The sequence below is a fragment of the Streptosporangium amethystogenes subsp. fukuiense genome, from assembly GCF_042665875.1.
Classification (GTDB): Bacteria; Actinomycetota; Actinomycetes; order Streptosporangiales; family Streptosporangiaceae; genus Streptosporangium; species Streptosporangium fukuiense.
Genome location: NZ_JBHTEE010000001.1, coordinates 9,703,544 through 9,816,756, shown reverse-complemented (window position 1 = coordinate 9,816,756; position 113,213 = coordinate 9,703,544). Strand labels below are relative to the sequence as shown.

Here is a 113,213-nt window from a genome sequence, read left to right as displayed (position 1 = left end):
CGCCGACCAGGCCCTGCTGTACACCGGCAAGGCCGCGATGATGCTGCACGGCGGCTGGACGTACGGCAGCATGTCGGCCGACGGCGGTGACTTCGTCTCCGGCGGCCACCTCGGCTACATGAACTTCCCGCCGGTCGAGGGCGGCAAGGGCGACCCCGGTAACACCGTCGGCAACCCCGGCCAGTACCTGTCGATCTCCTCCAAGGCGACCCCCGAGCAGAAGGAGATCGCCAAGAAGTTCTTCGCCACCGCCGTGCTCAACGACGAGGACGTCAAGGAGTGGGCGGGCACGGGCGCGGTGCCGATCGTCAACGGCGCCGACAGCGCGTTCGCCGGCGCCAAGGACGAGGATTTCCTGAAGTTCGTCTACGGCATCGCCAGCAACGCCAAGTCGTTCGCCCAGTCCTGGGACCAGGCTCTCAGCCCCACCGCGGCCGAGGTGCTGCTGGACAACATCGCCAAGCTGTTCCAGCTGTCGATCACGCCGGAGCAGTTCGCGTCCAACATGAACGCGGTCATCGGCAGTTGAACGCGTTGGCCGCCCCCGCTCGGAGAAGGACGTCGCCGGCCGCCACGCGAAGGAGCCGCGGCGGCGTCCTTCCGTGGCTGGCCGTTCCGGCCCTGCTGTTCTTCGTCGCCTTCGGGGTGATTCCGCTGGTCGGGGTCCTGTTCCTCAGCTTCACGTCCTGGGACGGGCTCGGCGAGATCCAGATGTCCGGGTTCACAAGCTGGCGAGCCGTGCTCGCCGACCCCGGTCTCCTGCACGCGCTGTGGGTGACGTTGCTGGTGATGGCCGTCTCCTGGGCGGTCCAGACCCCGGCCAGCATCCTGCTCGGGGTGTTCCTGGCCGGGCGGCAACGCTACCGCGCGCTGCTGGCCGTGCTGTACTTCATCCCGCTGCTGCTGAGCTCGGCCGCCATCGCGATCGCCTACAAGGCGCTGCTCGACCCGAACTTCGGGCTCGGTGCCGGGCTGAACATCGAGCTGCTCGTACAGGACTGGCTCGGCGAGCCCGTCCTCGCCTTCGGTGTCGTGATCTTCGTGGTGTCGTGGCAGTTCATCCCCTTCCACTCGCTGATCTACCAGGGCGGCGTGCGGCAGATCCCGCGCTCCATGTACGAGGCCGCCGAGATAGACGGCGCGGGCCGCGTCCGCAAGTTCTTCAGCATCACGCTGCCGCAGCTCAAGTACACGATCATCACGTCCTCCACCCTCATGGTCGTCGGGTCCCTGACCTTCTTCGACCTGATCTTCGTACTGACCGCGGGCGGGCCTGGTGACGCCACCCGGGTGCTCGCCCTGGACATGTACAAGCGCGGGTTCCAGGCCAACCTCATGGGACCGGCCAGCGCCATCGCCGTCATCCTCGTCCTGGTGGGCCTCGCCCTGGCGTTGCTCCTGCGCCGGCTCGGCGGCCGCGACGCAGGAGCCAGCCAAATGGAAGGGGCCTGACCATGGGCATGACCCAGACGACGAGGCCCGAGCGGGCCGCGGCGGCCGGAACGAAGACGCACCGGCACCGGCGCCGGGCGGGCGGCGAGCAGCGGTCGCGGGCGCTCGGCGAGCGTCCCAACTGGCTGGGCGGGGTCGCGGGCTGGCTGTGGCTGGCGATCGTGATCGTGCCGATCTACTGGATCCTCATCACCAGCTTCAAGGCACAGAGCAGCTACTACGCCACCAACCCGCTGGCGCCGCCCACCGAGCCGTCCCTCGCCAACTACCGGCTGGTCGTCGAGTCCGACTTCCCGCTGTACTTCCTCAACAGCCTCATCGTGACCGTCGGCGCGGTCGTCCCGGCGGTCACGGTCGCGTTCATGGCGGCGTACGCGATCGTCCGCGGCGGCACCCGCCGCTTCCTGCGCGGAGTGAACTCGCTCTTTCTCATGGGGCTGGCCATCCCGCTGCAGGCGACCGTCATCCCGATCTACCTGATCATCATCCGGCTGCGCCTCTACGACTCGCTGGCGGCGCTGATCCTGCCGTCCATCGCCTTCGCGATCCCGCTCTCGGTGCTGGTCCTGGCCAACTTCATCCGTGACGTGCCCAAAGAGCTGTTCGAGTCGATGCGGCTGGACGGCGCGGGCGAGATGAGGACGCTCTGGCGCCTGGCCTTACCGCTCACCCTGCCGGCCGTGGTGACGGTGACGATCTACAACGCACTGACGATCTGGAACGGATTCCTGCTGCCGCTGATCCTCACCCAGAGCCCCGACAAGCGCACGCTGCCGCTCGCGCTGTGGACCTTCCAGGGACAGTACAGCGTGAACGTGCCCGCCGTACTCGCCTCCGTCGTGCTGACCACACTCCCCCTTCTGATCCTGTACGTGGTCGGCCGCCGTCAGCTGCTCAGCGGCCTGACGGCCGGTTTCAGCAAGTGACCGACGCCGCGGGCCGCCGCTCCCGCCTGGCCGCCGGGCTCACGGAGGTCCGCTCCGTCCCCGGCACGGGTCGGCCGACCCGTGCCGGGGACGGAGCGGGTTCGGGCGCGCCCCCTTCCCTTCCTTCGCCCGACGTCCCGTCCCGAGCCACAGGCCGGTCGCCGTGGCGGGCCGGATCTCGACGCGTCGACGTGCCGGGCAGGGCACGGATCACCGTTTGGCGTTGAAGATGATCTCCACCCGCCGGTTCTTCGCCTGGTTCTCCCGCACCGGCCGCCCCTGGACGGCGTTGGCCACTTTGGGCCGTCTCTCGCCGAAGCCCATGGCCTGGAAGGTCACCTGTGACAGCTGCCGCGCGAGGACCTGCCGCACGGCCTGCGCCCGGCGCAGGGACAGCGCGTCGTTGTAGACCTCGGTCCCCTGGTCGTCGGTGTGCCCCTCGATCCTGACCGTCCCGCCCGCGGAGTCGGTCCGGATCCGCTCGGCGACCCCCCGCAGCCGCTGTCGCGCCCGCGGCGTCAGCACGGCCCTGTCAAGTGCGAACAGCACGTCGCTGGTGAGCGCCACGGTGACCTGATCACCCTGCTTGGACTCGCTCTCGGCGCCGTCGAGCGATTCCACTTCGGCGATGACGTCCTCGACGGGGGTGACGATGTCCTCCACCCCGGCCACGGTGTCCTCCGGATCCGCCCACGCGGCCGCGGCCGGGCCCGTCGCCAGGATGAGCGCGAGCGCGAGGACCGCGAGACGCTCAGGAGATCGGGACATCGGTGAAAACGCCCAGCACCTTGAGGTCCACATTGATCTTCGTGACGTCCGGCGGCGGGGCGGCGAACGTGGCGTGCAGCGGCAGCACCTCGCCCGGCTCGGTGAACACGTCGTAGTCGGAGCACAGGCACTTGGTCTTGGGGTACTTGCCCGTGCGCGCGACGGTGTACCGCTTGCCGTTGACCGGGTCGACCAGGCTGATCCCCGCCACGGTCAGGCCGAGGTTGTCCGGGGTGTCCCCCATGTCGCTGTTCATCTGCCAGCGCTCGTCGCCCTTGTTGGTGACCGTCCAGGTCAGCGTGGAGAGCCGGCCCTGCCGCTTGAGGCCGGTGATCTGCACGGTCAGGTCGGCGCCACCGGCCTTGACCTCCCTGCCGGCGATCACCTCGCCCTGCTCGGCGGGCGCGACCTTCTGCTCGGCGGACCCGGCTGCTTCGGAAGGCTCGGCGGACCCGGCGGATCCGACGGGCTCGGTGGAGCCGGTGGCCTGCTTCTCCTCGCCGCCACCGCCCTGCTGCCCGGGAAGCGTTCCGCAACCGGCCAGCACGATCGCCAGCACGGACGCGGCCACCGCCGGCGTGATTCCTCTTCTCAACGCGTTCCACCTCTAGCCGTCATGGATCGGATCGAACCCGACCTTAGGCAGGCCACCTTCAGAATCCGCATAGTGCGCTATAGGCGCAGGCCGCGGCGGCGCCGTACCTCGCCGGCGAGTTCTTCTGCCCCGGCGAGACCGTGCCGATCGCCGAGAACGTCAAACTCTCCCATAGAGCTTGTTATTGCATCAACTGCACCATCTATCTCATCAAGGTCTAAAAGGGCTGCGGCCAGGGTCAGCAGCGCCTGCGCGGCCCCCCTGCGGTCCGCGTGCTCGCGGAACGTGCCGAGCGCCCCCTCCGCGGCCCCGCGGGCGACGTCGGGCCGGCCCTCCGCCATGGCCACCCTGGCCAGGACCACCAGTCCCGCGGCCTCGGGCAGCCGATCCCCCAGCCGCCTGAGCAGGCCGAGACCGCGTTCGGCCCGCTCACGCGCCTCGGCAGGGCACCGCCGGTCCAGAAGGAGCCCGGCGAGGTCGAGCGAGACGGCCGCCTCGCCGCGCGGATCACCCAGCTCCCGATAGGCCGCGAGGCTCCTGACGAGCAGGTCCTCCGCACGCCGCAACCCGCCCAGAGCGCGCAACGCGTCGGCCCTGCCGCGCTGGTCGCCCGCGGCCGAGAACGCGGTCAGGCAGGCCACAAAACACGCCTCCGCCTCCTGCCGCCGCCCCCTGGCGAGGTGGACCAGGCCGAGCCGATGCCGGGTACGGGCCACCTCTCCGGCCTCCGCCAGCGAAAGCGCCCGCTGGAGGGCCTCGGCCGCCGCCACCAGGTGGCCCCGTGCCCGGTACAGGTCCGCCATGGAGCGCAACAGCAGCGCCTCGCCGTGGCGGTGTCCCATCCGCCTCGCGGCCCGCAGGCCGATCTCCGCGGCCATGCGCCAGTCCTCGTGGTGCGCGCCGAGCTCGAAGAAGGGTGTCAGGTAGAAGGCCAGCCGCCAGGCCGCCTCGTCCAGGCCGGTCCGCTGGAAGTCGACGACCGTCGCGACCAGGAACCCCCGCTCGGCGGCCAGCCAGCGGGCCGACTCCCTGAACTGCGTGGTCGCAAGGGCCATGACCTGCTCCGCCGTATGGACCAGGGTCTGGCCCGAGCCCGGCTCCGCGGGCAGCAGCAGTGCCCTGGCCCGCCGGGTGCGGTCCAGGATCTCCCGCCCGGCCGCGGCGAGGACCTGCCCGGAGGTGCCCTCCTCCCCATCCAGGCGCTCGGCGGCATAAAGCCTGGTCAGCTCGTGCCAGCCGTACCTCTCCTGGCCGGCCGCGTCGAGCCCGCGCGCCTGCAGCAGGCCCGCCTCGGCCAGTGCCTCCAGCAGCCGGTCCGCGGGCGCGCCGAGGACCGCGGCGGCCGCCCACGGAGCGAAGTCGGGCGCGGACAGCGCACCGAGGCGGCGCAGCAGCAGGCGTTCCCGATCCGAGAGCGCGTGGTAACCGAGCGCCAGGCTGCTCCGTACGGCCAGATCGCCCGCGCTGAGCTCGTCGAGGCGGCCGCGCTCGTCCTCAAGTCGTCCCGCCAGGTGCCTCAGCGTCCAGTCCGGCCGCCGCGCCAGCCTGGACCCGGCGATCCTGAGCGCCAGCGGCAGCCCTCCGCACAGCACCGCGATCCGCGCCGCCGCCTGTGGCTCGGCCCGCACGCGCTGTTCGCCCACCACCCTGGCCAGCATCGCCACCGACTCGCCGGGATCGAACACGTCAAGCTCGCGGGCACGCGCCGCCTCCAGGCCGAGCAGCGGCGAGCGGCTGGTCACCAGCGTCAGGCAGCCGGGCCCGGTGGGCAGCAGCGGGCGCACCTGTGCCTCGTCGACCGCGTCGTCCAGCACCACCAGCAGCCGCCGCCCGCTCACCATGCTGCGGTAGAGCCGGGCCCGCTCGGCCGGCTCGGTGGGCACGGCCCCCTGCGGGCAGCCGAGCGAGCGCAGCAGGTCCTCCAGCACCGCGCCCGGCGTCCTGGCCCTGAGCGAGGCGTAAAGCCGCCCGTCGGGGAAATCGAGCGCGGCGGCCGCGTGGATCGCCATCGCGGACTTGCCCGCTCCCGCCGGGCCGTGCAGCACCAGGTGGACCGGCGCGCTACCGGCCGTGGGCACCGCCCCGCGGATCCAGTCCAGCACGCGCTCCCGCCCGGTGAAATCGACGACGTCCGGCGGCATCTCGTTCGGCACGGCTCTCGGAGACGCGTCCCTGGCCAGTACCCGCTCGTGCGCCTCCCGCAGCTCGGCACCGGGTTCCAGGCCGAGTTCGTCGATCAGCAGCCGCCGCGCCTCCTGGTAGACGCTCAGCGCCTCCGGCCTGCGTCCCGCCTGGTTGAGCGCCAGCATGAGCTGCCCCCATGCCCGCTCCCGCAGCGGGTACGCGGCCACGAGCGCGCGCAACTCCCCGGTCAGCTCCGCACCGCGGCCGAGCGCCAAATCCAGCTCGACGCGCTCTTCGAGCGCGGTGAGCCGCAACTCCTCCAGCGGCACGGCATAGGCCCGCCGCAGCGGCCCCGAGTCGATGCCGGCCAGCGCGGGTCCCCGCCAGAGCGCCAGGGCGGCACGCAACTCGTCGGCCGCCTCGGCGGTCCTGCCCGCGTCCCTGGCCCGCCTGCCCGCGCTCACCAGGCGCTCGAACCTGTGCGCGTCCACCTGGTCGGGATCGACGTCGAGAAGGTAGCCTCCGGGCACGGTCCGGATCCCGTCCACCACCTTGCGCAGCGCGCTCACGTACACCCGCAGCACCGGCTCGGCCGACGCGGGCGGCTCCTCGCCCCACACCTCGGCGATCAACCGGTCGACGGTCAGCACCTGTCCTCGCCGCAGCAGCAGCGCGGCCAGCAGCGCGCGGTGCTTGGCGGGCCCGGGCGTGAGGTCGCGGTCGCCGTCAAGGACCCGTAGCGGTCCCAGCACGCCGAACCGCATCGCTCAGCCCTTCGCCGGGCGAAGCTCGAACGAGCGGAACCTGACCTGGACGGGCTCGGCCGTGTCCGGCGCCGCGTAGACGCCGGTGTCCCCCGGGCCGTAGGGGCTCCGCGTGTCGGCGGCCTCGCCCACCGGTTCGTCGTTGAGCCACATGCTCAGGGCGACCCGGTCCCCCCGCTGCTCGCACTGGGCGACGATCCGGTCGTCGGCCGACCTCTTCACCCGTATGGGCCCGTATAGGACCGTGCTCTGCCCGCCGTGCCGTTTGGTGATCGAGGCGCTGCCCGAACCGGTGACCGCGAAGTCGTAGCGGTCACCGGTACTCGCGTCGCCGCGGCACCAGACGCCGAACTCCCCCGAGCCCCGCTCCAGCCGGATCCTGGAGCCGACCACGATGCCCTCGGCGGGCTCGCCGGAGAAGGGCGCCGACTTCCACAGCCGCCAGCCGGGGTTCACGGTCAGCAGGTAGGACTCGCCGTCCTGCTCGGCCCTGCCACCGTCGGACACGCCGACGGCCCAGGATTCGGCGAAGTCCGCGTGGTAGGGCAGCGCCGGTGTGCCGAGGCCGGCGTAGACGGCCCATCCGCCTGCCACGAGCGCCGCGAGCACGCCGGCGCCCGCGATCCACGGCCACCGCCGCACGCCCCTTCCGGGCCCTGTCTCCGCTGTGGCCGGTCCCTCGGGTGCGCCCGGCGCACCGGTGACGGCCCAGGTACGCTCGACCACCTGGCTTGCCGTCGCCGGGGTCGGCCGGCCGCCGATCAGCTCGTCCAGCAACTGCTGGGCGCTCGGCCGCCGCGCGGGATCCCTGGCCATGGCCCGCTCGACGACGGCGCGCATGCGTTCGTCGAGGCCGTCGAGATTCGGCCCCTCGTTGAGGATCCGGTAGAGGACCTCCGGTGGCGGACCGCCGCCGAACGGCAACCGTCCCGTGCCGGCGAACGCGATCACCCCGCCCCACGCGTAGACGTCGATCGCGGGCGTCAACGGCTCGCCGCGCACCTGCTCGGGGGCCATGAAGGCGGGCGTACCCATGACCGTCTGGCTGGTCAGGCTCTGGTGGTCGACGAGCTGGGCGATACCGAAGTCGATCACGCGCGGGCCGAGCGGCGACAGCAGCACGTTCGACGGCTTGAGGTCGCGATGGATCACCCCCGCCCCGTGGATGGCGTGCAGCGCCGTGGCGATCCCGACCGCGAGCGCCTCCAGGTTGGCGCCGGTCAGCGGCCCCTGCTCGCGTACCGCTCGCGCCAGATCGGGTCCCCTCACGTACTCCGTGACGAGATAGGCGGCACCTTCCTCGATTCCGGCGTCGAGCACGGGAGCGGTGCAGAACCTGGCCACGCTGCGCGCCGCCGTGACCTCGCGCTCGAAGCGCCGCCGGAAGGCCGGGTCGCCGGCCAGCTCCGGGTGGATCACCTTCACCGCGGCCAGGCCACCGGCCGGGGTGGTGGCCAGATGCACCACGCCCATACCGCCCCGGCCCAGCTCACGCCTGAGCTCGTATCCCCCGATCGCCTTCACCGGAGTCACCCTACGATCAAACGATTACATCCGGGACAAGCCCTCCCTCTCTTCGCGCCTCATCGCCGGCACCTCCGCGGACCCGGCGTACGCCCGGCACGACGGCCACGCCGGCATCGTCCGCGAACGGATCGACAAGGTGGCCGGATCGACGGGGTGGCCGGGGAGTGGGCGGGCCCGGTGGGAAACCGGGCGGGCGGCTCAACCGGGGGCGGGGGTCTCCGCCAGCGTCTCGGCGATCAGCCGGTCGAGGTTGGCCGGGCTCGCCGGACGGGCGATGGCGGCATCGGCGAAACGGGCCAGGAGCCGGGCGAAGATCTCGCGGTCCTGCTCGTCCCAGTCGGCCATCAGGCCGTCCAGGTAGGTGCGCCGGTGGCGGACCACCACCTCCAGCACACGGCGGCCCCGCTCGCTCAGCACGAGCCTGGCCCGCCTGGCGTCCACGGCCGACTCCTCGCGCTCCACGAACCCCGCACCGATCGCGTCGTTGACCAGCCTGCTGGCGGTGGAGGGATCGACGTCCAACTGCTCGGCCACGGCACCCACGGTCACCTCGGGCACGTCCAGGCTCAGCTTGTGCACGGCGTGCACGACCATGACGTTCGACATGTGCACCGGCCGCTGCGGCTCTTCTGCCCTGCGCGCTCGCAGTGGCCGCGACCAGATCCGGCGTAGCCGGAACAGGGCCACATCGATCATCGCTCCGGGCGTCCCCTCGTTCACGGCGCAACCCTAACGCCTGCGGGGGGCGAGGGGCGCCCCCCGCCAGAAGATGGTCAGCCGGCCAGCCGGACCGGGTTGACCAGATCGGCGTACATCAGCAGGCCCGCCATGATGACCATCAGGAAGGCGATCGCGTACGTGAGCGGAAGCGCCTTGGCGATGTCGACGTGGCCGGGGGCAGGACGGCGGGCGACGCGAGCGAAGCCGCGCTTGAGGCCCTCCCAGAGGCCACCGGCGATGTGGCCGCCGTCCAGCGGGAGCAGCGGGATCAGGTTGAACAGGCCGATCGCCAGGTTGAAGCCCGCCAGCAGGTTGATGAAGACGACGATCTTGTTCTCCAGCGGGATCGCGGAGGCGGCGATCTCCCCGCCGATGCGGCTGACGCCGATGACGCCGATCGGGCCGTTCTTGTCACGCTCGTCACCGGAGAAGGCGGCGTTCCAGACGCCCACCATCTTCTCGGGGAACCTGAGCAGCGCGGAGGCGGTGGCCGAGGTGAGATCCCACATGTGCTCGGTCACGGCGCCGAAGCTCTGCTGCTCTATGGCGATCTTCGGGCTGACCCCGAGGTACCCGACACCCTTTTCGATCTTGCCGGGCTCGTCGAGCGACTCGCGGTCCTGGGCGATGAGGGTGGCGTTGACGGTCAGCTCCTGCCCCCCGCGCCTGATACCGATCGCGATCGGCCCCGCGCCGTGGTCGCGGATGGCCCGCGTCGCGGCGTCCCAGCTCGCGGCGGGCCTGCCCGCCACGGCCACGATGACGTCCCCCGGCCTCAGCCCCGCCACGCTGGCCGGGCTGGGCTTGTCGGCCGCGGTGCACTCCTGGTTCTTGGCATAGTCGGCCGCGGTCTTCACGCACTGCGGGATCGAGGCGATCTCGGTCTTCTGCACAGGGATGCCGAACCCCATGAGCACGACGCCGAACAGGACGAACGCCAGCACGAAGTTCATCGCCGGACCGCCGGACATGATGATGACCTTCTGCCACCAGGGCTTGCGGTAGAACACCCGGTTCTCGTCGCCCGGCTGCACGTCCTCCAGGGCCACGTCACGCGCGTTCTCGATCAGGCCCTGCCACGGCCCGGTGGAGACCGAGCGCACCTTGCCCGGGGCGTCGGTGGGCCGGGGCGGCAGCATGCCGATCATCCGGATGTAGCCGCCGAGCGGGAGCCACTTGATCCCGTACTCGGTTTCGCCCTTGCGGCGCGACCACATCGTCGGGCCGAAACCGACCATGTACTGGGTGACCTTGACGCCGAACAGCTTGGCCGGCACCAGGTGGCCGATCTCGTGCAGCCCGATCGACACCATCAGTCCCACGAGGAATACAACGACTCCGACCACGGAGAGCCAGCTCACAGGTTCATACTCCCATCGCGGTTTCACCGACAATGCCCCATAAGAGATTAGCCGAAGTATCCGGCCTTCACGGCCCCGTTCCTCGTCGGGTCACCTGCGGACACTTTGCCGATCAGCCACATTTTGTTGACATTCAGCGATCGTCCGATCACTCTTTGATGAGGTCGAGGGTGAGAGATCGGAGCGTTTTGATCGGAATTTTGGTTGCCGAACACCTACCCCTGATACGGCGCGGGCTGGTGGCCTCGCTGGAGGGCGAGAGCGACATGCGGGTGGTGGCCGACGTGGCCGACGGCGAGGACGTCGTGCCCGCCGTTCTGCGGCACGCGCCCGAGACCGCGGTCATCGACCTCGACCTGCCCGGGGCCGACGGTTTCACCACCGCCCTCCGGCTGCACGAGGAGGCTCCCCGCTGCAGTGTCCTGCTGCTCTCCCGCGCCCCGAACCCGGGTCAGGTCCGCCGCGCCTTCGCCGTCCACGCGCTCGGTTTCATGAGCCTGGAGGTCGACCCCGGGCAGCTGGCCGACGGCGTCCGCCAGGTCGCGGCCGGCCGCCGCGCGGTCGACTCCGAACTCGCGGTGGCGGCCCTGAGGTCGGCGGACAACCCCCTGACCCGCCGGGAGCTCGACGTGCTCCGACTGGTCGCGCGGGGCGCCAGGTCCGGCGAGATCGCCGACCAGCTGTTCCTCTCCGTGGGAACGGTCCGCAACCACCTGTCACGGATCATGTGCAAGACCCAGGCCCGCAACCGTCTCGACGCCGTGCGCATCGCCGACGACTCCGGGTGGCTCTGACGCCCTTCACGCCTCAGGGGCGCCAGATGAGGATGAGGGCGCAGTCGTCGTTGTGCCCCGCCGACATGGAGGTGACCAGGTTACGGGCGCCGTCGCGGAACCCGGAGGGCACCAGGCGCTCGGCCTCTCCCAGCAGGCGGTCGAGGCCCGCGTCGATGTCGCGCCCCGGCTGCTCGATCAGGCCGTCGGTGTAGAGCATGAGCGCGTCCCCCTTGCGGAGCATCCCCTGGTCCGCCTCGCAGTGCAGGTCGGGCACGACGCCGAGGACGACGCCCTTGGCCGTGGAGACCCGCCACGTCCCCGCGCCCGACTCGTACTTGACCACCGGCGGGTGACCGGCCGAGGTGATCACGTACTCGCCCGTCGCGAGGTTGAGCCGCAGGTGGACCGCGGTGACGAAGCCCTCGGCCTCACGCTGGCGGTGCAGGTAGGTGTTGCAGGCGGGCAGGAAGTCGTCGACCGAGCCGAGCAGCCCGCCGAAGGTGCCCGACAGCAGCAGTGCCCGGGTGCCCGCGTCGACGCCCTTGCCGGACACGTCGACCAGGGCGAGCTCCATCGTGTCGCCCTCGCGGATGGAGACCAGGAAGTCACCGCCGAAGGAGGATCCTCCGGCCTGCTTGAGCACCACCTTGGAGCCCCACTCCTTGGACAGCGGGGGCAGGTCGCTCTGGCTCTTGAGACGGTCGCGCAGCTCCAGCAGCATCGCGTCGCCGCGCAGGCCCTGCACGCCGAGCTTGCCCCGGGTACGGGCCATCAGCGCGGCCAGCACGGCGGTGAAGCCGAAGGTGACCAGCAGGCCGGGGCCGATGTAGTCCACCCCTCGCACCGCGGCCACGTAGATCAGCGAGGCCGCGACCGCGCACAACAGCTTGACGAGGCTGTTCAGCCGGAGCTGAAGCCCGGCCACCAGGGTGATCGGGATCATGAGCGCCGGGGAGAACCACTCCATGGAGACCCTCGCGGCCAGCACACCGATCGCCAGGGTCAGCAGGATCAGCGTGATGAGCAGGTTACGGTCGCGCGCCAGAGGGCCCCGGCGCAGCAGACGCACGATGGGGACGAGAAGCGGGATGCGGACCAGGAACGCGCGGAGCGCCGGGGGAAGCAGCGGCACCGGACGGGAACTCATGATGCGCCTGACTGTATCTGGCTATCCCCCTTTTGGGCAGCCGACTTGACCAATGCCTTGATCACTAAGCGTGGATATTAGCTGGCCGGAACTGTTTGTCCCATCTACCGTGTGAAAAATGACTCTTAGCCTGCGTCCGATCGCCGAAGCCGAGTGGTCCGGTTGGATGACCGTGGAGGAGGAGGCGTTCGGCGCTCCCATCCTCCCGCACCGAGCGGAGCTGTACCTGGGCGTCACCGAGTTCGACCGCTCGCTCGGCGTGTTCGACGGCGATCTGCTCGTCGGCTGCACGGCGGTGTGCAGTTTCACCATGACCGTACCCGGCGGCCCGATCCCGGTCGGCGGCGTCACCGCGGTCGGCGTGCTGCCCTCCCATCGTCGCCGGGGCGTCCTCTCCTCGCTGATGACCCGCCAGCTCTCCGACCTGCACGAGCGGGGTGAGGCGGTCGCCGCGCTCTACGCCTCCGAGGCCGCGATCTACGGGCGCTACGGCTACGGCAGGGCCGCGGACAGCCTGGTCTTCCGGATCCCCACGGCGAAGGCGGCCTTCACCCGGCACGCCCCCGTCGATCCGGGCCTGCGGCTGCGTATCGTCAGGCCCGCGGAGGCCAGGGCCACCTTCGAGAAGATCCACGATTCGGCGCTCGACGAGCGTCCGGGACTGTACGCCCGCACGTCCGGGCGCTGGGACTCGGTGCTGAGCGACCACGAGGCCGACCAGGGCGGCGCCGGACCGCTGCGCGCCGTGGTCGTCGAGGACGATCACGGCGCGCGGGGCTACGCGCTCTTCAGGATCAGGCCGAGCTGGACCGAGGACGACGTCTTCGACGGTGAGCTGCGGCTCAAGGAGCTGTTCGGTCTCGATCCCGCCGCCTACGCGCTGCTCTGGCGGCACCTGCTGGACCGTGATCTGGTCTCGCACGTCACCGCCCAGAACCGACCCTCGGACGACCCGCTGATCCACCTGCTGGCCGAACCCCGCATGCTCCACGCGCGCTGGCTGGACGAGCTGTGGATCCGCGTCGTGGACGTCGAGCGGGCCCTTCCGGCCCGCCGCTACTCCGCGCCCGTGGACGTGGTGATCGACGTCGAGGACGACGTCTGCCCGTGGAACGCGCGCCGCTGGCGGCTGACCGCCGACACCTCCGCCGCCCGCTGCGTGCCCTGCGACGATCCGGCCGACCTGGCAATGCCGGTCTCCGTACTGGGCGCGGCCTACCTGGGCGGGCGCCCGCTGGCGGCCCTGCTGGCGGCGGGGGTGGTACGCGAGTCGCGCGCGGGGGCCCTGCGGGAGCTGTCCACCGCGATGTCGTGGGATGCCGCCCCCTGGGGCGGGACGATCTTCTGACCAGGGCCACGACCGCCCGGCCTGATCAAGGCCGGGCCCGGACACGGCCTGCCCTGAGGGGCCGGGCGGGTTATGGTTGCGGCATGGCACTGCAGAGCTTGCAGATCAACGCGATCACCGCGATGCGGGCGCGAGACGTCTCGCGCCCGACACAGGAGCAGCAGGAGAGCGCGGACCGCCGCCCGCTGCGCGACGAGACGCCCCGCAAGGAGCCCACGCGCAGGCGGTGAGGACTACGGCAGCGGCGGAAGCTGACCGATGGTCTCGTACGAGGTGATCTGAGCGATCCGGCGGTTGTGGCGCTCGGCCCCGGAGTACGAGGTGTTGAGGAATACCTCGACGAACCGGGTCGCCTCCTCCTCCGGGTGCATCCGCGCGCCGATGCTGACGACGTTGGCGTTGTTGTGCTCGCGGGCGAGCCTGGCGGTCTCCTCGCTCCAGGCCAGCGCGGCGCGGATGCCGCGCACCTTGTTGGCCGCGATCTGCTCGCCGTTGCCCGAACCGCCGATGACGACCCCCAGGCTGCCCTGGTCGTCCACGACGCCCTGGGCCGCGCGCAGCACGAACGGCGGGTAGTCGTCCTCCGCGTCGTAGACGAAGGGACCGCAGTCCACGACATCGTGGCCGTGCTCCTTCAGCCAGGAGACGATGTGGTTTTTGAACTCATAGCCGGCATGGTCGGCACCGATGTAGACGCGCACCCACCCAGTTTCGCAGGTGTGCGCGGGCGGCTTCACCCGGCCCCGGCTAGAGTAATGGCCCCTATGCTCACCCAACCCTTACAAGAGAGAACTCCACATGCGTGACATCCGAGTGGTCGGTGACCCCGTCCTGCGCACGCCCGCCGAGCCGATCACCGAGTTCGACCGCGACCTGCGGCGCATGATCGACGAGATGTTCGACGTGATGTACGCCGCACAGGGCGTCGGCCTGGCGGGCCCGCAGATCGGCGTGTCGAAAAGGATCTTCGTCTACGACTGCAGCAACCGCAAGGGGCACGTGATCAACCCTGAGCTGACCGTGGACGACGACTCCGAGATCCTCGACGAGGAGGGCTGCCTGTCCGTTCCCAGCCGCGAGACCGGCACCCCGCTCTACGCCAGGACGCCCCGGGCCGCCGGCGTGACGGTAAGCGGCCTGGACCGGCTGGGGCGGCCGATCCAGCTCAGGGCCCGCGGCCTGCTGGCACGCTGCTTCCAGCACGAGACCGACCATCTCGACGGCATGCTCTACGTGGACCGGCTGGCCAAGGACGCGGCCAGGAAGGTCCTGCTCCAGGCGCCCTGATCCGGCGGGCCGGCCGGGCGCGGACAGCCCGCGCCGGCGCCCTCAGAGCTGGATCGCCTTGATCTCCAGATACTCCTCAAGGCCGAACTCGCCCAGCTCGCGGCCGAGGCCCGACTGCTTGTAGCCGCCGAAGGGGGCTCGCGGATTGAACTGGCCGCCGTTGATCGCCACCTGGCCGGTGCGCAGCCGTCGTGCGACCTCGACCGCGCGCTGCTCGCCCCCCGCCCACACCGCGCCCGCCAGGCCGTACGGGGTGCCGTTGGCGATGGCGACGGCCTCGTCCTCACCCCGGGTGTAGGGGATGATCGTGAGGACCGGGCCGAAGATCTCCTCCTGCTCGATCACCATCCCCGGCTCCACCCCGGCGAACACCGTGGGCTCCACGTAGAAACCACGCTCCAGCGGCCGGTCGGTGCCTCCGGCGACCAGCCTGGCGCCCTCCTCCTGGCCCCGGTTGATGTAGCGGATCACCCGGTCACGCTGGGCCGCCGACACGAGCGGGCCGAGCCGGGTCGCCTCGTCGAAGGGATCGCCGACCGTGTACTTCCGGGCGGCCTCGACGACGAGCCGGACCACCTCGTCGTACTGGTCCCGGTGGACGATCATGCGGGTCCAGGCGGAGCAGGTCTGGCCGGAGTTGAGGAAGGCGTTGGCCACCGTCGCCTTGGCCGCCGCCGGAAGGTCCGCGTCCGGCAGGACCAGGCTGGCGGACTTGCCGCCGAGCTCCAGGGCCACCCGCTTGATCGTCTCGGCCGCGAGCGAGGCGACCCGGCGCCCGGCCCCGGTGGAACCGGTGAACGACACCATGTCCACCTCCGGGTGGGTGACCAGGGCCTCGCCCACCACCGGGCCGTGACCGCTGAGCATGTTGAAGACCCCGGCGGGCAACCCGACCTCGTCGAAGATCCCGGCGAGCGCGAAGGCCGCCAGCGGAGCCACCTCGCTGGGCTTCAGCACGACGGTGCAGCCCGCGGCGAGCGCGGCGCCCACCTTGCAGACGACCTGGTGGAGGGGGTAGTTCCAGGGGGTGATGGCGGCGACCACCCCGACCGGCTCCCTGAGGACGCGGGAGTTGCCGACCCGCCCGCCCTCGAAGTCGTAGGTCTCGGCCAGCTGGGCGTAGGAGGCCAGCACCCCGGCCGGCATCAGCGTCTGCACCCTCATCGCCACGCCGTACGGCGCGCCCATGTCCGTGGCGATGATCCTGGCCATCTGGTCGGAGCGTTCTCGGATCAGCCCGGCGGCGGCGGCGAGGATCCGGCCTCGCTCGGCGGGAGCCGTCGCCGACCAGGAGGGGAAGGCCTCGCGGGCGGCGGCCACGGCGACCTCGACGTCGGCGGGCGTCCCGGCGGGCACCCTGTCGATCAGCTCCTCGGTCGCCGGGTTGATCACGTCGATGCTCTCGCCCGACGTGGAGGGCCGCCAGGCTCCGTCCAGATAAAGGTGACGCATACCCCTCATCTTTGCGCGCGTGCCCTTGTTCCGCGAGGGCACGGCGGGTACGGCGGTCACGCGGAGATCATCGTTGTGCGGGAGCACAGTAGTGGTCCCGCCGGACGCGCCCCGCCTCCCCACCCGCCCGGCCATGCGCGGCGGGCCGGGAGGAGAGGGCCGGGCGGCGGATCAGTCGAAGATCGGACGCCTGTCCCTGGACCGCTTGAGCTCGAAGAAGCCGTCGGTGGCCGCGACCAGCCGTACCCCGTCCCAGAGCTTGCCCGCGTCCTCGCCCTTGGGCGCGGGCGAGATGACCGGGCCGAAGAAGGCGACGCCTTCGACCGAGATCACCGGGGTGCCGACCTCCTGGCCGACCCGCTCGATGCCGTCGTTGTGCGAGGCGCGGAGTGCCTCGTCGAACTCCGTCGAGTCCATCGCGTCGGCGAACGTGCGGTCGAGCCCGGCGGCCTCCAGTGCCTCCTCGACGGTCTCGCGGAGCGTGTCGAGCTCCTTGACCCTGCCCTGGTTGTGAAAGCGGGTGCCAAGCTCGGTGTAGAGGCGGCCCACCGTCTCGGAGTCGTACTTCTCCTGCACGGCGGTGACCACCCGGACCGGGCCGATGGCCTTGGCGATCATCTCGCGGTAGCTGTCGGGGACCTCCTTGTCCTCGTTCAGCACGTTGAGGCTCATGATGTGCCAGCGCGGCTCGATCGGCCGCACCTTCTCCACTTCCAGCAGCCAGCGAGAGGTCATCCACGCGAACGGGCAGAAAGGGTCAAACCAGAGGTCGACGGGGGTTCGCTCAGTCATCTTCTCGGCTTCCTGGTCGTAAGGCTTCGTCGACAGCGACAACCCGGACACCCGAGTTCCCTATTCCATGGGTGGATTAATCCCTTTACATGTGACTTTATTCTCAAATTTAATGATCAGCTCATAGGTTGTGCCGACGCCGCGCGTCGCGGACTTACGTGGCAGGATTCAGTCACCCCCTAGCAACGGAGCGGGGGAAGTTGTTAAGAGGGAGCGGTAGTGGCAGGCAATCTGACCCGTGACGAGGCGCGCGAGCGCGCACGGCTGCTCAGCGTGCAGTCCTATACGGTGGAGCTCGACCTGACCGAGGGTGAGGAGCGCTTCGAGAGCGTCACCACGGTCCGCTTCACCAGCACCCGCCCGGGTGCCGAGACGTTCGTCGACCTGGCCGGCGCGAAGGTGCGCAAGGCGGTCCTGAACGGCGTCGAGCTGGACGTGAGCGGCTATGACCCGGAGACCGGACGGCTGCCGCTGCCGGATCTGGCCGGGACCAACGAACTGCGCGTGGACGCCGACTGTTCCTACACCCGCACCGGTGAGGGCCTGCACCGCTTCGTCGACCCGGTCGACAAGAGCGTCTATCTGTACAGCCAGTTCGAGACGGCCGACGCGCACCGGATGTACGCGTGCTTCGACCAGCCCGACCTGAAGGCCACCTTCGAGCTGACCGTGCTCGCGCCGTCCCACTGGGAGGTCATCTCCAACGCGGCGCCCGACTCGGCCGAGGAACTGGCGGAACACCATGGCAGGCACGGCGCGCTCCAGGCGGCCAAGCGCTGGCACTTCCCGCCCACCCCGGTGATGTCGACCTACATCACCGCGCTGTGCGCCGGGCCCTACCACAAGGTGACCTCCGAGCACGACGGCATCCCGCTGGGCCTGTACTGCCGGGCCTCGCTCGCCGAGCACCTCGACCCGGAGAACCTCTTCGAGGTGACCAGGCAGGGCTTCGACTTCTTCCACGAGATCTTCGGCGTCCGCTACCCGTTCGGGAAGTACGACCAGCTCTTCGTCCCCGAGTTCAACGCCGGGGCGATGGAGAACGCGGGCTGCGTGACCTTCCTGGAGGACTACGTCTTCCGCTCGCGCGTCACCGACGCGATGATCGAGCGCCGCGCCGAGACGATCCTGCACGAGATGGCGCACATGTGGTTCGGTGACCTGGTCACCATGCGCTGGTGGGACGACCTGTGGCTGAACGAGTCGTTCGCCACCTACGCCTCGGTGCTCTGCCAGGCCGAGGCCACCCGCTGGGGCCAGGGCGCCTGGACCACCTTCGCCAACGTCGAGAAGTCCTGGGCCTACCGCCAGGACCAGCTGCCCTCGACCCACCCGATCGCCGCCGACATCGTCGACATGCACGCGGTCGAGGTCAACTTCGACGGGATCACGTACGCCAAGGGCGCCTCGGTCCTCAAGCAGCTCGTCGCCTACGTGGGGCTGGACAACTTCCTGGCCGGGGTACGCGACTACTTCCGCGAGCACGCCTGGGGCAACACCACGCTCGCGGACCTGCTCGGCGCGCTGGAGCGCACCTCGGGGCGCGACCTGTCCTCCTGGTCCAAGGAGTGGCTGGAGACCTCCTGGGTCAACACGCTGCGCCCGTCGTTCACCACCGACCCCGAGGGCCGCTTCATCGAGTTCGACGTGCTCCAGGAGGCCCCCGCCGACTACCCGACGCTGCGCTCGCACCGCGTGGCCATCGGCCTGTACTCCCTGCGGGACGACAGGCTGGTCCGGGTGCGGCGAGTCGAGCTGGACGTGGTCGGCGCGCGCACCGCGGTGGCCGAACTGGTCGGCGAGGTACAGCCGGACCTGATCCTGATCAACGACGACGACCTGACCTACGCCAAGGTCAGGCTCGACGAGCGGTCACTGCAGACCGTGGTGAACGGCGGCATCGGCAAGTTCACCGAGTCCCTGCCCCGTGCGCTGTGCTGGTCGGCCGCCTGGGACATGACCCGGGACGCCGAGATGTCCGCCCGCGACTACCTCGCCCTGGCCCTCTCCGGGATCCAGTCGATCACCGACATCACGGTCGCCCAGACCGTGCTCCGCCAGACCCGCCTGGCCCTCCAGCAGTACGCCGACCCCGCCTGGCGCGCCCAGGGCCTGGCCCGGCTGAACGCCGCGCTGCGCGACCTGGTCACCGGTGCCGCGCCCGGCTCCGACTACCAGCTCGCCTACCTGAACGCGCTGGCGTCCACCGCCACCTCAGCCGAGGACCTGGCGTTCCTGAAGGGGCTGCTGGACGGTGAGACCGTACTCGACGGCCTCACCGTCGACACCGACCTGCGCTGGACGCTGACCAGCGCCCTGGTCTCCGGCGGCCTGTTCGGCGAGGAGGACATCGCTCAGGAGCTGCTGCGCGACGCCACCGCGACGGGCGAGCGTTCCGCCGCGCTCTCCCGCGCCTTGATCCCGACGGCCCAGGGCAAGGCGAACGCCTGGACCGCGATCATCGAGGGCAAGCTGAGCGGCGCGCTGCTCCGCTCGACGATCGTCGGCTTCATGGACGCGCGCCATCCGGAGCTGCTGGAGCCGTACGCGGCGAAGTACTTCGAGGAGATCGGCAGGATCTGGAAGTCCTGGACCTCCGACAGCGCTCAGAACTTCGCCAACGGCTGCTACCCGGCTCTGGTCATCTCCCCCGAGACGGTCGCCAGGACCCAGGACTTCATCTCGGCCGACCAGCCGCCGCACGCCCTGCGGCGCCTGCTGCTCGAGGGCGCCGACGGTATCGGCCGCGCCCTGCGCGCCCAGGCCAAGGACGCGTCCACGGACTGACCTCGCCGCGGAGCCGGACGGACACCCCTCGCCAGGACGGGCGGGGGGTGTCCGTCCGGTGCGTCGTCACCGGCCGCTGAGGCCAAGCGGTCCTGAGCACCTTGGGGCGAACACTGGTAGAGATAGGTGTCAACCGCAAGGAACACCCCATGTCCGGCTCCGCCCGGTCATCAAGATCTCGCCGGGGGGTGCGGACCCCGGGCTCCGGCCCCGGAAAGCGAAGTCAAGAGAGGGCCCCCGTGGAATCGGCACGTGATCTGCTCATCTCCCTGGCCAGGAGGTACGCCTTTGGTGATGTCGGAGCCCTCGCCTCCGGTGTCGTGGAGAAAGCGGGTGACATCGAGGCGGCGTGCGAGTTCGGCCAGCGACTGCTCTCGCTCGACGCGGAGGACTTCGCCGCCGAGGCGCGGGCCGTACCGAGTGACCTGCGGCGGCGTGCTCGGGCCTGCACGATGCCGCAGACGCCCCGCGAGCAGCCACGCGGCGCGCTGGAGTCGCTGCGGCCCGCGTACGGGCTGCTGCTGGAGGTCATCGCGGTCAGGTGGCACCGCCGGGAACTGAGTCCCATGGTCGCCGCCATCCACATCGCCAGCGAGTATCTCCCGCTGCTCGCGTTCGAGCCGGTACTCGGCAACGCCGGTGATCCCGCGCGCTGGCCGGAGGGCCTGACCGCGCCGGACAGCAGGTTCGGGGTGATCGGCGACCGCGAGTGCGACCACACGAAGGCCGAGCAGTCGGCGGTCAACCGGACACTGCGCGTGGCGGGAGAGCCCGCCGAGGGATGGCGCGCCTACTTCGACCGCCAGCACAGCCAGGTCGCCGGGGCGCTGGCCACCTGCGTGGCCGACTGCCGCAGCCCCTGCACCGCGATGGACTGGGTGCGCGCGGACCGCCGCGACGACCTCGCCCTGCGTGCCGGTGTGGCGCTGGCCTTCGCCGAGACCCCGCTGGTGCGGCTGCGCCACGCCGCTCCGGTGGGCCACGGGTTCGGCGTGCCCTCTCCCGAGGAGGTCACCGAGGCCTGGGAGCGCAGCCGGACCATCCTGGCCAAGAACGAGGTGGGCGCCGAGGCGTCCGGTGACGACGGCTTCCCCCTGCCGGGGCTGCCGGCCCTGTTCTCCGCCGTCGCGGGCGCCCCGGTGACGCCCTCGACGCTGCTGACGGACATCAGCCGCCATCTGGTGCGGCTTCTCCAGTCCTGAGCCGGCCCTGATACGGCCCTGAGCCGACGCTGCCGGCGGGGCCGATCAGAGCAGCCGGCTGACGCACGCCGACAGCGCGCAGCAGATGACGGAGAGCAGCATCAGCCAGACGCCCCGGCGGATGTAGCGCCGCTTGGCGTCTCCGACGGCGCTAAGCCTTCTGATCTCCAGGACGAGCAGGTCGACCCTGTCGCCAGGCCTCGATCCCGGCCGTACCTCGCCGCCGAACCCTCCGGGATAGAACCGGCGTCTCTCCAGCGTCCTGCCCGCCAGCCCCGCGGTACGGCGGTAGAGGGCTCCGACGAGCATGAGGATCCCCATCAGCCAGAAGAACATGCCGGCCCACCAGAGCCATTCGATCTTGCTGGACAACTCGCCGGGCCTCCAGTACCCGTTCAACAGCCCGACGACGACGGCACCGGCTGCCGCGCCCGTCGTGACCAGCAGGATGACCGCCGTCTCGTCCTCCTCGCGGACCCTCGCCCGGACCTCGGCGAATGCCTCCTGCACGTAGCCGATGATCATGTCGGGCTCCCGCGCCGCCGGGAACCCCCTGGAAGAGCGACCCAGCAGCGCGTTCCACCTGATCCTCAGCACAAGCCGATTATCCGGGAAAATCATCTTCGCTCAGCGCGAACGGATCAGCCGCGCCGCGATGCCCGGTCGGCCAGCAGCAGGACTCCGGTGACCACCCCGCCCACCAGGTCGCCCAGGCCGAGGATCGCGGCCATCGACATCGCGGCCGCGCGGCATTCGGCGTCGGGCAGCCACGCCCTGGCCCGCGGACCCGTGACGATCTCCAGTGCCCTCCCGCCATGGTCCACGAAGACGAGCACCGCCCTGTCGGCCTCCTCTCCCAGCGCGGCGTGCAGCCGCTCCGAGAAGTGACGGCGCGGGCCGATCGCCGGCCCGAGATAGGCGGCGAAGCGCAGCCCGGTGAGCCGCTCCGCGGTGCGCAGGGCCCCGCGGACGTCGTCCCCCTCCGTCGAGGTCAGGGTCAGCATCTCGGTACCTCGCCTCCGTCGGCCCTCGCCGGGCCTCACCAGGCCGCCGACGCTCCACCGGTGTGCCGTCCCGGCTCGGCGGTCTCCGCGAGCGAGACCCAGTCTGCCTCAGGCGCCGGAGACGGGCTCGGACGCCGCTCCGTCAGCACCAGAACGGCATCGCTGACCCCGCGCTCGCTGCCGAACGGTCCCCCCAGCCAGACCGCACCCGCCGACGTGCTCCTCGCGGCCCTGTCGCGCATCCTGCCGGGCATCGTCACAAGCAGGACGATGAGCAGGAACAGGCCACCGGAGACCCCGATGAGAAAGCCCAGGACCTCGATCGCGCTGTCCATCTCTCAAAAGTAACCCCAGGTCGGCGGCCCGTCGAGGACTACCAGGTGGTGGGCCTGCGCTCACCCCAGAAACCCCCGCGAGCAGCCTCGATCTGCGACGACACGGAGATCAGGGTGCCCTCGTCGCCGAACCTGCCGGCCAGCATCACGCCGATCGGGAGGCCGTCCGCGCTCCAGTGCAGCGGCAGGTTGACCGCGGGCTGGCCGCTGATGTTGTAGATGGCGGGGAAGGCGGCGAACCGCTTCATCCGCTCGAAGGTCTCCTCGGGGCCCTCGACGTCCTCGAACCAGCCCACGGGCCTGGGCGGTTGCGTCACGGTCGGGGTGAGCACCGCGTCGTAGGAGTCGGTCGCCAGCAGGCCGAACCGGGTGGCGAGCTGCAGCGCCGACTGGGCCTGCAGGAAGTCGGGGGCCGGGGTGGCGAAGCCGCGCTCGCGCAGCCAGGCGGTCAGCGGCCGGAGCCTGTCCTGCCTGGTCAGATCGACCGGGTGCATGCACGAGAACGCGTACCAGAGCGTCACGAACTGCGGCACCGTGTCCGGCCCGAACGGCGGGGCGATGTCGACCACCTCGTGTCCGAGCGCCGCCAGCTCCGCCGAGGCGTGCTCGTAGGCGGCGAGCACCTCGGGGTCCACGACGACGCCGGGGACCAGCGGCTCGGCGTAGCGGGCGATCCGCAGGCGACCGGGGTCGCGGCCCACGTACGCGTGGAAGGAGCCGAGTTCCGGCGGCGGCGCGTGATAGAGATCGCCGGGGTTGTGGTGGACCATCACGTCGAGCAGCGCGGCGGCGTCGGCGACGGTTCTGGTGATCGGGCCGTTGGTCGACAGGCCGGCCAGGTCGGGAACTATCGGTGCGAAGCTGATCCTGCCCCGGGAGGGCTTGATACCGAACAGCCCGCAGACCGAGGCGGGGATGCGGATCGACCCGGCGCCGTCGCTGCCCTGCGCGGCGGGGGCCAGGCCCGCGGCGACCGCCGCCGCCGCGCCGCCGCTGGACCCGCCGGCCGACCGGGAGAGATCCCACGGGGTGCGGCTGGGCGCCGAGACGGAGGTCTCGGTGTAGCACGGCAGCCCGAACTCGGGCGTCGCGGTCTTGCCGAGCATGATCGTCCCAGCGTCCCTGAGCCGCTCGACCACGCTGTCGTCCACCGGCGCGACGAAGTCCTCATAGGTGGCCGAGCCGAAGTGGATCGGCACGCCCTTGACGAGGTTGAGGTCCTTGATCGGGATCGGCACCCCGGCCAGGGGCGAGGGATCGTCTCCGGCGAGCACCCTCGCCTCGACCTTGTGCGCCTGTTCCAGGGCGAGTTCGGGGGTCACGGTTACGTACGCGCCGATCTGGGGGTCCAGGCGGGCGATCCGGTCGAGGTAGTGCTCGGTGATCTCGACGGGCGAGACCTCCCTGCGCCGCACGGCTGCCGCCTGCTGCAGAGCGTTAAGATCGTGAATGTGAGCCACGCCCCGCACAGTAGGCGCAGAACGCGCGGTTATCCAGAGTGGAAGCCCATAGATACCCGGTTCATAGCAGCGCCAAGCGGGTGACGGCGGTCACAAAAGTATGAGATACGCAATACTAGGCACCCCCCGAGGATGTCAGCTACCGTGAGTTACGTGGATTCCGGTCAGGTACCAGAAGACGGTAACACTACGTCACCGATTTGGGTCAGTGACCGACAGGCCGAGGACCGGCCGACGTCTCGACCCGCCGCACCAGCGTCTACGTACGCACCCGTCGAGCGCGCGGCGCTGCGCAGCCTGCTCGATCACCCCAAGTACCGCCACCTGCGCCGACGCGTTCTCGTCGCGGTCGGCGTGGGCGTGCTCGCAGCCATCCTGCTGGCCAGCTGGCAGCTGGGCTTCACCGCCGCCGTGGTGGCCGCGATCGTCGACACCGTGCTTCACGCCCGTTCCAACTCGTCGGTGCCCGCCTGGCGGCGCTCCTCGGTCGCGGAACGGCGGACGGAGATGCAGTTGAAACGGCTGGAGCGCGGGGGCTACCGCACCCTGCACGCCCGTGCGATCCCCGGCAGCGAGGCCCAGATCGACCACCTGGTCGTGGGTCCCACCGGCGTCTACGCGGTCGACTCCGAGAAGTGGGACAAGCGCCTGCCCGTCCGCGTCCAGTCGCACCGCAAGCTGTTCCACGGCCCGTTCAACCAGAAGCCACGTCTCGACGAGGCACGCTGGGAGGCGTCCCAGGCCGCCGAACTGATCGGCGCGGAGCTCGGCCGTGAGGTCACGATCGTGCCGTCTCTGGCGATCTACGGCCCGGCCATCCCCTGGAAGGTCCTCAACGTCCGCGAGGTGGACGTATTCGACGGCAGTCGTGTCCGTAAATGGATCACCAAGCGGGAGCGCTCACTCACTGACGCCGAGATCGACAGGATCTACGAGGTCGCCGAGCAGGTCCTGCCCGCGCGCTACCCGGAGAACTGACCTCGCCGGCTCTCCCGCACGGTGTTCGCGAAGCGACGGTGTTCGCGGAACCTGTGGTCACGGACCCGATGTCTCATGGCATGGGCGGTCGTCTCACGCGCTGAGCGGTGGCCGTACCATTCATAGACCACGGTTTCGATGATGGGAGAAGCCTCATGCCCGCCCTCAGGTCTCGTACGGTCACTCACGGCAGGAACATGGCCGGGGCCCGGGCCCTACTCCGGGCGACGGGCGTAGCCGGCGAGGACTTCGGGAAACCGATCATCGCCGTGGCCAACAGCTTCACCCAGTTCGTCCCCGGGCACGTCCACCTGCGCGAGGTCGGCGACGTGGTGGCCGGCGCGATCCGCGAGGCGGGGGCGATCCCCCGCGAGTTCAACACGATCGCGGTCGACGACGGCATCGCGATGGGGCACGGCGGCATGCTGTACTCGCTGCCCAGCCGCGAACTGATCGCGGACGCGGTCGAGTACATGGTCAACGCGCACTGTGCCGACGCGCTGATCTGCGTCTCCAACTGCGACAAGATCACTCCGGGCATGCTGCTCGCCGCCTTCCGGCTGAACATCCCCACGGTCTTCGTCTCCGGCGGTCCGATGGAGGCGGGCAAGACCCCCAACGGGAAACTCGACCTGATCGACCCGATGATCGCCGCGGCCAACGACGCCGTCTCCGACGCGGAGCTGCTGGAGATGGAGGAGAACGCCTGCCCGACCTGCGGTTCGTGCAGTGGCATGTTCACCGCCAACTCGATGAACTGCCTCGCCGAGGCCATCGGCCTCGCGCTTCCGGGCAACGGCACGATCCTGGCCACGCACAAGGCGCGCAGGAAGCTGTTCGAGGACGCCGGACGCCGGCTCGTGGAGATCACCCGCCGCTACTACGAGCAGGACGACGAGACGGTCCTGCCACGCGCCATCGCGACCAAGGACGCGTTCGAGAACGCCATGGCGCTGGACGTGGCGATGGGCGGCTCGACCAACACGATCCTGCACATCCTCGCCGCGGCCCGCGAGGCCCAGGTCGACTTCGGGCTGAAGGAGATCAACGAGATCTCGCTGCGGGTGCCCTGCCTGTGCAAGGTCGCCCCCGCCACCGCGAAGTACCACGTCGAGGACGTCCACCGCGCCGGCGGCATCCCGGCGATCCTGGGCGAGCTCGACCGGGGCGGCCTGCTCCACCGCGACGCCTACACGGTCAACGGCGGCACCCTGGGCGACTACCTCGACTCCTGGGACCCGCAGTCGCCGCGCGCGCTGCCCGAGGCCCTTGAGCTGTGGCACGCGGGTCCCGGCAACGCCCGCACCGTGAAGCCCTTCTCCCAGGGAGCCCGCTGGGAGGAACTGGACCTCGACCGGTCCGAGGGCTGCGTGCGCGACATCGAGCACGCCTACACCCGCGACGGCGGCCTGGCCGTCCTCTACGGCAACATCGCCACCGAGGGCTGCATCGTCAAGACCGCCGGGGTCGACGAGTCGATCTGGAGGTTCGAGGGCCCCGCGGTGGTCTTCGAGTCGCAGGACGACGCGGTCGAGGGCATCCTCAACAACAAGGTCAAGGCCGGCGACGTCGTGGTGATCCGCTACGAGGGGCCGAAGGGCGGGCCCGGCATGCAGGAGATGCTCTACCCCACCTCGTTCCTCAAGGGCAAGGGGCTGGGCAAGGAGTGCGCGCTGATCACCGACGGCCGCTTCTCCGGCGGAACGAGCGGCCTGTCCATCGGTCACGCCTCCCCCGAGGCGGCCGAGGGCGGCACCATCGCGCTCGTCGAGGACGGCGACCTCGTCACGATCGACATCCCCGGCCGCTCGATCGAGCTGAAGGTCTCCGAGGAGGAACTGGCCGCCCGCCGGGAGAAGCTCCTGGCCGATCTGGGCGGCTACCGGCCGCGGACGCGCCAGCGCCCGGTGAGCGCCGCGCTGCAGGCATACGCCGCGCTCACCACCTCCGCCTCCACAGGTGCCTCGCGCGACCTGTCACAGCTGTCGCGCTGACCTGGGCTTCCTATCGGACAGAGATGCCTTACCCGATAGGAAGTTCGAAAAAATGTCAGTGCTCGGACGTATCATCTGGGTATGACTAGCGTCATGAAGCTCACCACCCCGCTGACGGCCGCCGAGATCGCCGCCCTCGCCCTGTCGATGGCACATCTGGGGTCGGGCCCGCAGGCCAACGCCGCCCGCAGCGGCCTGCGTCATGCGTTCGAGCAGATGGAGATCGACGACGACGTCGTCGCCACCACCCTGATGACCCTCACCGAGCCGATGCCCGCCCCGATCGCCGACCGCGCCCGGACGATCGCCAACGCCATCACCTCAGGCCTCGTCATCCGCCTCCACTACCGCGACGTCTCCGGGCGGATCACAGTCCGTGACGTCGACCCGGTGACCTGCATGGTCCACCGCGAATACTGGTATCTCGTCGGCATGTGCCGCATGCGTCACGGGATCCGGGCGTTCCGGTTCGACCGGATCGTCGCCACCGAACCCACCTTCGTACCGGCCCGCCCGCACCGAGCCGAGGGATTCCTGCCCTTCCAGGGCAAGCGCGCCGCGTAGCCGGTCGCGGTCAGGTCGGCTCGAGCCGCCACCCCGGCCGGTCCGGGCCGGGCTGGCGGACTCCCGATGTGGTCAGCCGCAGCAGCCGCCGCCGCAACACCCGCCGCCACCACCGGAAGGCCGGGGCGCGGCCGGGGAACTCGCGGAGCCGCCGGTCACCGCGACGGTGGACAACAGCTTGACCGTGTCGTCGTGGCCGTCGGGGCAGAGCGCCGGCTCACCGGAGCGTGCCATCGGACGGGAGATCTCAAAGGTGGACCCGCAGGCGCGGCAGCGGAAGTCGTATCGGGGCATGACCCCAAGGTTACCCGGCTCGCTCGCCGATCACCCGTGCCGCCGGTGTCCTGTCTCCTCTCGTGAGGCTTCCCCGGGCAGGCGGGAAAGGCGCGCCGAGAAAGGTCAGGCGAAGGTGATGGAGGCGTAGTCGGCCACCGGCCGGTAGCCGATCGCCCGGTAGATCGAGTTGGACGTGGGGTTGGACAGGTCCGTGAAGAGCAGCACGTCCTCGGCGCCCTCGGTGAGCACCTTGGCGCTCACGGCATGCGAGAGCGCGGTGCCGTAGCCCTTCCGCCGAAACTCCGCGGGCGTGTAGACGGGGCCGACCCGAGACATCCCGCCGATGGGCGAGGAGGCCCCGGCGAACGCGACGGGCCGCCCGCCCGCCTCCCACACGACCAGTTCCCGTCTGGCGATCCGGCTGGCCACCAGCGGGGTCAGGTCGACGGGGCCGACCGCCTCGGCCTCGGCCTGGAACTCCTCACCCCACCGGACCAGGAGATCGAGGTCGTCGGCGACGGCCACCCGCGAGGCCCCTCGCGGAGCGGGGTCCGGGCCGACCAGCGCGTCGAGCCGGTAGAGGCGTTCCGCACGACGTTTGGCCTCGGGCCGCCACCAGGAGGCGGCGAACGCCTCGGCCAGCGGGAGCGGCCCGGCCACGCCGGGGACCGCCCGTTCCTTCTCGATCAGGTCGGTGGCGAGGTCGAGCACGGTGTCGGCGGGGATGTCGGGGAGCAGAAGGGCGTGCGGAGGCGTCTGGATCGCGGTCGCCACGATCCGGCCGCCGCGCTCCAGCCTGCCCAGCAGCACGTCATCGCCCCACAGACCGCTCCGTACGGCGCGCAGGACCGTGAGAGGGACGGTGTTGCGGACCGGATCCCGCAGCAGCCACGGCTCCGCCATCCCCGCGTACACCTCGATGTCGGAGGTGAAGGTCCATGTCATGACCATGATTGTGCCCATCGGGGGTCGTCGGCGCCAACGGGCCTGCCGCCGTGATCAACGCCGTGCGGCGCGATCACAGCGGCGCCGTTCTCAGGCCGCGCTCTCCGCGAGGTAGGGCGCCCACTGGGGGTCGCCGACGATGTGCGCGCCGATCAACCGCCAGTGGACGCCGCGTGGCACCACCGGGGCGACGCTGAGCGTCCACCCCAGTTCCTCCAGCATGCGATCGGCCTTGCGGTGGTTGCACGTCGTGCACGACGCGACGCAGTTCTCCCAGGTGTGGGGGCCGCCCCGCGAGCGCGGGATGACATGGTCGATGGTCTCGGCCCGCTGGCCGCAGTAGGCGCACCGGTAGTCGTCCCGGCGCATCAACGCGGTTCGGGTCAGCGGAATCCGCGACCGGTAGGGAATCCGGACATATCTTCGAAGCCTGATCACCGAAGGAACGTCGAGCGTGCGGCTCGCCGAGCGGAACACGGCGCCCCGCCCGTCGCGGTGCACGACGTCCGCCTTCTCCCTGAGCACGAGCACGACGGCCCGGTGCAGGGACAGGGTGGTCAGGGGTTCGTAGGTGGCGTTCAAGAGCAGGACCTGGCGCATCAGCGGGCCTCTCCCGCCGCAGGACGTGTCAGTTGAGGGGGCACGCCACCGCGTGCCCCGGCTGGCGGCCCCTCCTGGGGCCCGGGCGCTTCCGTCACGAGGACCTCCGCCGGACGGCCCAGCGGATGCTCACCACGGCACCGTCCTTCACCAAGTTTGGCTTCTGCGTCGCGGTTCCCGCCACCCATAAATGACTGGAGAGAAACCTGATACGTTTTATGCCCGCATTACCAGTTCTTAACTCCTCCTGCCGCAGATCAGATACGCCCGTCGCGCAATGCCCGCGTTCTGCCCTGCCGAGGTCGTAGGGTTCCTGCCATGACGCGACAGCCATATCCTCCAGCCAGCCGTGTTGAGCTCGTCGAGGAGCTCCACGGGGTGCCTGTTTCCGACCCCTACCGCTGGCTGGAGGATTCGGATGATCCGGCGACGAAGGACTGGCTGGTGGGGCAGGAGAGGCTGCTGGAGACCGAGCTGGACATCCTCCCCGGACGCGAGGGTTTCAAGGCGCGGATCACGGAGCTGCTCAGGTCCGGTTCGGTCAGCGCGCCGACGTGGCGCGGGGAGCGGCAGTTCTTCATGAGGCGCACCCCGGGACAGGAGCACGCCGTGCTCTACACCGTCGACCCCGGCGGCACCGAGCGGGCGCTGCTCGACCCGATGGCGCTCGACTCGACCGGGCTGACCACCCTCGACTCCTGGCAGCCCGACAAGGAGGGCCGTCTGCTCGCCTACCAGGTCTCGGTGGGCGGCGACGAGGAGTCGAGCCTCTACCTGATGGACGTCGCGTTCGGCGACCGCATCGAGGGACCGATCGACCGCTGCCGCTACTCCCCCGTGGCGTGGCTGCCCGGCGGCGAGGCTTTCTACTACGTGCGCAGACTGCCCGCCACCGAGGTGCCCGAGGGGGAGGAGCAGTTCCACCGCCGGGTCTACCTGCACAGGGTCGGCACCTCCACCGAGGAGGATGTCCTGATCTTCGGTGATGGCCTGGAGAAGACCAACTACTACGGCGTGGCGGTCTCCCGCGACGGCCGGTGGCTGCAGATCTCCGCCTCCCGCGGCACCGCACCGCGCAACGACCTGTGGGTGGCCGACCTGGAGGCCTCTTCTCCCTCCTCCCCCGACCTGGTCGTCGTCCAGCAGGACGTCGACGCCCAGACGGCCCTGCACTTCGGCCGCGACGGCCGCCTGTACGTCTTCACGGACCGCGACGCCCCGCGCGCCCGTGTCTGCGTGACCGACCCGTCCGATCCTCGGTTCGAGAACTGGCGTGACCTCATCCCGCAGGACCCCGAGGCCGTGCTGACGGACTTCGCGATCCTCGACGACCTCGACCGGCCGGTCATGCTCGCCGGCTGGACCCGCCACGCGATCAGCGAGATCTCGGTGCACGACCTGGCCACCGGTGAGCGCGTCGGAGATGTGCCGACGCCCGGCCTGGGCACCATCGGCGGCATCAGCGAGCGCCCGGAGGGCGGCCACGAGGCGTGGTTCGGCTACACCGACAACACCACGCCGCCGAGCATCCAGCGCTACGACGCCCGCACCGGCGAGACGACGCTCTGGGCGGCCTCCCCCGGCGCCGTCGAGGTGCCCGCCGTCGACACCGAGCAGGTGACCTACCGCTCCGCCGACGGCAGCGAGGTCCACATGCTGGTGATCTCCCGTCCCGGCGCCGAGGGCCCGCGCCCCACGATCCTGTACGGCTACGGCGGTTTCGGGCTCTCGATGACCCCCGGCTACTCGGCGTCCATCCTGAGCTGGGTCGAGGCGGGCGGCACGTACGCCATCGCCCAGCTGCGCGGCGGCGGCGAGCAGGGCGAGGAGTGGCACCGGGCCGGGATGCTCTCCCACAAGCAGAACGTCTTCGACGACCTGCACGCGGCGGCCGAGCACCTGATCGCCACCGGCGTGACCACGTCCTCGCAACTGGCCATCTCCGGCGGCTCGAACGGCGGCCTGCTGGTAGGCGCGGCCCTGACCCAGCGCCCGGAGCTGTACGCCGCGGTGGTCTGCTCGGCTCCGCTGCTCGACATGATCCGCTACGAGCTGTTCGGCCTGGGCGCGACGTGGAACGTCGAGTACGGCTCCGCCGAGAAGCCCGACGAGTTCGCCTGGCTGCACTCCTACTCCCCCTACCACCATGTACGCGAGGGGGAGTGCTACCCGGCGACGTTGTTCACGGTCTTCCAGTCCGACACCCGGGTCCATCCGCTGCACGCCTGGAAGATGTGCGCGGCCCTGCAGCACGCCCAGGCCTGTGACCGGCCGATCCTGCTCCGCAACGAGATCGAGGCCGGCCACGGAGCCCGTTCGGTGAGCAAGACCATCGAGCTCGCCGCCGACCAGCTGACCTTCCTCGCCTACCACACCGGGCTGACCTCCTGAGCGGCGGGGAGGGCACCTCCTGGGGCACCCTCTCCCGGTACGGCCGCGACGCCGGACTGTCGTGGGCGGCGGTTATGGTCGGGGGGTGGACGACGCAGCGGTGGCCGAGGGTCTGACCTTCGTCGAAGGCGAGCCCGGCGCCTTCCTTCGGCCGTACGTCACGCATCTGTCGGCCTACACCGAGCGTCACGCCGAGCCCGTGCCCCGGCGGCAGCCGCCGTTCGCCGGCATCGTGATGATCTTCGGTTTCGGTGCGCCGCTCGCGCTGAGCGGGCCGCGGGGAGGGCGGCGGCTGGCGTCGTTCGCGGGCGGCCTGCACGACACCTACGTCGACACCACCACGGCCGGAACCGCCGAGGGGGTGCAGGTCAACCTCACACCGCTCGGGGCCAGACGGCTACTCGGCGTGCCCATGCGGGAGCTGACCAACCGGGTGGTGTCGCTGGAGGAGGTGCTCGGACCGTGGGCCACGACCACGGTCGAGCGGTTGGCACAGGCTTCCGGCCGGACCGCCCGGCTCGCGCTGCTGGACGAGGCGCTCAGTGAGCGGATCAACGAGGCGCCGGTCACCGACCGCCGCGTCGGCTGGGCGTGGGACCGCCTGGTCGCCACCCGTGGCGCGGTGTCCGTGGCCTCGATGGCCGCCGAGCTGGGGTGGAGCCACCGGCATCTGGTCTCCCGCTTCCACGACCAGGTCGGGCTGGCGCCGAAGGCCGCGGCCAGGGTGCTGCGTTTCGAGCACGCCACCGGCCGGCTGAGGTCCGGCATGTCCCTGGCCGACACCGCGGCCGCCTGCGGCTACTACGACCAGGCCCATATGAACCGCGACTTCAAAGCCATGGCCGGAGTCACCCCCCGCGAGCTGGCGGCGCCGCGCGCCCCCGGATGATCAGGTCAGATTTTTCCAAGCCCGGCCCCTCCCGCCGGTGACATCGTGGTGATCACCGAACAGGAGGAGGAAGCATGCGAACCGTTTATCCGCTGGTCCGCTACCACGACCCCGCCAAGGCCGTCGACTGGCTGGTCCGGGCATTCGGATTCGAGGTCCACGAGCTGGTCACGTCCGACGACGGAGGCGTCGGCCATGGCGAACTGCTCGTCGGCACCGGGATGGTCATGACCGGTAGGGGCGAGCCCGGCGGCCCGGGGATCTACATCGCCGTGGACGACCCCGACGCCCACCACGACAGGGCCGTCGCGGCCGGAGCCGAGGTCACCAGCGAGCCGGCCGACCAGGACTACGGCTCGCGCGACTACGCCTGCAAGGACCCGGAGGGCAACCTCTGGTATTTCGGGACGTACCGGCCCTGACTCCCGCGGCGTCCCTTCTCAGGATCCGGGGCGGGGGTGGCCGAGGACGTCGCGCGCCGCCGCCACGGCGGCCTGGCCGAAGCTGATGCCGCCGTCGTTGGGGGGTACTGCGCGGTGGGTCAGGATCCGGAAGCCTCCGAGCCCGAGGGCGCCCGCGAGACCATCAAGCAACAGGCGGTTCTGGAAGACCCCGCCGGACAGCGCGACCGTGCCGATCCCGGTGCTCTCCCGGATCCTGGCGCACGCCGCGGCGGTGACGGCGGCGAGCCCGTTGTGGAAGCGGGCGGAGACGAGCGCCGGGACCACCCCGGCGCGGGTCTCCTCGGTGACCGCACGGATGAGGTCCGCGACCTGGATCGTCACGAGCGACCCCTCGTCGAGGATCCGCGCCGGGTAGGCGCCACCCTCGGCGGGGTCGGCCCGCTGCTCCAGGGCGATCGCGGCCTGTCCCTCGTATCCGGCGGTGTCCCGGAGCCCGAGGATCGCCGCCACCGCGTCGAACAGACGGCCCGCGCTGGAGGTGAGCGGGGAGTTCGTCCCCGCTCCGGCCACGGCGAGCACCTCGTCCCAGCGTGTGCCGTGGCGGGCCCTGACCCGCAGGTCCTCGGGGAGCGCGGCACCGTACGCCGCGTCCAGGTGGGCGGCCGCCATCCGCCAGGGCTGCCTGATGGCCGCGGTGCCGCCGGGCATCGGCACCGGCGCCAGGCGGCCGGCACGGGTGAAGCCGACGAGGTCGGCCACCAGGAGCTCGCCACCCCAGATCGTGCCGTCGGTGCCGTACCCGAGACCGTCGAAGGCCACCCCGATGACCGGGCCGCTCTCGGCGTTGTCGGCCAGGCAGGAGGCGATGTGCGCGTGGTGGTGCTGCACCCCGGTCAGGTCCACCGACTCCAGATCGAGGGCGTACTTGGTGGACAGGTACTCGGGGTGGAGATCGTGTGCGACGAGGCCGGGGGTGATGCCGAGCAGGCGCCCGAGGTGTTCGATCCCCTCTGCGAAGGAGCGCAGCGTCTCGTAGTTCTCCAGGTCGCCTATGTGATGGGAGACGAAGGCGTACCCTCGCCTCGCGAGGCAGAACGTGCTCTTCAGCTCGGCACCGCAGGCGAGCACGGGCCGCCGGGCGGGCGGTGAGAGCCGCAGTGGCTCCGGGGCGTATCCCCGGGACCTGCGCAGCGGTAGCGCCCGCCCCCGCGCGACGAGGACCACGGAGTCGTCGGCCCGGATGTGGATCGGCCGGTCGTGGGTCAGGAAGGCGTCCGCGATCCCGGCCAGCCTGACGAGCGCGTCGTCGTCGCGGTGGGCGATGGGCTCGTCGGAGAGGTTCCCGCTGGTGAGCACGTACGGCCGGGTGAACTCGGCGGCGAGCAGGTGGTGGACCGGCGTGTACGGCAGCATGAGGCCGAGGGTGCGGTCGCCCGGCGCCACGGCTCCGGCCGGCGCGGCCCCCGAGCGGCGGGGCAGCAGCACGATCGGGCGCCGCGGGCCGGTGAGCAGCCGCTCGCTCTCGTCGTCCAGTTCGCAGAGCGCGTGGGCGGCGCGCAGGTCGGGAACCATGATCGCGAACGGCCTGTCCTCGCGGCGTTTGCGAGCGCGGAGGGTCCTGGCGGCCTCCTCGTCCGCCGCGTCGACCGCCAGGTGGTACCCGCCGAGCCCCTTGACCGCCAGGACGCCGCCCGCCCGCAGCACCTCCGCCGCCGCCACGATCGGATCGCCACCGCCACCGTGGGGGACGCCGTGGGGGGCGCCGCCGTCCAGCAGGCGCAGGACCGGGCCGCAGGCCGGGCAGCAGATCGGCTGGGCGTGGAACCTGCGGTCCGACGGGTCGAGGTACTCCCTCTCGCACTCCCCGCACATGGCGAATCCGGCCATCGTGGTGGCGGGCCGGTCGTAGGGGAGGTCCCGGATGATGGTGAACCTCGGCCCGCAGTTGGTGCAGTTGACGAAGGGGTGGCGGTATCGCCGGTCGGCGGGGTCGAACAGCTCGCCCAGGCAGTCATCACATGTCGCGACATCAGGTGAGATAAGAGTGACCCGCCGGTCTCCGTCCCGGCTGGCCGCGATGCGGAATCCGCGCTCTCCGCGCGCCGGTATCGAGGTGGCCGTCATGCGGTGGATCACCGCCAGCGGCGGGGCCTGACTTCGCAGGTCCTCCTGAAAGCGCGCGACGTCGCCGGGCACCCCCTCGGCCTCGATGAGAACACCGTGGCCGTCGTTGCCCACCCATCCCGACAGCTCCAGCCGCCGGGCCAGGGAGTGGACATGGGGGCGGAAGCCCACCCCCTGCACGATCCCCTCGACCCTGATCCTGACGCGGACCCGCGCCCGCCCCGTGCCCATCCCGCCATCCTTCCCGCGTCCGGCGGGAAGGCCTCGGGGCTCGCATGATCTGGACGGGAAGGTTACGTCGATGATCAGAGCTTTGCCGTTGGTTGTCGAGCCAAGGGTGTCGGCCCTGAAACGGCCAATCGTAACGTAGCGACTACCGTGAAAAATACGGAGCGTTGACATGCCTGTCACACCGAGTACCCAACCACCGCCCGCCGTCGCCCCGGTCACGGAGGCGGAGGTCATCGCGGCCTTCGCGCGACGGGAGCACGCCGGGCGCGCCCTGGCGGGAGACGTGGAGCGCATCGCGCGTGCCGCCCAGGCCATGGCCGCCAGGTTCCACCTCGGCGGCAAGCTGATCGTTTTCGGCGACGGCGGCGCGGACTCGGACGCGGCACACGTCGCGGTCGAGTTCATGCACCCGGTCATCGTGGGCAAGAGGGCACTCGCGGCGGTGGCACTGGGCAACGACGCGACAACGACCGGCCGGGACGGTGAGAACGGCGGGGGCGGCGGGGGCGCTGCCGAGGTCTTCGCCCACCAGGTGCGCCACTGGGCGGACGCCTCCGACATGGCCCTGGGGATCTCACGTGACGACCGGTGCCCGAGCGTTCCGCGAGGCTTGCGGACCGCCGGGGAACTGGGCCTGCTGACCATCGCCCTGACCTGTGGCGAGGCCCGTGGGGACGGGCACGGAGACGAGGTGGCCGACCACGTCCTGGTCGCCGCGTCCGATGACCCTGCCGTGGTCAAGGAGGTCCATGTCACCGCTTACCACCTGCTGTGGGAGCTGGTCCACGTGTTCTTCGACCGGCTCGGCCCACCCGCGCGAGGGGCGTCCCGGTGAACGGGCCGGAGGACTGCACCGCCGGTGTCTGCATCACCTGCTCCGACCAGGCGCTGCCGGTGAGGGTGGTCAGGCTGCTGGAGGGGGAGCTGGCGATCGTCGACGCCGGCGGGGTCCTCGAAGAGGTGAGCGTGGCCCTGATCGACCCGGTGGTGGGCGACACCGTCCTCGTACACGCCAGGGAGGCCATCGCCGTGATCGCGCACGGGAGCGAAGGACGGGGGGACGACGATGAGCACGCTTGACGGAACGCCCGCGGAGGGCACCCGAGGGCTGTACCCCTTCCTCGACGAGTACGAGCAACGGACACCGGACATCGCGGAGGCGGAGACCGAGGCCAGACGGTCGGCGGTGGAGAAGACCGGCGAGATCGTGCGGCTGCGCCGGCGGATGGGCGAGGAGTCGGCGGCGGAGCTGGCCGCGTGCGCCGGGCGGATGGCGGCGAGGTTCGCCTCCGGCGGCCGGCTGTTCAGCTTCGGCAACGGCGGGAGCAGCACCGACGCCCAGGAGGTCGCCACCGCCTTCCTGCACCCCCACCGCGGCCCGGCCCTGCCCGCGCTCTCCCTGACCGATGACGTCGCCGTGGTCACCGCGCTCTCCAACGACGTCGGGTTCGAGGTGGTCTTCTCCAGGCAGCTCGCGGCGCTCGGCCGGCCGGGGGACATCGCCGTCGGCCTGTCCACGAGCGGCGGCTCGGCCAACGTCGTCCGGGCGTTCGAGGAGGCGGCCCGCCGGGACATGCTCACCGTCGGGCTGGCCGGCGGAGGGGGCGGCAGGCTGACCGAACTGTTCGAGCTGGGCGTGCTGGCCCACCTGTTCGTCGTGCCCTCCTCCTCGGTGCACCGGATCCAGGAGGCCCAGACCACCCTCTATCACGTCCTGTGGGAGCTCACCCGGCACGCGCTCGGACCGGCACCGATCCCGCGGATGCACGACCCCGGCTGAGAGCCGGCGTTCCTCTCCCCCTTCACGGTCCACGAAGACATCCACCAGGAGTGGGGAGACGTCATGGCAGCGCCGACAGACGCGGCAAGCAGCAGCTCTCCGGAGCAGCAGGAACCGACCGTCCACATACTGTGGATCAACGCCGGGCTGAGTTGCGACGGCGACTCCGTCGCGCTCACCGCGGCGACGCAGCCGAGCATCGAGGAGATCGTGCTCGGCGCGCTTCCCGGGCTTCCCAAGGTGGCCGTGCACTGGCCTCTGATCGACTTCGAGTCCGGGCCGATGCAGGGCGCGGACGTCTTCATCGAGTGGTTCTTCAAGGCCGATCGCGGCGAGCTGGATCCGTTCGTACTGGTCGTCGAGGGCTCGATCCCGAACGAGTCGATCAAGCAGGAGGGGTACTGGTGCGGTTTCGGCAACAACCCCGACACCGGCCAGCCCATGACGACCAGCGAGTGGCTGGACCGGCTCGCGCCCAAGGCGACCGCGATCGTGTGCGCGGGCACCTGCTCGGCGTACGGCGGCATCCACGCGATGGCCGGGAATCCCACCGGGGCCATGGGCGTCGCCGACTACCTGGGCTGGAACTGGAGGTCCAAGGCGGGCCTGCCTATCGTCAACGTGCCCGGCTGCCCGATCCAGCCGGACAACCTCTCCGAGACGCTCCTCTACCTGCTCTACCAGGTCGCCGGGCAGGCGCCGATGATCCCGCTGGACGAGGCGCTGCGACCGACGTGGCTGTTCGGCCAGACCGTCCACGAGGGCTGTGACCGCGGCGGCTACTACGAGCAGGGCCAGTTCGCCGTCGAGTACGGCTCGCCGAAGTGCCTGGTGAAGATCGGCTGCTGGGGGCCGGTCGTCCGGTGCAACGTCCCCAAACGCGGCTGGATGAACGGGATCGGCGGCTGCCCGAACGTGGGAGGCATCTGCATCGCCTGCACGATGCCGGGCTTCCCCGACAAGTTCATGCCGTTCATGGACGAGCCTCCCGGCGCCCTCATCTCCTCGACGGTGAGCGGCGCGTACGGGACGGTCATCCGCACCCTGCGCGGCATCACCTCCAAGACCGTCGAGAAGGAACCGAAATGGCGCCACAAGGGGCGCGAGCTGCTGACCGGCTACAAGGCGCCCTGGAGCTGACATGACGACATCGGAGCAGAACCCGGAACTCGTGGAGATGGCCTGGGACCCCATCACCAGGATCGTCGGGAGCCTCGGCATCTACTGCAAGATCGATTTCAAGAACCGGCAGGTCGCCGAGTGCTACAGCACCTCGTCGATCTTCCGCGGCTACAGCATCTTCATGAAGGGCAAGGACCCGCGCGACGCCCACTTCATCACCAGCCGCATCTGCGGGATCTGCGGCGACAACCACGCGACCTGCTCGGTCTACGCGCAGAACATGGCCTACGGGGTGCGGCCCCCGTCCCTGGGCGAGTGGATCGTCAACCTCGGCGAGGCCGCCGAGTACATGTTCGACCACAACATCTACCAGGAGAACCTGGTGGGGGTCGACTACTGCGAGAAGATGGTCCGCGAGACCAACCCCGGCGTGCTGGCGATGGCCGAGCGCACCGAGGCGCCGCACGCGGGCGACCACGGCTACCGGACGATCGCCGACATCATGCGCTCGCTGAACCCGCTGGAGGGCGAGTTCTACCGCGAGGCGCTGGCGGTGAGCCGCACCACCCGGGAGATGTTCTGCCTCATGGAGGGCAGGCACGTGCACCCCTCCACGCTCTACCCCGGCGGAGTCGGCACGGTCGCGACGGTGCAGTTGTTCACCGACTACCTGACCCGGCTGATGCGCTACGTGGAGTTCATGAAGCGGGTCGTGCCCATGCACGACGACCTGTTCGACTTCTTCTACCAGGCGCTGCCCGGCTACGAGGAGGTCGGCCGCAGGCGCGTGCTGCTGGGATGCTGGGGAAGCTTCCAGAACCCCGAGCACTGCGACTTCACCTACCGCAACATGAGCGACTGGGGTCGCGAGATGTTCGTCACGCCGGGGGTGATCGTCGACGGCAGGCTGGTCACCAACGACCTGGTCGACATCAACCTCGGCATCCGGATCCTGCTGGGCAGCTCCTACTACGACGACTGGCAGGGACAGGAGCCGTTCGTCACCCACGACCCGCTGGGCAACCCGGTCGACATCCGGCACCCGTGGAACCAGCACACCATTCCGCACCCGCAGAAACGCGACTTCAGCGACAAGTACAGCTGGGTCATGTCGCCCCGCTGGTTCGACGGGGAGAACACGCTCGCGCTCGACACCGGCGGCGGGCCCATCGCCAGGCTCTGGTCGACGGCGCTGTCCGGGAAGGTCGACATCGGCTACGTCAGGTCCACCGGCCACAGCGTGCAGATCAACCTGCCGCGGACCGCGCTGAAACCGGAGAAGACGTTCGAGTGGAAGATCCCCGAGTACAAAGGCCAGCCGCTGTCCAACGCTCTGGAGCGCAACCGGGCCCGCACCTACTTCCAGGCCTACGCGGCGGCGTGCGCGCTGCACTTCGTCGAGCAGGGCCTGGCCGAGGTCCGCGCGGGCCACACCCAGACCTGGGCGCCGTTCACCGTCCCCGAGGAGACGATCAGCTGCGGGTTCACCGAGGCCGTACGGGGGGTGCTCTCCCACCACATGGTGATCAGGGACGGGAAGATCGCCAACTACCATCCGTATCCGCCGACCCCCTGGAACGCCAGCGTCCGCGACGTGCACGGCACACCGGGCCCCTACGAGGACGCGGTGCAGAACACACCGATCTTCGAGGAGAACCCGCCCGCGGACTTCAAGGGCATCGACATCATGCGCGCCGTGCGGAGCTTCGACCCGTGCCTGCCGTGCGGGGTGCACATGTACCTCGGCGGCGGCGAGGAGCTCCGCAGGCTGCACACCCCGCACGCCTTCGACGCCAGGTGACCCAGCGGCCGCCGGGGAGCCGACCGCTTCCCGGCACCGGAAAGGAGGCTTGGCGGATGCCGCAGGCCCATGACATCCGGGTGACCGGCGATCGCGTCGAGGCGCTGATCGCCGACCTCGGCACGCTGAGCGACGCCGTGACCCGCGCCAAGGCCGAGGACCTGGTACGGGCCCTCGTCGAGCTGTACGGCGCCGGTCTGGAGCGCGTCGTCGAGATCGTCACCGAGACCGAGGCGGCCGAGGTGCTGCGCCGCCTGGTCGGCGACCCGCTCGTGTCCGGCCTGCTGGTGCTGCACGACCTGCACCCGCTGAGCACGGTCGAGCGCGTTCGCGAGGCGCTGGACGGCGTACGGCCCTATCTGGGGTCGCACGAGGGCGGCGTGGAGCTGCTCGGCGTGGGCGAGGACGGGATCGTGCGACTCCGTCTGGAGGGCACCTGCCACGGCTGCCCGTCCTCGCGGCTCACCGTGACCGACGCCATCGAGCGGGCCATCGGCCAGGCCGCTCCCGAGGTGTCCGGGGTGGAGGTCGAGGGGGTGACCGACGACCGCTCGGAGCTGTTGCAGATCCAGCGCCGAGCGCCCGGCCCGTGCCCGGTGCCGGAGCGGGCGCCCGCGCCGGAACCGGTGTCGGGACCGGTGCCGTGACGGCCACCGGGCTGCGCAGGTTCCGCGAGCCGCCCGGAAGGGGCGGTCCGCCGGTGACGCTCTGCGAGCTGTGCGCGGAGCCTGCCGGCGAGGACCACGGCCACGTCGTGAACGTCGAGACCCGGGGACTGCTGTGCGCCTGCCGGGCCTGCCACCTGCTGTTCACTCGTGGCACGGGGGGCCGGGCACGCTACCGGGCCGTGCCTCGACGCTACCTTCACGACCCGCGGTTCCCGCTGAGCCCGGCCGACTGGGACGAGATGCAGATCCCGGTCCGCACGGCGTTCTTCTTCCACAACTCCGTGCTGGGCAGGACGGTCGCCTTCTACCCGAGCCCGGCGGGCGCCACCGAGTCGCTGCTGCCGCTGGAGACGTGGGAGCGCGTTCTGACGGCCAACCCGGCGATGGCCGACGTCCAGCCCGACGTGGAGGCGCTCCTGGTGGACCGCCGCCCCGACGGCGGCTTCGCCTGCCACCTGGTGCCGATCGACACCTGCTACGAGCTGGTCGGCCTGGTGCGGCTGCACTGGAAGGGCTTCGACGGCGGCCAGGAGGCACGGGAGGCCATGGAGGGCTTCTTCGCCGACCTGCGCGGCCGCGGTCGCACCGTGCCGGGCGCCTCTCGGACAAGGGGCTGTGACGGCCGTGGCTGAGCGCGCGTTCGACTGCGTGGGCGTCCGGGCGGAGGCGTACGCCGCCTTCCCGACGCTCGTCTTCCGGCTGCGCGTCACCGACCCCTCCCCCGACGGGGTGCACAGCATCGCGCTCCGCTGCCAGATCCGGGTGGAACCGCAGCTGAGACGGTACGGCGACACCGAGGCGGAGCTGCTCGGCGACCTGTTCGGCGACCCGTCCCGGTGGGGCGACACGCTGAAGCCCCTGCAGTTCGCCAACGTCTCGGTCATGGTCCCGGCGTTCACCGGAAGTACCGAGGTCGACCTGCCGGTGCCCTGCGGCTACGACCTGGAGGTGGCCGCAGGCAGGTACTTCGCCGCGCTGGACGAGGGCGAGATCCCGATGCTCATGCTCTTCAGCGGGACGGTGTTCGCCAGGGTGCCGGGCGGCTTCTCGGTGAGCCAGGTGCCCTGGCACCACGAGGCCCGCTGCCGGCTGCCGGTGGCGGTGTGGCGGGAGCTCATGGACCGCTACTTCCCGGATTCCGGGTGGCTGCGGCTGCGGCGCGACACGCTTCGGGAACTCGGCCGCTTCAAGTCCGCCCGCGCCCTGACCAGCTGGGACGAGACCCTGGAACTACTGCTCAAGGAGGCGCGGCGATGAGCGTACCGATGGACATCGCCCGGCGGGTGGCGGACGCGGTGCTGTACGAGGGCTACCTGCTCTATCCCTACCGTGCCTCGGCGGCCAAGAACCAGGTGCGCTGGCAGTTCGGGGTGCTCGTCCCGCCGGGATTCACCGCGACCGCCGAGCACCCGGCCAGCGTGACCGAATGCCTCCTGGAGGGGGCCACGTACGCCGTGGCGCACCTGAGCCTGCGTTTCCTGCACCTCAGGACGCGCGACGTCGAGCGCGCCGAGGACGACGGCTACTGGCCGGTCCAGCAGCTGCGGAACGGCCAGCGGACCTACCTCAGCTTCGACGAGGCGACCGAGCGGGAGGTGGAGACGGTACTCCCCGTCGCGGGCCTGCTCGACGCCCCCGAGCGGGTGATCGAGGTACGGATTCCCGGGGACCGCGTGATCGAGCCGATCGTGGCGCCGTCCGGGGAGGTCGTGGGACGCGTCGTCTCCGAACACCTGCCGCTCCACGCCGAGCTCAGGGTCTCCGCCGAACTGGTGCCCGGCCCCTACGAACTGGTCAAGCTGCGCGCCCGGGTGGCGAACACCGACGACTGGAAACCGCTGGGCGCGCCGCGCGAGCAGGCGCTGCGGCATTCGCTGATCTCGGCGCACCTGCTCATCGCGGTGACCGCCGGGGCCTTCGTCTCCCTGCTCGACCCGCCGGAATGGGCGCGGCCGGCCGTGGAGACCTGCCGCAACGAGCACACCTGGCCCGTACTCGTGGGCGAGCCCGGCCACCGGGACGTGATGCTCTCCTCGCCGATCATCCTCTACGACCACCCGGACATCGCTCCGGAGAGCCCCGGCACCCTGTTCGACTCCACGGAGATCGACGAGATGCTCCACCTCCGCACGCTCACCCTCACCGACGAGGAGACGCGGGAGGCCCGGGCGACCGATCCCCGGGTGGCCGAGCTCATCGACATGGTCAGCGGCATGCCGCCCGAGCTGGTGGAGCGGCTGCACGGCGCGATCCGCTCGGTGGACGCGACCACGGACCAGCGGTCCTCCGAACCTCCGTGGCAGGAGGGGGACCCCCGGAGTCGGCCGGAGGTTCTCACCCCCTGGTGGGACCCCGCGGGCGATGCCACGGTCTCGCCGGAGACCGACAGCGTGACGGTCTGCGGGGTGGCCGTCTCCAGGGGCAGCAGGGTCCGGCTGGTTCCCGGCAGGCGGCGCGCCGACGCCCACGACATGTTCCTGGCCGGCAGGACCGCACGCGTCGAGGCGGTGCTCCTCGATCTCGACGGCGCTCACCACCTGGCCGTCACCCTCGACGAGGACCCGGGCGCCGACCTGCACCGATCGCACGGCCGGTTCCTCTACTTCGCCCCCGACGAGGTCGAGCCGCTCCCGGACGACTCACCCACCGGCGGACCGGCCCCGGGCGGCTCCGCCTCGGAGGGATCGCTCGGCGAGGAGGCCGGCGCATGAGGATCCTGGTGGCCGGTGTGGGGAACGTCTTCCTCGGCGACGACGGTTTCGGGGTCGCGGTGGCCAGGCGCCTGGCAGACACCGACCTGCCGGAAGAGGTCGAGCTGCGGGACTTCGGCATCCGGGGCATCCACCTGGCCTACGAGCTGACCGGCGGTGGGTACGACAGCACGATCCTCATCGACGCGGTATCCCGCGACGGCCCGCCCGGCACCCTGTACGTCCTCGAACCGACGGCGGGCGAGACGCCGGGCTCCTTCGCCGACGCGCACTCGATGACACCCGAGACCGTGCTGTCGCTGGTGAACACGCTCGGTGGCGGGGCAGGCCGCGTCCTGCTCGTCGGCTGCCAGCCCGCCGACACCTCACCGGGCATGGAGCTCAGCGCGCCGGTCGCGGACGCCGTCGGCAGAGCGGCGGACCTGGTCGTCGAACTGGCCGGGCAACAGATCGCGATGGCACTCGCCGCCGCGGGACACGAGGAGGAACGAACATGCTGAGACGCCTTCTGGCCGGGTCGGCGCTGGCGGGAGCGGCCGTACTGCTCTACCTGGCATTTCCCGATATCAAGCGCTATCTGAGGATGCGCAACATGTGACACATCCAGCCCCTGGGACATCGAGCTCGAACGAGAGGAAACAGCCGTGCACGAATTCGGAATCGCCGAGGCGATCCTCGCCGCCGTGGAGAAACGGGCGGACGGCAGGAGGGTGCGGCGGGCGCGAGTGCACGCGGGCGCCCTGCTCCGGGTCACCGAACCGGTGATCAACCAGGCGTTCTCCGCGGTCGCCGACGGGTCCGTGGCCGAGGGCGCCAGAGTGGACCTGGTCATCGTCCCGGTGCGGATGACCTGCCGCTCCTGCGGGAGCACGTCCACCTCCGTCGACCCCTTCGCCGTCTGCGCGGGGTGCGGCGGCACCGATATCGACACCGAGGGCGGCGACGACCTCGTCCTCGAATCCATCCAGATGGCGGAGGCCGCTCATGTGCCTGGGAATTCCCGGGGAGATCGTGGAGATCCTGTCCGACCGTCCTGACCTGGCCATGGTCGACGTCGGCGGCGTCAAGCGCGCCATCAACATCGGCCTGCTGGAGGGCGAGTTCGTGGCACCCGGCGACTGGATCCTCATCCACGTCGGGTTCGCGCTGTCGAAGATCGACGAGGTGGAGGCCAGGGCCGCGCTCGACTTCCTGGAGAGCATCGGCCAGGCGTACGAGGACGAGATCGAGGCCCTCCGAGAATCCATGATCGAAGAGGAGTGAGAGTCGATGCGTTTCGTCGACGAGTACCGCGACGCGGAGAAGGCCCGGATGCTCGCCGCGCGGATCGCCGCACTCTGCGAGCCGGGCCGCGACTACAAGTTCATGGAGGTGTGCGGCGGGCACACCCACACGATCTACAAGCACGGCCTGGAGGACTACCTGCCCGAGGCCGTCACACTGGTGCACGGCCCAGGCTGCCCGGTCTGCGTCATCCCGATGGGACGGATGGACGACGCCATCCACATCGCCGGGCAGCCAGATGTGATCATGACGTCGTTCGGCGACATGATGCGGGTACCCGGCGGGAACGGCTCCTTCCTCGACGCCAAGGCGCGGGGTGCCGACATCCGGCTGGTCTATTCCCCGCTGGACGCGCTGAAGATCGCCCGGCAGAACCCCGCCAAGCGGGTGGTCTTCATGGCCATCGGGTTCGAGACCACGGCGCCCTCGACGGCGATGACCGTCCTGCGCGCCGAGGCCGAGGGGGTCGAGAACTTCTCGATCTTCTGCAACCACGTGACGATCATCCCCGCGATCAAGGCGATCCTGGACTCCCCCGACCTGCGTCTGGACGGGTTCATCGGCCCCGGCCACGTCTCCACCGTGATCGGCTGCCGGCCGTACGAGTTCATCTCGCGTGGCTACGGCAAGCCCCTGGTGGTGGCCGGTTTCGAGCCGCTGGACCTGTTGCACACGGTCTACCGCCTCCTCGCGCAACTGGCCGAGGGGCGCTCCGAGGTGGAGAACCAGTACGCCCGGGTGGTCCCGTGGGACGGGAACCCCAAGGCTCTGCACGTCATCAACCAGGTGATGGAGCTGCGACCGTACTTTGAGTGGCGCGGGCTGGGGTTCATCTCCCACTCGGCCCTCAGGGTCGCCGAACGGTACGCCGCCTTCGACGCCGAGCGGATCTTCCAGATCCCCGGCGGGCGGGTGGCCGACCCGAAGGCGTGCCAGTGCGGCGAGGTGCTCAAGGGAGTGCTCAAACCCTGGGAGTGCAAGGTGTTCGGCACCGCGTGCACACCGGAGACACCGATCGGCACCTGCATGGTCTCGTCCGAGGGCGCCTGCGCGGCGTACTACAACTTCGGCCGGTTCTCGCGCGAGCGCGTCAGGGAGGCGACCCGGAGGTGAACGAAGGGGAGGGTTACGCCGTGCCGGGCGAGGGGCCCGGTGGGAAGCAACAGGTCCTGGAACGGACGACCGGGGCGGACGGCCCGGACACGGCTGACCGGGAGCGGCAGGTCCTGGACCGGATCGAGCGGGTGCGGCGCCGCAAGGCGCGCGTACGCGAGGAGCGCATCACCCTGGCGCACGGCGCCGGTGGCAAGGCCACACACACCCTGATCGAGGCGGTGTTCCTGGAATCGTTCCGCAACCCGATGCTGGAGCCCCTGGAGGACGGCGCGGTCGCCGACGGGCTCGCCTTCACCACCGACTCGTTCGTGGTGACACCGCTGTTCTTCCCCGGGGGCGACATCGGCGACCTCGCGGTGAACGGCACGGTCAACGACCTGGCCATGTGCGGGGCCCGCCCCCGCTACCTGTCGGCCGGATTCATCCTGGAAGAAGGCTTCCCCGTCGCCGACCTGCGGCGCATCGCCGCCTCGATGGCCCAGGCGGCGCGGACGGCGGGCGTGTGGATCGTCACCGGCGACACCAAGGTCGTGCAGCGGGGCAAGGCCGACGGCTGCTACGTGACCACCTCCGGCGTCGGGACGCTGGAGCGGCCCGTCCGGCTGAGCGCCGCCGCCGCGCGGCCAGGTGACGCGGTCCTCGTGTCCGGGCCGATCGGCGAGCACGGGATCACCGTCATGCTGGCCCGGGGAGAGCTCGACATCGAAGCCGACCTGCGCTCCGACACCGCACCGCTCAACGCCCTCACCGACCTGTTGCTGGACGCCTGCGAGGACGGCGCGGTGCGCTGCCTGCGCGACGCGACCCGCGGCGGGGTGGCGACGATCGTCAACGAGATAGCCGGTGCCTCACAGGTCGCCGTCGTGCTCGACGAGGACGCCGTGCCGGTCCGCCCGGCGGTGCGGGGGGCGTGCGAGTTGCTGGGGATCGACCCGCTCTATGTCGCCTGCGAGGGCCGGATGGTCGCGGTGGTGGCCGGGGAGTTCGCCGACGCGGCACTGGCCGCCCTCCGCTCCCACCCGCTCGGCTCCGAGGCGGCGATCATCGGGCGGATCAACGACGACCCGCCGGGGCTGGTCCTGCTGAGGACCTCCTTCGGGGGGACTCGCATCGTCGACCTGCTGGTCGGCGACCCGCTACCGAGAATCTGCTGAGAACAAGCGAATCCATGAGGTTTCACGACATGAGCAAGAAACACAAATCCGAACACCCGGGCAGGCCCGGCAAGGACGCCCCGAGCGAGCGGGATCGCTCCTCCGGCGTGAGCCACGCGAGCGAGGAGGTGGTGCGGTCCGGCAACCTGGCCTTCGGACACCCGCCGGACGACAAGGGCCCCGCGCGTGTGATCTCCGACGTGGAGCGCAAGGGCGTCCCCGCCACCGACACCAAGGCCCGATCCGCCCGCGGGGTCGGCATCAGTGAGCACCGCGGTGCCGAGAAGATCGCCCATAAAGGCGAAAAAGGCCGCAAGAAGCTCGAAACCGATGATAAGGGACGCCCCTACGGTGTCTCCCGTCCCGAGGACATCACCGGGGTCAACCCCCAGAAAACCATAACCAGGGACAATCCCTGAGCCGTGACCGCTCCGCTCCCGAGGTGACCGTTTCACCCCCGGAACCACCCGCCGGGCAGGCCCGGCACTCCCCTCGCCCGGGTGGGTGACGTGCGTGCTCTGGCCGGGCCGGCCGTTCCGGCCCCGGTCAGGGCTCGCGGTCATCGCGCCGGTGGTACCTCGTCAGCTTGGTCTGCTCTTGGGTGTCAGGTTCGGCACGCCGTCGTGGACTTGGGGAGACCGAGCGGCTCCGGACGAGCCGGCCGCAGGGGCCTGTTCCGCGAACTCCGTGTCAACCTGCCTGCCAGGCGGGCTACCCGTCGGGTTTGCGGCGGCGCCACCGCGCGCACGCCTCCGCCCAGGAGGCGTCCCACGCCGCGTACCGCCCTCTGTCGAGCAACCATCTGAACACCCGAAAGGCCGACGTCAGCGTGACCGCCGACCCCGCGACGACCAGGAAGGCCGCGGTCGCGCTGCCCGCCAGCGTCCCCGTATGGCTCGCCGGTGGCCTGGTCAGCTCGCCGCGGCCGTCGATCCACACCCGCACGGCCGTACCCGCCCTGGTGCCCGCGGGCACGGCCACCTGGCCCGTCTTCTGCTCCCCGGACGGAGCCCTCCACCGCGCCGGAGCGTGCGACTCCGGCTTTACGCCGTTCTGCCCGCCCCCGGCGGGAACGGTGTCCGGCGCGTCCCGTACCAGGGTCGCCGTCACCGGCCGGCAGCTGCCAGGAGCGGCTCGCTCAGCCCGCAGGCCCCTCTCGTAGACCAGCCGCCCCACGACGACGGCAGGCCAGACGCTGAGCAGCAACAGAACCAGTGTGACGAGCACACCTGCCGCCTCCAGCCGATCGGAGCGACGACGCAGCGGATTCCGCCCCAGCCAGTATCGGCGCACGCGAAGGATCACCCACTGACTCGTGAGCCTCATCATGCACCTCCCCCTCCCCATCACCCTGCGGCGGCGGTGACGGTTCACAACAGGGGCGTATGACCCAGCCTCAGTGGGGCCTTGGACCCCTTTCCCATGGGGCGCGACGCGACCCACGGCCTCTCGCTCGACCGGCTCCCCCGTGAACTGCCCGTATTCGGGATCGAGGGCACCGGCCTCGCTTTCGAGGCCCCTGTCACACCACCGGTCCAGGCCGCGATCCCCGAGCCTCCACGCGCCAGAATCACCGGTTGAATCGGTGGTCGCGGTCCAGCCGGTCCGGGAGCCCCGGTTCGGAGCCGATGACGCGGCGCGCGCGGTCGGCATCGGCTCGCTCCGTCTCGTCCAGCGACAGTTCGACGGCGGCCAGCGCCTCCTCCAGCAGCGGGAGGAGGCGATCTTTGAGGGCGCGGATCCTGCGGTTCGTCGAGGCTGTTTCGGCCGCCACGATCCGTGCGGCCTCCGCGGCGATCGCGTGTTCCAGCCCGGCGCGCAAGGCGGTGCGGTAGGCGTGCCTGGCGGGAACGAGAGCCGTGGTGATCGGGAGGGGCGCCGCGGCGTCGAATCCGGGGATCGCGCAGGAGACCCGGGCCGGATAGCTCGTCCCCACGGCGTCGGCCCAGTAGACGTGCACGTCGGTGAGGCGGTCGTCGGCCGCCAGGCGCACGGCCCGTTGGCCGCCGAGCCGGGTCACGCGGAGGAGCCATTCGTCGGCGGCCCGGCAGGCGACGTACCACTCGGCCTGGGTCCGTGCCGCGTTCCGGGAGAGCCGGTCCTGTTCCCGGCGCAGTATCCGCAGTTTCCTGTCGAGTACGTCGAGTCCGTGCCGGACCGCGGTCAGGCGGCGGCGGAGCCACATCCGCCCCGCACGGCCAGGTGGGATCCGTAGCCTCATGGCTCTCCCCGGTATCCGGCTTCCAGTGCTTCCTCGCCGAGCATCGGCAGTTCGCTCCGCGGCAGCGTGGAGACCACGTCCCAGGCCCGGTCGAAGGTCTCCTCCAGAGTGCGGGCCTCGTCGGGCCTCTGGGCCAGCAGGCGTGTTCGGAAGGCCTCCGCCATGGCCAGGTAACGGCGGTCGATCGGGCTCAGCGCGCTCTCCCCCACCAGGTCGGCGAGTTCGCCGGCCTGACGGGCGCGGGACAGTCCTGCCTGGATCTGCGCGGCCAGGTCCAGATGCTCGGGCCTGGTCCGCCCCGCGCCGACTCCCGCGCGCATCATGCGGGAGAGGGACGACAGCGGGTCGATGTGCGGGTACGAGGTGACCTCGCGGGCCAGCAGGATCTGGCCTTCGGTGATGTATCCGGTGAGATCGGGCACGGGATGGGTGATGTCTCCGGCGGGCATGCTCAGCACGGGCAGCACGGTGATGGAGCCGGATCGTCCCCGGATGCGGCCGCACCGTTCGTAGATGGAGGCCAGGTCGCTGTAGAGGTAACCGGGGTAGGCCCGGCGGGCCGGAATCTCGCCACGGGCCGCGGAGACCTCGCGCAGCGCCTCGCAGTAGTTCGTCATGTCGGCCAGTACGACGAGAACGTGACGCCGCAGGACGAACGCCAGATGCTCGGCGACGGTCAGCGCTATTCGCGGCGTGAGCAGCCGCTCGATCACGGGGTCGTCGGCGAGGTTGAGCAGTAGCGTCAGTTCCGCGGCCGACGAACGTCTCTCCAGGATGTCGCGCACGGTCGCCGCGTCACCGTGGGTCAGTCCCATGGCGGCGAAGACGACGTTGAACGGCGCGCCACCGGTGTGGGCCTGGGCGGCCACCTGAGCGGCGAGTTCCAGGTGGGGCAGGCCGCTTTCGGCGAAGATGGCGATCTTCTGGCCGCGGACCAGGGTGGTCAGTGCGTCAATGGCGGAGACTCCGGTGATCACGGGTTCGGCGGGAGGTTCTCGCACGGTGGGATTCATCGGGAAGCCGGCCACCGGGGCGCTGTCGTCACCGAAGATCGGCGGGCCGCCGTCCAGCGGCCGGCCGCGCCCGTTGCAGACGCGTCCCTGCCATCCGGCCCCCACCGGGACGCGCAGCGGGCTTCCGGTGAAGGTGACCCGTGTCGCCTCGGTCCTGAGTCCTCCGGTGCCCTCCAGGACCTGGACGACGGCGATGTCCCGGTCGACGTCCAGGACGAGGCCGTGCCTGCGCTCGCCGGACTCCAGCACGATCGTGGCGTACTCGTCCCAGCCGACGTTCCGGGTGCCCTGAACGACGATGAGCGGTCCGCGCAGCTCTGCCACGCCGGTGTATTCGACGGGAGCCCAAACCGTCACCGCAGCGTCTCCAGATCGTCCAGCACGGTGTCGCGCCGTGCCGGGACTTCTTCCCGCGGCGCCTCCTTCGCCCGCAGGATGGGAGAGAAGTCGCGATCCTCGACCGAGGCGACGGGCACTCCGTGCTCGACCAGGTCCTGGCAGCGCGCCAGGATCGTCAGGAGCGCGTCGGCGATGAGGGCGGTCCGTTCGGGCGGGCAGTACGCGTCCAGCGCGCTCAGCGAGCTCTGCCGCAGGAAGCCCTCCCGCAGCAGGCGCCCGGCCAGCAGGCCGATGCGCTCCCGGGCGGGCAGAGCGCCTGCCCCGACCAACTCGGCCAGCGCGGTCAGCCGGTCGGCCTCGGCCAGCAGGCCGCCCACGCGCGCGCGGCGGGCCGCGTTCTCGGGATCACCACGGGTCAGGGCATCGGCGTCGCGAGAGAAGGAGTCGCGCCAGGAGATCGCCGGGTAGTGTCGCGCGTAGGCGAGGTCGCGGTCCAGGGCCCACAACGTTCGCACGAACCGCTCCGTCTGTGTTGTGACGGGTTCGGTCAGATCTCCGCCCGGGGGCGAGACGGCTCCGACGATCGTCACCGATCCGGTGGCCCCGCCCAGCGTGATGACCCGTCCGGCTCGCTCGTAGAACGCGGCGAGAGCGGAGGCGAGATCCGCCGGGTACCCCTCCTCGGCCGGAAGGATTCCGCTGCGGGAGGCGAATTCCCGGCGTGCCTCGGCCCAGCGCGAGGTCGAGTCGGCGATGACCACCGCCGCGTAACCCATGTCGCGGAAATGCTCGGCGACCGTGACTCCCGTGTAGATGCTGGCCTCGCGCGCCATCATCGGCATGTTGGAGGTGTTGGCGATCACGACGGTCCGGTCGGAGAGCCGCCCGCCGGTACGTGGGTCCGGCAGCTCGGCCAGCTCGGCGACGACATCCGCCATCTCGTTGCCGCGCTCCCCGCAGCCGATGTAGATCACCACGTCGGCGTCACACCACTTGGCGATCTGCTGAAGGAGCACGGTCTTGCCCGTGCCGAACCCGCCGGGCACGGCCGCGGTGCCCCCGAGGCACACGGGCAGAAGCAGGTCGATGACCCGCTGCCCGGTAGTGAGCGGCACCGTCCCCTCCAGCCGCGACAGGTACGGCAGGGCGCGGCGCACCGGCCGGCGGCGGGTCAGCCGGACCTCGGTTCCGCCGACGACCGCGATCACGGCGTCGGCAGGATGGTGGCCGGCCTGCCGGATGGCGGAGACCTCGCCTCCCGGCGACAGGACCAGATAAGCCGGCGAGCCCGCGTCTTCGACGCGCCCGATGGCCGTGCCCGGCGCCGCTGTTCGCCCCTGCTCGACCAGCGGCGTGAACCGCCACGAGCGGGTGGCGGACGCGGGCCCCTGGCTGAACCCGGCCGCAGCCGGGTTCAGCCAGGGGCCCGCGTCGGTGAGAGGCCGGAGCAGACCGTCGTACACCCCGCCCAGCAGGTGAGGCCCCAGCAGAGCCGAGAGGGGAGATCCGCCGCGGTCGGCGGGATCGCCTGGGGCCAGCCCACCGGTGTACTCGTACGCCTGCACTGTGGCGCGGCCGTCCCTCAGCGTGACGATCTCGCCCGGCAGCCTGTGCGGTCCGAGCAGGACCAGCTCGAACATGGCCGCGCCGGTGAGGTCCTCGACTTCGACCAAGGGGCCGTTGACCCGGCTCACGGTGCCCACAGCCGCTCCACCTCCGCTCCGAGTGCGTCAACGGCTCGTGCGGCCAGCGCGCTGAGCGTGCAGTCGACGCGTCGGCCGCGTCCCTCTGCCAGCACACCGCCGTCAGGCTGCTCTTTCACCACCAGGTCCGGCCCTCCGGCGCTGCGGGTCAGCGCGCTCAGCCGGTCGAGCAGCCCGGGGTAACAGGGGTCGTCGCGCAGTGCCCTGACCGCGGCGGCCGACCGTGCGCACAGTTCGTCCAGGGCCTCCCGCTGAGCGGCGAGTTCCGTGTTGCGGGCTCGGCGCTCGGCGTGCACCCGTTCGGTGACCGCATCCGCCCTGGCCTGGGCGGCTCCGTCGGCGCGGGCGTCGGCGAGGATGCTCCGGGCCTCCCGGCGGGCGGCCGCGACCAGTTCGGCGGCCTCCTCCTCGGCCCCGGCCGTTATCTCCGCGGTGTCGATCTCGACCTGCCTGGACAGGGCTTCGGCCAGCGGCGCCAGGGCGTCCCGCATGGTCGTCACGGCGGCATCACCACCGTCAACCTCGCTGTGGCCTGCCCGCCGACGGCCTCGGCCGCCTTCGGGGTGAGGATCACCACGGCGACGTCGTCGCCGAGACAGGTCCATGCCGCACGGGCGGCATCGGGTGTGTCGGCCGGCAGGACGACCACTCCGGCAAGCCGGAAACCCGTCACGCGGACGGTCTCACCGATGACGGCGACGGTCGCCATGGCCGGTCAAGCCCGTCCGATGAGGATGATGCCGATGACGAGCCCGTAGATGGCGATCCCTTCGGCCAGGCCGACGATGACGATGGCACGCCCGAACAGTTCGGGCCGCTCGCTCATCGCGGCGAGCGCCGCGGCTCCGGTGTAGGCGACGGCTATGCCCGCGCCGATCGCCGAACCGGCGACCGCGATGGCCGCGCCGAGCAGGGCCGCCCAGTTGCCGCCGGCGGCGGCGTTGACCGCCGCCGTCCCCTGGGCGGAGCCCGCGGTCGCCGCGCAGACAAGCAGGATGACCGAGGCGAGCGCGATGGCCGCGTTGAACGTGTGCAGCCCTCGCCTCAGCCAGACGGACATGGCGCGACCTCCTTGGACGTCGGCGGCAGGTGCCAGGGACGGAAGGGCCGTCCCTCGGTTTGGAAGACCTTGGAGAACAGTTCGTAGTATTCGAGCCGCAGCGCCTGGACTCCGGCCACGAGCCCTTCGATCGTCAGCGCCAGCGCGTTGCCCAGCAGGAAAAGCGCCGCCGCGGCGGCGGGGGCGGTGGCCCACAGCCCGGTGGTGGCGCCCCAGACGATCGATCCGATGGCGGTGTGGGTGAGGCCGAAGGCGGCGAGCCGGGCGAAGGAGGCGACATTCGCGCACAACCGGACGACCGCGTCGAAGAGCTGGATCGCCGCCTGGGCGGTTCCGCTCGCACCGCCTCCCGCCTCGGCGTAGAACCCGGTGAAAGCCAGGACCAGTCCCACTGCGGCGATCACGCCACCGGTGACGGTCAGCCAGCCGAGCTTCGCGTACCACCCGAGCAAGGCGAGCCCCAGTCCGAAGAACAGCGCCGAACCTGCGACCCCGGCCGGGGAGTACAGGGTGGCCGGCCAGCCGCCCTCCCGCCACCGGTTCACGACGCCCAGCAGGTAGGCGGCCGCGAGCAGCAGCGCGCCACCACCGAGAGCGGCGGCGAGGAGGGTGAGCGGGTCGGCCAGCGGCCGCACCCAGAGCACCGGGACGACGCCCGTGGGGCCGAAGAACTCGCCGTAGAGCAGGCCGAAGAGCATGCTCGCCAGCCCGGCGCCGACGAAGAACGGCCACGCCCGATGAAAACGGGACAGCCATCGCGGACGTTTGCCATACAGCCCGACCGCCGCGACGAGCAGCAACAGCCCGTGCCCGACGTCGCCGAACATCATGCCGAACATCAGTACGTACGCGCCGACGGCCAGGGGTGTCGGGTCGACGTCGGCGTACGGCGTCGACCCGTAGGTGGTGACGAGCGGGGCCAGGTTGCCGCGCAGTCCCTCGGAACGCAGCAGGGACGGGGCCTCCGTGCCCCGGGGACGGGCGAGCGGCACCACGGCCCCGCCCTCGGGCGCCACCCGGCCCGACAGTTCGGAGACGACTTTGGCGGGCGTCCAGCCCACGAGCGCCGCCACCTCACCGCGGACGACAGCGGTCTTCGAGACCGTCGGCAGCGGCGCGTCAGGCGGCGTGGACAGCTCCACGACCCCCGCCTGCCCCACGATCCTCAGCACGTCGTCCAGCGAACGGGCGGGGGCGACGATCGCCACCCGCTCCATCCGGACGGGCCGCAGCGCCTCTCGCCAGTTCATGGCCCCGGTTCCCGGCGGGTCCGGTCGCGTGAGCGCATCGCCGTCACGACCGCGCGGCCAGTTCCAGGGCGGCGCGCACCCGCCGGGCGTCCGCCGCCAGGACGGCGACCGAGCCGAGGACCGGGCCCGCCGTGAAGCCCGCCCCGGTCAGGAGATCGCGCCCGTCGTCTTCCACCCGCTGCCACCAGCGCTCCTCGCCTCGCGACAGCTCACGCGGATCCTCGATCTCCTGCAGCACCCAGCGCGCCGCCCTGGGAAGCCGCTCGGCCATCTCGCGTATCGAGGGCGCGTCCAGCGCGCCGTCCCCGACGAGTACCCGGCAGCGCCCCCGCGCTCGTTCGGCCAGCCTGGCGCCTTCCGCCAGGTGCGTACGGGCGAGCAGCAGGGCCGTCGCCCCCAAAGCCCACGACCTGGCCCGCGGAACGGTCTCGACCACCCCTTGGGCCCAGGCCAGGCGCATGTCCAGTTGGATCTCGCGGGGGTCGGCACCGCCCGGATCTCCCCACGAGGAGGTGGCCAGCGCCGCCCGTACCTCGGCAAGGGATCCGCACAGCCGCAGCCTCTGCCACTCGGTGCCCAGCGAGCCCAGGACGAACTCGGGTTCTGCCTCACCTCCCGCGAACCGGCAGATCAGCTCGTCCACGTTGGCGAGCTCGAACCAGCGGGCCAGCACGCGGATCATCTGCCCTCCCTCCCGAGGCAGCCAGCCGGCCAGCACGCGCAGATGCCACAGCAGGGTGGCCAGGACCGCCCACTGGGCCTCCGCCAGAGTCTGCCCACGTCGCACGTCATGCCCGTACGGCGTGTCACCCAGCAGAGCCACCGCCTCGTGTACGGACCCGCATGTCGCGATGCGCCGCGCACCCGCGCTTCCCGCCCTCCGCCGGACGAGAGCTCTGGCGCGTGTCGCCCCGGCGGCCCACGAAGCGGTCATGACCGCTCATCGGCCAGGGACCTGACCATGTCGGTCACCCGGGCCACCATCTCCGGCATCCGAGCGGCCGAGCGCCTGCGGACCCCCTCGGCGGCGGCCACGGCCTCACGCAGGAGCTCCTCAGTCGCCTGATCGCGGTCCTGACGGGCAAGGGCCGACAGCCGTGCACGCTCCGCGTCCGCCTCCGCGTGGGCCGAGGCGACGATGGCCGCGGCCTGATCGTGGGCGTGCGCCCGCATGTGGTCGGCACGGCGTTGGGCGTGTTCCCGCTCGTTCGCGCACGCGGCCTGGATGTCGGCGAGTGCCGAAAAGATCGGCGCCAGTTCGTCGGCCTGGTCGGCCACCTGGTCGGCGGGGACGCCCGCCGGGGCCGCCGCCCCGGGCACGCCGGAGGGGCGGAACCGTGCCAGGAAATCGCCCAGCCGGACCATCGCTCACCTCCCCGCGTCCCGTCACCTTGGGTAATGCCCGCGACAGAACCAAAAGTCGGTCAACGGACGGCCGAATGTCTGCCAGGCTGTGGAGCCGGCGGAGGGTCGCCGGCGGAGCCCGAACCGGTGGTTCAGCGCCGCGGCGGCCCGCTGATCCTCATTCGGCTGTGCCGGCCGGCTGGTCGACGTGGCCCAGCGGACGGCCTGACCACCGGTCAGCCGGTCAGCGCAGCCGCCGCAGTAGCGGCGAGGGCGGCTTCTCGGCGGGCGCCAACCGGATTCGGGCGTCCACGGTGGCTGTGCCTCCTGATGTGACCACGACCGGATTGAGGTCCAGTTCGGCCACCTGCGGCAGATCCTCGAGCAGCCTGCCGATCCGTACGACTTGATCGGCCAGTGCGGGGACATCGACGGGTGGCGAACCGCGGTAGCCGTACAGCACCGGAGCGCAGCGCAGCTCGTTGATCATGTCGATGGCATCGATGACGGGCGGTACCCGGAAGACGCGGTCGGCCAGCAGATCGGCCATCACCCCGCCCATGCCGACCATGACCAGCGGCCCGAACATCGAGTAGTTCACGCCGCCCACAATGATCTCCACGCCTCCGGACAGCATTCGCTGGACGATCGCACCGGTCATCTCCGCGCCTATCCGTGCTGACATATCGTGATATGCCCGCCGTACCTCATCTAGGGTTTGGAGGTTGAGCCGGACCCCGCCGACCTCGCTCTTGTGCACGGGACCTGTGGCCTTGAGCACGACGGGCAGCCCGATGCGGGAGGCCGCCGCGACGGCGCTCTCAGGGCCGTCCACGTCAACGGACTTCACCGGCGTCGCGCCGTAGCAGCCGAGCAGCCGAGCGGCATCGGCGGGTGCCAGCCAGCCACCATCCGGGCGCGCCTCCAACTCCGCGTGAACGATCTCCCGGGCGGTCTTCTCGTCAGCCGGAGGAGGTACCGGAACAAGTTCGACGGGGCGGCTGCGCCATTCGGCGTAGCGCACCACGTGGGCCAGAGCCTGGACGGCCTGCTCGGGGAAGGCGTAGCCGGGCACGCGGCCGTCGATCAGGTCGTCGTGGCCGACGACGCAGGCCAGCATGGTCTTGGCCGCTGTCTTGGCCGCGTCGGCGATGGCCCGGCAGGTCGCGTCCAGGCCATCGCCGAATGGCGGGGTATAGACGACGAGGACCACGTCGACGTCGGGTGAGGCGGCCAGGGCCTCGATCGCGGCGCCGATCTCGGCGGCTGTGGCATCGGCGGTCAGGTCGACCGGATTGCCCAGCGCGGCGGCGGCACGGGCGCCCAGCAGCCCGGGCGGCAGTTCGGGAACGACGAGGCCGTGGACTTCGCAGGCGTCGGCGGCCATCGCCTGCGGCCCGCCCGAGTTGCCCACGATGGCCACCCGGCGACCGCGCGGCAGCGGCTGGGCGGCCAGCAGCTTGGCGGTGTCGATAAGCTCGGGGACGCTGTCGAGCCGGATCACGCCGGCGGCCCGAGTGAGCGCGTCCACCGCCACGTCCGGGGTGGCCGCGGCGGCGGTGTGCGAGCGCACCGCCCGGCCTCCGGCCTTGCCGCGGCCGCTCTTGACCAGCAGCACCGGCTTGCGCTTGCCGACCCGGCGGGTGATGCGCGCGAACCTGCGCGGGTTGCCGAACGACTCCAGATACAGCGCGATCACACCGGTGTCGTCGTCGTCCTCCCAGTACTCCAGCAGGTCGTTGCCGCTGACGTCGGCCTTGTTGCCGACCGACACGAACGACGACACGTCCAGCCGATCCAGCAACGCCGCGCCCACGGCACCGGACTGCGACATCAACGCCACACGGCCCCGGACGGGCCGGTGCGGCAGGAAACTGGCGTTCAGCCGGGCTCCGGTGTTCACCACGCCCAGGCAGTTCGGGCCGATGAGCCGCATCCCAGCCGTACGGCACACCCGCAGTAGTTCCGACTCTGCCGCACGCTGTCCGGCCTCGGCGAACCCCGACGTCAGCACCACCAGCCCGGCCACCCCCGCCGCCGCGCAGTCGCGCGCCACCTGGAGCACATGTCGGGCAGGCACCGCCACCACCGCCAGATCCACGCCGCCGGGCACCTTGGGGTGGCAGGTCAGCCCGGCGATCTCGCTCGCGTTGGGGTTGACGGGATAGATCGGCCCGCGGAAACCGCCGTCGATGAGGTTGCGCAGCACCTTGTGCCCGACAGCGTGTTCGTCGCGGCCCGCGCCGATCACCGCCACCGCGCGGGGCGCCAGCACTCGTGCGAGGGACGCCCGCCCCGCCTCGTGGTCACGAACCTCGATGGCCGCCATCAGCCTGGGAGTGGACTCGGCGGCGATGCTGACGTGCACCGTGTCGCCATCAAAGCGCTGCTCCACCTTCAGGCCCAGGTCGCGCAGCACCCGGATCATCGGCCGATTCTCGGCCAGCACGTCGGCCACCAGTTCGCGTACGCCGTGCTCGGCGGCGTCCACGGCGATGTGCTCCAGCAGCAGCGTGCCCAGGCCATGCCCGTGCACGGCGTCGTCCAGAAGGATGCCCAGGTCGGCGCGGCCGTCCTCGATGGGGATGTACTCGGCTACCGCGACCAGCCGGCCGTGCAGGCCCGCCACCAGCGCGCGTCCGTCGTACCTGTCACCGGTGATGCGTTCGATGTAGGTGTGCGCGGTGTTGCGGCCACTGGTGAAGAAACGCAGGTATGCCGAGCGCTCCGACGAGCGGTTCACCAGCTCGTGCAGTTCCTCGCGATCGGCGGGACGGAGCGGGCGCACGTGGGCGATGCCGCCGTCGCGCAGCAGCACGTCGTATCCGTCAGGCATGCCGGTCTTCCGTTCAGATGCAGGGCAGCCGCGTGGACCGAGTTCGGTCCTCCGGACCCTACGTTTCCGCACCGCCGGGCGCGCCCGGCAGTGCCGGACGGCCCTTCGGTCAAGGCCGAAGGTCCCTGACGCCGCGTGCTTCGGAGGGTCATCGTGAGCGAGCCGGAGATCAGGGCCCCGGCGGGCTCCCCGTCCTGTTCTTCGGCGGGTGTCCCGGGCCGGCAGTTCGTCGGCGCGACCTTGGCCGGTCTCCGGCTCGAAACGGCTGGCCGAGGGCACTGCCGAACCGCATCGGACGTACGGGCGGATTCCCGGCGCAGGACACTAGCGGGGGAAGACGATCGTCTTGTGACCGTCGAGCAGGACACGCTGCTCGGTGTGCCAGCGGACGGCGCGGGCCAGGGCCTGGCACTCGACGTCACGGCCGATGGCGGCGAGGTCGTCCGCGGAGTGGGTGTGGTTGACCCGGGCGACCTCCTGCTCGATGATCGGCCCCTCGTCGAGGTCGGCGGTCACGTAGTGCGCGGTCGCGCCGATCAGCTTCACGCCGCGGGAGTGCGCCTGGTGGTAGGGCTTGGCGCCCTTGAACGACGGCAGGAACGAGTGGTGGATATTGATCACGTTGCCCGCGAGCTTGACACAGAGATCCTCGGAGAGCACCTGCATGTAGCGGGCGAGCACCACCAGGTCGGCCCGGTAGTGGTCGACGAGGGTCAGCACCTCCGCCTCCTGCCTGGCCTTGGTCTCGGGAGTGACCGGCAGGTGGTGGTAGTCGATGCCGTACGACTGGGTCAGCGGCCGCAGGTCCGGATGGTTGGAGACGACCGCGACGATCTCGATGTCGAGCAGGCCCGAGCGCGTCCGGTAGAGCAGGTCGTTCAGGCAGTGGCCGAACTTGCTGACCATCACCAGCACCCGCGGCTTGACGGACGCCTCCCGCAGCTTGAAATCCATGCCGAACTCGGGGGCGAGCGCCGCGAAGGCCTCGCGCAGTTCCCCGTCGGGCAGCGGAGAGGCGAACTGCACCCGCATGAAGAACCGCTCGGTCACGGCGTCACCGAACTGCTGGCTCTCGATGATGTTACAGCCCCGTCCGGCCAGGAGACCGGAGACCGCCGCCACCACGCCAGGACGGTCCGGGCAGGACAGCGTCAACACAAACTCGGCCCTGGAACTCATGCCTTCACCCTTGAGCTGGAGAGGTCGGATCGTAAGGTGCTTCCACCTGACCTGGGCAGACTACAGCGGATCCCGGCGCCACACCCAGTCGGTCGGCATCCGGCGGAGAGCTGTCCGGGCCGGGATCCGGCGGTGATAGCGTCCCTGAGCCATGAACACCCCTCAGCCGAACGACCGGCCCGCCGCCCGGGTGATCTGTGTGGACTCCTTCGGCCGGGTGCTTCTCATGCACTGGCGTGACACCGTCAGCGGCCGGAGCGTGTGGGAGCCACCGGGCGGCGGCATAGACCCTGGCGAGACCCCCCTTGACGCGGCACGGCGGGAGCTGACGGAGGAGACAGGCCTGCCCGGCGCGGCGGTCATGGACCGCTGGGTGCCGGTACGCCGTGACTTCCACTGGCTCGGCGTCCACTACGTCAAGACCGAACGGTTCTACCTGGCCAGGTTCGAGGGCACTCCCACGGTGGGCCCGGGGTCGTTCAGCGTCGAAGAGCACACCACCCACCTGGGCTCCGGCTGGTTCTCGACGGAGGAGATGGCCGATCTTCCCGACCACCTGGAGCCCCCGGACCTGCCGGAGGTCGTCTCCCGCGTCACCCGGCTGGGGTGAGCCGGTCATCGAGCACGGCCCTCGATCTCGAAGATCGAGGGCCGCGGTCGTCAGGGAACGATTCTTCCGGCCGGTGAGAATCTCAGCCCTTGTGGATGGCGCCGGCAATGCCACCGAGCCTGGACACGCCAAATTTGTGAACAATGATCTTTTTCATCGCACTCACCCGAGGACGGCGATAGCCACGAAGAACAAGTATTCGGATATTTTCGAAATTGGCAATGCCAAGTAGCAAAGTGGTCTAAATTCGAGTCACTGCATTAGGGGGGACATAGCGACCATTAGCTCTTTTTCTCCATAAACCACCACAGATCCCCCCCTTTCTTCCCTGCGGATCTCGCGCCACCCGAACTTGCGATAGAGCTCCATCGCCGCGGGCTGGCTCAGGGTGGTATCCCCACGGAGTCTTACGTAGCCGAGTTCAATCGCCCGCGCCTCCAGCGCGACGACCATCTGGGCACCGAATCCACGACGCTGGAACTCCGGATGAACCCGCATGCGGCACATCTCGGCGGTCTGATCGTCCACGCGACGGAGCCCACCCATCGTGACAATACGTCCGTCGGGCGTCTCACCCACGAGGAACTCTCCCCGGTCGGCGAGATAGATCTCGTGGATCCTGGGGAAGTCGTCCTCGTAGTAGACGCCGTCCCCCGGCGCGAGACCGACCTGGGCCAGGCATATCTGGTGGAGCGCCCAGACGGATTCGATGTCGGACCAGCGATAACGCCGAAGCGTCGGCCTCAACTGCCACCCCCGTCGGCCACCGCGTCATCCGTCCACGCGCTGCGGCCGCGCAGCGATTCCAGGTAGACCTTGAGCTTGGGATGCCCCGGAGCCTTCACCTCGGCCTGCCTGCCCACCTCGTGGGCACGCTGCATGAGGATGTCGGGCCGGCACGCCTCGTCGAGACCCGAGATCGTACTCTGGGCGATCTCCAGCGCCTCGTCCACATCGCCCTCAAGGATCTTGCACTGGGCACGGTCGAACTTGATGAAGGTCGGGTCGAGCCAGTCGGTCGGGCCGTACTTGGTGAGCGCCTGTTCCAGGATGAGGTCGGCCTCCATCGCCTGCCCGAGCTTGACCAGCGCGTCTCCCTGGTGAAAGTAGAGCTGGCGCTCGGTGTAGCCGAAGGTCGCGTCATCCTGGTCCGCGGCGGTCATCTGGGAGAAGGCCGCCCTGGCCCGGGACAGCGCCCGCTTCGCCTGGTCGACCACGTCCTTCTTGCCCGCGCCCGACATCATCGCCAGCGCACGGGCCTCGACCACCGGGGCCATGGCCTGGGCCGCACAGGGCGTCTGCCCGGCCAGGTCCCGGCTCTTCTTCGCGAGGTTGAGCGCCTCACGCGGGTCACCGTAGTAGAGCGGGACCAGAGCCTCCCTGGCCGTGACCCACGCCCGCAACGCGCGGTCGCCGGTCTCGTCCGCGGCGGTCCTGCCGGTCCTGAAGAAGGATCGGGCGAGCCTGTGGTCGCCGAGATTGACCATGATCATGCCGCTCAGGCCGGCCAGCTGGGCCGCCATGCGGCACAACCGTTCCTGCAGGTCGACCGGCTGGCGCCGTTCCATGGCCTTGCGCACCGCGCTGAACTCCAGCATCACGTCGCACAGCAGCCTGAGCGGGGGGGTGTTCATGTACTGGCGGCCGAAGCCGATGGTGGATTCCTCCCACTGGTCGAGCATCGCGGGCGAGACGGTGGCCGAGACCAGTGTGTCGTCCATCCTCCTGCGGATGCTCTCCACCGATCCAAGCACCTGTCCGTCCAGCACGATGCCGCTACCTGCCAGGAGCTGTAAGAGTGTCCTCCGTAACACGTTCTCGTCCTCCTCGCCCCCGTCCGCGGAAGGGTCCAAGCCGATCGGCTGGATCAGCATCTCGCGCGGATCAGGGGATGTGTCGGGTCTTCCGTCCTGGAGATCGCCTCGGACGACACCGGGCATCCTGTGGCCGTGGCCGCAGATGCACGGGCCGTCGTACCCGAGGGAGGCCGGCTCGACTCGGTAGGCGGAGCACAGGTAGTGCAGGTACTCGGGACCGGGCCGCTTCAGCCCGCTCTCGTACGCGGACAGGAGCGTCTCACCGATGCCGGGGGCCGACTTGCCATCGCGTTCGAACAGCGCCCGTATCTGTTCGATGACGTCCGCGAGGGCGACGCCGTGCGCCAGCCTGTGACCTTTGACCCGTGTAGTCCCGAATTGCGAATTGCATTTCTCGTAGATTTCCTCGGCTATCTGCGCCGAGGACTTCCCGGCGGCCAGGCCACGGGCCCGGACCTGCCGTGCTAGTTCTGTCTCCCTGTGCTGTCTGCCGGACATACCGGCCCCTCTCTCGTGGCCAGCTGGGCTGGCTGGCACACTTAGTCCCGACCGGTCCTCTCTCCCTTGACACACTGTGATCTTTTCGTCGCACTGTGCCTACCGAGAATGATGGACCACGTTTGACTCATCCGGAACGCGCTAATAAAGCCACCGGCTAAGAATCGTCCTCCGGCGGACTGTTTCTTTCAACCTACTTGGCACAACGCCCACCCTGAACTGGGTTTTCCCTGAATTGACCCACGGGGCCGCGGTGAGTCATCTTTGGCGGGCAGCACCGAAGGCGTGATCGAGCGAACACGATTCGGTGCCGGCGAACCGAAACCACGAGGAGGGGCGAGGTGGGTGAAGACGATTTCCGACACCTGGAACGACTGGTGACGGAGCTTGACTGCCGCGGGCTGCACGCCCGTGTGGTGCGGACCCACTCGGGCCGTGCGTTCGTGCGTGTGATCAACCCGAAGGCGACCAGCCTCGCGGAGAACGTCACCTGCCGAGCACAGGCCACCCCCAACCACCGGGATTGGTACTACTGGTGGTCCTGGGGTGAACGGATGCACACGGTGGAAGACCCAGCCGGTGCCGCGACCAAGGTCGCACGCGTACTCGCCGCGGTAGGGGAATGAGGTGAGCGGTGCGGAGGGCTTCACCCGCCCGACGCGCCGTACCTACCACGGCCCGGCGGAGCCGACGGGATGACCGGTGCGGAGCGTCCTCGGACGCTGGTCACCCCGTCGGCTCCGGATCCCCGGACCGGCCCGCTTTCCATCAGGGATCGCCGACCGGACCGGCGCGAACTCCCGCGGAGGCTCTCCCGAGCCGAAGCCCACGAACTGCCGTAAGGCAAAGGCCGCCGCCTGGTCTCTCGTCCGGGCGGTGAGTAGGAGGGATCCCCCTCGGAAACGGCACGGGACACGCTTCCGGGTGCGTGTCCCGTCCGGGCCGCCCGTCACCGGGGCATCCGGGTCCGCCTCCGCGGCCCCAGATCCGGATGTCCCCGTCTTCCCCGGCGTGATGTGACGGAGGCCGGTTCGATCGGCAATATGGGTAGGTCGCATGACTCGCCCATTTGACTCGTCGATCCGATCCGAGAGGGATCCACTCCGTGTTCCTGCTTTCCCCCACGCCCGTCCCCAGCCCCACCCCCAGCTTGACTCCCAGCGTGACCCCGAGCGTCACCTCGACCCCCGACCCTGGAGTCGTGGTCGAGGAGCTGCTCGACATGAGCGCGGGTCTGACAAAGGGCTGCGGGGACGGTGGCGGGATGATCTGCGACTTCGTGCAGATGATCGTCCCGGTGAGCTGGGCGGCTCCCGCCATCGCGGGCATGATCGCCATCGCGCTGGTCGTGGTCATCGCGCTGGCTCTGCGCAACGTGGCGCACCGGCTGATCAGCCGGGTGGTGCGGAAGGCCTCCTCCGAGCGCACGTCCCTGGCGGGGCGGCTACGCGGCAGGGAGGCGGTGACCCCGGAGGGCCTCGACGCGATCGTGGCCGAGCGGCGCAGGCAGCGGGCCGAGACCATCGGTTCCGTGCTCAAGCCGGTCGCCTCGATCATCATCCTGGGCACCGCCGCGCTGACCGTCCTGGAGCGGCTCTCCGTCCCCATCGCCCCCCTGCTGACCAGCGTGGGCATTCTGGGCGTGGCGGTCGGCTTCGGCGCCCAGGAACTCGTCAAGGACTTCATAGCGGGCATGTTCATGCTCCTGGAGGACCAGTACGGCGTGGGCGACGTGATCGACACGGGCACCGCGATCGGCACCGTGGAGGCCGTCACCCTGCGCATCACCCGCCTGCGCGACAGCGACGGCCGGGTCTGGTACATCCGTAACGGCACCATCACCCGCGTCGGCAACGAGTCCCAGGGCTGGTCTCGCGCCACCGTCGACGTGCCCGTGGCCTACGCCTCCGACATCCCCGCGGTCCGCGACCTGCTCAAGCAGGTCGCGGACGAGATATGGAACGACCTCGCCTTCCGCGACTCCATCATCGTCGAGGAGCCGCAGGTCTGGGGCATCGAGCAGATCTCCGACACCGCCGTCATCTTCAGGATCAGCGTCAAGACCATCCCCTCCCGGCAGGCCGAGGTCGCCCGCGAGCTCCGCGTCCGGGTCAAGTCCGCCCTCGACCGAGCCGAAATCCCGATCGCCGGCTGACGTCAATTAGGCTGGAGGCGTGTCCGTTACCCCCGGGGAATCCCAGTCCTTCTACGACGCCGTCGGCGGCGAAGAGACCTTCAGGCGTCTCGTGCACCACTTCTACCAAGGAGTGGCGGCCGATCCGGTGCTACGGCCGCTTTATCCCGAAGATGATCTCGACGGGGCCGAAGAGCGGCTGCGTCTGTTCCTCATCCAGTACTGGGGCGGCCCCAGCACCTACAGCGCGCAGCGGGGCCACCCGCGCCTGCGGATGCGGCACAACCCGTTCGTCATCCGCTCGGTCGAGCACGACGCCTGGCTCAGGCACATGCATGACGCGGTGCTCTCCCTGAAGCTCCCCGAGGACCTGGAGAAACGTCTCTGGGACTATCTCGTGTACGCGGCGAGCAGCATGATCAACGCCCCTGACGCATAAACTTCGTCAAGCGGGGGCAGTCCAAAGCACATGGAATCCCCCTGGTGGCGTGATGCCGTCGTCTACGAGATCTACGTTCGCAGCTTCGCCGACGCCTCCGGAGACGGCGTCGGCGATCTGCCCGGCATCCGGCAGCGCCTGCCGTACCTCGCGGAACTCGGTGTGGACGCGATATGGCTGACTCCCTTCTACCGCTCCCCCATGGCCGACGGTGGCTACGACGTGGCCGACTATCGTGACGTCGACCCCCTTTTCGGCACGCTCGCCGATTTCGACGAGCTCGTCGCCGAGGCGCATCGGCTCGGCCTCCGGGTGATCGTGGACATCGTCCCGAACCACAGTTCCTCGGCTCACGAGTGGTTCCAGGCCGCGCTGCGCGGTGAGGGACGCGATCGCTACATCTTCCGTGACGGCGGTGATCTGCCTCCCAACAACTGGCAGTCGACCTTCAGCGGCCCGGCCTGGACCAGGACCCCCGACGGGCAGTGGTATCTGCATCTCTTCGCTGCGGAACAACCTGACTTCAACTGGCGCAACCCCGAGGTGCACACCGAGTTCCTCGACGTGCTGCGGTTCTGGCTCGACCGAGGGGTGGACGGGTTCAGGATCGACGTGGCGATGGGCCTGTACAAGGCCGAGGACCTGCCGGACACCCCGCCGCAGGATCAGGCGTTCAAGGCCGAGTCGCCGATCTGGGGACGGCCCGAGGTACACGAGGTCTACCGTGCCTGGCGCAAGGTGCTCGACTCCTACGACGGCGAGCGGGTGGCGGTCGGCGAGGTCTGGACCGACTCCGTCGAGGATCTCGCGCTCTACCTCCGCCCCGACGAGCTCCACCAGAGCTTCAATTTCGCCTGGCTGGAGGCCCCCTGGTCCGGACCCGCGTTCAAGAAGATCATCGATGACACACTGGCCGCGGTGACCGCTCCCACCTGGGTGCTCTCCAACCACGACGTGGTCCGCCATGTGACCCGGTACGGCGACGGCCTGACCAACTCCACCATGGGCCTGGCCCGCGCCCGTGCGGCGCTGCTCGCCATGCTCGCCCTACCGGGCTCCGCATATCTCTACCAGGGGGAGGAGCTGGGCCTCCCCGAGGTGAAGAATCTTCCCCCGGAGGCCCGTCAGGACCCCATCTTCGCCCGTTCCAAGGGAGAGCTGCCCGGCCGTGACGGCTGCCGGGTCCCCATCCCCTGGTCCGGCATGGCCGAACCGTACGGCTTCTCGCCCGATGGAGCGCGGCCCTGGCTGCCCCAACCCGTCGAGTGGGCCGCGCTCTCCGCCGAGCGCCAGTCGAGCGATCCCGGCTCGACGCTGAACTTCTACCAGGAGGTCCTGCGGGTCCGCCGCGACCTCCGCGGCACGCTGCCCGAAGAGATCACCTGGCAGGAGAGCCCCGAGGACGCCCTCATCTTCAGCCGGGGTTCCCTGATCTGCGTCATCAACTGTGGTTCCCAGCCGGTGCGACTGCCGCCGCACGACCGCGTCCTGATCGGCAGCGCCCCGGTGGAGGGCCACCTGCTCCTGCCGGACAGCGCGGTCTGGCTGTACGCCCCCGAGGTCTGACGGCTCACGGCAGGCGGCGGACGTCCGCGGGTACGGCCCGTCCGCCACCTGCCGAGTCGAGGCCGGGGAAGGCCTCAGTCCATCGCGAACCTGCGCAGGTAGGCGATCTCGTCCTGGCTCAGCCGCCGCGGGGAGGCACTCCCCACGTCGTAGGCCACGATCACCGAGCGGGCCTTGACGAACACTTCGTCATCGTCGCGGATCTCGTACGCGAGGGTGAACCGTACCGGACGGATCTCCGTCACCCACGACTCCACCCGGACCGGGTCGGGCCTGAAGGTAAGGGGACGCCGGTAGTCGATCTCATGCCGGGCGATCACCAGTCCGGCGAAAGGGGCGTTTCCCTCGCGTTGGGGATCGACGTGGAACATCCCCAGCCGCGCGTCCTCCAGATAGTCGAGGAACCGCACGTTGTTGACGTGACCCAGCGAGTCGATGTCGGCGAACCTGACAGCCCTGGGGAACACATGTCGGTGGCCATGGCCGACCTCGTCCGCGACGCTCTGTCCAAACACACCCAGAACCGTAGCGAGCCCCCGCTGCCCGTCGTACGGCGGGGCACCGGAGGCTCGCGCGGTCGCGACCGGGAGAGCACCTGGCACGACCCGTGCCAGGTGCTCCTGCCCGCGGGCGGAGAGCGGGGTCAGTCGCGGGTGAGCTTGCGGTAGGTGACGCGATGCGGCCGGGCCGCGTCGGCACCCAGACGCTCGATCTTGTTCTTCTCGTAGTCGGCGAAGTTGCCCTCGAACCAGAACCAGTTCGAACCCTCTTCCCAGGCCAGGATGTGGGTCGCGATGCGGTCCAGGAACCACCGGTCGTGCGAGGTGATGACCGCGCAGCCGGGGAACTCCAGCAGCGCGTTCTCCAGGCTGGAGAGCGTCTCGGTGTCGAGGTCGTTGGTGGGCTCGTCGAGCAGGAGCACGTTGCCGCCCTGCTTGAGGGTGAGCGCCAGGTTGAGCCGGTTGCGCTCGCCACCGGACAGGATGCCCGCCTTCTTCTGCTGGTCCGGCCCCTTGAACCCGAACGCGGCGATGTAGGCGCGCGACGGCATCTCGACCTGGCCGACCTTGATGTAGTCGAGCCCGTCGGAGACGACCTCCCAGACGTTCTTCGCCGGGTCGATCCCGCCCCGGCTCTGGTCGGCGTAGGAGATCTTGACGGTGTCACCGACGACGATCTCGCCACTGTCCGGCGTCTCGCCGCCGGTGATCATCCGGAACAGGGTGGTCTTGCCGACACCGTTCGGACCGATGACGCCGACGATGCCGTTGCGCGGCAGGTCGAAGGAGAGGCTCTCCATCAGGACGCGCTCCTCGAAGCCCTTGGTGAGCTTCTCGGCCCGGATGACCGTGGTGCCCAGACGCGGGCCCGGCGGGATCTGGATCTCTTCGAAGTCGAGCTTGCGGTGCTTGTCGGCCTCGGCGGCCATCTCCTCGTAGCGCTGCAGGCGCGCCCGGCTCTTGGTCTGGCGGGCCCTGGCGTTGGAGCGGACCCACTCCAGCTCCTCCTCCAGGCGCTTCTTGCGCTTGGCGTCCTTCTGGCCTTCGAGCTTGAGCCGCGCGGCCTTGGCCTCCAGGTAGGTGGAGTAGTTGCCCTCATAGGGGTGGCAACGGCCGCGGTCGAGCTCCAGGATCCAGTTGGCCACGTTGTCCAGGAAGTAGCGGTCGTGGGTGACGGCCAGCACGGTGCCCGGGTACTTCTCCAGGTGGGACTCCAGCCACTGGACGCTCTCCGCGTCGAGGTGGTTGGTGGGCTCGTCGAGCAGGAGCAGATCGGGCTGCTCCAGGAGCAGCTTGCAGAGGGCGACCCGGCGGCGCTCTCCACCGGAGAGCTGGGTCACCTCTGCGTCCGGCGGGGGGCAGCGGAGGGCGTCCATTGCCTGCTCCAGCTGGCTGTCGAGATCCCAGCCGTTGCGGTGGTCCAGGGCGTCCTGAAGCTTGCCCATCTCGTCGAGCAGCTCGTCGCTGTAGTCGGTGGCCATCAGCTCGGCGATCTCGTTGAAGCGGTCGAGCATCGCCTTGGTCTCGGCGACGCCCTCTTCGACGTTGCCGAGAACGGTCTTGGATTCGTTGAGGGGGGGCTCCTGCTGGAGCATGCCGACGGTGAAGCCGGGCATGAGCCGGGCGTCGCCGTTGGACGGCTGCTCCAGGCCCGCCATCATCTTCAGCAGCGTCGACTTTCCGGTGCCGTTGGGACCCAGGACACCGATCTTGGCTCCCGGCAGGAACGACAACGTCACGTCGTCGAGGACGACCTTGTCGCCGTGCGCCTTGCGCACGCGCTGCAGTGTGTAGATGTACTCCGGCATGCCTTTAGTTTAGGGCCTGGAAAGTTCAGCAGTGCTTGCGAGGAACCTCGGGCCCTCAGGCCAAGCAGAGCGAGTCCGCCAAGCGCCTGCCGAAGGCCCGCAGGCGCAAGGAGTCCCGGTTCGCCCGGGACGTCGACCGCGGCTCGGGACATCGCCTCACGCGGTGTCACAGGCTGGGCGGTGAGTCACACTGTCTGACGCGGACCAAGCCGTCGAAGCCACCGACGGCGAGGAGCTGCGAGCTCAGTCCTCAGGGCTGAGAAGCCGACCTGGGAGCGGCATCGGATCCGGGCCTGCGGGCCGGAGGCACGATGGTGGCCGACAGGCAGATCTGGTCGCGGCCGAGTTCCTTGGCGCGGTAGAGGGCGAGGTCGGCCGCGGCGAGCAGTTCGATCAGGTCGTCCCCGTGCACGCTCATGATCGCGACACCGACCGAGATGGTCACGGTGATCATGTTGTCGTCGGCCGGGAGCGCCATCCGTCCCACCCGGGAGCGCAGCCGCTCGGCGACCCTGCGGGCCTCTGTCACGTCGGCCCTGGGCAGCAGGACGACGAACTCCTCACCGCCGAACCGGCCCACCACGTCGTAGTCGCGAAGCTGGCTGCGGATGGTGTCGGCCACCCCGACGAGGACCTGGTCTCCGATCAGGTGACCGTAGGTGTCGTTGACCCTCTTGAAATGGTCGATGTCGACGATCAGCAGCGCGAGCGTCTCCCCGGTGCGACGCGCCCTGACGATCTCGGTGTCGGCCTCCCGCTGCCAGGCCGCGGCGTTCAGCAGGCCGGTCTTGAGGTCGGTGCGGGCCGCGGCCTGAAGCTGCGCGTGCAGCAGGCTGCGCTGGAGCAGCACCACCGGGGGCAGCGCCAGGACCAGCAGAGCCGGATTGAGCCCGCAGGTGATGGAGATGATGACGCCGAGGCAGAGTTCGACGACGTCGAGGAGCAGGTTCTCCCGGTTCCACAGGACCTCCCGCCAGCGGCTGTCGGGATCGGCGGTGTGCGCCGCGATGGCGATCAACGCGGTGTTGATCACCGTGAACAGGACCGCGCAGCCGACGGCCACCAGGATCGGCCCTCCGTCGCCCCTGGTCAGCGCGTTCAGGTCACCGACCGCGGCATGGAAGAGCAGGGAGGCCGCACATCCGGCCAGGCCGATCGCCGCCGAGCTGAAGACCCGCCGGTAGACGACCGTCGCGCGCACCCGTCTCTGCAGCAGGAACTGGAGCGGAATGGGCGCCAGGAGCGCGTAGAGCGGCGGGAGCAGCAGCGCGGCGGGCAGCCACCAGGCGGAGAGCAGGTCCCGGTGCACGCCGGCCGGCATGCCCAGCCTCCGGGTCGCCTCGATGCACACGGCTCCACACGCCATCAGCGCGGTGAAGGTCAGCGCATCGGACCAGCGGAAGACCCCGGATGCCAGGAAGAACACGATCGCGGCGAGATCCAGCGCTACTATCCCGCAGAGGTAGCCGACCAGCGGGCGGCGCTGTCCAAGCAGGGGCCAGCGATCGGCCAAGGGTGTCATGCCGTCGCGCGGTTTGACCGAGGTGTGGCTAGGAGCCGCCATGTCGTCCCCCTCTCCGACTAACGATGTGTAACACAATAGTTGCGGAGTGTGCGACGCGCGATGGGAACCGCTACCTTTGACGGAGTGGGCCAGCCCACCGGTTGACCTACGTTTTGGAAACCGCTCCCTCGCGAGCGGGCCGTGCGGGAAAGGAGCAAGCCATGCTGCGGGGCGTGACCTGGACCTGAATCAGGTGTCCTGGGCATCTGACACGGGCAAGACCATCGGCTGGTTATCTCGGCGTCGCCGCGCTTCCGTGGTGAGACACCGACCGCGTCCGGCCGGTGCCTCCTCACTCCGCCCGAACCAGACCCTCCTACCGTGTGAGGTCCTGCACTTCCGTCAGGCATCCTGTTCCCGCGAAGTCCGCGCTTCACCGGACGCCTGCCCCTCATCTCCCGTCCGAAATCCTCTCTGCCGATCTTCTGTTCCAAGTCTTCTGCTCGAATCCGCCCCATCCCGCCGTCCGCGTTCTTCCCCTGCGCGGATCAGCGCCCATTCCCCTGTCCGAATTCGACTCCCCGTCCACCTCGAACGATTCCTTCGCCCCTCCGGTTCCGGCCGGCCGATCGGGTTGGGAGGCCCGCGGCCCGGGCCTCCCAACGGGAGGCGGCTCAGGCCGCCACACGCTCCCGCGTCGGCCAGGGTGCCTCATCGCTCACATCTGGGTGGATCTTCACCGTGCCCGGCACGGCCCCGGCCGTCTCCTCCCCGGTGACCCCCGCGGCCGGGTCGTCGGCCCCCACCACCCCCACCCGCCTCGTCGTGCCCTTCGCCGCCTTCCTTCTCCTGGTCACGGCCTCTCCCGCCGCCGGCTCCTCCCCGGCGGAGCCGTGATCCACCGCATGCGAGGCGGCCTCTCCGCGGGTCGCACCTCCCTCGGCAGGCCCGCCCGGCGTGGCCCGCTCGTCGTCGAGCCCGGCCCGCGGCGGGGGCAGGGCGCCGGGTGCCTCCGCCTCGACGGGAACGCCGCCGCTCATCGCCCAGTCGGACGTCTCGCGATCGAGTTCGATCCGCTCCGCGCTGCCCAGGGCCGCGACCGGACCGCCGCGCTGTGGCTTGCTGAAGCTGCCGAGCCCCCAGCGCAGGTCGTGCCCGAGCGAGTTGGCCTCCACCTCGGGCATGAACCGGCGCTCACCCTCGTGGGTGAACTCGCGGATCCGCAGCCGTCCCTGAACGACGACGGGCTGGCCCAGCTGAACCGACTGGGCGACGTTGTCGGCGAGCCCGCGGAAGCAGCGGACGCCGAAGTAGGTCGTCTCACCGTTGCGCCACTGCTGGTTCTCCCGATCGAAGTAACGACTGGTCGAGGCGATCTTGAGCGAGGTGACCCGGGAGCCGTCGGGGAAGGTGTGCTGGCGTGGCGTGGCCGCGACGTTACCGGTCAACGTGACGTAGATGTCGTTCATCGTGCCTCCCATGAGCGCCGGCTGAGTGCCGGCGGCGTGAAAGACACGATGGTCCGAGCCATACCCCTCGCGAGTTGCCGAATCGCGTTCTGGGGACAACCGCCGGACACTCGACCGGGTTGTGGACAACCCTGGGAATCAGTCCCGCAGGCTCCGCATGGCCGAGTAGAACTCGTTGTAGCGGGTCAGCTCGCGCTCCACCGGCTCGATCACCATGCTCTCCGCGAGCCCGGCGACCCTGCGGCGCATCTCGCGTTCCAGCGCGTCACGCTCGTTGCCCGCGCCGAGCACGATGAAGTTACGGCTGGCCACCGCGGTGAGCAACCCGAGCCCTAGCACCGAGAGCATCATCAGCCCCACCCACGGCAGCGAGGCGGCGTCGCCGAACACCTCCAGCCCCGCCGGCGGCTTCCCCGTGCCGAACACTCCGTAGACCAGGGCCGTACCGACCCAGGCGAGGCCCGCGACGAAGAGCAGGACCAGCAGGTACTGCCAGGCGAGAAGCAGCCGCCACCAGCCGGGGACCCGGTCCAGGCGCGGTGCGACCTCCGAGAGCTCCTCCGACAGCACCTGGGGCAGCTGCGCCGAGCGGGAGCGCGCGGCATCCCTGATCCCGCTCTGCCACGCCTCGTGCATGCCGGAGGTCAGGCCGTCGGCCAGGGCGTGCACGGCGGTGTCCACCTCGGCCGGCTGCGCGCTGACCGAGCCACCGGTCAGGCTGCGGATCTCGTCTCGCAGGTCGCCCAGGCGCAGGCTGTTCAACGGATCAGGGCGGAGCTTGGCCGCCCAGCGGGTGTAGGGCCAGCCGACCCACTCACCGGACCTGGCGGCGTAGACGTTCTCCATCGCCTCGCCGACGGCGGGAACTCCGGCCGCGTCGCAGAGGGCGTCGGTGAGGCCGATCCGGCGGGCGTCGTCAATGGAGGAGGGCGGCGCCGGGGTGCCGTCGGCGGGCATGACCTTCGCCAGGCGGAGCGTCAGCCGGTCGAGGTCGGCCTCCAGGCGCTGGGTGGCGGCCCTGCGCCTGGACACGGTCTCGGCGAGGACCGCCTTGAGGTCGTCCACGCCCGTACCCGTGATCGCCGAGGTGGTGACGACCACGGGGTGCTCGACCCCCTCGCGGTGGAGAAGGTCCTCCAGGTCCGCGACGCACTCGGCCAGTTCCTCCTCGTCGAGCCGGTCGGACTGGTTGAGCACGAAGACCGTCACCGCCTCGTGCCCGGCCAGGTCGGTCACGTAACGCCGGTGCGTGGAGGCGTCGGCGTACTTCTGCGGGTCGAGCACCCACACGACGAGGTCCGCGACCTGGATCAGCCGGTCGGCCTCACTGTCGGTCAGCGCCCGGATGGAGTCGTGGTCGGGCAGGTCGAGCAGGATCAGCCCGTGCAGCCGGCTCTCCCCGCGGTCCAGGGCACTGGCCCGCGCGAAGCGGTGACGCCACTGGATCTGCAGCCAGTCGAGCAGCGGGCCTGCACCGTCCAGACCCCAGACGCAGGCGTGGGTACGGGCGGTGGTCGGGCGGCGCACTCCCGTCGGCGACAGCTCCAGGCCGGAGATCGAGTTGAACAGCGTCGACTTGCCGCTGCCCGTGCCTCCCGCGAGCGCGACCACCGTGTGGTCGGAGGAGAGCTTGAGCCTGTCACCGGCACGCAGCAGCAGCTGCCCCGACTCGGTGAGGAGCTTGGGCTCGACCCTGCCCGGCCCCAGCTCCACGATCCGAGCCAGCGCGGCGAGCCGGCTGCCGAGACCTTGGCGTGACTGGGTGGTGCCAACACTCATCGGGCGACCTCAAGGTTGTACGTTGCCTGGTAAAGGCGGGTGGCGGCGGATTCATCCGGTATGCCGGCGCCATCGAGGGCCTGGATGTAACGCGCCGTCTCGTCGTCGAAGAGCATGCCGATCCGGGCGCGGAGATCGCTCCGGGCCTTCACCCCGATGTTGCGCAGCGACTCCGCGCCGAGCAGCGCGTGTACCAGCCGTTGCGGCAGCGCACCGGTGCCGTTCCGCGCCTCCGAGGCGCCGTAACCGAGCAGCCCGATGGTCAGGATCAGCGACAGGGACTCGACGTCGAACGAGATCACCCTGGCCACCGATCGCTTGGTCACCCCCTCGGTGCGGATCAGCTCGGTGATGTGCTCCTGCCAGGCCGCGATGGTCCGGCCGGCCCTGCGCGGGAGGTCGTCGGACGCCTGGCCGAGCTCGGCGGCCGCCAGGATCTCCTGCGCGCCCGGACGGTTCAACCAACGCGAGGCGGCCTCCTCCGCGGCCCGTTGCGCCGCCGAGACGACCACCGACTCCAACCCCGTCCGCAGCGCGGATCTCAGCGCGCTGAGCCGCTCGGGTGCCTGATGGCTCGCCTTGCTCGCGAGGCGGCCGGGCTTGCGCAACTGAAGGGTACGCATGAGATCACCGGAACCGGCGAAGTCCTGCCAGCGGGCGAGGACCTCACCTCGGAGCAGCGAACCGTCGCCGGTGCTCTCGTCGACCTCGACCATTGCCTGGGCGTAGGCGCTCTCCACGTCGGCGCGGAGATCTCTGCGGAAGGCGACCTGGATCTCCAGCTGCTTGGCCAGGGCGGGCACCCGGGTGCGGAAGCTGTTCAGCACCCCGTCCAGGGTGGCCCGCACGGCCTGCTCACGACGCCGCTCGTCGACCGACAGCTCGGTCAGCCACAAACGCAGCTCGCTCACCTCGTGGTCGGGGAGCATGCCGTCGGTGACCTTGCCCTCGTTGACGACGAACCGGTCGACCTCGCCGAGACCGTACTCGGTGAGCATCCTGACGAAGTGCTTGGTGATCACTTCTCTGGACTTGGCCGGCACCCTGGAGAGCACGATGGCCAGCTTGGCTCCACGCTCCTTGGCCAGGCGGAGCAGCCGCCAGGCCGGGGCGTCGGCGTAGCGGGCGGCGGTGGTGACGAAGATCCACAGATCGGCCGCGTCGAGCATGCGGTGCGCGATCTCGTGGTGCTCCTCGACCACCGAGTCGATGTCGGGGGTGTCGAGCAGTGCCACACCGGGAGGTAGGCGCTCGGTGGAGACGAGCACGAGGCCGCCGGAGGCCGCCCCGGGGTCGGGCTCGCTGAGCCGCCGGAGGCTACCGAGCAGGTCGCCCTCGGCGAACCACTCGTGATCGTCGGGGTGGCAGGCCAGGACAGGCGTCCCGGTCGTCGGACGGCGCACACCGGTCGCGCTGACCTTGGCGTTGGCCAGCGTGTTGAGGAGCGTGGACTTGCCCGCGCCGGTGGAGCCCGCGACCACGACGAGGGCGGGCGCGGTGCTCGTGTGGACCCGGGGGATCACGTAGTCGTCGAGCTGGGCCAGGATCTCGCTCTGGACCCGCCTGGCCTCCTCGGCCCCGGGGATGTCCAGGCCGAAACCGAGGTCGGTGACGCCGGCGCGTACGGCGGTGAGCGCGCTGCTCAGGGCCTTGGAGACGGCCTCGGGAAGCGGCGTCTCCCGCACCCGGCCGCCCGGCGACCCCGCGTCCTCCTTGCCTCCGGCCTTCTCGTCCCCGTCGTTCCCGTCGGCCTCGCCATCGCCCTGGGCCTCCGCACCGCTCTCACCCTCCTGCGGAGCCTGCTCATCGATCTCGGCGGGCTCGGCGTCGCGCTGACCCCCGTCGCCGGCCAGGACCCGCGCTCCGGCATCGCCACCGTCTTCGGCCCCGTCCTCGGCCCCGTCGGCGTCAGGCGTCCCGGCGTCGTTCTCCGCTTCGTTTTCCGGCTCCTCGTCATCCGCGAGGAGGACGACGACCTCGTCCGGCTCCTCCTGCTTCTCCTGGGGTCTGTTCCCCCGAAGGGGCGGAGCGGCGGCCTCGGCCCGGGGGGAAGAGCCGTCGCTCGCCGTACGGGAGGGGGCCGCGGCACCTTCCCCGGGACCGTCGGTGCGGGGAGCGCTCGGGGGAACGGGGGCGCCCGGGCGGAAGAGCGCACCGGGAGCGGCCTGGGGAGCAGGTGCGCCGGGAGGAGAAGGTGTGACGGGGCCGCCGCCGGCACGGGGAGCGCTCGGGAAAGCGGGCCCCGGACGGAAGGTCGCACCGCGAGAAGCTCCCGCGACTTCCCCCTGGGAGGCGGGGGCGCCCGGTCTCGGGGGGACAGCGGGAGGAGCGGTGGCAGGGCCGCCACCGCGCGAAGCTCCGGGGGAAGGAGGGGCCCCCTGCCCCGGGTCCGCCCCCGGCGGGGCGGGAGAGCCTCCACGGGGAGCACCCGGCGAGGCTGGAGCACCACCACGAGGGGCCTTCTGAAGGGCGGGGGCACCGCCGCGGGAAGCGGCCGGCGGGGCGCCCGCACCGGGGGAGGCCGGCGCGGGACCGCCGCGAGAGGCACCCGGGGGGCGGCTGCCCGGGGCGCCGGCGGCGGGCCTGCCCACCTCCCGGGAAGTGGTGATGGCGGCGATCGTGGCCTGCGCGGCGGCCGCGGCGGCGTGGAAGGCCGCCATCGCCTCCTCCGAGGCGGGGGGTGCGGCTGGACCCGCCGCCGGACCGGCTCTCCTGCCCGGAGGCGCGGCGGGACCGGCCGCACCGGCGGCGGGCTGGGCGCGAGCGCGGACGGAGGCGGCGTCATCGTCTGGGCGGATGGCGCCGAAGGTCACCGTCTGCTCGCCGGGAGATTCCTGGTCATCCGACGGGGGGCCGTCGGGTGGCTCCTGGGGGATGCCGACGAGGCGAGGGTTACGGCCACCACCCGATTGGGGGGGCCTGTTGGAAGCCGATTTCACGGTACTCGCTCCGCTCGAACCATCTCGACCTCCTGGCCGACCTTCACGACATCACCGACGATCACGATCGCAGGGGGCCGAATCTCAGCCGCGCTTACGCGCTCCGCCACAGTGGAGAGCGTGGCGTAAAGAGCGCGCTGGGTCGGAAGGGTACCGTCCTGTACCACCATTACGGGAGTTTCCGGCGAACGTCCGTTATAGAGCAATGTTTCGGCGATCACTCCGATCCGTTCGACCGCCATCATAAGCACCAGCGTGCCGCCGGATCTGGCCAGATTGGGCCAGTCGACCGTGGATCTCTCGTCGCCCGGCGGGACGTGTACGGAGACCACGTGAAATTCCTGGCTGACGCCGCGATGCGTCACGGGCACGTTGGCGGCGGCCGGCGCCGCGACCGGGCTGGTGATGCCGGGGACCACGACCACCGGGATGCCCTCGCGGGCGCAGGCGAGCAACTCCTCGCCGCCGCGGCCGAAGACGAACGGGTCGCCTCCCTTGAGCCGGACCACGAACTTGCCCTGTCTGGCGTGCTCGATCAGCAGCTCGTTGATCCTCTCCTGGGCCATGTAACGACCGTAGGGGATCTTCGCGGCGTCGATCAGCTCGACGTCCGGGGAGAGCTCGTCGAGCAGGGCCTGCGGGGCGAGCCGGTCGGCGACGACCACGTCGGCCTGGGCCAGCAACTGCCGTCCACGGACCGTGATCAGGCCGGGGTCGCCGGGGCCACCGCCGACCAGGGCGACGCCCACGGGCTTGGTGCGGTTACGCCGGGCGTCGACCGTACCGTCCCTGAGGGCTCCCACGACGGCGTCCCTGATCCCGGCGGCACGCCGGGGATCGCCTCCGGCGGTGATCGCCACACTGATCTCGTCCACCTTGCCGCTGGCGGGGGTCCAGGCCGCGGAGGCGTCCTTGTCGTCGGCGCGCACGCACCAGATCCGCTTCGCCTCGGCCTCCTCGGCCACGGCGGCGTTCACCTCGGGGTTGTCCGTGCAGGCCTGCACCAGCCAGGCCCCGTCGACGTCGCCGGCCTGGTAGCGCCTGGCCTCCCAGGTCACCCGGCCTGTCGCGATGAAATCGTCGAGGGCGTGCGTGACGCTCGTCGAGACGATGGTGACCAGTGCGCCCGCGTCGAGCAGCGCCGGCACACGCCGCTGGGCGACGCGCCCGCCGCCCACGACGAGCACCCGCCGCCCGGAGAGGCGCAAGCCGAGCAGGTAGGGCGACATGGTGACCGATCTCCCGTTCACGAGGAATTGCGAATCATGACGTGCTTAGGAGGTAAACCTACCGGCTAACGGGGCTCTCTTTGCTGCACCTGTGTTAACAGATGTCAAGAAAGGGCTGACTGTTGTCAACCGGCCGGCTTAAGACTTCCGCAGGTCAGGCTTCCTTGTCCGTCACACCGGCGGAATCGAAGGTCGCGACTTCGTGCATCACCCTGGCCGCGGCGCAGACGAGCGGGTGGGCGAGCAGGCCACCGGTGCCCTCGCCGAGCCGGAGTTCCAGCTCCACCAGGGGACGCAGGCCCAGGTGATCCAGGGCCGCGGCGTGACCGGGTTCGGCCGAGCGGTGCCCGGCCACGCAGTGGTCGACGACGTCGGGCGCCAGTGCCGCCGCCGCCAGTGCCGCCGCTCCCGCGATGACACCGTCCAGGATGACCGGCACCCGCAGAGCGGCCCCGGCGAGGACGAATCCGGCGATCGCCGCGTGTTCCAGGCCGCCGACCGCGGCCAGCGTCTCCAGGGCGGACACCGGGGAGGCGGCGCCCGGCCCCCGCTCCAGACCGTTCACCCGGAGTGCCTCGCGGACCACCTCGATCTTGCGTTCCAGGGTCTCGCCGTCGATGCCGGTTCCCCTGCCGGTCACGGCCGCCGCTTCGTGTCCGGTGAACGCGCAGATCAACGCGGCCGAGGCGGTGGTGTTGGCGATGCCCATGTCCCCGGTGATCAGGCAGCGGGCGCCTCCGTCGACGAGACCGCGGGCATGGGCGATCCCGGCCTCCAGGGCCGCGACCGCCTGCTCGGGGGTCATCGCCGGTCCGCGGGACAGGTCGGCCGTACCGTACGCGATCTTACTGATCGTCAGTCCCGGCGCCGGGTCGAGGTCGGCGGCCACGCCGACGTCGACGACCGTCACCGAGGCTCCCACCTGGGCGGCGAAGGCGTTGGCCACGGCACCGCCCGCGAGGAAGTTGCCGACCATCTGCAGGGTGACCTCCTGCGGCCACGGGGTCACGCCCCTGGCGTGGACACCGTGGTCGGCGGCGAAGATCGCCAGAGCCGCGGGAACCGGGAGTGGCGGCGGGCTGACCGCCGCGGCCCCGGCCAGCCGTATCGCCACCTCCTCCAGCGCGCCGAGCGCGCCCCTGGGCTTGGTCAGGCGGTCCTGGTGGGCTCGGGCCTCGGCGACGGCCGCCGGATCGGCGGGACGGATCGCCGCGATGGTCTCCTGGAGGATGGTCATGCGCTCCAGTCTCCTCCAGAAACCAGCATTCGAAAAAACGCCGGAAACCGCATCGCCGGATCACCAGGCGATGCCGCTGAGCGCCTCCTCGTAGCGCTCGATGACCACGTCGGCCAGACCCTCGCAGTCGCCGATGACGTCGGCGCAGCGAACGTCCAGGTTGGAGTGGCCGGCGGCGTAGGCCATGGCCTGAGCCCAGACGCGGTCGAGCAGGCCGCCGGCGAAGAGCAGGTAGGGCACGACGATCACGCGCTTGGCGCCGAGGCGGCGGCAGCGCTCGATGCCGCCGGGGACGCCGGGCGGGGTGAGGGAGACGAACGCCGTCTCCACGGTCATGTACTCATGGGCGTGGGTCTCCCAGAAGAGCCGGGAGACCCGGTGCACGTCGGCGTTGGACTCGGGACTGGTGGAGCCGTCGCCGACCAGGACGACGGCGGTCTCGCCGATCTCGATGTGCTCGGGTTCGTCGTCGAGCGGCCCGGCGGCGGCGGGGACCAGCCGGAGGCTGGCGACCTCGGCGGCGGCGTCGGCCAGACGCTCGGCGAGCAGCGCGAGGACGCGGGGGTCGGAGCCCAGGGGACGGCCGTAGTCGCAGGTGAGCATGGGATGTCTCTCCCGCTCGCGGGCCATCGCGGAGGGGATGTCCGTGCCGAGCCAGGTACCGCCGGTGAGGCTCATGGGCTGGGCCACCATCCGGTGATGCCCGCGCGCGACCAGCGACGCGACGGAGTCGCTGAGGCGCGGCCTGGCCTTGGCGATGTAGCCGCCGGAGACGTCCGCCGCCGTCTGGTCCAGTCGGCAGCGGAGCCGATGGATGAACCTGCCGAACTCAACGGATCCGTTGTCGTCGTGCGAGCCCTGCCCGATGAGCAGCAGCGGCGGTTTCATGGAAACAGGACTCCAATGACCTTGACCTGGGGTTACGCAGTAACGACTCGCGACAATATCCGATAATGACACCACGTGGGCAGGTAACGGATCGGTAAATTCCGCCTTTTCTTCTGCGAACGTGATGGACGGTGGAGATCGGATCGGTTCCGGCGGGCGACAGCCGTCCGCCGGCCGAGCCTGTGGATCACACGCCCTGGCACGCTAGCCGGGCATGCCGGAGACGTCCAGCACGGCCACATCCGTGTTTCGCGCCCGACGCGCCTTCCCCGCCGGGTCAGCGGACGACGACGACCTCCAGCGTGCGCGGGCCGTGCACGCCCTCCACCCGGTTCAGCTCGATGTCGCTGGTCGCGGAGGGACCGCTGATCCAGGTCAGCGGCCTGGAGGGGTCGAGCCTGCCGACCGCCTCGGGAACGCCGGCCACGATCTGCCCGGCGCGCACGACGCACAGGTGATAGTCCGGTACCAGGGTCAACGCCCGGCGCCCCTGCCCGGGGCCGGCGTCCAGCACGATCGTGCCGGTCTCCGCGATCGCCACGGCGCACCCGGTGACGACACCGTCCACCCCGTCCAGCTCGGCCGCGCTCAGCGGCGGATCATCGGTGACCGGTTCTCCGGGAACCCACTCGGATGGCAGCCCTTCGGGGACGACCAACCGGGTGGCGCTCCGGCGGGCCAGCGCCGCCGCGATCGTCGCGGCCGCCTCTCCCTCGTCCACCACGTGCACGACCGCCCGGTAGTCGGCCACCCGCTCGGCGAGCAGTTCCACCAGGCCCGTCGCGCGGGCCGGGTCCGGTGAGGTGCGGTAGGCGCGGGTTATCTCGACCTCGCCGGCCCCGGCCACCGCGGAGCGGATCCGCGACAGGATCAGCTCCCTGCTGCCCGCAGCGGTCATTGAACGCCTCCGTCCGTACGGTCCCACCAGTCACGGAATGACTCGGGAGGAATATCGGGAATGTCACGCGTGTCGGTCCAGGCCGACAGCGGGCCCGGCAGGCGTCCGGGGACGAACCTGCGCAGGCGGCCGCCGAGCCGCTGAGCACGTGCCAGCCGCGCGGGGCGGTCGAACACCCACCCGGCGGCACGCATGCCCAGGCGCTCGACGCGCGCGTGGCGGACCTTGCCGCGCAGGTGGACCAGGACCTCGGGAATGTCGATCGCGACCGGGCAGGCGTCGAAGCAGGCGCCGCAGAGGGTCGAGGCGTACGGCAGCGACGCGTCCAGCTTCGAGGCGGTGCCGCGTAGCTGCGGGGTGAGGATCGCACCGATCGGTCCCGGATAGACCGAGCCGTACGCGTGGCCTCCGGCCCGCTCGTAGACCGGGCAGACGTTCAGGCAGGCCGAGCAGCGGATGCAGCGCAGCGCCTGACGGCCGATCTCATCCGCCAGCACGTTCGTCCGGCCGTTGTCGAGCAGTACCAGGTGGAACTCCTGTCCCTCGACCGCACCGGTCCAGGTGGAGGTGTATGGGTTCATCCGCTCGCCGGTGGAGCTCCTGGGCAGCAGCTGGAGGAAGACCTCCAGGTCCTGCCAGCCGGGCAGCAGCTTCTCGATGCCGACCACGCTGATCAGCGTCTCGGGCAGGGTGAGGCACATCCGCCCGTTGCCCTCGGACTCCAGCACCACCAGCGTGCCGGTCTCGGCGATCATGAAGTTGGCGCCGGAGATCGCGACCCTGGTGGAAAGGAAGCGCTCGCGCAGGTGGAGCCGGGCGGCCTCGGCGAGGGCCCGGGGGTCGTCCGTCAGGTCCTCCGGCGCGGCGCGCCCCCAGTCGGCCATCCTCTCCCGGAAGATCTCGCGGATCTCCGCGCGGTTGCGGTGGATCGCCGGGACCAGGATGTGCGAGGGCCAGTCGTCGCCGAGCTGGACGATCAGCTCGGCCAGGTCGGTCTCGTAGGCGGTGATGCCCTCCAGTTCGAGTGCCTCGTTGAGGCCGATCTCCTGGGTCGCCATCGACTTGACCTTGACCACACTGGTCTCGCCGGTGGCCTTGACCAGGTCGGCGACGATCCGGTTGGCCTCCTTGGCGTCGGCCGCCCAGTGAACGTGGCCGCCCGCCGCGGTGACCGCCTCCTCCATGCGCACCAGGTAGTGCTCCAGATTGCGCAGGGTGTGGTCCTTGATCTCCTTGCCCGCCCGGCGGAGCTCGGCCCAGTCGGGCAGCTCACCGACCATGGCGGCCCGCTTGCCGCGGATCGTGTGGGTGGCCTTGCGGAGGTTGTACCTGAGCTGCGAGTCCCGCACGGCGACCGCGGCGTTCGCGGGGAAGGCCGGCATGCCGAGGAACGTGGCGCTCCCGCTCATCCGCGCACCGCCCTGTCGTCGCCGCTCTCCGTGGCGGCGAGGATCTCGGCGAGGTGCATGATCCGTACACCGGCGCGCTGGCGTGCCAGGGCACCACCGATGTGCATCAGGCAGGAGTTGTCGGCCGCGCACAGCACCTCGGCACCGGTGGTCACGACATTGTGCACCTTGTCCGCGCACATGGCGGCGGAGATCGCCGGGTTCTTCAGCGCGAAGGTGCCGCCGAAGCCGCAGCACTCGTCCGCTCCGCGGAGCGGGACCAGCTCCAGGCCCCTGACCTGCTCGAGCAGGCGGGTGGGCCGGTCCTGCAGGCGGAGGCCGCGCAGCGAGTGGCAGGTCGGGTGGTAGGTCACCCGGTGCGGGAAGTAGGCGCCGACGTCGGTGACGCCGAGGACGTCGACGAGGAACTCCGAGAGCTCGTAGACCTTCGGCACCGTCTCGGCCACCTCCGCGGCGAACGGGCCGGGCGGGGGCCTCTCCCCCGCGGGGGCTCCGGCGGGGGTGCGGGCCAGACGCGGATACTGCTCGCGGACCATCGCGGCGCACGACCCGGACGGCGCGACGACCGCGTCGTACTCGGCGAAGACGTCCACGAAGTGCCGCGCGAGCCGCCTGCCCTCCTCGGGGTACCCCGTGTTGACGTGCATCTGGCCACAGCAGGTCTGCGCCCGCGGGAACTCGACGTCACATCCGAGGCGGCGCAGCAGCGTGACGACCGCCCGCCCGGTGCCGGGAAAGAGCGTGTCGTTCACGCAGGTGATGAACAGGGCGACGCGCACGGTACTCCTTACGCTTTATGGTCAGACCATAGTATGGTCTGACCATATTCCCTCACAAGAGGAGGCCCCCTTGGGCGGTTGGCAACCGGTCCGGCGCACCCGGGCGTTCGAGGACGTGATCGCCCAGATCGAGCGGCGCATCGCGGACGACGGGCTCACGGTCGGCGACCGCCTGCCCGGCGAGCGGCAACTGGCCGAGCAACTGCGGGTGAGCCGGTCGTCCGTACGCGAGGCGATGCGGGTTCTGGAGACGCTGGGCGTGGTGTCGTCGCAGGTCGGGCGGGGGCCGGACGCGGGGGCCTGCCTCATCTCCAGACCCGCGGACGCCCTGAGCGACCTGCTCAGACTCCATCTCGGGCTGTCGAACCTGTCGCTGGCGGAGGTCGTCGACGCCCGGCTGATGATCGAACAGTGGTCCGCCGCGCATGCCGCGGCACAGGGGGCGGACCTGTCGGCCATGACCGCCGCGCTGGAGAGGATGGACGCCTCGACGACCGCGGAGGAGTTCGTCGAGCACGACACGGCCTTCCACGTGGCCATCGCCGAGGCGTCGGGCAACAGGCTGACCACCGCCATGATGCTCTCGCTGCGTGACTCGCTCCGCCGCTACGCGGTCGGCGCGGTCGAGCGTCTGGGCGACACGTCAGGGCTGATGGCCGATCATCATCGGATCCACCGGGCCATCGTCGCCGGGGACGCGGCGGGGGCCGCCGCCGCCGTCGAGGCCCACCTGCTGCGGGCCTACCCCGGCATCTCACGGTCCCCACGGGCCGAGGAAGAGGGGCCGGACGGGCAGCACGGGCGGCTTGACCGAGTCGGCTGACCTGCAGGTGGCGCCCGAGCAGGAGACCAGTGCGTCGAGCTGCTGGTTGAACCGGGCGATCACGGAGAGCGGGGTCTCGGCCGCGATGTTGCGGAGTTGGTAGGGATCCGCGACGAGGTCGTAGAGCTGGTACTCGCCGGTCGAGTAGCGGACGAAGGTGTGCCAGGCGGTCCGCATGCCCTGGTAGGCCGGGACCGGGGTCTGGCGGGCCGAGCCCGGATCCGTCGGGCGGTTGAACTCCAGCAGCACGTTCTGGCGCCACGAGGGCGGCGTGCGGCCCCGCAGGAGCGGCAGCAGGGAGCGGCCCTCGACGAAGTCGGGGAGCGTGACACCGGCCAGCTGGGCGAACGTCGGGGCCAGGTCGACCGTGGAGGCCATGTCGCCGACGACGTGGCCCGCCGGTACACCGGGGCCGCGGACCAGGAGCGGCACCTTGATGGACTCGTCGAAGGGGGTGGTCTTGCCCTGGGCGAGCCGGTGCTGGCCCTGGTGGAACCCGTTATCGGAGGCGAAAAAGATATACGTTCCATCCAGCTTGCCGGAGACCCTGAGGGACTCGATCAGGGCGCCCACCATGTCGTCCACGCCGAGCATGGCCCGGAGCCGGTCGCGGTAGTGCCGGTCGATCTTCTGGACCTTCCTGGCGTCGAACTGCGGGAGCGACCTGAGCCAGAGCGGCTCGGCGCTGACATCCGGCTGGTTGAAGGACGGGGTGCGCGGAGCCACCGCCCCGGCGAAGGCGGCCTCGTGCCGGGGGGCGTAGTTGGCGGGATTGTGCGGGGCGATCGGGGCGAGGTAGAGGAAGAACGGGTCGTCGCCCGGCTGGGAGACGAACGCCCCCGCCTTCGCACTGAGCACGTCGGCCAGGTAGTCCTCCGGCGCGAAGCCGTAGGCCCGCAACGCGCCGTTCTCGTTGAGCGTGTAGCCGTACTCCTCGTAGAGCCTGCGCACCGGCACGTCCCACTCGTCCCAGCCGGGTGGCACGTAGGTGGCGGCGGTGGCGCCGCCAGGGTAGTGGTTGAGGTACTTGCCCATCAGGCCGGTGCGGTAGCCGGCCGACTTCATCCAGGTCCCGAGCGTGGAACGTTCCAGGCCGGTCGTATGGTACTTGGTGAAACCGCCCTCGGGGGCGGTGTTGGTCAGCACTCCGTGGCTGTGCACGTACTGGGAGCGCATGATCGACGCGCGTGACGGGCAGCACCAGGAGTTCGGCACGAAGAACCTGTCAAAGCTGGTGCCGCTCCTGGCAAGGAGGTTTGAGATGTTGGGAAATTTCTGGAGATCCCCCGCATCCAGGTCGTCAACGAGGACCAGCACGATGTTGGGCCGCTCCGCCGCGTGCGCCACGGCCGGGATCGCTCCCGTGACGGCGAGGGCAAGCAGGAAGATCAGGGAGAGGAGCTTGCGAGCTGCATAGAGCACAGATGGACGCTTCCCGGGAGACCGAATTTCGACACCTCACACTCGACCGACCAATGTAGAACGTGTTCTAATTGCGGAGCGTGTCCGGCCTTACGTTGCGAGGAGACCCGGTGAGTACCGATCTGAAACTCGGCCTGAACCTCGGCTACTGGCAGCGCGACGCCGACGACGCCACCGAACTCGTCCAGGCCGCGGAACGGCTGGGGTACGAGTCCGTCTGGACCGCGGAAGCCTACGGTAGCGACGCCTTCACCCCGCTGGCCTGGTACGGCGCGCGGACGTCCCGCATCAAACTGGGCACATCGGTGGTGCAGATCTCCGCCAGGACCCCGGCGGCGACCGCGATGACCGCGATGACCCTCGATCACCTCACCGGCGGGCGGCTGCTGCTCGGCATCGGCGCGTCCGGCCCCCAGGTGGTCGAGGGCTGGTACGGCCGGCCGTTCCCCAAGCCGCTGGCCCGCACCCGCGAGTACGTCGAGATCATGCGCAAGGTCTGGCGCCGTGAGGAGCCGGTGACCAGCGACGGCGAGCACTATCCCCTGCCCTACCCTGGCGGCGCGAACCTCGGCAAGCCGCTGAAGCTGATCACCCACCCGCTCCGCGGTGAGATCCCCCTCTATCTCGGCGCGGAGGGCCCGAAGAACGTCGCGCTCGCCGCCGAGATCGCCGACGGCTGGCTGCCGCTCTTCGTGTTCCCCGAGAAGATCGAGCGGATGTACGGCCCCTCGCTCGCCGGCGCCGGGCCTGACTTCGACATCGCCGCCATGGTCATGACACTGATCACCGACGATGTCAGGGCGGCGCTGGACGGGGTGAAGATGATGCTGACCCTCTACATCGGCGGCATGGGCGCCAAGAGCCGCAACTTCCACGCCGACATCATCGGCAGGATGGGCTACGCCGAGGCCGCCGAGGAGATCCAGGCGCTCTACCTGGCCGGACGCAGGGACGAGGCGTTCAACGCGATCCCCGACGAACTGGCCGACGGCATCTCCCTGGTCGGCCCGGTGGGCCGCATCCGCGAACGCCTGGAGCTGTGGCGCAAGAGCCCGGTGAGCAACCTCCTGGTGATGGGCCCCCGCGACGAGGCCTCCCTGCGGACGATCAGGGACCTGGTCCTGGGCTGACGTACTGGGCCGGGGTCCGCCCCGCCCCCGCGGGAGTGACGGACGCGCCGGATCCGGCGGGTGCCCCGCCGCCCCCTCCCGGACGACGGGGCGAAAGATCACTTCCTGGCGCCGAGTTCCCCGACCCAGCCGGAGCTCTCGTAGGCGACCTTGAAGCCCTTGCGGGCGGGGACGAACACGGAGTTGGCGGTGCCCGCCTGGGGCTTCTCGTCCGGGCCGTCGTAGCGGAAGGCCAGCAGGCGCGCCCCCGACTCGTCGATGACCAGGGTGTGGTGGCCGTTGGCGGTGGTGACCGCGGTGCCCTTGCGACCGAGCGGGTCAAGGACGTCCTGCTTCAGCACGAGTCCTGGCTGGTCGGCCAGGATGCGCAGCATCGAAGCGCGGGTGGCCGCGCTCGTCGGCATGGAGAGCAGGTGGCGCGCGCCCTCGAAGACGAAGTCCGCGAACGGCCCCTCGCGGTGCGCCGAGCGGAGCCAGCGCTCAAGTCCCTCGACGTCGCCGGGCAGCTTCTGCTCCTCCCCCACGGTCAGTGTCTTGGCGCCGAGCCCTATTTGCAGGATCATGGCGAAGTCACTGGTCTCAGGGGAGGACCACAGGGACGGAGATCCCTTGGCCTTCCACGCCGCCTCGTCGGAGGGGGTCTCGAAGGTGATCTTGACGTCTTGACTGGACGAGCTCCGCCCCTTCCGGCCGTCGGACCAGATCTCGTCGGTGTGGGCGACGACCGCGCCGGCCCCGACCGGCTCGAAGGTCCTGGTGCGCTCGAACCAGTACCGGCCCTTCGGGGCGACCTCGCGCGCCGCCGTCTCCGCGCCGGCCAGCAGGAACGACCGGGCGTCAAGCGTGACCACCGGTGCGCCGGGCGTGGAGGCGGAGCTGGAGAGCGGGGGGACGAGCTCGGCGGTCCGGCCGCCGCCCGGTCCCCGCAACCCGATCGTCCCCGTCACGACGGCCGGCGCCGTCACCGCCGCGGCCAGCCCGACGAGGGCGCCGACCAGTGCGACCTTCGGGGTGAGACGGAACCCCGGACGGAAGGTGGGACGGAACAGGGAGCGGGGCCGGGGCCTGGCCTCCGCGAAGGCGCGGGCGAGGTCCGCCTCGCGGCGGCGCCGGTGGGCGTCCTCGGTGAGGGCGTCCGGGCGTAGCGCGCGGACCCGCTCGTCAACGTCGTTCATCTGATACCTCCAGTTGGGAGACCCCGGGCCTGGAACCCGGGGTGGGGCGCGGCGCGGTGCCGCAGGGGATCGGTGAGGTTAGATCGAGCGCCTGGGACAGGCGGCGGCGGGCGCGGTACAGGCGGACCGTGAACGCGCGGGCCGAGCATCCGGCGAGCCTGGCGGCATCGGCCGGGGCGAGGCCGTACCAGCTGGCCAGGACCACGGCCTCGACGTCCTGCTCGGACAGGTCGGCCAGCGCCGCCAGCGCGGCCTCGCGCTCGGCGACCTGGTCGGCCACGTCGCCCGCCGGGGCCAGTTCGGCCAGCCTTTCGGCCAGCGCCCGCTTCCGCAGCCCGGAACGCCGCTGCGCGCGCAGCAGGTTGCGGGCGGTGCCGAGCAACCATGGCAGCGGAGACTCGGGCAGGCGTTCCAGCTGCCGCCAGGCGATCAGGAACGTCTCGCTCGCGACGTCCTCGGCCTCCTGCCGTTCGGCACGGAGCAGCGCGTAGCCGAGCACGCTGCGGTAGTGCCGGTCGTACAGCGCGGTGAATCGCGCTTCTGGATCATCCACACCCAGTAGTGCCTTTCCGTGCGCCCCGATCACCGGCGGGGCGAAAAAACATCCGGCTCGTCCGCCGAACATCCTGCGCCGGAAGCCGGGCCCGCCCGCCACCGGCCAGGTTTGTCAGTGAATGCCGGACCGTTGCCCGGCACCGGGCTGGCAGAATCCATCGGGTGACGATTCGGGTGCTCATCGCTGACGACCAGGAACTGGTGCGGACCGGGTTCCAGATGATTCTGGACGCCCAGCAGGACATGGAGGTCCTGGCGACGGCCGCCAACGGAGCCGAGGCCGTCGAGCTGGCCCGGAGGCTGCGGCCCGACGTCTGCCTGCTGGACATCCGGATGCCCAAGCTGGACGGCCTGGAGGCCACCCGCCTCCTGGCCGGGCCGGGGGTGCCCGAACCGATGAAGGTGGTCATCGTCACGACCTTCGACCTGGACGAGTACGTCTATGGAGCGCTGCGCGCCGGGGCGACCGGTTTCCTGCTCAAGGACAGCGGGCCGACCCTGCTCATCGAGGCGATCCGGGCCGCGGCGGCGGGGGACGCGCTGGTGTCGCCCTCGGTGACCGTACGCCTGCTCGAACACCTGGCCCACCCGCGGGCCGGTGCCCTCCGGCCGCCCCGCGAGCCGCTCACCGAGCGCGAGCTGGACGTCGTACGCCTGGTGGCCAGGGGACGGACCAACCAGGAGGTCGCCGCCGAGCTGTTCGTCTCGCTGTCGACGGTGAAGACGCACCTGGGAAGCATCCAGGCGAAGCTCGGCGCCAGGAACCGGGTGGAGATCGCCGCGTGGGCCTGGGAATCGGGCACCGTGAGCTGAGCGAGCCGAGTTGGCCGAGTGGACAGCCGAGTGGACAGAGTGGTCCGAGTGGGCTGATTAGCGAAAGGGCTGACGGGATAGAAAAAGGGCAGGTCCTCAGCGCATGGCGGGGGGAGATATACATGCGCTCTATCCCATCTCTACAGAAAAGGTCGGCTTCGGCCGTCTACTTCACCCTCACCGCCCTGGTGATCGCGACCGCCGCCCTGGCGGTGTTCGAACAGGCCCGCGGCCGACGCCTCGTCCTGGAGATCTCGAAACTCGGCGGCGACCCCCACGCCCCCGGTGCCGACGCGATCTTCGGCGCGGTGACGGTCTTCGCCATCCTGATCATTTTCTTCGCCGCGGCCACGATCGCCGCCGTCGTCGCGTACCTGAACTGGCTGCTCCGTGCCCAGCAGTGCGCCGACCGGCCCGCGGTGGTCACCGTCCTGGCGAGCTGGTTCGTGCCGGTGGTCAACCTCGTCGCGCCCGCCGTGCTGGTCGACCGGCTGTGGCGGGCCTCCCGTCCGCCGGCCGACCGCCGCCCGCGCTGGCGGGCGCTGCTCGCCGCCTGGTGGCTGAGCTGGCTGGTCGCGCTCACAGTGATGCTGGTACGGCTCTGGCCGGGCGTGTCCCATCCGAGCACCGGCCTGACCGGTTTCGGCCCGCCCGAGCTGACCGCCGTCACGGTCGCCGCGCTGCTCTGCGCGGCGACGGTCCGGCAGATCACCGGGATCCAGACCGCGGGTGCCAGGCACCGGCGCCGGATCCCGGCGAACCGTCCGGAGCGTGCCGGACGCCGGGGCGGGGTGGGATCCTGGGGCGTGGTCGCGCCCTGGGGCGGGGAGTCAGTCCCAGGCCCTGATCAGCAGCCAGCCCTCGCCCGCGGTGTCGAACCGGAGCTCGTAGGTGCCGAGCCGGCCATCGGTGGCGGCCTCGGCCCGCCAGAACCGGCGCTCGCCCGGATCGCTGTCGGAGACCTTCCACCACTCGCGCGCGACAACCCAGTGGTCGAGGATCCGGTGGACCGTGTAAAGCTGGTCGCGCCAGGCGAACCGGACGGGCCGTCCCTCGCGGGTCCACACCTCGACAGGGTCACCGTAGAGTCGGTTCAAGACGCCTCTTCTCCCCGGGGCTTCGGATGAGTGCCCGGGGGAAGGCGGGCCTGTAGTATCGAACATACGTTCTCATCGAGCCGGGCGCAAGTCGCCCATCTGCCGTACCAGCGGGTTGGCGTCCACCGAGTTGCGGATGCTGAAGGTCACGCTGCCCGCGCGGTAGCGGTCGTCGGACCACTCGACGGGCCGGCCCTCGTGGGTGGTGGTGACCCGGCGCTGACGCAGCAGCGGGCTGCCCCTGCGCACGGCCAGCAGCCTGGAGTCCTGCACGCCGGCCGCCACCGCGTCGATGAGGTGCTCGCCGTAGGCGAAGACGAGGCCGACGCTGTCGTAGAGGGCCTGGGTGATCGACTCGCAACCGGGTTCGATGCGCTCGACGGCCGGGGCGATCCACCCGGCGTAGGTGGTGCGCTCCAGCATCACCGGCTCGCCCTCCAGGGAACGCAGCCGCAGCACCGACAGCACCGGTTCGCCCGGTTGGATCGCCAGCCGTGCCGCCTCGGTGGCGCCGGCGCCCCTGCGACACTGGCGCAGCACCTGCCCGCTGACCCGGTAGCCCATCGCCCGCGCCCACTGGGCGAAACTGTGCAGCTCGGCGAAGCTCTGGCTGCGCTCGCGGCCGAGCACGATACGCCTGGCCCCCTGCCGGGAACCGACCAGCCCCTCGGTGGCGAGCACCGCGACGGCCTGGCGGATCGTACCCCGGGAGGCCGCGAAGCCGGTGGCCAACTCGGCCTCCGAGGGCAGCTGTGCCCCCACGGCGTAATCGCCTCGCATGATCGCATCGCGCAGCCTCTCCGCGATGCCCAGGTAACGGGGGGTCACGCCCGGCTCCTTTCTCCCGCGCCCCCGAACGACGGGATTCCTTCTCGCGTCCCCTTCAGGACACCCGCGAACGCCCGGTGACCGCCCAACCTCGCCTCGCCTCCCAGAACCGTCCTCGCGTCCGGCCCCGCTCCCACCACCGTTCCCACCACGGTTCCCACCCCTGTTCCCACCCCTGTTCCCGACGACGGGCGCGAGGGCGCGCTCCTTCGCTGCGCGCACCGACCGGCGAGACCGACCTCCACCCTAAACACCCCTGAATCACCCACATAGCTGCGATTTTCGCATTTCACCCACGTACTCCATGCGTTCATCAAACAGCAACGTAGTCACGGCATACGAGGTCTAGCTTGTTTGTACAAGTTCGTCTACTTTCGTGAAATATTGCGCGACACCCCCTTGGGAGACACAGTGATCGCATCCCGAGTTCGCCTTGCCGGTCTGGCCGCTTTCCTCCTGGTGGGAGCCACCGCGTGCGGGGCCGCCCCCGGCACGTCGACCCCGTCGGGAGCCGCCTCCGACGGAGGCTCCGCGGCCGGTGTGGACGCCAGAACCGCCACCTCCGCGGCCGACTTCGGCGGGCTGGACAAGCTCGTCGAGGCCGCCAAGAAGGAAGGCAAACTCCACGTCATCGCCCTGCCGCCGGACTGGGCCAACTACGGAAAGATCATCGAGGCGTTCAAGGCGAAGTACGGCATCGAGATCGAGAGCGAGACGCCCGACGCGGCCAGCGCCGACGAGATCAACGCGGTGAAGACCCGCAAGGGCCAGGACCGCGCCCCCGACGTTCTCGACATCGGCCAGTCCTTCGCGATCAGCGGCGCCGCCGAAGGCCTGTTCGCGCCGTACAAGGTCCAGACCTGGGACAAGATCCCCGAGAACCAGAAGGAGCCCTCCGGCCTCTGGTTCAACGACTACGGCGGCTACATCTCCATCGGCTGCGACGCCAAGAAGATCGACAAGTGCCCGGAGACCTACGCCGACCTGCTCAAGCCCGAGTACAAGGGCAAGGTCGCCCTGAACGGCAACCCCACCAAGTCCGGCTCGGCGTTCGCGGGCGTGTACGCGGCGGCCCTCGCGAACGGCGGCTCCTTCGACGACATCCAGCCCGGCCTGGACTTCTTCAAGAAGCTCAAGGAGAGCGGGAACTTCAACCCGGTGGAGACCACCCCGGCCACCATCGAGAAGGGCGAGACCCAGATCAGCATCGACTGGGACTACAACAACGCCGCCTACGCCCCCAAGATGGCCGAGAAGGGCATCGACTGGAAGACCGTCATCCCTGGCGACGGCAAGTACTTCCAGCTGTACGCCCAGGCCATCAACAAGGACGCCCCGCACCCGGCCGCCGCGCGCCTGTGGCAGGAGTTCCTCTACAGCACCGAGGGTCAGAACCTCTACCTCGGGGGCTTCGCCCGCCCGGTCCTGCTGCCCGCCATGCAGGCCGACGGTTCGGTCGACAAGGCCGCCGAGGCCAACCTCCCGCCGGTCGACGGTGAGCCCACCTTCCCGACGGAGGCGCAGGTCAACAAGGCCAAGGAGGTCCTGGCGAACGGCTGGGGCGCCGCGGTCTCGGGATGACGGCCCCCGCGGTCACGGCCGCCGCCCCGCGCGGCGGCCACGGCCGATCCAAGAACTGGCTGGGCGCCCTGCCGCTGCTGGTCGTGGTGACCGTGGCGTTCGGCATCCCGGCGGTCACCCTGCTCGTCGGGGCGTTCACCGTCAGGGACCCGGCGACCAGGGTGTCGTCCATCGGCACCGCCAACCTGTCCAGGAGCCTGCAGGGCGCCTACCTCAACGCCCTGCTCAGTAGCGTGCGGCTGTCGGCGGTGGTGGCGGTGGCCGCCGCGATCCTCGGGACGTTCCTGGCCCAGGCCGTGATCACCTCTCGCTTCACGGCGCTGCGCGAGGCGGTGCTGACCTTCTCCGGCGTGCTGGCCAACTTCGGCGGCGTGCCGCTGGCCTTCATCTGGATCGCCACCCTGGGCAACTCGGGGGTGCTCACCACCGCGCTGGGCCTCGGCCCCGGCACGCTGTACAACTTCTGGGGCCTGGCCCTGGTCTACCTGTACTTCTCGGTGCCGCTGATGGTGCTCGTGGTGACCCCGGCGCTGGACGGCCTGCGCCCGCAGTGGCGGGAGGCGGCGCAGAACAGCGGCGCCACCACCTGGCAGTTCTGGCGCCACGTCGGCATCCCGGTGCTGACCCCCGCGCTGCTCGGCGGCGTCGTCCTGCTGTTCGGCGGCGCGTTCGCCGCCTACGCCACCGCCGCCGCCATGGTCGGCAGCACGGTCCCGCTGGTCACCCTGCAGATCGCCGACGCGCTCACCGGTGACGTCCTCATCGGCTACGAGAACATCGCGCTCGCCCTGAGCCTCGACATGATCGTCATCGCGCTGCTGGTGATGGCGGTCTACCTGCCGCTGCAGAGGAGGAGTTCCCGATGGTTGCGGTAGCCGCCCTGCCCGACGTCACTCCCGGCGGTCCGGCCCCCGCCGCCCGCCCCGGGCAGCGACGGGCCTGGCGGGGGATCGTGCTGGTCGTCGCGGCGCTCTACTTCGTCGTGCCGATGGCCGTGTCGTTCTGGTTCACCGCCTACTCCGAGGGACAGGGCTTCTCGCTCGCCGCCTACGGGCGGATCCTGTCGGCGCCCGGCTTCCTGTCCAGCCTGCTGCTCTCCCTCGGGCTGGCCGCCGCCACCATCGTCGTGGTGCTGCTGCTGACCCTTCCGGCGATGCTGGCCGTACGGCTCGGCGCGTCGAGGCTGGGACCGGTGCTGGAGCTGATCGCCACCCTCCCGCTGGTCGTGCCGCCGATCACCTACGTGGTCGGCATCAGCACCGCGCTGCGCGGCGGCATCGACGCGCTGGCCGCCACGCCGCTCTGGGCGACGCTGATCGCCGTCCAGGACGAGCGGTTCCCGATCATCCTGGTGCTGGCGTACGTGGTGCTGACGCTGCCGTTCGCCTACCGGTCGCTGGACGCCGGGCTGCGCGCGATCGACGTGCGGACCCTGGTGGAGGCGGCCCGCAACCTGGGCGCCTCGTGGCCGTACGTGCTGTTCCGGGTGATCATCCCCAACATCCGCTCCGCCATCGCCAGCGCCTCGTTCCTCACCCTCGCGCTGGTGCTCGGCGAGTACACGGTCGCCGCCCTGCTCGGTTACCAGACCTTCCCGGTCTGGATCGTCACCATCTCCGGGAACGACGGGCAGCTCTCCGTGGCACTGTCGATCATCAGCCTGCTCCTCATCTGGCTACTGCTGCTCACCCTCTCGGGTGCGGGAAGGAAACGTTCGTGACCGTCGAGTTCCGAGGACTGCGCCGCGCGTTCGGCCGTACGGTCGCGCTGGACGGCCTGGACCTCACCGTGCAGCAGGGCGAGCTGATGGCCCTGCTCGGCCCGTCGGGCTGCGGGAAGACCACGGCGCTGCGCTGCGTCGCCGGGTTCGAGCACCCCGACGCCGGGGCGGTGCTGGTGGACGGCAAGGACATCACCCGGGTCCCCGCCAACCGGCGGGACGCGGGCATGGTCTTCCAGTCCTACAGCCTGTTCCCCAACCTCAACGCCAGGGACAACGTGGCCTTCGGGCTCCAGGTCCGCAAGGTGCCCACCGCCAGGCGGCACGCGCGGGCGGCCGAGTTGCTGGAGCTGGTCGGCCTGCCGGCGCACGCCCAGCGCTACCCGCACGAGCTCTCCGGCGGCCAGCAGCAGCGCGTCGCCCTGGCCAGGGCGCTGGCGCTGGAGCCGCGCGTGCTGCTGCTCGACGAGCCGCTGTCCGCGCTGGACGCCAAGGTCCGGATCACGCTCCGCGAGGAGATCCGCCGACTCCAGCTCGAACTGGGCATCACCACCATCTTCGTCACCCACGACCAGGAGGAGGCCCTGTCGGTCGCCGACCGGGTCGCGGTGCTGCGCGCCGGGCGGCTGGAGCAGTGCGGTCCCCCGGCCGAGGTCTACGACCGGCCCGCCACCCCGTTCGTCGCGGAGTTCGTCGGCACGATGAACCACGTCCCCGGCCACCTGTCCGGCCAGGAGGTCACGGTCCTGGGCCGGCTCATGCCGGTGGACGGCCCGCTGCCCTCCGCCTCCGACGTCGACGTGCTGGTCCGCCCCGAGGCGGTGCTGGTCACGCCCTCCTCCGAGGGGGACGCCACGATCGTGGCCTCGTCCTTCCGCGGCTCGGTCGCGCGGCTGCGGGTGCGGCTGGGCGAGCTGGAGATCCTCAGCGACGTACCGGGACACGACGCGGTGCGGCTGGCGCCGGGCACCCGGGTGGACGTCGCCCTCGTGCAGCGGCCCGTCCTCGTCGCGGCGCGCACCGCCCCCGCCCCCACTCTCCCGGAGTCGTCCGAGGCGTCGGAGGATCCCGCGGGTGTCGGGTGAGCTCCGCGCCGTCCTGTTCGACATGGACGGCACGCTCGTGGACACCGAGGGAATGTGGTGGCAGGCGTGCGCGGCGGTCGCCGCGGAGTCGGGTCTGGAACTGACCGAGGCCGACGTCGGCCACGTGCTCGGCCGCCCGGTCGAGTACGTGGCCGCCCACCTGGTACGGCGCGCGTCGTCCGCCGCTCCCGACGTATCCGCGCTTCCCGGTGGAGCCGACGCCGTCGAACGGGTGGGGGCGCGGCTCACCGACGCCTTCGCCGAGCGGATCGCGGGCGGGGTGACACCGCTGCCCGGCGCGATCCGGCTGCTGGACGACCTGGGCGCGGGCGGCGTGCCCGCGGCGCTGGTCAGCGCCTCCCCCCGGCGCATCGTGGACATGGTGCTCCAGACCGTCGGAGCCGAGCGGTTCACCCTGGTCGTGGCCGCCGAGGACACCGCGCGCGGCAAACCGCTGCCGGACCCCTACCTGCGGGCGGCCGCCGAACTGGGCGTCGATCCCGGCGAGTGCGTGGCGGTGGAGGACAGCCCGACCGGGCTCGCGGCGGCCCGCGCGGCCGGATGCCGGGTGGTGTCGGTCGCGGGCGGCATGGCGCGGGAGGGCGTGCTGGCCGTGGACGGCCTGGAAAAAGTGGACCTTCCGCTGTTGCGACAGCTGGCGAGCGGCCAGAGATCGATAGGCTGAACCACTCATGTGATGGCGTATGCGGTTAGGTACAAAGGTGAACAACCTCAGTCCCGACGAACCACTACAGATAGGCCGATACCGCTTGCTCAGCAGGCTGGGCCGAGGCGGGATGGGCACGGTCTATCTCGGCGAGGCCGCCGACGGGCAACAGGTCGCCATCAAGGTCATCAACTCGGAGTACAGCCAGCACGAGCGGTTTCGGATGCGCTTCCGCAGGGAGGCCGACGCCGCACAGCGGGTCCGCAGGTTCTGCACGGCCGCGGTCATCGAGGCGGCGCTCGACGGCGACCAGCTCTACGTCGTCACCGAGTACGTCACCGGCCCCAACCTGGAGGAGGCGGTGGAGTCCGGCGGGCCGCTGCACGGCTCCAGCCTGGACGCGCTGGCCGTCGGGGTGGCGACCGCGCTGACCGCCATCCACGCCGCCGGGGTGGTGCACCGCGACCTCAAGCCCTCCAACGTGCTGCTCTCCCCGGTCGGTCCCCGCGTGATCGACTTCGGCATCGCCCGCGCGCTGGACACGCTCAGCGGGATGACCGGGACCGGTGAGATCCTCGGCACCCCCCGCTACATGGCGCCCGAGGTGCTCCGCGGCGAGCCGGTCTCGCCCGCCTGCGACGTGTTCTCGTGGGGCTGCCTGATGGCCTTCGCCGCGAGCGGGCGAGCTCCGTTCGGCGGCGAGGCACTGCCCGCGGTGCTATACCAGGTGCTCAACACCGAGCCCACCCTGGAGGGCATGGAGCCCGCGCTGCGCGAGCTGGTCGGCTACGCCCTGGCCAAGGACCCTCGGCACCGGCCCACCTCCCAGCAGCTCCTCGACCACCTGGTGGGCCGCTCCGCCGCGCCCGAGCAGACCGCCCACTCGGTTCAGGCCTCCTGGCAGGGGCAGCCGACAGTGCCCGCGAACGCCCCGGGGAGCGACGACCTCCGGTGGACTCCCACCTCGATGTCCTCCCAGCCCGGCTGGGCGATCTCCGGCAACCCGCAGACGGGCCCCGGTCACACCCTCCTGAGCCCGCAGGGCGATCCCGGGGTCTCCACGCGCGAGCAGTCGACCAGGCGCCGCAGGCTGGTCATCGGAGCGGCCGCGGCGGCCCTGGTGGTGGCCGGCGCGTTCGGCCTGAGCCTGGCCCTCTCCCCCGGCGGCCCCCCGGAGAACCTCGCCCTGCTCTACCAGGACGACTTCACCCAGAGCGGCACCGGCTGGAGCGGCGGCAACTACGACCCGCTCACCAGCAGCTACGGCTACGCCCCCGACGGCTACTACGCAATCGACGTCAGTGGCTACTCCCCCATCAAGCGGGAACAGGCCCCGATCCCCTTCGTGCCCGCGCCTCCCGCCACTCCCAACCCCACGGCCAGCCCCACGCCGGTCACGCCGAGCCGGATCCTGCTCGGCACCGACATCACGATCCGCTCCGGCAGCATCGGCACGGGCGAGTACGGGCTGTTCTGCCGGGGCGAGGACGACAACAAGGCGACCCGGTACGAGTTCCTGCTCGACACCGCCGGGAACGCCCGCATCCGCAAGACCGTCAAGAGCGCCGGGGGCGAGCTCACCAAACCCGTCAAGGTCGACCTGCCCAAGGGAAAGGCCACCCGCCTTCAAGCCGAGTGCACCGGGGTCGACGGGGGCGTGCAGCTCAACATGTGGGTCAACGGCGATCGGACGCAGTCCTTCCTCGACACCAACCCGCTGCCCAACGGCCTGGTGGGGGTGATCGCCCGGGTCGGCGAGAACAGCGACGCCGTGCTCAAGACCGCGTTCGACAACTTCACACTGCACGGCCCCGCCGCGACCGGGCAGCCCTGAGTGATCCGCCCGGTGCCGGGGACGATCGGGACACCGATCGAGACACCGGTCGGGAAACTGACAGATCGAAGGAGTTCAGCACGATGCGCGCCATAGTCGTCTCCGCCACCGGCGGCCCCGAGGTTCTCGACTACGTCGACGACCATCCGGATCCCGAGGTGAACCCCGGGGAGGTACTGGTCGACGTCGCCGCCTCCGGCGTGAACTTCATCGACATCTACCACCGGATGGGGCGTTACCCGCTCTCCCTGCCCTTCATCCCCGGCGAGGAGGGCGCGGGCACCGTCGTCGCGGTCGGCGAGGACGTCCACGACGTCGCCGTCGGCGACACCGTCGCCTGGGCGTCCGTGCCGCGCAGCTACGCCTCCAGGGTCGCGGTACCCGCTTCCAAGCTGCTCCCGGTTCCCGAGGGGGTCGCCCCGGAGGCCGCGGCGGCCATCACGCTCCAGGGGCTGACCGCGCACTACCTGACCCACTCCACCTACGAGGTGAAGGCCGGTGACGACGTGCTGGTGCACGCCGCCGCCGGTGGCATGGGCCTATTGCTCACCCAGATCGCCAAGCTGCGCGGCGCCCGGGTGATCGGCACGGTCTCCACCGAGGAGAAGGAGACCCTGGCCCGCCAGGCGGGCGCCGACGAGGTGCTCCGCTACCGGAACTTCGCCGACGCGGTCCGCAAGCTGACCGGATCCGGCGTGCACGTCGTCTACGACGGCGTGGGCGCGGCCACCTTCGACGAGAGCATCGCCTCGCTGCGCCCGCGCGGCATGATGGCACTGTACGGCCAGGCCAGCGGCCCGGTCCCGCCCGTCGACCCGCAGATCCTCGCCAGGAACGGCTCCCTGTTCCTGACCCGCCCCAGCCTGAACGCCTACATCGCCACCCGCGACGAGCTCGTCTGGCGGGCCTCCGAGATCTACGGCTGGGTGGCCGACGGGCGGATCCGGGTGCACATCTCCAACCGCTACCCGCTGGCGGAGGCCGCCCGCGCCCACTCGGACCTCGAATCCCGCCGTACGACCGGCAAGGTGCTGCTGATCCCCTGAGCGCCCTCCGCCCGATGCCGGGCGTGCGGGAGCGCCGCGCGGCACCGACCGGGGATGCGACTCCTGGGCCCGTCACCCCGCCCTTCGGTGACGGGCCACCGGGGCTCCGCGTACGGCGGAGTGGTCAACTCAGCGACTGGGCGGGCCAGTCCAGCAGCCGGGCGCCCAGGACCGCCGTCTCCAGGGTGAAACGCTGGGTGGGGTCGTCCGGCGAGAACCCGGTGAGGCGGCGGATCCGCTCCAGCCGGTAGGTCACCGCCCGGGTGCTGACGCCGAGCCTGCGCGCGGCGGCGGTCTGGTTGCCCTGGGAGGCGAAGACCGCCTCCAGCGTGGCGAGCAGCGGCTCGGGACCGCCCCGCGCCTCGAGCAGCGGGCTGAGCACCGTCGTCACCAGGTCCTCGATGGCCGCCCGGTCCCGCAGCAGCACCGGGAAGACCAGCAGGTCGGCGGCTTTCAGCACGGGGGCGCGCAACCCCAGCCGGTCGCCGAGCTCGATGGCGTTGGCGCCCTCGCGATAGGAGGCGACCACCCCGCCGGGACCCCGGTGTGCCCTGCCCAGCCCGACCCGCCAGCCGGGCGCGAACAGCCGGCGGACGTGGTGGGTGAACTCGCCGGTCGCGGCGGCGAGTCCGCCCGGCGCCACACAGACGAGCGTCCCGTCCCGGACCGCGACCAGCACGTTTTGCGAGCCGAACCGGGCGATCAGCGCGTCCTCGATCCGCCGGGCCGTCCCCTCGGCGATCCCGCCGCCCGCATCGGCGGCGGCGCGGGCGACGGCGACCGCGTAGGTCTCGGCCAGGCGGAGGCCGAAGTGCTCGGCCCGCTCGGCGAGCCGGTGGACGCGCCCCTGGAGCAGGTCGTCGACGAACTCCCTGCGCGCTGCCTCCTCCTGACGCAACGCGGAGCGCTGGGCGTCCTCGTACCCCTCCATCAGCGCGGAGACCGTACGCCGCAGGGCCGAAAGCGGGGCGGGGGTCACGGACTCGGCCATGGCCAGCGCCGCCTCGACCAGGGCCCGGACGGGCACACCCCGCTCCGCGGCCAGCACACCGGCGGCGCGGCAGTCGTCTAGCTCGGCTCTGCCCGGCGGCCTGCCGGTGGCGGCCGCCTCCCTCAACGTCCGGAGATGGCCGCCGAGCAGCTCGTCCATCAGACTCCCACGTCACGCCTGTCGAAGGCCGGTATCGCGGTCAGGACCAGCGCGACGATCGCCCCTGCCAGCACGAGATACTCCCACGCGGGAAACCCCTGCTGGATCGGCCGTCCGTCGAGGTAGTAGTGGAACGGCGAGATCCAGCGCAGCCAGGACACCCCGTCCACGTCCCTGCCCATCGTCTCGACCACGTAGCCGGCCACCGCGACCACCCCGACCACCGCCAGGGCGACCCCCCTGCGTCCCGTCACCGCGCCGACGGTCAGGCAGAGCGTGCCGAAGAAGAGGGCGAGCAGGAAGACGCCGGTGTGACCGGCCAGGATCCTGTCGGCCGGAACGTCCATGCCGACGGCCGAGGCCAGGCCGAGCACGACGAGGAAGGTGACCGCCGCCATGCCGAACAGGGCAAGGGCGAGGGCGGCGAAGCGCTCCAGGACCAGCCGCCCGCGGGTGATCGGGAGGGTGAGGACCAGCTCCAGGGTGCCCGTCTCCTCGGGCTGGGCGATCGCCCGGTTGCCGATCACCGCGGCGCACATGATGAACAGCATCGGCCCGAACAGCTGGTAGACCAGTGTCTGCAGGTAGCCGGGACCGCTGGTGAAGCCGTCCTCCAGACCACCCATGAGGTCGCGCATCGCCCCCGGGAACTTGGTCAGCGCCACCTGCCCGTAGAGTTCGGGGTTGCTCACGATGGTCGGGTAGTACGCCAGGTAGAGCCCGAAGAACGCGCTGATCCCGATCGTCCAGCCGAGCAGCGCCCGCCGGTAGTCACGCAGGCTCTTCGACACCAGCGCGGGCATGACGCGCCTCCTCTTCGCTGTAGTAGGTCAGGAAGATCTCTTCGAGGTCGGGCTCGGCGCTGACCATGTGCACCACGGTGAACCTCGCCGCCGCCTTGACCAGCGCGTCCGGGCGGCCGTCGACGGTGCAGCGCACCCCGGCGCCCTCCACCCGCAGGTCCCGCACGCCCGGCAGGTTCTCGAACGCCTCCCGGGGCACCGGCGCGTCGAAGTGGAACTCCACCCGGCGCACCGCCTTCCCACGGAGCGCGGAGACGTCCTCCACCGCGACCAGCCTGCCGGCCCGTACGATGCCGACCCGGTCGGAGACGTGCTCGACCTCGGCCAGCACGTGCGAGGACATCAGCACGGTACGGCCGGAGGCGCGGACCTCGCGGATCATCGCCAGGAACTCCTGCTGCACCAGCGGGTCCAGGCCGCTGGTCGGCTCGTCGAGGATCAGGAACTCCGGCTCGTGCATGAACGCCTGGATGAGCCCGACCTTCTGCTTGTTGCCCTTGGAGAGCCTGCCCATCGGCACCGCCAGGTCGGCCTCCAGCCGCTCGGCCAGTTCCGTGATCCGCCCCCTGGGCACGCCGCCGCGTACCTTGCCGAGAAAGGCGAGGTAGTCTCCCGCCCGTTCCCTGCCCTCCAGGGCCAGTTCGCCGGGCAGGTAACCGATCCGGCTCCGCACGCCCGCCTCGCGGGGATCGCCGCCGAGGACCGTCATCCGGCCCCTGGTGGGGCGGATCACGTCCAGGAGCAGCCGGATCGTGGTCGTCTTTCCCGCGCCGTTCGGGCCGAGGTACCCGAACACCTCTCCGGGCCGGATCTCCAGGTCGAGATCCTCAAGTCCCCGGCGCCCGCCGTAGAACTTGGTGAGCCCCTCGGTCTCCACCACCGCTGTCATGCACCCGATCGTGCCCGCCCGCCGGCGCGGGGGCCATGGCCGGATCCCGACAGTTGGCCGCCTTTTCCTTGCCCGAATCCGGACCCCGCCCCGCCCGGCCCCTCCGTCGTGCCACCGGGCCGCACCCCGCGAGGGCCGTACCGATCCCCGGCGCGGTCTATCGTGAGGTCGTTGACGAATCGCGCGGCGTCGGGCCGCCTGGCAACCTACGGAGGACCGATGAGCGTGGACACCGCCTTCGTCCTCGGTGGCGGGGGTGTCCTCGGCGCGCACGAGGTGGGCATGCTGCGGGCGCTCGACGAGGCGGGTATCAAGCCAGATGTGATCGTCGGCACGTCCGTGGGCGCGCTGAACGGCGTCGTGCTCGCCGCCTCCCCCGGTGACGCGGTCGCGCGCCTGACCACACTGTGGGGCTCGAACGTGGTCCGTACCGCGTTCGCGGGGTCGTGGGTGACCCGGCTGTCCACCCTCGCCAGGACCGGCACCCACCTGCACTCCGGCCAGCCGCTGCGCGACCTGCTGACCCGGACGCTCTCCGTCTCGCGGATCGAGGACCTGACGGTGCCGTTCCAGTGCGTGGCCGCCTCGGTCGAGCGCGCCACCGCGCACTGGTTCACCGAGGGGCCCCTGGTCGAGGCGGTGCTGGCCTCCTGCGCCGTCCCCGGGCTGCTGCCCCCGGTCCCCATCGGCGGCGAGCACTTCCTCGACGGCGGGCTGGTGCACAGCATCCCGGTCGGCCGCGCGGTCACGCTGGGCGCCCGCCGGGTGTACGTGCTGCACGTGGGCAGGATCGAGCGTCCCCTGCTGGTGCCGAGGCGCCCGTGGGAGGTCGGGATGACCGCCTTCGAGATCGCCAGGCGGCACCGCTTCGCCGAGGAGATGGCCACCCTGCCGGGCGACATCGAGGTCCATGTCATGCCGTCGGGTGGCGAGGCACGCCCGGGAATGGATCTGGCCCAGCTGCGTTATCGGGATATATCGCATATATCTGGATACATAGAACGGGCGTACCAGGCATCGTCCAGCTACCTGGCCCGTAACCCGTCCACCTGAGAGTTCCCCACTCCGAGGCCCCAGGCGGCCGCGCACACCGGCGCCCTCGGGGTACCCCCGGAGGTCGTCAACCCGTCAGAGCCATACACCCGCACCGCACATCACCCCCAGGCAGGAGCCGCTCATGCTGCCTCCTCGCATCATCCGCCGTCTGATCCTGGCCCCGCTCGTCATCGTGCTCACCGTGGTCGCGGTGATCACGCTCCCGCTCTGGCTGCTGGTGGTGGCCGCGGCCTCGCTGCACCTGCCGCCCCCGCAGCGGCGTGGCACCCGGCTGGTCTGGTTCGCGGTGGCGTGGCTGGCACTGGAGTCGATGGCGCTATTCGCCTGCCTGGGCCTCTGGGTGGCGAGCGGGTTCGGCGGATGGCTCCACCGCGACGAGCACCAGGAGCGGCACTACGCGCTGATCCGGTGGTTCCTGTCCAAGGTGTACGGGGTGGCCGTGCGGATCTTCCGGCTGAGCGTCGAGATCGACGAGCCGACACCCACCTCCGACGAACTCTCCCGGCGCCTCACCCGCCCCGTCATCGTGCTGTCCCGCCACGCGGGCCCCGGCGACTCGTTCCTGCTCGTCCACCACCTTCTCGCCCGGTACGGCAGGCGCCCGAGGATCGTGATGAAGGCCGCCCTGCAGCTCGACCCCTCACTGGACGTGGTGATCAACCGCCTTCCCAACGCCTTCGTCCCGCGCAAGACCTCCGAGAGCGGCGTTCTCGGCGAGATCCGCCGCCTGGCCTCGGGCATGGACGCCGACGACGCCCTGGTGATCTTCCCGGAGGGCGGCAACTTCACTCCCAGGCGTCGTTGGCGGGCCATCCTCCGGCTGGAGCGCAAGGGCCTGTCCGAGGAGGCCGCGCGGGCCCGCGGGCTGGAGCACCTGATGGCGCCCCGCCCCAACGGGGCCATCGCCGCCATCGAGGCCTGCCCCGAGGCGGACGTGATCTTCGTCGCGCATACCGGCCTCGACGATCTGGTCACCCTCGGAGACGTCTGGCACCGCCTCCCGATGAGTGCCGAGATCAAGGCCAAGTGGTGGCGGGTCCAGGCCGCCGAGGTGCCGCGCGACCGGGAGAGCCAGATCCGGTGGCTCTTCGACCAGTGGGAGGAGATCGACGCCTGGATCACCGCCAACCAGCCCACTTCCATCCCCGCGTCCTGACTACAGGCGCCTGAGCTTCGCCGTCGGATCGAGCAGGTCCGCGTTGCGGAGCTCCTGCCGCTCATCGATCATGACGATCAGGCCGGGCTTCCCCGCCAGCGGCGCGACATCGATCGCATCGGGCAACCCTCTCAGGTTGACCTGCCTCAGCTTCTCCAGCGGCTCCAGTGGGGAGAGATCACGAATCTTCTCGCATCCCCTGATGCTGATCTTCCAGAGTTCCCGCAGTCCGGACAGCGGTGCGAGATCGGCAAGGTTGACGCACTCGGTGAGCGAGACGCTTTCGAGAGCGAGCGACGCGAGCGGGGTTATGTCGTCGAGCCACGGAACGTGGCGGAGCGCGATCCTCCTGACGTTCGGGCAGTTGCCGACGAGTCCGGCGATCCCGTCGAGTGACGGCTCGGTGAGTCCGAGTGTCACCAGGTTGGGAAGCGTGCCGAACACGGCCGGTTCCGAAAGTTTGCGGCAGTTGAGGAGATGCAGCGTCCCCAGCCCGGACAGCTGCGCCAGCGGCGTGAAGTCGGTGACATCGTCGAGCCGGTCGAGACTGAGTTCTTCGACCATGTGGAAACGATCGACGAACCCGATACCGGGCACCGGGTCGTGGTGGAGCACGGAGGCACTCCGCAGGGCGGGCGGCATGGGGGGCCATGGGGAGTCGACCGGATTCCTCTTCAACCGCACCCAGAGTCTCTTCAGATCCGGGTGGCGGTCCAGCACGTCCAGCGCCCCTGGCCCGGCCAGCCGGAACACGCTCAGGCTTTGCAACGGACGGATGTCCCTGAGAAATTCGAGATCCTCACCGTCGTGGTCGACCCGCAGGCTGTTCACATTGCACAGATGCCGCAGGTGGGGAAATATCCTCGGATTCTCCGCGCTCATATATCCGGCGCCGTACGCACCGACCGCGAGTGGAGAGTCGGCCATCACCCGCCGGGCGTATTCCTCCGGGTCGAAATAGTCCCATGCCGTGGTCAGCTCGTACTGCACGTCCAGGCGGGAATCACCGGAGTATCGGGAAAGCCGTTCCAGCGCCTCCGGGCCGTTGATCAACCAGCAGACTCGCACCGTCGCCGCCGCCTGCGACACGGAAAGCCCGGTGATGTCCTCGGGAAGGCGTCGAAGTACCTCATCACCCGCCGAGGCGAGAGTTCCGGCCTCACCCGCGTTCCGCGGGGGGATCACCGCCGCGAAGCAGTCCTCGACCTCCTCCGCCAGGCCCCGGGGCAGCTCCTGGATCGTCTCCAGGCAGCCGACCACGAGCAGGCGTAGCCGCCGCGCATACCTCCCGCCCTCGGCGACCCGGCTGAGCAGCCCTCGCAGAAGTTCCTGACGCAGTGGCGCATTGGCATGTCCGGCGGCCATGACCACGGTCTCGCGCCACTGGTCGAGGTGCGCCCGCTCGATCAGCGGCTCCACGTCGGCACCATCGGCCGCCTGCTTGGCAGCGAGATACTCCTGTACGGTGCGGTGTACGAAATCGATCCGGCCGGGGACCGGCTCCCTGAGGACACCGCTGCGCTGAAGCAGATGCTCCAGCACGGCCTCGGCGGTGCAGTTCACCCGGGGCATGGTCAGGATCTTCTCCTCGACCCGCTTCAGAGCCGTCGCCCTGGACAGCTCGGAGCGGCCCCACACCTCGAGTTGCCATGCCAGGTCCTGCAGAATCCGCACCTTCTGCTCCGGCTCCAGAACGACCTCGGGAACGATCCCCCGCTCGGCGTCCCGGCGCTGGAGCAGCAGTTCCAGCGCCGCGGCGTACAGTCCCATCCGGTTGCGCGGCAACTGCTTGCCTCGGTCCAGGTTCAGAGCGCACAGCATCGCGGCGAGCAGGGGCGTGGAGGCGAGCGTCTGGAGATGCGGACTGCTCTCGAACCTGGCCAGCAGCGCGCCCTCGTACTCGTCCAGCTTCTCGACCCCGAACGGCAGGTTCCTGGAACCCCGCATGGCGGAATGCCACTGCCGTACGAGCTCGCGCAGGTGGGCCGGAGTCATCGGCTCCAACGTCACCGAGGAGAAGCCCTCCTCGTTCAGCCATCGCGCGTCGGCCGCCGCCGGGCGGGAGGTCACGATGACCCGGATCCGCGGGTAGGCCGTGAGGAGACCTTTCAGCCACTGCCGGACAGCCGGGCGGTGCCGCGGGCTCAACTCGTCCACACCGTCCACCATCAGCAGTGCCCGTCCCGAGCCGAGGACCCGGTGCGCCCAGCCCTCGGGCATCAACCCGGCGACCGGCCTCGCCACATCGGCGACGAAATCCTCGGGGGCGGGAAGACCGCCGGTTCCATGGCTGCGGAGCTTGATCACGAATGGGACGGAGCCGTTCCACCCGGCCAGGTCCCCGGTGAAACCGCCACGGGCCGCGGTCACCGCGAGCCAGCGAAGCAGCGTGCTCTTGCCCGACCCCGCGCCCCCTCTGAGCAGGACACGCTGAAGGTGGCCGAGTGCGCTCTCCACCCGCGAGGCGACAGGCTGGTGGTGAGCCGCCCCCTCTGTCAGTTCGGCGAAACGGATGCGTTTGGGGCCTTCGCTCCGGTCGAGATCGTCAGGGCAGGCGTTGAGGCTGATGTACGCGACACTCAGCGTGGCACGGGGGCGGTAGCTCTCCACCCGGACGCCGAACAACTCGACCTCGTCGAGGGTCGTGCTGATGTGCTCCAGATAGCGGCGCAGGAACTCCGCGTCATCCTGGGTGCCGGAGGGCTCATCGAGGGAACGGGCCGGCAGACGGGCCAGCACCGAGGAAACCTGCTGACCGAGGGTGGCAAGACGGTCCTCGACGGACGAAACACGGCCGAGAAGCTCGGTTCCGGCCCGGGGTAGATACTGCGGCAACTGCTGGACGATCCGGACCAGGCAGTCGAGACACTCGTCCAGCAGCACATCGAACAGGCGTGCACCCGCCTCGCCCAACTGCGGCGCCGGGTCCGGCAACCCGGCCCGAACGGACTTGGCGAGTTTGACCGGATCCATGTCCACCGACAGAAGCGCCCGGTCGGAGAGATCGGCGGCCTGGACCGCCGCGATCACCTCGTACAGGACAGCCGCCCGATCGTTCTCGGCGAGCCCCGCGTACTCCAGTTCCAGGAGCACCGTCAGCCGTCTCTCCACCCCGTCGGCGACCGCCTCCAACTGCCGTTCGAGACTGCGCCGCAGAAACCGGTCCGGGAACCCACTTCGAATAAGCGCGGTCAGATCCGCGTTCCGTTCGACCTTGGCTGTCCTGGCGGCGAACCCCTCGCGCATGGCACGCCCCACCACGGCCTTTCCCGCGGCGGCAGCGACGGCTTCGAGTCCTGACATCCTGCTCCTCGGTACGAGGTGGGGTTGTCCTCCAAGGATCACCGAAAAGCGGCGAGACGTTGACAAGAACCATCGAAAATGACGGAAAGCCCCGGACAGGCCGACCGATTCACCACTCCTGGGAGAGACCCGACATCCGGCGGAGGTACTCGTCCTCGTCGATCTCACCGGCCGCGTAACGACGCCTGAGGATCTCGCGGGGGCTGTCGACGACGGGTTCGGGAGCCGAGAAGGAGCGGATCATCCGGGCCACGCCGAGAACCACCATGGCGATCACGACGATGACAACGAACAACACGATGATGCGGACCATCACCGACCTCCCAGACTTCCCCCATCGGATCTGGCAGGGGAAATACCGATTTTACTAGGCCATGGCCCCCTTCTCCCCTGCCGCGCCGGAAAAGAATGCGGACGCCCCCTCGCCGGTCCGCCCCGCCACCGGTCAGCCGGCGGAGGAGCCGCCCCGGGAGAGGTAGGGGGCCTCGTGCCGGGTGGCGCCGGGCGGAAGCGACGGCAGGCCCGAAGGCGCCCCGCCCTCCATCAGCCTGAGCAGTGCCCCGGTGTCGACGTTCCGCTCGACCAGGTCGCCGAGCGCGTCCAGTCGCTCCTCACGCAGGGCGGCGAACGACACGTCGGGGGCCGGGGTGAAGTCGCGGCCGGAGACGGCGGCCACCTCGGCCAGGAAGGCCCGGCGGAAGTCGTCGTTCTCCAGGGCGCCGTGCCAGGTGGTGCCCCACACCGAGCCGTACCGGCAGCCGTCCAGGAAGGGCTCGCCGCCGTCGACCGTCACGACGCCGTGGTGGATCTCATACGCCTCGACCCGGCAGCCGTAGGCGGCGCCCACCGGGCGGCCCAGTGTCTTGTCCTCGGCGAACTCCACCGAGGCGGGCAGCAGCCCCAGCCCCTCGACGAGGCCGGCCCCCGACTCGACGTCGTCACGGATGGTCCTGGCGAGCATCTGGTAGCCGCCGCAGATGCCCAGCACGGCCCGTCCCCGCAGGGCCTCGGCCAGGCCGGTGGCGCGGAGCCAGGCCAGGTCGGAGACCGTGGCCCGGGAGCCGGGCAGCACCACCAGATCGGCGTCGTCCAGCTCGCCCGGCGAGGTCACGTAGCGGACCGTCACCCCGGGCTCGGAGGCCAGCGCGTCCACGTCCGTGAAGTTGGAGATCCTCGGCAGCCGTACCACCGCCACCCGCAGACTCTGCCCGCCGTACGGGGCGCGCGTCCCGGGCGCGGGCCGGTTGTCCAGGGCCAGGGAGTCCTCGACGTCCATCCAGAGGCCGTCCAGCCAGGGCAGCACCCCGTACACCTCGCGGCCGGTCAGCTCCCTGATCATGTCCAGGCCCGGTTCGAGGAGCTCGGGCGCCCCCCGGAACTTGTTGATCATGAACCCGGCGATCAGCGCCTGGTCGGCGGGCTCCAGCAGCGCCACGGTCCCGTACAGCGAGGCGAAGACCCCGCCCCTGTCGATGTCACCGACCACGACGACCGGCAGGTTAGCGGCACGGGCCAGCCCCATGTTGGCGATGTCGCCCGCCCGCAGATTGATCTCCGCCGGGCTGCCCGCCCCCTCGCAGACCACCACGTCGTAGCAGGCCCGCAGCCGCTCCAGCGCGTCCACCGCGACCTGACGGAGCCGCTCCTTGACGTCCCAGTACTCCATCGCGTCGACCTCGGCCATCGGCCTGCCCATCACCACGACCTGGCTGCGCCGGTCGCTGCCCGGCTTGAGCAGGATCGGGTTCATGTCCGCGCTGGGCTCCAGCCCGCACGCGGCTGCCTGCACCGCCTGGGCCCGGCCGATCTCGGCGCCGTCGGCGGTGACGAAGGAGTTCAACGACATGTTCTGCGCCTTGTACGGTGCGACCCGCACCCCCTGGCGGGCCAGCCAGCGGCAGATCCCGGCGGTGACGACGCTCTTGCCCGCGTCGGAGGTGGTCCCGGCGACCAGCAGCGCCCCCTTCACCCCTTCCTCCCGCGCGATCCGCGCACGGCGGCCAGGACGGCGAGCCCCGCCGCGGCCAGCCCGACCGCCCGCGCCAGCCGTACGGACCGGCGGATGTCGGCGACCGAGGGCTCGGGTCCCTCGCCCATCTTCGGCCGGTGCTCCACCCGGGTGCCGTACACGTTCACCCCGCCGAGCGTGCGGTCCAGCGCGCCCGCGAACGCCGCCTCGCAGCGGCCCGCGTTGGGGCTGGGGTGACGGTGGCCGTCCCCGCGCAGCACCGCCGCCGCCCGCCGCGTCGAACCGCCCACCAGGGGGGCGCCGAGCGCGGCGAGCAGCCCGGTGATCCTGGCGGGTACGAAGTTGGCCACGTCGTCGAGGCGGGCCGCGGCCCAGCCGAAGCGCTCGTAGCGCTCGTTGCGGTGGCCGACCATCGCGTCCAGCGTGTTGACCGCCCGGTAGGTGAGCAGGCCGGGCACCCCGGCGACCGCCCCCCAGAACAGCGGCGCCACCACCGCGTCGGAGGTGTTCTCCGCGATCGACTCCACGGTGGCCCTCGCCAGCTCCGGCACCGCCAACCCGGAAGGATCCCGCCCGCACAGATGAGGCAGCCTCTCCCGGGCCCCGGCCAGGTCACCGCCCTCCAGGAGTTCGGCCATCGCGGCCCCCTCGCGGCCCAGCGTGGTACCGCCGAGGACGGCCCAGGTCGCCGCCGCGCTCAGCGCGGCCCGCACCATGGGATCACCCGGCCGGGTCGCGGCGTGGCCGAGCAACGCCACCGGAACCACGCACAGTGCGACGTGCAGCACGCCCCTTGCCCGGCCGTCCCCGTACACCCGCTTCTCCACCTCGGCGGCGGCGGTGCCGAACAGCGCGACCGGGTGCCCGCGCCGGGGATCGGCGAGCACGGCGTCGATCACGACCCCGGCGAGCATCCCCACCCCTTCGGCCACTCCAGGTCTCTTTAGTCCCACTTTGGCGATTAGTCGACTAAATGAGATGTTCATGGAGTTCATCTTGGTGGGTCTCCAGCCACACCCGGGCCCGCCGGATGCGCACCCCCGCCCCACCGGCCCACATCCGGGCCCATCCACCGCTCCCGGCCTCGGCCCTGGCACGCATCACCTGGTACGAGCGGTCGAAGCGGAGCCGGGCCAGATCCAGCAGGCGTCTGCGGTCGCGAGGCGCCAGGCCGTACGCGTCGCAGAACAGGCGGAGCCGGGGCCCGACCTCAAGGCGGCGCTGGAGCGGCTCCAGATCGACGGGGTCGGCGATCGGCGCCCAGTGCCGCAGCGTGGTCACCACATCGAAGAGCCGGGTCGTCGGCCGGGCCATGTCGAAGTCGATCAACGCGACCGGCAGCCCGTCACGGAAGATCACGTTGTCCAGATTGACGTCACAGTGCCCGATCAGCTTCGGGGCCGCGTCGTCGTTGGACCCGCCCTCCCAGACGGCCCCCGGCGGCGGGACGAACCCCTCGGCCGCGTCGTGGAAGCCGCGCAGCAGCCGCGCCAGCGCGGCCAGCGACTCCGCACCGAGCGCGTACCCGGGCAACGGCCTGGCCGCGGAGCCGCCCTCGACGTAGCTCAGCACCTCCCGGCCCCGCTCGTCCACACCCAACGCCCGGGGCGCCCCCTCGAACCCGGAACGCTCCAGGTGCCGCAGGAGCGCGTGCACCGAAGCGGTGGAGGCCCGGCTGGGCCGGCGGACGGTGTCCCCGACCCGCACCACCCCGTCGGTGACATCACCGCCCAGAAGGGGAATCTCCTGTTGGGTCGTGACGGCGAACATGCCACCCGAGCGTAGACCGCTCCGCCTCCCCGCGGGGACGATTCGGGCAGACATCTCCCTGCCGGATGGAACATCCGGAAGTCATCCGCCCATCGGACATCCGCCGCCGCGCCCGGCAGGAGAGTGGCAGGTCACCGGGGAGGTTCCCGGACCGTCCAGCCCGGTTCCCCCGCCCCGAACAGCCGGAATCCGGCCACCGTCCACCCGGGTCGGGGCGCCCGGACGGCGGTTCCCCCCGAAGGCGCGGGGCGCCGCGGAGTGATCCTCGCGACACAGCCCCAAAACCGATACATGAGCACTCCCCGGATCATGCACAATTGAGCGGGAGCACCCTTAGCTCAGCTGGATAGAGCACCGGACTTCTAATCCGACGGTCGCAGGTTCGAATCCTGCAGGGTGCGCTGCCGAGACCAGGTCATCTAGCCGTTGACCTGGTCTTTTGCTTGCCGGAGGTACGCGCCCCTCAGGCAGCCGGAAGCAGCCGTATGCCGCTGATAGTGGATCATACGCGGAATGCCCGAGGCCCCGTTTTCCCAGGTGGGACCGGTGGCTCCGGAGACTCGCGGAAGGATTCCGAGCCCTCCGGGGCACGTCGCGGGGTGGTTCGTGATGTCGAGGTGTGGCACGATGCGCTTCATGACGACCCGAAAGGCCGATGCCGCGTAGACGGCCGCGCATCCTCCGCGCGCAAGTGTGGGCGAATCGCCGACGCCATCACCCAGCTCCCCAGATTCCCGGCGTCTCCAGCCGGACCCGTGCGGCCATCGCACGAATCGAATTCCACCCCCTATGGCCCGGATCCGTCGCTGAGGCCTTCGCCGAATACGAGCGGTTCCTCCGGCAGCCCGGCCGCCACCTCTACCTGCCCGAAGCGAACTGTCCTTGCTGCGACCCGGCAGAGGCCCGGAACACGCTGGAATACACCTTGCGACGCCTTCGATCTTCAGCCAAGGCAGAGCTTTCACAACTCGTGACGCGGCTGGACGAGGAGTTCTACCGCCGGACCATCCCAGACCCTTGGGCGCGTTACTACCCATGGCGCTTCGGCGGATGGTGGCATCACCGCATTCACGAATAATGATCACCTTCCGACATAGCGAAGGGCCCCGGTGTGAGCCGGGACCCTTCGTCGTCATGGTGTTCTTACGATGCCTCACACAGTGAGCGCAGCCAGGATGCGCTGGTTGGCCACCTCGCGCTGGCCGTCGATGCACTTGGCGTAGACCTTGAGCAACACGTCCACCCCGTGCTCCGCTCTCTCCGCCGCCTCCGGTGCGTGCACCCCGGTATTCAGCCAGAGGGAGACCGCCCCGCCGCCTACAGGTTCATCCGGCCAGTGGCCCAACGTTTCGCGGCTCTTCCGGCACCTGCGACCTGGCGTCGGCCGCTCGCTCCCTACGTGCTCGACCTCATCGAGGCCCACAGCACAGTGACCACAGAGATCCCCGTTGCGGAGAAAAACAGGATCACAGGGAGAAACCCGAGGACATCCACGCCCCAGCCGAACGACCCGATAACCGACCTGAGAGTCCCGGAAATCGCGAACAGCCCCATCAGGGCAACAAAAAGCCGGAGTGCCGAGGAGATCATCAGACGTTTACGCGCTCCATCGGCTGCTTCCCCGGCAAGGGCTTGGGATAGTCCTGCCTGCGTGCTTTGACCAGCCCCCGCACACCGACTCCCAGGTAGGGCGCCACGGCAAGAACACCGATGACGATGAACACCCAGTCAAGTAGTTCGCGTACGGTGCCACCCGCCCAGAAGGTCAACGTGAGGACCTTGACCACCAATGCCGGCACCATCAGGACGAGTGCCAACTTAGACCACACCGGCATCTTGGACACGCAGTGATTATGGAGCCGGCAAGCCCTCAGGAGAAGTCCAATGGCCCCACCTCTCCAGCTCGGTTCCGCCTATGTCCGGTGGCGAGTCGCCTCGCCGGACACCTTAGATCAGATCGCTCGCAACGCCCTGGCCCTTCAGCTTGGCGACCGGCCACTGGCCGAGGATATTTACGCCGATATCAAAGAGCAG

Annotated in this window: 108 protein-coding genes, 1 tRNA gene and 1 pseudogene (2 of these 110 running past the window's edge); 51 read left to right on the top strand and 59 right to left on the bottom strand. The window is 70.6% G+C overall.

Annotated elements, in window-relative coordinates; translation table 11 throughout:
- The 3 genes in view from ACFQVD_RS43590 to ACFQVD_RS43580 are tightly spaced (at most 2 nt apart) and all read left to right on the top strand, a layout consistent with a single transcriptional unit that may run on beyond the window.
- On the top strand, positions 1–529 hold the final stretch of the coding sequence (locus tag ACFQVD_RS43590) for an extracellular solute-binding protein (protein WP_343983341.1). The gene continues 827 nt to the left of window position 1, outside the view; 529 of the gene's 1,356 nt are visible here — the last part of the coding sequence; the start codon falls outside the window, past its left edge; it ends in the stop codon at positions 527–529.
- Positions 526–1,452 (top strand): carbohydrate ABC transporter permease, encoded by a 927-nt coding sequence (locus ACFQVD_RS43585; protein ID WP_343983344.1) that lies wholly within the window; start codon positions 526–528, stop codon positions 1,450–1,452. Before ACFQVD_RS43590 ends, ACFQVD_RS43585 begins: the two co-directional genes overlap by 4 nt.
- Positions 1,453–1,454: 2 nt before the next feature.
- A complete protein-coding gene (locus ACFQVD_RS43580) occupies positions 1,455–2,378 on the top strand; it encodes a carbohydrate ABC transporter permease (RefSeq protein WP_386273952.1) in 924 nt (307 codons plus the stop codon).
- A 210-nt stretch (positions 2,379–2,588) separates the two neighbouring features.
- Here ACFQVD_RS43580 and ACFQVD_RS43575 read toward each other — a convergent pair whose 3' ends face one another.
- From ACFQVD_RS43575 to ACFQVD_RS43550, 6 genes are all read right to left on the bottom strand, one after another.
- Positions 2,589–3,146 (bottom strand): OmpA family protein, encoded by a 558-nt coding sequence (locus ACFQVD_RS43575; RefSeq protein WP_343983351.1) that lies wholly within the window; start codon positions 3,144–3,146, stop codon positions 2,589–2,591.
- The gene (locus ACFQVD_RS43570; protein WP_343983354.1) at positions 3,130–3,741 is read right to left on the bottom strand and encodes a hypothetical protein; all 612 of its coding nucleotides are present in this window, start codon (positions 3,739–3,741) and stop codon (positions 3,130–3,132) included. The genes ACFQVD_RS43575 and ACFQVD_RS43570 overlap by 17 nt, the downstream gene beginning before the upstream one ends.
- 77 nt (positions 3,742–3,818) lie before the next feature.
- Positions 3,819–6,629, bottom strand: coding sequence for an AfsR/SARP family transcriptional regulator (locus ACFQVD_RS43565; protein ID WP_343983357.1), 2,811 nt, complete (start codon positions 6,627–6,629; stop codon positions 3,819–3,821).
- Positions 6,630–6,632: 3 nt separating this feature from the next.
- Entirely contained in the window at positions 6,633–8,153 is a 1,521-nt protein-coding gene (locus ACFQVD_RS43560; RefSeq protein ID WP_343983360.1) for a serine/threonine-protein kinase, read from the bottom strand.
- A gap of 201 nt (positions 8,154–8,354) precedes the next feature.
- Complete coding sequence (locus ACFQVD_RS43555) at positions 8,355–8,876, bottom strand: MarR family winged helix-turn-helix transcriptional regulator (RefSeq protein WP_343983363.1); 522 nt, start codon at positions 8,874–8,876, stop codon at positions 8,355–8,357.
- Between the two features lie 53 nt (positions 8,877–8,929).
- Entirely contained in the window at positions 8,930–10,237 is a 1,308-nt protein-coding gene (locus ACFQVD_RS43550) for a M50 family metallopeptidase (RefSeq protein ID WP_343983366.1), read from the bottom strand.
- 200 nt (positions 10,238–10,437) lie between these two features.
- Here ACFQVD_RS43550 and ACFQVD_RS43545 point away from each other — a divergent pair, with 200 nt between their 5' ends.
- Positions 10,438–11,031: a response regulator transcription factor gene (locus tag ACFQVD_RS43545; RefSeq protein ID WP_343983369.1), complete on the top strand. Its 594-nt coding sequence runs from the start codon at positions 10,438–10,440 to the stop codon at positions 11,029–11,031.
- A gap of 13 nt (positions 11,032–11,044) precedes the next feature.
- Here ACFQVD_RS43545 and ACFQVD_RS43540 read toward each other — a convergent pair whose 3' ends face one another.
- On the bottom strand, positions 11,045–12,160 hold the full coding sequence (locus ACFQVD_RS43540) for a PP2C family protein-serine/threonine phosphatase (protein ID WP_343983372.1): 1,116 nt from the start codon (positions 12,158–12,160) through the stop codon (positions 11,045–11,047).
- A 118-nt stretch (positions 12,161–12,278) separates the two neighbouring features.
- Here ACFQVD_RS43540 and ACFQVD_RS43535 point away from each other — a divergent pair, with 118 nt between their 5' ends.
- Positions 12,279–13,508 carry a GNAT family N-acetyltransferase gene (locus ACFQVD_RS43535; protein ID WP_343983375.1) on the top strand — a complete coding sequence of 410 codons (1,230 nt, stop codon included), beginning with the start codon at positions 12,279–12,281 and terminating at the stop codon, positions 13,506–13,508.
- An 83-nt stretch (positions 13,509–13,591) separates the two neighbouring features.
- Entirely contained in the window at positions 13,592–13,738 is a 147-nt protein-coding gene (locus tag ACFQVD_RS43530; protein WP_343983377.1) for a hypothetical protein, read from the top strand.
- Positions 13,739–13,741: 3 nt separating this feature from the next.
- On the opposite strand, the gene ACFQVD_RS43525 is transcribed toward ACFQVD_RS43530, so the two are convergent.
- Complete coding sequence (locus tag ACFQVD_RS43525; protein WP_343983380.1) at positions 13,742–14,209, bottom strand: ribose-5-phosphate isomerase; 468 nt, start codon at positions 14,207–14,209, stop codon at positions 13,742–13,744.
- Positions 14,210–14,306: 97 nt separating this feature from the next.
- Here ACFQVD_RS43525 and def point away from each other — a divergent pair, with 97 nt between their 5' ends.
- A complete protein-coding gene (gene def / locus ACFQVD_RS43520) occupies positions 14,307–14,795 on the top strand; it encodes a peptide deformylase (RefSeq protein WP_343983383.1) in 489 nt (162 codons plus the stop codon).
- Between the two features lie 42 nt (positions 14,796–14,837).
- Here def and ACFQVD_RS43515 read toward each other — a convergent pair whose 3' ends face one another.
- Positions 14,838–16,247, bottom strand: coding sequence for an aldehyde dehydrogenase family protein (locus ACFQVD_RS43515; protein WP_343983386.1), 1,410 nt, complete (start codon positions 16,245–16,247; stop codon positions 14,838–14,840).
- Between the two features lie 171 nt (positions 16,248–16,418).
- Complete coding sequence (locus ACFQVD_RS43510) at positions 16,419–17,039, bottom strand: mycothiol-dependent nitroreductase Rv2466c family protein (protein WP_343983389.1); 621 nt, start codon at positions 17,037–17,039, stop codon at positions 16,419–16,421.
- 219 nt (positions 17,040–17,258) lie between these two features.
- Between ACFQVD_RS43510 and pepN the strand changes: the two genes are divergently transcribed.
- Together pepN and ACFQVD_RS43500 are read left to right on the top strand one after the other, a co-directional pair.
- The gene (gene pepN / locus ACFQVD_RS43505) at positions 17,259–19,826 is read left to right on the top strand and encodes an aminopeptidase N (protein WP_343983392.1); all 2,568 of its coding nucleotides are present in this window, start codon (positions 17,259–17,261) and stop codon (positions 19,824–19,826) included.
- Positions 19,827–20,065: 239 nt separating this feature from the next.
- Positions 20,066–21,028 (top strand): hypothetical protein, encoded by a 963-nt coding sequence (locus ACFQVD_RS43500; protein ID WP_343983395.1) that lies wholly within the window; start codon positions 20,066–20,068, stop codon positions 21,026–21,028.
- A gap of 45 nt (positions 21,029–21,073) precedes the next feature.
- Here the strand turns inward: ACFQVD_RS43500 and ACFQVD_RS43495 are convergent, their stop codons facing one another.
- Genes ACFQVD_RS43495 through ACFQVD_RS43480 form a run of 4 tightly spaced genes read right to left on the bottom strand, consistent with a single transcriptional unit; the run spans position 21,074 to position 23,827 of the window.
- Entirely contained in the window at positions 21,074–21,625 is a 552-nt protein-coding gene (locus ACFQVD_RS43495) for a hypothetical protein (RefSeq protein ID WP_343983398.1), read from the bottom strand.
- Between the two features lie 44 nt (positions 21,626–21,669).
- The gene (locus tag ACFQVD_RS43490) at positions 21,670–22,032 is read right to left on the bottom strand and encodes a DUF5130 family protein (protein WP_343983401.1); all 363 of its coding nucleotides are present in this window, start codon (positions 22,030–22,032) and stop codon (positions 21,670–21,672) included.
- A 35-nt stretch (positions 22,033–22,067) separates the two neighbouring features.
- Complete coding sequence (locus ACFQVD_RS43485; RefSeq protein WP_343983404.1) at positions 22,068–22,367, bottom strand: hypothetical protein; 300 nt, start codon at positions 22,365–22,367, stop codon at positions 22,068–22,070.
- A gap of 38 nt (positions 22,368–22,405) precedes the next feature.
- The gene (locus tag ACFQVD_RS43480) at positions 22,406–23,827 is read right to left on the bottom strand and encodes an amidase (protein ID WP_343983407.1); all 1,422 of its coding nucleotides are present in this window, start codon (positions 23,825–23,827) and stop codon (positions 22,406–22,408) included.
- Between the two features lie 354 nt (positions 23,828–24,181).
- Here ACFQVD_RS43480 and ACFQVD_RS43475 point away from each other — a divergent pair, with 354 nt between their 5' ends.
- From ACFQVD_RS43475 to ACFQVD_RS43465, 3 genes are all read left to right on the top strand, one after another.
- Positions 24,182–24,805, top strand: a complete 624-nt coding sequence (locus ACFQVD_RS43475; protein ID WP_343983410.1) for a nuclease-related domain-containing protein — start codon at positions 24,182–24,184, stop codon at positions 24,803–24,805.
- A 155-nt stretch (positions 24,806–24,960) separates the two neighbouring features.
- A complete protein-coding gene (gene ilvD / locus ACFQVD_RS43470) occupies positions 24,961–26,799 on the top strand; it encodes a dihydroxy-acid dehydratase (protein ID WP_343983413.1) in 1,839 nt (612 codons plus the stop codon).
- 81 nt (positions 26,800–26,880) lie between these two features.
- Positions 26,881–27,363, top strand: a complete 483-nt coding sequence (locus ACFQVD_RS43465) for a helix-turn-helix transcriptional regulator (protein WP_343983416.1) — start codon at positions 26,881–26,883, stop codon at positions 27,361–27,363.
- A gap of 72 nt (positions 27,364–27,435) precedes the next feature.
- Here the strand turns inward: ACFQVD_RS43465 and ACFQVD_RS43460 are convergent, their stop codons facing one another.
- From ACFQVD_RS43460 to ACFQVD_RS43450, 3 genes are all read right to left on the bottom strand, one after another.
- Positions 27,436–27,657, bottom strand: a complete 222-nt coding sequence (locus ACFQVD_RS43460; RefSeq protein ID WP_343983419.1) for an FmdB family zinc ribbon protein — start codon at positions 27,655–27,657, stop codon at positions 27,436–27,438.
- A 105-nt stretch (positions 27,658–27,762) separates the two neighbouring features.
- On the bottom strand, positions 27,763–28,584 hold the full coding sequence (locus ACFQVD_RS43455; protein WP_364155559.1) for a GNAT family N-acetyltransferase: 822 nt from the start codon (positions 28,582–28,584) through the stop codon (positions 27,763–27,765).
- A 90-nt stretch (positions 28,585–28,674) separates the two neighbouring features.
- Positions 28,675–29,184: an HNH endonuclease gene (locus ACFQVD_RS43450; RefSeq protein ID WP_030917850.1), complete on the bottom strand. Its 510-nt coding sequence runs from the start codon at positions 29,182–29,184 to the stop codon at positions 28,675–28,677.
- 318 nt (positions 29,185–29,502) lie between these two features.
- Here ACFQVD_RS43450 and ACFQVD_RS43445 point away from each other — a divergent pair, with 318 nt between their 5' ends.
- The 3 genes from ACFQVD_RS43445 (at position 29,503) to ACFQVD_RS43435 (ending at position 32,886) form a co-directional block, all read left to right on the top strand.
- Positions 29,503–31,575 carry a prolyl oligopeptidase family serine peptidase gene (locus tag ACFQVD_RS43445; RefSeq protein WP_343983426.1) on the top strand — a complete coding sequence of 691 codons (2,073 nt, stop codon included), beginning with the start codon at positions 29,503–29,505 and terminating at the stop codon, positions 31,573–31,575.
- An 85-nt stretch (positions 31,576–31,660) separates the two neighbouring features.
- Positions 31,661–32,464: a helix-turn-helix domain-containing protein gene (locus tag ACFQVD_RS43440; RefSeq protein ID WP_343983429.1), complete on the top strand. Its 804-nt coding sequence runs from the start codon at positions 31,661–31,663 to the stop codon at positions 32,462–32,464.
- A gap of 74 nt (positions 32,465–32,538) precedes the next feature.
- Positions 32,539–32,886, top strand: coding sequence for a VOC family protein (locus tag ACFQVD_RS43435; RefSeq protein WP_343983433.1), 348 nt, complete (start codon positions 32,539–32,541; stop codon positions 32,884–32,886).
- Positions 32,887–32,904: 18 nt separating this feature from the next.
- On the opposite strand, the gene hypF is transcribed toward ACFQVD_RS43435, so the two are convergent.
- Positions 32,905–35,223: a carbamoyltransferase HypF gene (gene hypF, locus ACFQVD_RS43430; RefSeq protein WP_343983436.1), complete on the bottom strand. Its 2,319-nt coding sequence runs from the start codon at positions 35,221–35,223 to the stop codon at positions 32,905–32,907.
- Between the two features lie 169 nt (positions 35,224–35,392).
- Here hypF and ACFQVD_RS43425 point away from each other — a divergent pair, with 169 nt between their 5' ends.
- The 16 genes from ACFQVD_RS43425 (at position 35,393) to ACFQVD_RS43350 (ending at position 47,278) form a co-directional block, all read left to right on the top strand.
- Entirely contained in the window at positions 35,393–36,058 is a 666-nt protein-coding gene (locus ACFQVD_RS43425) for an SIS domain-containing protein (RefSeq protein WP_343983439.1), read from the top strand.
- Positions 36,055–36,303, top strand: coding sequence for a HypC/HybG/HupF family hydrogenase formation chaperone (locus tag ACFQVD_RS43420; RefSeq protein ID WP_343983442.1), 249 nt, complete (start codon positions 36,055–36,057; stop codon positions 36,301–36,303). The genes ACFQVD_RS43425 and ACFQVD_RS43420 overlap by 4 nt, the downstream gene beginning before the upstream one ends.
- A complete protein-coding gene (locus ACFQVD_RS43415; protein WP_343983446.1) occupies positions 36,290–37,003 on the top strand; it encodes a D-sedoheptulose-7-phosphate isomerase in 714 nt (237 codons plus the stop codon). Before ACFQVD_RS43420 ends, ACFQVD_RS43415 begins: the two co-directional genes overlap by 14 nt.
- 63 nt (positions 37,004–37,066) lie before the next feature.
- Entirely contained in the window at positions 37,067–38,143 is a 1,077-nt protein-coding gene (locus ACFQVD_RS43410) for an NADH-quinone oxidoreductase subunit B family protein (RefSeq protein ID WP_343983449.1), read from the top strand.
- Between the two features lies 1 nt (position 38,144).
- On the top strand, positions 38,145–39,926 hold the full coding sequence (locus ACFQVD_RS43405) for a nickel-dependent hydrogenase large subunit (protein WP_343983453.1): 1,782 nt from the start codon (positions 38,145–38,147) through the stop codon (positions 39,924–39,926).
- A 56-nt stretch (positions 39,927–39,982) separates the two neighbouring features.
- Positions 39,983–40,573 carry a NifU family protein gene (locus ACFQVD_RS43400; RefSeq protein ID WP_343983456.1) on the top strand — a complete coding sequence of 197 codons (591 nt, stop codon included), beginning with the start codon at positions 39,983–39,985 and terminating at the stop codon, positions 40,571–40,573.
- Positions 40,570–41,226 (top strand): DUF5947 family protein, encoded by a 657-nt coding sequence (locus tag ACFQVD_RS43395; RefSeq protein WP_343983459.1) that lies wholly within the window; start codon positions 40,570–40,572, stop codon positions 41,224–41,226. The genes ACFQVD_RS43400 and ACFQVD_RS43395 overlap by 4 nt, the downstream gene beginning before the upstream one ends.
- Positions 41,219–41,851, top strand: coding sequence for a DUF6084 family protein (locus tag ACFQVD_RS43390; protein WP_343983462.1), 633 nt, complete (start codon positions 41,219–41,221; stop codon positions 41,849–41,851). The genes ACFQVD_RS43395 and ACFQVD_RS43390 overlap by 8 nt, the downstream gene beginning before the upstream one ends.
- Positions 41,848–43,305 carry a hypothetical protein gene (locus ACFQVD_RS43385; RefSeq protein ID WP_343983465.1) on the top strand — a complete coding sequence of 486 codons (1,458 nt, stop codon included), beginning with the start codon at positions 41,848–41,850 and terminating at the stop codon, positions 43,303–43,305. Before ACFQVD_RS43390 ends, ACFQVD_RS43385 begins: the two co-directional genes overlap by 4 nt.
- Positions 43,302–43,805, top strand: a complete 504-nt coding sequence (locus ACFQVD_RS43380; RefSeq protein WP_343983467.1) for a hydrogenase maturation protease — start codon at positions 43,302–43,304, stop codon at positions 43,803–43,805. The genes ACFQVD_RS43385 and ACFQVD_RS43380 overlap by 4 nt, the downstream gene beginning before the upstream one ends.
- Positions 43,799–43,903 carry a DUF6893 family small protein gene (locus tag ACFQVD_RS43375; protein WP_386273940.1) on the top strand — a complete coding sequence of 35 codons (105 nt, stop codon included), beginning with the start codon at positions 43,799–43,801 and terminating at the stop codon, positions 43,901–43,903. Before ACFQVD_RS43380 ends, ACFQVD_RS43375 begins: the two co-directional genes overlap by 7 nt.
- 46 nt (positions 43,904–43,949) lie before the next feature.
- Positions 43,950–44,342 (top strand): hydrogenase maturation nickel metallochaperone HypA/HybF, encoded by a 393-nt coding sequence (locus tag ACFQVD_RS43370; protein ID WP_343983469.1) that lies wholly within the window; start codon positions 43,950–43,952, stop codon positions 44,340–44,342.
- On the top strand, positions 44,317–44,568 hold the full coding sequence (locus tag ACFQVD_RS43365; protein ID WP_343983472.1) for a HypC/HybG/HupF family hydrogenase formation chaperone: 252 nt from the start codon (positions 44,317–44,319) through the stop codon (positions 44,566–44,568). The genes ACFQVD_RS43370 and ACFQVD_RS43365 overlap by 26 nt, the downstream gene beginning before the upstream one ends.
- A gap of 6 nt (positions 44,569–44,574) precedes the next feature.
- Positions 44,575–45,702, top strand: a complete 1,128-nt coding sequence (gene hypD, locus ACFQVD_RS43360; protein ID WP_343983475.1) for a hydrogenase formation protein HypD — start codon at positions 44,575–44,577, stop codon at positions 45,700–45,702.
- On the top strand, positions 45,699–46,859 hold the full coding sequence (gene hypE, locus ACFQVD_RS43355; protein WP_343983478.1) for a hydrogenase expression/formation protein HypE: 1,161 nt from the start codon (positions 45,699–45,701) through the stop codon (positions 46,857–46,859). The genes hypD and hypE overlap by 4 nt, the downstream gene beginning before the upstream one ends.
- A 29-nt stretch (positions 46,860–46,888) precedes the next feature.
- The gene (locus ACFQVD_RS43350; protein WP_343983481.1) at positions 46,889–47,278 is read left to right on the top strand and encodes a hypothetical protein; all 390 of its coding nucleotides are present in this window, start codon (positions 46,889–46,891) and stop codon (positions 47,276–47,278) included.
- Positions 47,279–47,570: 292 nt separating this feature from the next.
- Here ACFQVD_RS43350 and ACFQVD_RS43345 read toward each other — a convergent pair whose 3' ends face one another.
- The 12 genes from ACFQVD_RS43345 to purU all read right to left on the bottom strand — a co-directional run bounded on the left by ACFQVD_RS43345 (position 47,571) and on the right by purU (position 59,804).
- Positions 47,571–48,188, bottom strand: coding sequence for an Rv1733c family protein (locus tag ACFQVD_RS43345; RefSeq protein ID WP_386368835.1), 618 nt, complete (start codon positions 48,186–48,188; stop codon positions 47,571–47,573).
- Between the two features lie 241 nt (positions 48,189–48,429).
- Positions 48,430–49,080: a V-type ATP synthase subunit D gene (locus ACFQVD_RS43340; protein ID WP_343983488.1), complete on the bottom strand. Its 651-nt coding sequence runs from the start codon at positions 49,078–49,080 to the stop codon at positions 48,430–48,432.
- On the bottom strand, positions 49,077–50,450 hold the full coding sequence (locus ACFQVD_RS43335; RefSeq protein ID WP_343983491.1) for a V-type ATP synthase subunit B: 1,374 nt from the start codon (positions 50,448–50,450) through the stop codon (positions 49,077–49,079). The genes ACFQVD_RS43340 and ACFQVD_RS43335 overlap by 4 nt, the downstream gene beginning before the upstream one ends.
- Positions 50,447–52,135, bottom strand: a complete 1,689-nt coding sequence (locus ACFQVD_RS43330; RefSeq protein ID WP_343983494.1) for a V-type ATP synthase subunit A — start codon at positions 52,133–52,135, stop codon at positions 50,447–50,449. The genes ACFQVD_RS43335 and ACFQVD_RS43330 overlap by 4 nt, the downstream gene beginning before the upstream one ends.
- Entirely contained in the window at positions 52,123–52,626 is a 504-nt protein-coding gene (locus ACFQVD_RS43325; RefSeq protein WP_343983562.1) for a V-type ATP synthase subunit E family protein, read from the bottom strand. Before ACFQVD_RS43325 ends, ACFQVD_RS43330 begins: the two co-directional genes overlap by 13 nt.
- A 5-nt stretch (positions 52,627–52,631) precedes the next feature.
- Positions 52,632–52,844 carry a V-type ATP synthase subunit F gene (locus tag ACFQVD_RS43320; protein WP_343983497.1) on the bottom strand — a complete coding sequence of 71 codons (213 nt, stop codon included), beginning with the start codon at positions 52,842–52,844 and terminating at the stop codon, positions 52,632–52,634.
- Between the two features lie 6 nt (positions 52,845–52,850).
- Positions 52,851–53,195 carry an ATP synthase subunit C gene (locus ACFQVD_RS43315; protein ID WP_343983500.1) on the bottom strand — a complete coding sequence of 115 codons (345 nt, stop codon included), beginning with the start codon at positions 53,193–53,195 and terminating at the stop codon, positions 52,851–52,853.
- Positions 53,180–54,445 carry a V-type ATPase 116kDa subunit family protein gene (locus ACFQVD_RS43310; protein WP_343983504.1) on the bottom strand — a complete coding sequence of 422 codons (1,266 nt, stop codon included), beginning with the start codon at positions 54,443–54,445 and terminating at the stop codon, positions 53,180–53,182. Before ACFQVD_RS43310 ends, ACFQVD_RS43315 begins: the two co-directional genes overlap by 16 nt.
- Positions 54,446–54,488: 43 nt before the next feature.
- Positions 54,489–55,379, bottom strand: coding sequence for a hypothetical protein (locus tag ACFQVD_RS43305; protein ID WP_343983507.1), 891 nt, complete (start codon positions 55,377–55,379; stop codon positions 54,489–54,491).
- Complete coding sequence (locus ACFQVD_RS43300; protein WP_343983510.1) at positions 55,376–55,810, bottom strand: hypothetical protein; 435 nt, start codon at positions 55,808–55,810, stop codon at positions 55,376–55,378. The genes ACFQVD_RS43305 and ACFQVD_RS43300 overlap by 4 nt, the downstream gene beginning before the upstream one ends.
- A gap of 223 nt (positions 55,811–56,033) precedes the next feature.
- The gene (locus ACFQVD_RS43295) at positions 56,034–58,625 is read right to left on the bottom strand and encodes a GNAT family N-acetyltransferase (protein ID WP_343983513.1); all 2,592 of its coding nucleotides are present in this window, start codon (positions 58,623–58,625) and stop codon (positions 56,034–56,036) included.
- 324 nt (positions 58,626–58,949) lie between these two features.
- On the bottom strand, positions 58,950–59,804 hold the full coding sequence (gene purU / locus ACFQVD_RS43290) for a formyltetrahydrofolate deformylase (RefSeq protein WP_343983517.1): 855 nt from the start codon (positions 59,802–59,804) through the stop codon (positions 58,950–58,952).
- Between the two features lie 151 nt (positions 59,805–59,955).
- Between purU and ACFQVD_RS43285 the strand changes: the two genes are divergently transcribed.
- Complete coding sequence (locus ACFQVD_RS43285; RefSeq protein WP_343983520.1) at positions 59,956–60,414, top strand: NUDIX hydrolase; 459 nt, start codon at positions 59,956–59,958, stop codon at positions 60,412–60,414.
- 252 nt (positions 60,415–60,666) lie between these two features.
- On the opposite strand, the gene ACFQVD_RS43280 is transcribed toward ACFQVD_RS43285, so the two are convergent.
- The gene (locus ACFQVD_RS43280) at positions 60,667–61,161 is read right to left on the bottom strand and encodes a GNAT family N-acetyltransferase (protein WP_343983524.1); all 495 of its coding nucleotides are present in this window, start codon (positions 61,159–61,161) and stop codon (positions 60,667–60,669) included.
- Positions 61,158–62,729: an XRE family transcriptional regulator gene (locus ACFQVD_RS43275; RefSeq protein ID WP_343983527.1), complete on the bottom strand. Its 1,572-nt coding sequence runs from the start codon at positions 62,727–62,729 to the stop codon at positions 61,158–61,160. Before ACFQVD_RS43275 ends, ACFQVD_RS43280 begins: the two co-directional genes overlap by 4 nt.
- A 341-nt stretch (positions 62,730–63,070) precedes the next feature.
- On the opposite strand from ACFQVD_RS43275, the gene ACFQVD_RS43270 reads away from it, so the two are divergent.
- The 4 genes from ACFQVD_RS43270 (at position 63,071) to ACFQVD_RS43255 (ending at position 66,868) form a co-directional block, all read left to right on the top strand.
- Complete coding sequence (locus ACFQVD_RS43270) at positions 63,071–63,355, top strand: hypothetical protein (protein ID WP_343983530.1); 285 nt, start codon at positions 63,071–63,073, stop codon at positions 63,353–63,355.
- Positions 63,356–63,891: 536 nt separating this feature from the next.
- Positions 63,892–64,884 carry a mechanosensitive ion channel family protein gene (locus ACFQVD_RS43265; RefSeq protein ID WP_343983533.1) on the top strand — a complete coding sequence of 331 codons (993 nt, stop codon included), beginning with the start codon at positions 63,892–63,894 and terminating at the stop codon, positions 64,882–64,884.
- A gap of 19 nt (positions 64,885–64,903) precedes the next feature.
- A complete protein-coding gene (locus ACFQVD_RS43260; protein ID WP_030917961.1) occupies positions 64,904–65,302 on the top strand; it encodes a globin in 399 nt (132 codons plus the stop codon).
- A 30-nt stretch (positions 65,303–65,332) separates the two neighbouring features.
- Positions 65,333–66,868, top strand: a complete 1,536-nt coding sequence (locus ACFQVD_RS43255) for a glycoside hydrolase family 13 protein (RefSeq protein WP_343983539.1) — start codon at positions 65,333–65,335, stop codon at positions 66,866–66,868.
- 74 nt (positions 66,869–66,942) lie between these two features.
- Here ACFQVD_RS43255 and ACFQVD_RS43250 read toward each other — a convergent pair whose 3' ends face one another.
- The 12 genes from ACFQVD_RS43250 to ACFQVD_RS43195 all read right to left on the bottom strand — a co-directional run bounded on the left by ACFQVD_RS43250 (position 66,943) and on the right by ACFQVD_RS43195 (position 83,307).
- A complete protein-coding gene (locus ACFQVD_RS43250) occupies positions 66,943–67,383 on the bottom strand; it encodes an acyl-CoA thioesterase (RefSeq protein WP_343983542.1) in 441 nt (146 codons plus the stop codon).
- A gap of 128 nt (positions 67,384–67,511) precedes the next feature.
- Positions 67,512–69,176 carry an energy-dependent translational throttle protein EttA gene (gene ettA / locus ACFQVD_RS43245; protein WP_343983545.1) on the bottom strand — a complete coding sequence of 555 codons (1,665 nt, stop codon included), beginning with the start codon at positions 69,174–69,176 and terminating at the stop codon, positions 67,512–67,514.
- 250 nt (positions 69,177–69,426) lie between these two features.
- Positions 69,427–70,740 (bottom strand): GGDEF domain-containing protein, encoded by a 1,314-nt coding sequence (locus ACFQVD_RS43240; RefSeq protein ID WP_343983548.1) that lies wholly within the window; start codon positions 70,738–70,740, stop codon positions 69,427–69,429.
- Between the two features lie 614 nt (positions 70,741–71,354).
- Positions 71,355–72,149 (bottom strand): single-stranded DNA-binding protein, encoded by a 795-nt coding sequence (locus tag ACFQVD_RS43235; protein ID WP_343983551.1) that lies wholly within the window; start codon positions 72,147–72,149, stop codon positions 71,355–71,357.
- 138 nt (positions 72,150–72,287) lie between these two features.
- Positions 72,288–73,928 (bottom strand): GTP-binding protein, encoded by a 1,641-nt coding sequence (locus tag ACFQVD_RS43230; RefSeq protein WP_343983554.1) that lies wholly within the window; start codon positions 73,926–73,928, stop codon positions 72,288–72,290.
- Positions 73,925–76,741 (bottom strand): GTPase, encoded by a 2,817-nt coding sequence (locus tag ACFQVD_RS43225; protein ID WP_386273934.1) that lies wholly within the window; start codon positions 76,739–76,741, stop codon positions 73,925–73,927. The genes ACFQVD_RS43230 and ACFQVD_RS43225 overlap by 4 nt, the downstream gene beginning before the upstream one ends.
- A 122-nt stretch (positions 76,742–76,863) precedes the next feature.
- Positions 76,864–78,096, bottom strand: coding sequence for a uroporphyrinogen-III C-methyltransferase (gene cobA / locus ACFQVD_RS43220; RefSeq protein ID WP_343966931.1), 1,233 nt, complete (start codon positions 78,094–78,096; stop codon positions 76,864–76,866).
- A 154-nt stretch (positions 78,097–78,250) separates the two neighbouring features.
- A complete protein-coding gene (gene cobT / locus ACFQVD_RS43215; protein ID WP_343966767.1) occupies positions 78,251–79,333 on the bottom strand; it encodes a nicotinate-nucleotide--dimethylbenzimidazole phosphoribosyltransferase in 1,083 nt (360 codons plus the stop codon).
- A 60-nt stretch (positions 79,334–79,393) separates the two neighbouring features.
- The gene (locus ACFQVD_RS43210) at positions 79,394–80,221 is read right to left on the bottom strand and encodes a sirohydrochlorin chelatase (protein WP_343966769.1); all 828 of its coding nucleotides are present in this window, start codon (positions 80,219–80,221) and stop codon (positions 79,394–79,396) included.
- 277 nt (positions 80,222–80,498) lie between these two features.
- A complete protein-coding gene (locus ACFQVD_RS43205) occupies positions 80,499–81,119 on the bottom strand; it encodes a LutC/YkgG family protein (protein ID WP_343966771.1) in 621 nt (206 codons plus the stop codon).
- Positions 81,116–82,528, bottom strand: coding sequence for a lactate utilization protein B (locus ACFQVD_RS43200; RefSeq protein WP_343966774.1), 1,413 nt, complete (start codon positions 82,526–82,528; stop codon positions 81,116–81,118). The genes ACFQVD_RS43205 and ACFQVD_RS43200 overlap by 4 nt, the downstream gene beginning before the upstream one ends.
- The gene (locus ACFQVD_RS43195; RefSeq protein ID WP_343966776.1) at positions 82,525–83,307 is read right to left on the bottom strand and encodes a (Fe-S)-binding protein; all 783 of its coding nucleotides are present in this window, start codon (positions 83,305–83,307) and stop codon (positions 82,525–82,527) included. Before ACFQVD_RS43195 ends, ACFQVD_RS43200 begins: the two co-directional genes overlap by 4 nt.
- Before the next feature lie 70 nt (positions 83,308–83,377).
- Here ACFQVD_RS43195 and ACFQVD_RS43190 point away from each other — a divergent pair, with 70 nt between their 5' ends.
- The gene (locus tag ACFQVD_RS43190) at positions 83,378–84,130 is read left to right on the top strand and encodes a FadR/GntR family transcriptional regulator (protein WP_343966778.1); all 753 of its coding nucleotides are present in this window, start codon (positions 83,378–83,380) and stop codon (positions 84,128–84,130) included.
- Here the strand turns inward: ACFQVD_RS43190 and ACFQVD_RS43185 are convergent.
- A complete protein-coding gene (locus ACFQVD_RS43185; protein WP_343966780.1) occupies positions 84,062–85,552 on the bottom strand; it encodes a sulfatase family protein in 1,491 nt (496 codons plus the stop codon). The two genes, ACFQVD_RS43190 and ACFQVD_RS43185, sit on opposite strands and share 69 nt — an antisense overlap.
- Positions 85,553–85,662: 110 nt before the next feature.
- Here ACFQVD_RS43185 and ACFQVD_RS43180 point away from each other — a divergent pair, with 110 nt between their 5' ends.
- The gene (locus ACFQVD_RS43180) at positions 85,663–86,682 is read left to right on the top strand and encodes an LLM class F420-dependent oxidoreductase (RefSeq protein ID WP_343966782.1); all 1,020 of its coding nucleotides are present in this window, start codon (positions 85,663–85,665) and stop codon (positions 86,680–86,682) included.
- 98 nt (positions 86,683–86,780) lie between these two features.
- Here the strand turns inward: ACFQVD_RS43180 and ACFQVD_RS43175 are convergent, their stop codons facing one another.
- Positions 86,781–87,857, bottom strand: coding sequence for a hypothetical protein (locus ACFQVD_RS43175; RefSeq protein WP_343966784.1), 1,077 nt, complete (start codon positions 87,855–87,857; stop codon positions 86,781–86,783).
- Entirely contained in the window at positions 87,844–88,410 is a 567-nt protein-coding gene (locus tag ACFQVD_RS43170; protein WP_343966786.1) for an RNA polymerase sigma factor, read from the bottom strand. Before ACFQVD_RS43170 ends, ACFQVD_RS43175 begins: the two co-directional genes overlap by 14 nt.
- Before the next feature lie 164 nt (positions 88,411–88,574).
- Here ACFQVD_RS43170 and ACFQVD_RS43165 point away from each other — a divergent pair, with 164 nt between their 5' ends.
- A complete protein-coding gene (locus ACFQVD_RS43165) occupies positions 88,575–89,225 on the top strand; it encodes a response regulator transcription factor (RefSeq protein ID WP_343966788.1) in 651 nt (216 codons plus the stop codon).
- Positions 89,226–89,347: 122 nt separating this feature from the next.
- A pseudogene (locus ACFQVD_RS43160) lies at positions 89,348–89,821 on the top strand (DUF4328 domain-containing protein); the annotation flags it as partial.
- A gap of 234 nt (positions 89,822–90,055) precedes the next feature.
- Here the strand turns inward: ACFQVD_RS43160 and ACFQVD_RS43155 are convergent.
- Both ACFQVD_RS43155 and ACFQVD_RS43150 read right to left on the bottom strand, forming a co-directional pair.
- Positions 90,056–90,388: a DUF6504 family protein gene (locus ACFQVD_RS43155; protein ID WP_343966933.1), complete on the bottom strand. Its 333-nt coding sequence runs from the start codon at positions 90,386–90,388 to the stop codon at positions 90,056–90,058.
- A 6-nt stretch (positions 90,389–90,394) separates the two neighbouring features.
- Entirely contained in the window at positions 90,395–91,150 is a 756-nt protein-coding gene (locus tag ACFQVD_RS43150; protein WP_343966790.1) for a GntR family transcriptional regulator, read from the bottom strand.
- A gap of 411 nt (positions 91,151–91,561) precedes the next feature.
- Here ACFQVD_RS43150 and ACFQVD_RS43145 point away from each other — a divergent pair, with 411 nt between their 5' ends.
- The 7 genes from ACFQVD_RS43145 (at position 91,562) to ACFQVD_RS43115 (ending at position 99,083) form a co-directional block, all read left to right on the top strand.
- Positions 91,562–92,731, top strand: coding sequence for an ABC transporter substrate-binding protein (locus ACFQVD_RS43145; RefSeq protein ID WP_343966792.1), 1,170 nt, complete (start codon positions 91,562–91,564; stop codon positions 92,729–92,731).
- Complete coding sequence (locus ACFQVD_RS43140; RefSeq protein WP_343966794.1) at positions 92,728–93,606, top strand: ABC transporter permease; 879 nt, start codon at positions 92,728–92,730, stop codon at positions 93,604–93,606. Before ACFQVD_RS43145 ends, ACFQVD_RS43140 begins: the two co-directional genes overlap by 4 nt.
- The gene (locus ACFQVD_RS43135) at positions 93,594–94,451 is read left to right on the top strand and encodes an ABC transporter permease (protein WP_343966796.1); all 858 of its coding nucleotides are present in this window, start codon (positions 93,594–93,596) and stop codon (positions 94,449–94,451) included. The genes ACFQVD_RS43140 and ACFQVD_RS43135 overlap by 13 nt, the downstream gene beginning before the upstream one ends.
- On the top strand, positions 94,448–95,536 hold the full coding sequence (locus tag ACFQVD_RS43130) for an ABC transporter ATP-binding protein (protein ID WP_343966798.1): 1,089 nt from the start codon (positions 94,448–94,450) through the stop codon (positions 95,534–95,536). Before ACFQVD_RS43135 ends, ACFQVD_RS43130 begins: the two co-directional genes overlap by 4 nt.
- Positions 95,526–96,221 (top strand): HAD family hydrolase, encoded by a 696-nt coding sequence (locus ACFQVD_RS43125; protein WP_386273930.1) that lies wholly within the window; start codon positions 95,526–95,528, stop codon positions 96,219–96,221. Before ACFQVD_RS43130 ends, ACFQVD_RS43125 begins: the two co-directional genes overlap by 11 nt.
- A 37-nt stretch (positions 96,222–96,258) precedes the next feature.
- Positions 96,259–98,037 carry a serine/threonine protein kinase gene (locus tag ACFQVD_RS43120; protein ID WP_343966802.1) on the top strand — a complete coding sequence of 593 codons (1,779 nt, stop codon included), beginning with the start codon at positions 96,259–96,261 and terminating at the stop codon, positions 98,035–98,037.
- 83 nt (positions 98,038–98,120) lie between these two features.
- Positions 98,121–99,083 (top strand): quinone oxidoreductase family protein, encoded by a 963-nt coding sequence (locus ACFQVD_RS43115; RefSeq protein WP_343966804.1) that lies wholly within the window; start codon positions 98,121–98,123, stop codon positions 99,081–99,083.
- Positions 99,084–99,207: 124 nt separating this feature from the next.
- Here the strand turns inward: ACFQVD_RS43115 and ACFQVD_RS43110 are convergent, their stop codons facing one another.
- From ACFQVD_RS43110 to ACFQVD_RS43100, 3 genes are read right to left on the bottom strand one after another with little or no spacing between them, the layout of a single operon-like run.
- Complete coding sequence (locus ACFQVD_RS43110; RefSeq protein ID WP_343966806.1) at positions 99,208–100,233, bottom strand: PucR family transcriptional regulator; 1,026 nt, start codon at positions 100,231–100,233, stop codon at positions 99,208–99,210.
- Entirely contained in the window at positions 100,233–101,036 is an 804-nt protein-coding gene (locus ACFQVD_RS43105; protein WP_343966808.1) for an ABC transporter permease subunit, read from the bottom strand. The genes ACFQVD_RS43110 and ACFQVD_RS43105 overlap by 1 nt, the downstream gene beginning before the upstream one ends.
- A complete protein-coding gene (locus tag ACFQVD_RS43100) occupies positions 101,005–101,925 on the bottom strand; it encodes an ABC transporter ATP-binding protein (RefSeq protein ID WP_343966809.1) in 921 nt (306 codons plus the stop codon). Before ACFQVD_RS43100 ends, ACFQVD_RS43105 begins: the two co-directional genes overlap by 32 nt.
- Before the next feature lie 219 nt (positions 101,926–102,144).
- On the opposite strand from ACFQVD_RS43100, the gene ACFQVD_RS43095 reads away from it, so the two are divergent.
- Positions 102,145–102,978: a patatin-like phospholipase family protein gene (locus ACFQVD_RS43095; protein ID WP_343966812.1), complete on the top strand. Its 834-nt coding sequence runs from the start codon at positions 102,145–102,147 to the stop codon at positions 102,976–102,978.
- A 124-nt stretch (positions 102,979–103,102) separates the two neighbouring features.
- The gene (locus tag ACFQVD_RS43090; protein ID WP_343966814.1) at positions 103,103–104,137 is read left to right on the top strand and encodes a 1-acyl-sn-glycerol-3-phosphate acyltransferase; all 1,035 of its coding nucleotides are present in this window, start codon (positions 103,103–103,105) and stop codon (positions 104,135–104,137) included.
- On the opposite strand, the gene ACFQVD_RS43085 is transcribed toward ACFQVD_RS43090, so the two are convergent.
- From ACFQVD_RS43085 to ACFQVD_RS43065, 5 genes are all read right to left on the bottom strand, one after another.
- Entirely contained in the window at positions 104,138–107,440 is a 3,303-nt protein-coding gene (locus tag ACFQVD_RS43085) for an NACHT domain-containing protein (protein ID WP_343966816.1), read from the bottom strand.
- 109 nt (positions 107,441–107,549) lie between these two features.
- A complete protein-coding gene (locus ACFQVD_RS43080; protein WP_343966820.1) occupies positions 107,550–107,753 on the bottom strand; it encodes an SHOCT domain-containing protein in 204 nt (67 codons plus the stop codon).
- A gap of 132 nt (positions 107,754–107,885) precedes the next feature.
- Positions 107,886–109,409, bottom strand: coding sequence for a cobyric acid synthase (locus ACFQVD_RS43075; RefSeq protein ID WP_343966822.1), 1,524 nt, complete (start codon positions 109,407–109,409; stop codon positions 107,886–107,888).
- Entirely contained in the window at positions 109,406–110,341 is a 936-nt protein-coding gene (locus ACFQVD_RS43070) for a cobalamin biosynthesis protein (protein WP_425580383.1), read from the bottom strand. Before ACFQVD_RS43070 ends, ACFQVD_RS43075 begins: the two co-directional genes overlap by 4 nt.
- A 37-nt stretch (positions 110,342–110,378) precedes the next feature.
- A complete protein-coding gene (locus tag ACFQVD_RS43065) occupies positions 110,379–111,179 on the bottom strand; it encodes an aminoglycoside phosphotransferase family protein (RefSeq protein WP_343966824.1) in 801 nt (266 codons plus the stop codon).
- Positions 111,180–111,506: 327 nt separating this feature from the next.
- On the opposite strand from ACFQVD_RS43065, the gene ACFQVD_RS43060 reads away from it, so the two are divergent.
- Positions 111,507–111,580 (top strand) — tRNA-Arg (locus ACFQVD_RS43060).
- A 752-nt stretch (positions 111,581–112,332) separates the two neighbouring features.
- Here ACFQVD_RS43060 and ACFQVD_RS43055 read toward each other — a convergent pair.
- Together ACFQVD_RS43055 and ACFQVD_RS43050 are read right to left on the bottom strand one after the other, a co-directional pair.
- Positions 112,333–112,461: a hypothetical protein gene (locus ACFQVD_RS43055; RefSeq protein ID WP_343966826.1), complete on the bottom strand. Its 129-nt coding sequence runs from the start codon at positions 112,459–112,461 to the stop codon at positions 112,333–112,335.
- Positions 112,462–112,768: 307 nt separating this feature from the next.
- Positions 112,769–113,023 carry a hypothetical protein gene (locus ACFQVD_RS43050; protein ID WP_343966828.1) on the bottom strand — a complete coding sequence of 85 codons (255 nt, stop codon included), beginning with the start codon at positions 113,021–113,023 and terminating at the stop codon, positions 112,769–112,771.
- Positions 113,024–113,063: 40 nt separating this feature from the next.
- Here ACFQVD_RS43050 and ACFQVD_RS43045 point away from each other — a divergent pair, with 40 nt between their 5' ends.
- Positions 113,064–113,213 carry the 5' portion of a hypothetical protein gene (locus ACFQVD_RS43045; protein WP_343966830.1) on the top strand. Its footprint extends 24 nt past the window's final position, so the window shows 150 of its 174 coding nt (coding positions 1–150); its start codon is at positions 113,064–113,066; its stop codon lies off the right edge, out of view.

Excerpts from the sequence above, each read along its gene's own strand:
- ACFQVD_RS43410 (WP_343983449.1), top strand. The coding sequence starts at position 37,067 with ATGGCAGCGCCGACAGACGCGGCAAGCAGCAGCTCTCCGGAGCAGCAG.
- ACFQVD_RS43175 (WP_343966784.1), bottom strand. The coding sequence starts at position 87,857 with ATGAACGACGTTGACGAGCGGGTCCGCGCGCTACGCCCGGACGCCCTC.
- ettA (WP_343983545.1), bottom strand. The coding sequence starts at position 69,176 with ATGCCGGAGTACATCTACACACTGCAGCGCGTGCGCAAGGCGCACGGC.
- ACFQVD_RS43090 (WP_343966814.1), top strand. The coding sequence starts at position 103,103 with ATGCTGCCTCCTCGCATCATCCGCCGTCTGATCCTGGCCCCGCTCGTC.
- ACFQVD_RS43255 (WP_343983539.1), top strand. The coding sequence starts at position 65,333 with ATGGAATCCCCCTGGTGGCGTGATGCCGTCGTCTACGAGATCTACGTT.
- ACFQVD_RS43200 (WP_343966774.1), bottom strand. The coding sequence starts at position 82,528 with ATGAGCGGGAGCGCCACGTTCCTCGGCATGCCGGCCTTCCCCGCGAAC.
- cobA (WP_343966931.1), bottom strand. The coding sequence starts at position 78,096 with ATGTCGCCCTACCTGCTCGGCTTGCGCCTCTCCGGGCGGCGGGTGCTC.
- ACFQVD_RS43510 (WP_343983389.1), bottom strand. The coding sequence starts at position 17,039 with ATGACTGAGCGAACCCCCGTCGACCTCTGGTTTGACCCTTTCTGCCCG.
- ACFQVD_RS43305 (WP_343983507.1), bottom strand. The coding sequence starts at position 55,379 with ATGACCGCTTCGTGGGCCGCCGGGGCGACACGCGCCAGAGCTCTCGTC.
- ACFQVD_RS43080 (WP_343966820.1), bottom strand. The coding sequence starts at position 107,753 with ATGGTCCGCATCATCGTGTTGTTCGTTGTCATCGTCGTGATCGCCATG.
- ACFQVD_RS43485 (WP_343983404.1), bottom strand. The coding sequence starts at position 22,367 with ATGGACAGCGCGATCGAGGTCCTGGGCTTTCTCATCGGGGTCTCCGGT.
- ACFQVD_RS43385 (WP_343983465.1), top strand. The coding sequence starts at position 41,848 with ATGAGCGTACCGATGGACATCGCCCGGCGGGTGGCGGACGCGGTGCTG.
- ACFQVD_RS43155 (WP_343966933.1), bottom strand. The coding sequence starts at position 90,388 with ATGTTCGATACTACAGGCCCGCCTTCCCCCGGGCACTCATCCGAAGCC.
- ACFQVD_RS43435 (WP_343983433.1), top strand. The coding sequence starts at position 32,539 with ATGCGAACCGTTTATCCGCTGGTCCGCTACCACGACCCCGCCAAGGCC.
- ACFQVD_RS43235 (WP_343983551.1), bottom strand. The coding sequence starts at position 72,149 with ATGAACGACATCTACGTCACGTTGACCGGTAACGTCGCGGCCACGCCA.
- cobT (WP_343966767.1), bottom strand. The coding sequence starts at position 79,333 with ATGACCATCCTCCAGGAGACCATCGCGGCGATCCGTCCCGCCGATCCG.
- ACFQVD_RS43100 (WP_343966809.1), bottom strand. The coding sequence starts at position 101,925 with ATGACAGCGGTGGTGGAGACCGAGGGGCTCACCAAGTTCTACGGCGGG.
- ACFQVD_RS43300 (WP_343983510.1), bottom strand. The coding sequence starts at position 55,810 with ATGGTCCGGCTGGGCGATTTCCTGGCACGGTTCCGCCCCTCCGGCGTG.
- ACFQVD_RS43140 (WP_343966794.1), top strand. The coding sequence starts at position 92,728 with ATGACGGCCCCCGCGGTCACGGCCGCCGCCCCGCGCGGCGGCCACGGC.
- ACFQVD_RS43275 (WP_343983527.1), bottom strand. The coding sequence starts at position 62,729 with ATGTCCGGCAGACAGCACAGGGAGACAGAACTAGCACGGCAGGTCCGG.
- ACFQVD_RS43455 (WP_364155559.1), bottom strand. The coding sequence starts at position 28,584 with ATGACATGGACCTTCACCTCCGACATCGAGGTGTACGCGGGGATGGCG.
- ACFQVD_RS43540 (WP_343983372.1), bottom strand. The coding sequence starts at position 12,160 with ATGAGTTCCCGTCCGGTGCCGCTGCTTCCCCCGGCGCTCCGCGCGTTC.
- ACFQVD_RS43490 (WP_343983401.1), bottom strand. The coding sequence starts at position 22,032 with ATGCTGACCCTGACCTCGACGGAGGGGGACGACGTCCGCGGGGCCCTG.
- ACFQVD_RS43135 (WP_343966796.1), top strand. The coding sequence starts at position 93,594 with ATGGTTGCGGTAGCCGCCCTGCCCGACGTCACTCCCGGCGGTCCGGCC.
- ACFQVD_RS43230 (WP_343983554.1), bottom strand. The coding sequence starts at position 73,928 with ATGAGTGTTGGCACCACCCAGTCACGCCAAGGTCTCGGCAGCCGGCTC.
- ACFQVD_RS43345 (WP_386368835.1), bottom strand. The coding sequence starts at position 48,188 with ATGATGAGGCTCACGAGTCAGTGGGTGATCCTTCGCGTGCGCCGATAC.
- ACFQVD_RS43565 (WP_343983357.1), bottom strand. The coding sequence starts at position 6,629 with ATGCGGTTCGGCGTGCTGGGACCGCTACGGGTCCTTGACGGCGACCGC.
- ACFQVD_RS43105 (WP_343966808.1), bottom strand. The coding sequence starts at position 101,036 with ATGCCCGCGCTGGTGTCGAAGAGCCTGCGTGACTACCGGCGGGCGCTG.
- ACFQVD_RS43115 (WP_343966804.1), top strand. The coding sequence starts at position 98,121 with ATGCGCGCCATAGTCGTCTCCGCCACCGGCGGCCCCGAGGTTCTCGAC.
- ACFQVD_RS43325 (WP_343983562.1), bottom strand. The coding sequence starts at position 52,626 with ATGCGGGACGCCCTGGCGCCGCTGGCCGAAGCCCTGTCCAGGCAGGTC.
- ACFQVD_RS43400 (WP_343983456.1), top strand. The coding sequence starts at position 39,983 with ATGCCGCAGGCCCATGACATCCGGGTGACCGGCGATCGCGTCGAGGCG.
- ACFQVD_RS43210 (WP_343966769.1), bottom strand. The coding sequence starts at position 80,221 with ATGAAACCGCCGCTGCTGCTCATCGGGCAGGGCTCGCACGACGACAAC.
- ACFQVD_RS43320 (WP_343983497.1), bottom strand. The coding sequence starts at position 52,844 with ATGGCGACCGTCGCCGTCATCGGTGAGACCGTCCGCGTGACGGGTTTC.
- ilvD (WP_343983413.1), top strand. The coding sequence starts at position 24,961 with ATGCCCGCCCTCAGGTCTCGTACGGTCACTCACGGCAGGAACATGGCC.
- ACFQVD_RS43240 (WP_343983548.1), bottom strand. The coding sequence starts at position 70,740 with ATGGCGGCTCCTAGCCACACCTCGGTCAAACCGCGCGACGGCATGACA.
- ACFQVD_RS43450 (WP_030917850.1), bottom strand. The coding sequence starts at position 29,184 with ATGCGCCAGGTCCTGCTCTTGAACGCCACCTACGAACCCCTGACCACC.
- ACFQVD_RS43530 (WP_343983377.1), top strand. The coding sequence starts at position 13,592 with ATGGCACTGCAGAGCTTGCAGATCAACGCGATCACCGCGATGCGGGCG.
- purU (WP_343983517.1), bottom strand. The coding sequence starts at position 59,804 with ATGAGTTCCAGGGCCGAGTTTGTGTTGACGCTGTCCTGCCCGGACCGT.
- ACFQVD_RS43085 (WP_343966816.1), bottom strand. The coding sequence starts at position 107,440 with ATGTCAGGACTCGAAGCCGTCGCTGCCGCCGCGGGAAAGGCCGTGGTG.
- ACFQVD_RS43425 (WP_343983439.1), top strand. The coding sequence starts at position 35,393 with ATGCCTGTCACACCGAGTACCCAACCACCGCCCGCCGTCGCCCCGGTC.
- ACFQVD_RS43350 (WP_343983481.1), top strand. The coding sequence starts at position 46,889 with ATGAGCAAGAAACACAAATCCGAACACCCGGGCAGGCCCGGCAAGGAC.
- ACFQVD_RS43065 (WP_343966824.1), bottom strand. The coding sequence starts at position 111,179 with ATGTTCGCCGTCACGACCCAACAGGAGATTCCCCTTCTGGGCGGTGAT.
- ACFQVD_RS43285 (WP_343983520.1), top strand. The coding sequence starts at position 59,956 with ATGAACACCCCTCAGCCGAACGACCGGCCCGCCGCCCGGGTGATCTGT.
- hypD (WP_343983475.1), top strand. The coding sequence starts at position 44,575 with ATGCGTTTCGTCGACGAGTACCGCGACGCGGAGAAGGCCCGGATGCTC.
- ACFQVD_RS43405 (WP_343983453.1), top strand. The coding sequence starts at position 38,145 with ATGACGACATCGGAGCAGAACCCGGAACTCGTGGAGATGGCCTGGGAC.
- ACFQVD_RS43465 (WP_343983416.1), top strand. The coding sequence starts at position 26,881 with ATGACTAGCGTCATGAAGCTCACCACCCCGCTGACGGCCGCCGAGATC.
- ACFQVD_RS43515 (WP_343983386.1), bottom strand. The coding sequence starts at position 16,247 with ATGCGTCACCTTTATCTGGACGGAGCCTGGCGGCCCTCCACGTCGGGC.
- ACFQVD_RS43295 (WP_343983513.1), bottom strand. The coding sequence starts at position 58,625 with ATGCCTGACGGATACGACGTGCTGCTGCGCGACGGCGGCATCGCCCAC.
- ACFQVD_RS43340 (WP_343983488.1), bottom strand. The coding sequence starts at position 49,080 with ATGAGGCTACGGATCCCACCTGGCCGTGCGGGGCGGATGTGGCTCCGC.
- ACFQVD_RS43460 (WP_343983419.1), bottom strand. The coding sequence starts at position 27,657 with ATGCCCCGATACGACTTCCGCTGCCGCGCCTGCGGGTCCACCTTTGAG.
- hypF (WP_343983436.1), bottom strand. The coding sequence starts at position 35,223 with ATGGGCACGGGGCGGGCGCGGGTCCGCGTCAGGATCAGGGTCGAGGGG.
- ACFQVD_RS43415 (WP_343983446.1), top strand. The coding sequence starts at position 36,290 with ATGAGCACGCTTGACGGAACGCCCGCGGAGGGCACCCGAGGGCTGTAC.
- ACFQVD_RS43575 (WP_343983351.1), bottom strand. The coding sequence starts at position 3,146 with ATGTCCCGATCTCCTGAGCGTCTCGCGGTCCTCGCGCTCGCGCTCATC.
- ACFQVD_RS43375 (WP_386273940.1), top strand. The coding sequence starts at position 43,799 with ATGCTGAGACGCCTTCTGGCCGGGTCGGCGCTGGCGGGAGCGGCCGTA.
- ACFQVD_RS43315 (WP_343983500.1), bottom strand. The coding sequence starts at position 53,195 with ATGTCCGTCTGGCTGAGGCGAGGGCTGCACACGTTCAACGCGGCCATC.
- ACFQVD_RS43095 (WP_343966812.1), top strand. The coding sequence starts at position 102,145 with ATGAGCGTGGACACCGCCTTCGTCCTCGGTGGCGGGGGTGTCCTCGGC.
- ACFQVD_RS43205 (WP_343966771.1), bottom strand. The coding sequence starts at position 81,119 with ATGACCGCTGCGGGCAGCAGGGAGCTGATCCTGTCGCGGATCCGCTCC.
- ACFQVD_RS43380 (WP_343983467.1), top strand. The coding sequence starts at position 43,302 with ATGAGGATCCTGGTGGCCGGTGTGGGGAACGTCTTCCTCGGCGACGAC.
- ACFQVD_RS43110 (WP_343966806.1), bottom strand. The coding sequence starts at position 100,233 with ATGGACGAGCTGCTCGGCGGCCATCTCCGGACGTTGAGGGAGGCGGCC.
- ACFQVD_RS43445 (WP_343983426.1), top strand. The coding sequence starts at position 29,503 with ATGACGCGACAGCCATATCCTCCAGCCAGCCGTGTTGAGCTCGTCGAG.
- ACFQVD_RS43535 (WP_343983375.1), top strand. The coding sequence starts at position 12,279 with ATGACTCTTAGCCTGCGTCCGATCGCCGAAGCCGAGTGGTCCGGTTGG.
- def (WP_343983383.1), top strand. The coding sequence starts at position 14,307 with ATGCGTGACATCCGAGTGGTCGGTGACCCCGTCCTGCGCACGCCCGCC.
- ACFQVD_RS43310 (WP_343983504.1), bottom strand. The coding sequence starts at position 54,445 with ATGAACTGGCGAGAGGCGCTGCGGCCCGTCCGGATGGAGCGGGTGGCG.
- ACFQVD_RS43580 (WP_386273952.1), top strand. The coding sequence starts at position 1,455 with ATGGGCATGACCCAGACGACGAGGCCCGAGCGGGCCGCGGCGGCCGGA.